The 113,275-nt window shown below is 62.8% G+C and carries 108 protein-coding genes and 4 tRNA genes (2 of these 112 only partly in view); 43 read left to right on the top strand and 69 right to left on the bottom strand.

Going from position 1 to position 113,275, the window contains the following annotated elements:
* A protein-coding gene (locus H8B03_RS12965; protein ID WP_193142289.1) for an MATE family efflux transporter crosses the window boundary here: on the top strand, positions 1–16 show its 3' portion. 1,361 nt of this gene lie to the left of the window's left edge; only the last 16 of its 1,377 coding nucleotides appear in the window; the start codon falls outside the window, past its left edge; the stop codon is at positions 14–16.
* A 113-nt stretch (positions 17–129) separates the two neighbouring features.
* Here the strand turns inward: H8B03_RS12965 and manD are convergent, their stop codons facing one another.
* Positions 130–1,356 (bottom strand): D-mannonate dehydratase ManD, encoded by a 1,227-nt coding sequence (gene manD, locus H8B03_RS12960; RefSeq protein WP_193142288.1) that lies wholly within the window; start codon positions 1,354–1,356, stop codon positions 130–132.
* 13 nt (positions 1,357–1,369) lie between these two features.
* Positions 1,370–2,509 (bottom strand): Gfo/Idh/MocA family protein, encoded by a 1,140-nt coding sequence (locus tag H8B03_RS12955; RefSeq protein WP_193142287.1) that lies wholly within the window; start codon positions 2,507–2,509, stop codon positions 1,370–1,372.
* A 289-nt stretch (positions 2,510–2,798) separates the two neighbouring features.
* On the opposite strand from H8B03_RS12955, the gene H8B03_RS12950 reads away from it, so the two are divergent.
* The 3 genes from H8B03_RS12950 to H8B03_RS12940 all read left to right on the top strand — a co-directional run bounded on the left by H8B03_RS12950 (position 2,799) and on the right by H8B03_RS12940 (position 5,677).
* Positions 2,799–3,782 (top strand): TRAP transporter substrate-binding protein, encoded by a 984-nt coding sequence (locus tag H8B03_RS12950; RefSeq protein ID WP_193142286.1) that lies wholly within the window; start codon positions 2,799–2,801, stop codon positions 3,780–3,782.
* Between the two features lie 65 nt (positions 3,783–3,847).
* Complete coding sequence (locus H8B03_RS12945) at positions 3,848–4,384, top strand: TRAP transporter small permease (protein ID WP_193142285.1); 537 nt, start codon at positions 3,848–3,850, stop codon at positions 4,382–4,384.
* A 9-nt stretch (positions 4,385–4,393) separates the two neighbouring features.
* Positions 4,394–5,677 (top strand): TRAP transporter large permease, encoded by a 1,284-nt coding sequence (locus H8B03_RS12940; RefSeq protein ID WP_193142284.1) that lies wholly within the window; start codon positions 4,394–4,396, stop codon positions 5,675–5,677.
* A gap of 900 nt (positions 5,678–6,577) precedes the next feature.
* Here the strand turns inward: H8B03_RS12940 and H8B03_RS12935 are convergent.
* The 5 genes from H8B03_RS12935 to H8B03_RS12915 form a co-directional block, all read right to left on the bottom strand.
* Positions 6,578–7,840, bottom strand: a complete 1,263-nt coding sequence (locus tag H8B03_RS12935) for an FAD-binding oxidoreductase (RefSeq protein ID WP_193142283.1) — start codon at positions 7,838–7,840, stop codon at positions 6,578–6,580.
* 24 nt (positions 7,841–7,864) lie between these two features.
* Positions 7,865–8,629 (bottom strand): amino acid ABC transporter ATP-binding protein, encoded by a 765-nt coding sequence (locus H8B03_RS12930; protein WP_319022480.1) that lies wholly within the window; start codon positions 8,627–8,629, stop codon positions 7,865–7,867.
* A 12-nt stretch (positions 8,630–8,641) separates the two neighbouring features.
* Positions 8,642–9,670, bottom strand: coding sequence for an amino acid ABC transporter permease (locus H8B03_RS12925; RefSeq protein WP_226925895.1), 1,029 nt, complete (start codon positions 9,668–9,670; stop codon positions 8,642–8,644).
* Positions 9,630–10,517 carry an ABC transporter substrate-binding protein gene (locus tag H8B03_RS12920; RefSeq protein ID WP_193142282.1) on the bottom strand — a complete coding sequence of 296 codons (888 nt, stop codon included), beginning with the start codon at positions 10,515–10,517 and terminating at the stop codon, positions 9,630–9,632. Before H8B03_RS12920 ends, H8B03_RS12925 begins: the two co-directional genes overlap by 41 nt.
* 108 nt (positions 10,518–10,625) lie before the next feature.
* On the bottom strand, positions 10,626–12,119 hold the full coding sequence (locus H8B03_RS12915; RefSeq protein ID WP_226925894.1) for an aldehyde dehydrogenase: 1,494 nt from the start codon (positions 12,117–12,119) through the stop codon (positions 10,626–10,628).
* Between the two features lie 233 nt (positions 12,120–12,352).
* Between H8B03_RS12915 and H8B03_RS12910 the strand changes: the two genes are divergently transcribed.
* Genes H8B03_RS12910 through H8B03_RS12895 form a run of 4 tightly spaced genes read left to right on the top strand, consistent with a single transcriptional unit; the run spans position 12,353 to position 15,573 of the window.
* Positions 12,353–13,117, top strand: coding sequence for a UTRA domain-containing protein (locus H8B03_RS12910; RefSeq protein WP_193142281.1), 765 nt, complete (start codon positions 12,353–12,355; stop codon positions 13,115–13,117).
* A gap of 2 nt (positions 13,118–13,119) precedes the next feature.
* The gene (locus H8B03_RS12905) at positions 13,120–14,439 is read left to right on the top strand and encodes a UbiD family decarboxylase (protein ID WP_193142280.1); all 1,320 of its coding nucleotides are present in this window, start codon (positions 13,120–13,122) and stop codon (positions 14,437–14,439) included.
* The gene (locus H8B03_RS12900) at positions 14,436–15,047 is read left to right on the top strand and encodes a UbiX family flavin prenyltransferase (protein WP_193142279.1); all 612 of its coding nucleotides are present in this window, start codon (positions 14,436–14,438) and stop codon (positions 15,045–15,047) included. The genes H8B03_RS12905 and H8B03_RS12900 overlap by 4 nt, the downstream gene beginning before the upstream one ends.
* Positions 15,048–15,060: 13 nt before the next feature.
* Positions 15,061–15,573, top strand: coding sequence for a TIGR02444 family protein (locus tag H8B03_RS12895; RefSeq protein ID WP_193142278.1), 513 nt, complete (start codon positions 15,061–15,063; stop codon positions 15,571–15,573).
* Between the two features lie 385 nt (positions 15,574–15,958).
* On the opposite strand, the gene H8B03_RS12890 is transcribed toward H8B03_RS12895, so the two are convergent.
* The 30 genes from H8B03_RS12890 to H8B03_RS12745 all read right to left on the bottom strand — a co-directional run bounded on the left by H8B03_RS12890 (position 15,959) and on the right by H8B03_RS12745 (position 45,702).
* Entirely contained in the window at positions 15,959–16,231 is a 273-nt protein-coding gene (locus H8B03_RS12890) for a DUF2274 domain-containing protein (protein ID WP_193142277.1), read from the bottom strand.
* Positions 16,228–17,427: a TrbI/VirB10 family protein gene (locus H8B03_RS12885; protein ID WP_226925892.1), complete on the bottom strand. Its 1,200-nt coding sequence runs from the start codon at positions 17,425–17,427 to the stop codon at positions 16,228–16,230. The genes H8B03_RS12890 and H8B03_RS12885 overlap by 4 nt, the downstream gene beginning before the upstream one ends.
* A complete protein-coding gene (gene trbG, locus H8B03_RS12880) occupies positions 17,424–18,404 on the bottom strand; it encodes a P-type conjugative transfer protein TrbG (protein WP_193142276.1) in 981 nt (326 codons plus the stop codon). The genes H8B03_RS12885 and trbG overlap by 4 nt, the downstream gene beginning before the upstream one ends.
* Complete coding sequence (gene trbF / locus H8B03_RS12875; protein ID WP_193142275.1) at positions 18,401–19,084, bottom strand: conjugal transfer protein TrbF; 684 nt, start codon at positions 19,082–19,084, stop codon at positions 18,401–18,403. The genes trbG and trbF overlap by 4 nt, the downstream gene beginning before the upstream one ends.
* Entirely contained in the window at positions 19,084–20,370 is a 1,287-nt protein-coding gene (gene trbL, locus H8B03_RS12870; RefSeq protein WP_193142274.1) for a P-type conjugative transfer protein TrbL, read from the bottom strand. Before trbL ends, trbF begins: the two co-directional genes overlap by 1 nt.
* Positions 20,371–20,374: 4 nt before the next feature.
* On the bottom strand, positions 20,375–20,644 hold the full coding sequence (trbK-alt, locus tag H8B03_RS12865) for a putative entry exclusion protein TrbK-alt (protein WP_193142273.1): 270 nt from the start codon (positions 20,642–20,644) through the stop codon (positions 20,375–20,377).
* Positions 20,645–20,648: 4 nt separating this feature from the next.
* Complete coding sequence (gene trbJ, locus H8B03_RS12860; protein ID WP_193142272.1) at positions 20,649–21,431, bottom strand: P-type conjugative transfer protein TrbJ; 783 nt, start codon at positions 21,429–21,431, stop codon at positions 20,649–20,651.
* Positions 21,415–23,895 (bottom strand): conjugal transfer protein TrbE, encoded by a 2,481-nt coding sequence (trbE, locus tag H8B03_RS12855; protein WP_193142271.1) that lies wholly within the window; start codon positions 23,893–23,895, stop codon positions 21,415–21,417. Before trbE ends, trbJ begins: the two co-directional genes overlap by 17 nt.
* Before the next feature lie 4 nt (positions 23,896–23,899).
* A complete protein-coding gene (locus H8B03_RS12850) occupies positions 23,900–24,169 on the bottom strand; it encodes a VirB3 family type IV secretion system protein (RefSeq protein WP_161860992.1) in 270 nt (89 codons plus the stop codon).
* A complete protein-coding gene (locus H8B03_RS12845) occupies positions 24,169–24,495 on the bottom strand; it encodes a TrbC/VirB2 family protein (RefSeq protein ID WP_193142270.1) in 327 nt (108 codons plus the stop codon). Before H8B03_RS12845 ends, H8B03_RS12850 begins: the two co-directional genes overlap by 1 nt.
* 11 nt (positions 24,496–24,506) lie before the next feature.
* A complete protein-coding gene (trbB, locus tag H8B03_RS12840; RefSeq protein WP_193142269.1) occupies positions 24,507–25,475 on the bottom strand; it encodes a P-type conjugative transfer ATPase TrbB in 969 nt (322 codons plus the stop codon).
* A gap of 300 nt (positions 25,476–25,775) precedes the next feature.
* Positions 25,776–26,708, bottom strand: a complete 933-nt coding sequence (locus H8B03_RS12835) for a hypothetical protein (RefSeq protein WP_193142268.1) — start codon at positions 26,706–26,708, stop codon at positions 25,776–25,778.
* Positions 26,708–28,399 (bottom strand): DUF3696 domain-containing protein, encoded by a 1,692-nt coding sequence (locus H8B03_RS12830; RefSeq protein WP_193142267.1) that lies wholly within the window; start codon positions 28,397–28,399, stop codon positions 26,708–26,710. Before H8B03_RS12830 ends, H8B03_RS12835 begins: the two co-directional genes overlap by 1 nt.
* Positions 28,400–28,413: 14 nt before the next feature.
* On the bottom strand, positions 28,414–29,391 hold the full coding sequence (locus H8B03_RS12825) for a GIY-YIG nuclease family protein (RefSeq protein WP_193142266.1): 978 nt from the start codon (positions 29,389–29,391) through the stop codon (positions 28,414–28,416).
* Positions 29,384–29,899, bottom strand: coding sequence for a hypothetical protein (locus H8B03_RS12820; protein ID WP_193142265.1), 516 nt, complete (start codon positions 29,897–29,899; stop codon positions 29,384–29,386). The genes H8B03_RS12825 and H8B03_RS12820 overlap by 8 nt, the downstream gene beginning before the upstream one ends.
* Before the next feature lie 9 nt (positions 29,900–29,908).
* Positions 29,909–30,838 (bottom strand): DUF5655 domain-containing protein, encoded by a 930-nt coding sequence (locus H8B03_RS12815; protein ID WP_193142264.1) that lies wholly within the window; start codon positions 30,836–30,838, stop codon positions 29,909–29,911.
* Positions 30,835–32,022 carry a restriction endonuclease subunit S gene (locus H8B03_RS12810; protein ID WP_193142263.1) on the bottom strand — a complete coding sequence of 396 codons (1,188 nt, stop codon included), beginning with the start codon at positions 32,020–32,022 and terminating at the stop codon, positions 30,835–30,837. The genes H8B03_RS12815 and H8B03_RS12810 overlap by 4 nt, the downstream gene beginning before the upstream one ends.
* Positions 32,019–33,539: a class I SAM-dependent DNA methyltransferase gene (locus H8B03_RS12805; RefSeq protein WP_193142262.1), complete on the bottom strand. Its 1,521-nt coding sequence runs from the start codon at positions 33,537–33,539 to the stop codon at positions 32,019–32,021. Before H8B03_RS12805 ends, H8B03_RS12810 begins: the two co-directional genes overlap by 4 nt.
* Positions 33,539–36,955 (bottom strand): DEAD/DEAH box helicase family protein, encoded by a 3,417-nt coding sequence (locus tag H8B03_RS12800; RefSeq protein WP_193142261.1) that lies wholly within the window; start codon positions 36,953–36,955, stop codon positions 33,539–33,541. The genes H8B03_RS12805 and H8B03_RS12800 overlap by 1 nt, the downstream gene beginning before the upstream one ends.
* Positions 36,952–37,806 (bottom strand): WYL domain-containing protein, encoded by an 855-nt coding sequence (locus H8B03_RS12795; RefSeq protein ID WP_193142260.1) that lies wholly within the window; start codon positions 37,804–37,806, stop codon positions 36,952–36,954. Before H8B03_RS12795 ends, H8B03_RS12800 begins: the two co-directional genes overlap by 4 nt.
* 163 nt (positions 37,807–37,969) lie before the next feature.
* The gene (locus H8B03_RS12790; RefSeq protein WP_193142259.1) at positions 37,970–38,392 is read right to left on the bottom strand and encodes a ribbon-helix-helix protein, CopG family; all 423 of its coding nucleotides are present in this window, start codon (positions 38,390–38,392) and stop codon (positions 37,970–37,972) included.
* Positions 38,393–38,400: 8 nt separating this feature from the next.
* Positions 38,401–40,395 (bottom strand): conjugal transfer protein TraG, encoded by a 1,995-nt coding sequence (locus H8B03_RS12785; RefSeq protein ID WP_193142258.1) that lies wholly within the window; start codon positions 40,393–40,395, stop codon positions 38,401–38,403.
* Between the two features lie 17 nt (positions 40,396–40,412).
* Complete coding sequence (locus tag H8B03_RS12780; RefSeq protein WP_319022479.1) at positions 40,413–41,963, bottom strand: DUF3363 domain-containing protein; 1,551 nt, start codon at positions 41,961–41,963, stop codon at positions 40,413–40,415.
* Positions 41,964–42,417: 454 nt separating this feature from the next.
* The gene (locus H8B03_RS12775) at positions 42,418–43,122 is read right to left on the bottom strand and encodes a lytic transglycosylase domain-containing protein (RefSeq protein WP_193142256.1); all 705 of its coding nucleotides are present in this window, start codon (positions 43,120–43,122) and stop codon (positions 42,418–42,420) included.
* Positions 43,115–43,636, bottom strand: coding sequence for a S26 family signal peptidase (locus H8B03_RS12770; protein ID WP_193142255.1), 522 nt, complete (start codon positions 43,634–43,636; stop codon positions 43,115–43,117). The genes H8B03_RS12775 and H8B03_RS12770 overlap by 8 nt, the downstream gene beginning before the upstream one ends.
* On the bottom strand, positions 43,633–44,091 hold the full coding sequence (locus H8B03_RS12765) for a DUF2840 domain-containing protein (RefSeq protein WP_193142254.1): 459 nt from the start codon (positions 44,089–44,091) through the stop codon (positions 43,633–43,635). The genes H8B03_RS12770 and H8B03_RS12765 overlap by 4 nt, the downstream gene beginning before the upstream one ends.
* A 4-nt stretch (positions 44,092–44,095) precedes the next feature.
* Positions 44,096–44,377: an AlpA family transcriptional regulator gene (locus H8B03_RS12760; protein WP_021100692.1), complete on the bottom strand. Its 282-nt coding sequence runs from the start codon at positions 44,375–44,377 to the stop codon at positions 44,096–44,098.
* Between the two features lie 176 nt (positions 44,378–44,553).
* Positions 44,554–45,054, bottom strand: a complete 501-nt coding sequence (locus H8B03_RS12755; protein ID WP_193142253.1) for a DUF2285 domain-containing protein — start codon at positions 45,052–45,054, stop codon at positions 44,554–44,556.
* A 73-nt stretch (positions 45,055–45,127) separates the two neighbouring features.
* Positions 45,128–45,298, bottom strand: coding sequence for a transcriptional regulator domain-containing protein (locus H8B03_RS12750; protein ID WP_193142252.1), 171 nt, complete (start codon positions 45,296–45,298; stop codon positions 45,128–45,130).
* A 131-nt stretch (positions 45,299–45,429) separates the two neighbouring features.
* Positions 45,430–45,702 (bottom strand): DNA -binding domain-containing protein, encoded by a 273-nt coding sequence (locus H8B03_RS12745; protein WP_193142251.1) that lies wholly within the window; start codon positions 45,700–45,702, stop codon positions 45,430–45,432.
* A 140-nt stretch (positions 45,703–45,842) separates the two neighbouring features.
* On the opposite strand from H8B03_RS12745, the gene H8B03_RS12740 reads away from it, so the two are divergent.
* On the top strand, positions 45,843–46,082 hold the full coding sequence (locus tag H8B03_RS12740; protein WP_193142250.1) for a helix-turn-helix domain-containing protein: 240 nt from the start codon (positions 45,843–45,845) through the stop codon (positions 46,080–46,082).
* A gap of 108 nt (positions 46,083–46,190) precedes the next feature.
* On the opposite strand, the gene H8B03_RS12735 is transcribed toward H8B03_RS12740, so the two are convergent.
* The 9 genes from H8B03_RS12735 to H8B03_RS12695 form a co-directional block, all read right to left on the bottom strand.
* A complete protein-coding gene (locus tag H8B03_RS12735) occupies positions 46,191–47,333 on the bottom strand; it encodes a hypothetical protein (RefSeq protein ID WP_226925891.1) in 1,143 nt (380 codons plus the stop codon).
* A 97-nt stretch (positions 47,334–47,430) separates the two neighbouring features.
* Complete coding sequence (locus H8B03_RS12730) at positions 47,431–47,748, bottom strand: type II toxin-antitoxin system RelE/ParE family toxin (protein ID WP_193142249.1); 318 nt, start codon at positions 47,746–47,748, stop codon at positions 47,431–47,433.
* Positions 47,745–48,014 carry a hypothetical protein gene (locus H8B03_RS12725; RefSeq protein WP_226925890.1) on the bottom strand — a complete coding sequence of 90 codons (270 nt, stop codon included), beginning with the start codon at positions 48,012–48,014 and terminating at the stop codon, positions 47,745–47,747. The genes H8B03_RS12730 and H8B03_RS12725 overlap by 4 nt, the downstream gene beginning before the upstream one ends.
* 129 nt (positions 48,015–48,143) lie before the next feature.
* Positions 48,144–50,270: an ATP-binding protein gene (locus tag H8B03_RS12720; RefSeq protein ID WP_193142247.1), complete on the bottom strand. Its 2,127-nt coding sequence runs from the start codon at positions 50,268–50,270 to the stop codon at positions 48,144–48,146.
* Positions 50,271–50,515: 245 nt separating this feature from the next.
* Positions 50,516–50,854, bottom strand: a complete 339-nt coding sequence (locus H8B03_RS12715; protein WP_021100681.1) for a DUF736 domain-containing protein — start codon at positions 50,852–50,854, stop codon at positions 50,516–50,518.
* A 644-nt stretch (positions 50,855–51,498) separates the two neighbouring features.
* Positions 51,499–51,951, bottom strand: a complete 453-nt coding sequence (locus H8B03_RS12710; RefSeq protein ID WP_193142246.1) for a hypothetical protein — start codon at positions 51,949–51,951, stop codon at positions 51,499–51,501.
* A gap of 118 nt (positions 51,952–52,069) precedes the next feature.
* A complete protein-coding gene (locus H8B03_RS12705) occupies positions 52,070–52,996 on the bottom strand; it encodes a DUF2493 domain-containing protein (RefSeq protein ID WP_193142245.1) in 927 nt (308 codons plus the stop codon).
* Positions 52,997–53,223: 227 nt separating this feature from the next.
* Complete coding sequence (locus H8B03_RS12700; protein WP_193142244.1) at positions 53,224–54,267, bottom strand: toprim domain-containing protein; 1,044 nt, start codon at positions 54,265–54,267, stop codon at positions 53,224–53,226.
* A 100-nt stretch (positions 54,268–54,367) separates the two neighbouring features.
* On the bottom strand, positions 54,368–56,500 hold the full coding sequence (locus H8B03_RS12695) for a ParB/RepB/Spo0J family partition protein (protein WP_193142243.1): 2,133 nt from the start codon (positions 56,498–56,500) through the stop codon (positions 54,368–54,370).
* Between the two features lie 170 nt (positions 56,501–56,670).
* Here H8B03_RS12695 and H8B03_RS12690 point away from each other — a divergent pair, with 170 nt between their 5' ends.
* Positions 56,671–57,060 carry an antitoxin Xre-like helix-turn-helix domain-containing protein gene (locus H8B03_RS12690; RefSeq protein WP_193142242.1) on the top strand — a complete coding sequence of 130 codons (390 nt, stop codon included), beginning with the start codon at positions 56,671–56,673 and terminating at the stop codon, positions 57,058–57,060.
* Complete coding sequence (locus tag H8B03_RS12685) at positions 57,057–57,746, top strand: RES family NAD+ phosphorylase (RefSeq protein ID WP_193142241.1); 690 nt, start codon at positions 57,057–57,059, stop codon at positions 57,744–57,746. Before H8B03_RS12690 ends, H8B03_RS12685 begins: the two co-directional genes overlap by 4 nt.
* A 74-nt stretch (positions 57,747–57,820) precedes the next feature.
* Here H8B03_RS12685 and H8B03_RS12680 read toward each other — a convergent pair whose 3' ends face one another.
* Together H8B03_RS12680 and H8B03_RS12675 are read right to left on the bottom strand one after the other, a co-directional pair.
* A complete protein-coding gene (locus H8B03_RS12680) occupies positions 57,821–59,011 on the bottom strand; it encodes a DUF932 domain-containing protein (protein WP_193142240.1) in 1,191 nt (396 codons plus the stop codon).
* Positions 59,012–59,100: 89 nt separating this feature from the next.
* Positions 59,101–60,189: a site-specific integrase gene (locus H8B03_RS12675; protein WP_193142239.1), complete on the bottom strand. Its 1,089-nt coding sequence runs from the start codon at positions 60,187–60,189 to the stop codon at positions 59,101–59,103.
* A 152-nt stretch (positions 60,190–60,341) separates the two neighbouring features.
* Here H8B03_RS12675 and dusA point away from each other — a divergent pair, with 152 nt between their 5' ends.
* On the top strand, positions 60,342–61,304 hold the full coding sequence (gene dusA, locus H8B03_RS12670; protein ID WP_394355472.1) for a tRNA dihydrouridine(20/20a) synthase DusA: 963 nt from the start codon (positions 60,342–60,344) through the stop codon (positions 61,302–61,304).
* A 59-nt stretch (positions 61,305–61,363) separates the two neighbouring features.
* Here the strand turns inward: dusA and H8B03_RS12665 are convergent, their stop codons facing one another.
* From H8B03_RS12665 to ccmI, 3 genes are read right to left on the bottom strand one after another with little or no spacing between them, the layout of a single operon-like run.
* The gene (locus tag H8B03_RS12665) at positions 61,364–61,600 is read right to left on the bottom strand and encodes a DUF1289 domain-containing protein (RefSeq protein WP_193142237.1); all 237 of its coding nucleotides are present in this window, start codon (positions 61,598–61,600) and stop codon (positions 61,364–61,366) included.
* Positions 61,597–62,073, bottom strand: coding sequence for a Holliday junction resolvase RuvX (ruvX, locus tag H8B03_RS12660; protein ID WP_193142236.1), 477 nt, complete (start codon positions 62,071–62,073; stop codon positions 61,597–61,599). The genes H8B03_RS12665 and ruvX overlap by 4 nt, the downstream gene beginning before the upstream one ends.
* Entirely contained in the window at positions 62,070–63,296 is a 1,227-nt protein-coding gene (ccmI, locus tag H8B03_RS12655; protein ID WP_193142235.1) for a c-type cytochrome biogenesis protein CcmI, read from the bottom strand. Before ccmI ends, ruvX begins: the two co-directional genes overlap by 4 nt.
* A gap of 172 nt (positions 63,297–63,468) precedes the next feature.
* Here ccmI and H8B03_RS12650 point away from each other — a divergent pair, with 172 nt between their 5' ends.
* The 6 genes from H8B03_RS12650 to H8B03_RS12625 all read left to right on the top strand — a co-directional run bounded on the left by H8B03_RS12650 (position 63,469) and on the right by H8B03_RS12625 (position 69,706).
* Positions 63,469–64,725 carry a sarcosine oxidase subunit beta family protein gene (locus tag H8B03_RS12650; protein WP_193142234.1) on the top strand — a complete coding sequence of 419 codons (1,257 nt, stop codon included), beginning with the start codon at positions 63,469–63,471 and terminating at the stop codon, positions 64,723–64,725.
* Positions 64,725–65,048 carry a TfoX/Sxy family protein gene (locus tag H8B03_RS12645; RefSeq protein WP_193142233.1) on the top strand — a complete coding sequence of 108 codons (324 nt, stop codon included), beginning with the start codon at positions 64,725–64,727 and terminating at the stop codon, positions 65,046–65,048. Before H8B03_RS12650 ends, H8B03_RS12645 begins: the two co-directional genes overlap by 1 nt.
* Positions 65,049–65,105: 57 nt before the next feature.
* The gene (locus H8B03_RS12640; RefSeq protein ID WP_193142232.1) at positions 65,106–65,414 is read left to right on the top strand and encodes a sarcosine oxidase subunit delta; all 309 of its coding nucleotides are present in this window, start codon (positions 65,106–65,108) and stop codon (positions 65,412–65,414) included.
* Positions 65,415–65,473: 59 nt separating this feature from the next.
* Positions 65,474–68,479, top strand: a complete 3,006-nt coding sequence (locus H8B03_RS12635; RefSeq protein WP_193142231.1) for a sarcosine oxidase subunit alpha family protein — start codon at positions 65,474–65,476, stop codon at positions 68,477–68,479.
* On the top strand, positions 68,472–69,008 hold the full coding sequence (locus tag H8B03_RS12630) for a sarcosine oxidase subunit gamma (RefSeq protein WP_193142230.1): 537 nt from the start codon (positions 68,472–68,474) through the stop codon (positions 69,006–69,008). Before H8B03_RS12635 ends, H8B03_RS12630 begins: the two co-directional genes overlap by 8 nt.
* Positions 69,009–69,103: 95 nt before the next feature.
* Positions 69,104–69,706, top strand: a complete 603-nt coding sequence (locus tag H8B03_RS12625) for a superoxide dismutase (protein WP_193142229.1) — start codon at positions 69,104–69,106, stop codon at positions 69,704–69,706.
* Positions 69,707–69,781: 75 nt separating this feature from the next.
* On the opposite strand, the gene tpiA is transcribed toward H8B03_RS12625, so the two are convergent.
* From tpiA to rimK, 4 genes are all read right to left on the bottom strand, one after another.
* Complete coding sequence (tpiA, locus tag H8B03_RS12620; RefSeq protein WP_193142228.1) at positions 69,782–70,528, bottom strand: triose-phosphate isomerase; 747 nt, start codon at positions 70,526–70,528, stop codon at positions 69,782–69,784.
* Positions 70,529–70,616: 88 nt separating this feature from the next.
* Positions 70,617–70,982 carry an iron-sulfur cluster assembly accessory protein gene (locus H8B03_RS12615; RefSeq protein WP_193142227.1) on the bottom strand — a complete coding sequence of 122 codons (366 nt, stop codon included), beginning with the start codon at positions 70,980–70,982 and terminating at the stop codon, positions 70,617–70,619.
* A gap of 73 nt (positions 70,983–71,055) precedes the next feature.
* On the bottom strand, positions 71,056–71,427 hold the full coding sequence (locus tag H8B03_RS12610) for an SUF system Fe-S cluster assembly protein (protein ID WP_193142226.1): 372 nt from the start codon (positions 71,425–71,427) through the stop codon (positions 71,056–71,058).
* 52 nt (positions 71,428–71,479) lie between these two features.
* A complete protein-coding gene (gene rimK / locus H8B03_RS12605) occupies positions 71,480–72,901 on the bottom strand; it encodes a 30S ribosomal protein S6--L-glutamate ligase (protein ID WP_193142225.1) in 1,422 nt (473 codons plus the stop codon).
* Between the two features lie 185 nt (positions 72,902–73,086).
* On the opposite strand from rimK, the gene tgt reads away from it, so the two are divergent.
* The 5 genes from tgt to H8B03_RS12580 all read left to right on the top strand — a co-directional run bounded on the left by tgt (position 73,087) and on the right by H8B03_RS12580 (position 77,786).
* Positions 73,087–74,217 carry a tRNA guanosine(34) transglycosylase Tgt gene (gene tgt, locus H8B03_RS12600; protein WP_193142224.1) on the top strand — a complete coding sequence of 377 codons (1,131 nt, stop codon included), beginning with the start codon at positions 73,087–73,089 and terminating at the stop codon, positions 74,215–74,217.
* An 84-nt stretch (positions 74,218–74,301) separates the two neighbouring features.
* Positions 74,302–74,802, top strand: coding sequence for an invasion associated locus B family protein (locus H8B03_RS12595; protein ID WP_193142223.1), 501 nt, complete (start codon positions 74,302–74,304; stop codon positions 74,800–74,802).
* Positions 74,803–75,006: 204 nt separating this feature from the next.
* A complete protein-coding gene (lon, locus tag H8B03_RS12590) occupies positions 75,007–77,415 on the top strand; it encodes an endopeptidase La (protein ID WP_193142222.1) in 2,409 nt (802 codons plus the stop codon).
* A 158-nt stretch (positions 77,416–77,573) separates the two neighbouring features.
* Positions 77,574–77,648, top strand: a tRNA-Val gene (locus H8B03_RS12585).
* 62 nt (positions 77,649–77,710) lie between these two features.
* Positions 77,711–77,786, top strand: a tRNA-Val gene (locus tag H8B03_RS12580).
* A gap of 119 nt (positions 77,787–77,905) precedes the next feature.
* On the opposite strand, the gene H8B03_RS12575 is transcribed toward H8B03_RS12580, so the two are convergent.
* Positions 77,906–78,208 (bottom strand): DUF302 domain-containing protein, encoded by a 303-nt coding sequence (locus H8B03_RS12575; protein ID WP_193142221.1) that lies wholly within the window; start codon positions 78,206–78,208, stop codon positions 77,906–77,908.
* Between the two features lie 166 nt (positions 78,209–78,374).
* Between H8B03_RS12575 and H8B03_RS12570 the strand changes: the two genes are divergently transcribed.
* From H8B03_RS12570 to H8B03_RS12560, 3 genes are all read left to right on the top strand, one after another.
* A complete protein-coding gene (locus H8B03_RS12570; protein ID WP_193142220.1) occupies positions 78,375–78,923 on the top strand; it encodes a tetratricopeptide repeat protein in 549 nt (182 codons plus the stop codon).
* 62 nt (positions 78,924–78,985) lie between these two features.
* Positions 78,986–79,062: transfer RNA gene (locus H8B03_RS12565), tRNA-Asp, on the top strand.
* Positions 79,063–79,292: 230 nt separating this feature from the next.
* Positions 79,293–79,369 (top strand) — tRNA-Asp (locus H8B03_RS12560).
* Positions 79,370–79,477: 108 nt separating this feature from the next.
* Here the strand turns inward: H8B03_RS12560 and H8B03_RS12555 are convergent.
* Positions 79,478–80,851, bottom strand: a complete 1,374-nt coding sequence (locus H8B03_RS12555; protein WP_193142219.1) for a M20/M25/M40 family metallo-hydrolase — start codon at positions 80,849–80,851, stop codon at positions 79,478–79,480.
* Positions 80,852–81,079: 228 nt separating this feature from the next.
* Between H8B03_RS12555 and hemA the strand changes: the two genes are divergently transcribed.
* The 3 genes from hemA to ispG all read left to right on the top strand — a co-directional run bounded on the left by hemA (position 81,080) and on the right by ispG (position 84,909).
* Positions 81,080–82,303 carry a 5-aminolevulinate synthase gene (gene hemA / locus H8B03_RS12550; protein ID WP_193142331.1) on the top strand — a complete coding sequence of 408 codons (1,224 nt, stop codon included), beginning with the start codon at positions 81,080–81,082 and terminating at the stop codon, positions 82,301–82,303.
* A gap of 193 nt (positions 82,304–82,496) precedes the next feature.
* On the top strand, positions 82,497–83,696 hold the full coding sequence (locus H8B03_RS12545; protein WP_193142218.1) for a helix-turn-helix domain-containing protein: 1,200 nt from the start codon (positions 82,497–82,499) through the stop codon (positions 83,694–83,696).
* Positions 83,697–83,775: 79 nt separating this feature from the next.
* Positions 83,776–84,909, top strand: coding sequence for a flavodoxin-dependent (E)-4-hydroxy-3-methylbut-2-enyl-diphosphate synthase (gene ispG / locus H8B03_RS12540; protein WP_193142217.1), 1,134 nt, complete (start codon positions 83,776–83,778; stop codon positions 84,907–84,909).
* Positions 84,910–84,916: 7 nt separating this feature from the next.
* On the opposite strand, the gene H8B03_RS12535 is transcribed toward ispG, so the two are convergent.
* Both H8B03_RS12535 and H8B03_RS12530 read right to left on the bottom strand, forming a co-directional pair.
* Positions 84,917–85,672 (bottom strand): DsbA family protein, encoded by a 756-nt coding sequence (locus H8B03_RS12535; RefSeq protein WP_193142216.1) that lies wholly within the window; start codon positions 85,670–85,672, stop codon positions 84,917–84,919.
* Between the two features lie 3 nt (positions 85,673–85,675).
* Entirely contained in the window at positions 85,676–87,022 is a 1,347-nt protein-coding gene (locus H8B03_RS12530; RefSeq protein WP_193142215.1) for a M48 family metalloprotease, read from the bottom strand.
* A gap of 54 nt (positions 87,023–87,076) precedes the next feature.
* On the opposite strand from H8B03_RS12530, the gene H8B03_RS12525 reads away from it, so the two are divergent.
* The 4 genes from H8B03_RS12525 to H8B03_RS12510 all read left to right on the top strand — a co-directional run bounded on the left by H8B03_RS12525 (position 87,077) and on the right by H8B03_RS12510 (position 92,913).
* Positions 87,077–88,231, top strand: a complete 1,155-nt coding sequence (locus H8B03_RS12525; RefSeq protein ID WP_193142214.1) for a pyridoxal phosphate-dependent aminotransferase — start codon at positions 87,077–87,079, stop codon at positions 88,229–88,231.
* A gap of 61 nt (positions 88,232–88,292) precedes the next feature.
* Positions 88,293–90,812, top strand: coding sequence for a penicillin-binding protein 1A (locus H8B03_RS12520; RefSeq protein ID WP_193142213.1), 2,520 nt, complete (start codon positions 88,293–88,295; stop codon positions 90,810–90,812).
* A 94-nt stretch (positions 90,813–90,906) separates the two neighbouring features.
* Positions 90,907–92,034: a peptide chain release factor 2 gene (prfB, locus tag H8B03_RS12515; RefSeq protein ID WP_193142212.1), complete on the top strand. Its 1,128-nt coding sequence runs from the start codon at positions 90,907–90,909 to the stop codon at positions 92,032–92,034.
* 96 nt (positions 92,035–92,130) lie between these two features.
* Positions 92,131–92,913, top strand: coding sequence for a DUF2189 domain-containing protein (locus H8B03_RS12510; RefSeq protein ID WP_193142211.1), 783 nt, complete (start codon positions 92,131–92,133; stop codon positions 92,911–92,913).
* Between the two features lie 76 nt (positions 92,914–92,989).
* On the opposite strand, the gene H8B03_RS12505 is transcribed toward H8B03_RS12510, so the two are convergent.
* The 4 genes from H8B03_RS12505 to bcp all read right to left on the bottom strand — a co-directional run bounded on the left by H8B03_RS12505 (position 92,990) and on the right by bcp (position 96,273).
* A complete protein-coding gene (locus H8B03_RS12505; protein ID WP_193142210.1) occupies positions 92,990–93,499 on the bottom strand; it encodes a polymer-forming cytoskeletal protein in 510 nt (169 codons plus the stop codon).
* Complete coding sequence (locus H8B03_RS12500) at positions 93,489–94,823, bottom strand: DUF5930 domain-containing protein (RefSeq protein WP_193142209.1); 1,335 nt, start codon at positions 94,821–94,823, stop codon at positions 93,489–93,491. The genes H8B03_RS12505 and H8B03_RS12500 overlap by 11 nt, the downstream gene beginning before the upstream one ends.
* A gap of 149 nt (positions 94,824–94,972) precedes the next feature.
* Complete coding sequence (locus H8B03_RS12495; RefSeq protein WP_193142208.1) at positions 94,973–95,809, bottom strand: ferritin-like domain-containing protein; 837 nt, start codon at positions 95,807–95,809, stop codon at positions 94,973–94,975.
* On the bottom strand, positions 95,806–96,273 hold the full coding sequence (gene bcp / locus H8B03_RS12490) for a thioredoxin-dependent thiol peroxidase (protein WP_193142207.1): 468 nt from the start codon (positions 96,271–96,273) through the stop codon (positions 95,806–95,808). The genes H8B03_RS12495 and bcp overlap by 4 nt, the downstream gene beginning before the upstream one ends.
* A 112-nt stretch (positions 96,274–96,385) precedes the next feature.
* Between bcp and H8B03_RS12485 the strand changes: the two genes are divergently transcribed.
* The 5 genes from H8B03_RS12485 (at position 96,386) to H8B03_RS12465 (ending at position 103,516) form a co-directional block, all read left to right on the top strand.
* Positions 96,386–99,676: an AsmA-like C-terminal region-containing protein gene (locus tag H8B03_RS12485; RefSeq protein WP_193142206.1), complete on the top strand. Its 3,291-nt coding sequence runs from the start codon at positions 96,386–96,388 to the stop codon at positions 99,674–99,676.
* Positions 99,677–99,697: 21 nt separating this feature from the next.
* The gene (queA, locus tag H8B03_RS12480; protein WP_193142205.1) at positions 99,698–100,759 is read left to right on the top strand and encodes a tRNA preQ1(34) S-adenosylmethionine ribosyltransferase-isomerase QueA; all 1,062 of its coding nucleotides are present in this window, start codon (positions 99,698–99,700) and stop codon (positions 100,757–100,759) included.
* Positions 100,760–100,965: 206 nt separating this feature from the next.
* Entirely contained in the window at positions 100,966–102,306 is a 1,341-nt protein-coding gene (locus H8B03_RS12475) for an MFS transporter (protein ID WP_193142204.1), read from the top strand.
* Between the two features lie 52 nt (positions 102,307–102,358).
* Positions 102,359–102,946: a DUF924 family protein gene (locus tag H8B03_RS12470; protein WP_193142203.1), complete on the top strand. Its 588-nt coding sequence runs from the start codon at positions 102,359–102,361 to the stop codon at positions 102,944–102,946.
* 63 nt (positions 102,947–103,009) lie between these two features.
* A complete protein-coding gene (locus H8B03_RS12465) occupies positions 103,010–103,516 on the top strand; it encodes a GNAT family N-acetyltransferase (protein WP_193142202.1) in 507 nt (168 codons plus the stop codon).
* 7 nt (positions 103,517–103,523) lie between these two features.
* On the opposite strand, the gene ptsP is transcribed toward H8B03_RS12465, so the two are convergent.
* The 4 genes from ptsP to H8B03_RS12445 form a co-directional block, all read right to left on the bottom strand.
* The gene (gene ptsP, locus H8B03_RS12460; RefSeq protein ID WP_193142201.1) at positions 103,524–105,764 is read right to left on the bottom strand and encodes a phosphoenolpyruvate--protein phosphotransferase; all 2,241 of its coding nucleotides are present in this window, start codon (positions 105,762–105,764) and stop codon (positions 103,524–103,526) included.
* 9 nt (positions 105,765–105,773) lie between these two features.
* Positions 105,774–107,015 carry an aspartate kinase gene (locus tag H8B03_RS12455; protein WP_193142200.1) on the bottom strand — a complete coding sequence of 414 codons (1,242 nt, stop codon included), beginning with the start codon at positions 107,013–107,015 and terminating at the stop codon, positions 105,774–105,776.
* A gap of 101 nt (positions 107,016–107,116) precedes the next feature.
* Positions 107,117–107,587, bottom strand: a complete 471-nt coding sequence (locus H8B03_RS12450) for a DUF1178 family protein (RefSeq protein ID WP_193142199.1) — start codon at positions 107,585–107,587, stop codon at positions 107,117–107,119.
* A 52-nt stretch (positions 107,588–107,639) separates the two neighbouring features.
* Positions 107,640–108,116 (bottom strand): NUDIX hydrolase, encoded by a 477-nt coding sequence (locus tag H8B03_RS12445; protein ID WP_193142198.1) that lies wholly within the window; start codon positions 108,114–108,116, stop codon positions 107,640–107,642.
* A gap of 146 nt (positions 108,117–108,262) precedes the next feature.
* Between H8B03_RS12445 and H8B03_RS12440 the strand changes: the two genes are divergently transcribed.
* The 4 genes from H8B03_RS12440 to H8B03_RS12425 all read left to right on the top strand — a co-directional run bounded on the left by H8B03_RS12440 (position 108,263) and on the right by H8B03_RS12425 (position 110,743).
* Positions 108,263–108,781 (top strand): glutathione peroxidase, encoded by a 519-nt coding sequence (locus H8B03_RS12440; RefSeq protein ID WP_193142197.1) that lies wholly within the window; start codon positions 108,263–108,265, stop codon positions 108,779–108,781.
* Entirely contained in the window at positions 108,771–109,889 is a 1,119-nt protein-coding gene (locus H8B03_RS12435; RefSeq protein WP_226925889.1) for an acetoin utilization protein AcuC, read from the top strand. Before H8B03_RS12440 ends, H8B03_RS12435 begins: the two co-directional genes overlap by 11 nt.
* A gap of 112 nt (positions 109,890–110,001) precedes the next feature.
* Positions 110,002–110,535 carry a CBS domain-containing protein gene (locus H8B03_RS12430; protein ID WP_193142196.1) on the top strand — a complete coding sequence of 178 codons (534 nt, stop codon included), beginning with the start codon at positions 110,002–110,004 and terminating at the stop codon, positions 110,533–110,535.
* Positions 110,536–110,545: 10 nt separating this feature from the next.
* Positions 110,546–110,743: a hypothetical protein gene (locus H8B03_RS12425; RefSeq protein ID WP_193142339.1), complete on the top strand. Its 198-nt coding sequence runs from the start codon at positions 110,546–110,548 to the stop codon at positions 110,741–110,743.
* 26 nt (positions 110,744–110,769) lie between these two features.
* On the opposite strand, the gene nqrM is transcribed toward H8B03_RS12425, so the two are convergent.
* On the bottom strand, positions 110,770–111,033 hold the full coding sequence (gene nqrM / locus H8B03_RS12420; protein WP_193142195.1) for a (Na+)-NQR maturation NqrM: 264 nt from the start codon (positions 111,031–111,033) through the stop codon (positions 110,770–110,772).
* A 21-nt stretch (positions 111,034–111,054) separates the two neighbouring features.
* Positions 111,055–112,074, bottom strand: a complete 1,020-nt coding sequence (locus tag H8B03_RS12415; protein WP_193142194.1) for an FAD:protein FMN transferase — start codon at positions 112,072–112,074, stop codon at positions 111,055–111,057.
* Between the two features lie 302 nt (positions 112,075–112,376).
* Here H8B03_RS12415 and H8B03_RS12410 point away from each other — a divergent pair, with 302 nt between their 5' ends.
* Positions 112,377–113,275 carry the 5' portion of a Na(+)-translocating NADH-quinone reductase subunit A gene (locus tag H8B03_RS12410; protein WP_193142193.1) on the top strand. The gene runs 451 nt beyond the window's last position, so 899 of the gene's 1,350 nt are visible here — the first part of the coding sequence; its start codon is at positions 112,377–112,379; its stop codon lies off the right edge, out of view.

Genomic DNA, 113,275 nt, shown 5'->3' with positions numbered 1-113,275 from the left:
GGAACTGGCGGCGTGATTTGGGGCCGGTCAGGGTGAGGCCGAAATGATCACGGCCTCATCTGTGCCATGGGCATCGCGCGCCGTCGCAGGCGTCCTGAGGCCGACGACTTCGGCAGCAGTCTACCGGTTTCAATAGTTCCACATGGTCCCGTCTTCCAGCCGCACGACCGGGTGACTGCCCGGCGTGTAGGTGTAGCGCGCGGCCTCGGCCTCGTCGAAATCCACGCCCAAGCCCGGCGCGTCGCTGACATACACCATGCCGTTCTCCATCCGATGCTCTGACGGGAACAGCGCGTCGCATTCGGGGGTGCCCAGCACCAGGTATTCCTGCACGCCGAAATTCGGGGCCCAGGCATTCAGGTGATGCTGGGCGGCCATGGAAATGGGCGAGTGGCTGGGCGCGCCGTGAAACCCGGTGCGCACGTTGTGCAGGCCCGCCAGATCGACGATTCGCTTCAGCGGCGTGATGCCGCCGACATAGGTCGCGGCCAGGCGGATGTAATCGATCAACTCGTTCTCGATCAGCTTGTTGCAGTCCCAGATCGAGTTGAACACCTCGCCGATGGCGATGGGCGTGGTCGAATGCTGACGGATCAGCCGCAGCGCGTCCTGATTCTCGGCCGGGGTCGGATCTTCCATCCAGAACAGGCGCACGGGCTCCACGGCCTTGGCGAATTCCGCGGCCTCACGCGGCAGCAGCCGGTGATGAACGTCGTGCAGGATATGGATGTCCGGCCCGAAACGGTCGCGAATCTCGGCCAGCGCGCCGGGCATGTAGCGCATGTATTTGTCGGTGTCCCAGATCTCGACCTTGGGTCGGATGCCAGTGTAGTCGGTGATATAGTTCTTCGTGTCGCCCTTTTTTTCCGGCACCGCATAGCTGGCCGTGGGCATGCCGGGGATGCCGCATTGGACGCGGATCGCCTTGTAGCCCTCTTCGACATACTGGGCGATGGAGTCCATCAGGTCTTCCAGATCGGCGCCGGTGGCATGGGCATAGACCATCGCGCCGTCACGGCTTTTCCCGCCGAAAAGCTGGTACAGTGGCATGTTCGCCAACTTCCCTTTGATGTCCCACAGCGCCATGTCGATGGCCCCAAAAGCGGCCATCGCGATCGGGCCGCCCCGGAAATAGGCCCCGCGATAGAGGAATTGCCAGATGTCCTCGCTGTTGCGCGGATCCATCCCGATCAGGTTTGGGATCAGGTAGTCTTTCAGGTATTTCGCGGGCAGCGTTTCGCGGTTGTTCAGCGTGGCATCGCCTAACCCGTAGACCCCCTGATCGGTCATGATCTTCAAGGTGACATAGTTCTTCTTCGGTCCGCCAACAAAGACATTTGCATCGGTGATTTTCACAGGTTTGTCCTTTTCAGGTCAGATCGGGCGCATCGATCCAGGTGTCGCTGGTGCGGATCAGATCAATGATCTGCTGATACTGGCTGCCCTCGGCAAAGGTGGGGTAGGGGTCGACCACGTCGCCCCGAATGTCACCAACGAAATCGCGGGCCAGGACATGCCAGCATTGTTCGGTTTCGCCGGCCACATCGGGCACGGCATCGGCAATATCGGCGGGCAGGGGCAGGGCGGTCCAGGTCTTGTCCGCGCCATAGTGATGAAGCTGCCCGCTGCCGTAATGGCCTTCCAGATAGATCGCGCCCCTGGTGCCATAGAACACGATGTGATCCTTGTGAAACCGGGGCACCAATCCCCCGTGCTTGAACAGAACCGACACGGGGCGTTCCGCCAGGCCGCTGTCGATCCGGGCCATGACGGTGTAGGACCATTCGACGTTGCTTTCGCCCCATTGCAGCTTGGGGTCGTCCAGATCCTTCGGGATGAAGTCGCGGCGGGTGGCGAAATTATGCACGCCGTCGACAATCGGCGCGCGGATCAGGTCGTCGCGCACGTCCCCGGCAATGCGGGTGATCTTGTCGCCGACCACCGCCGTAACGATGGATAGCGTGTGGGTAAAGTTGTTGTTCAGGCGTCCGCCGCCATCTTCGGCACGGTGCGACCAGCCGAAGGGAATCTCGCGTTCCAGATTGAAATGCGAGATGCACTCGACCTCGGTTGGCTCGCCGATCGCGCCTTCGGCGACAAGGCGTTTGGCGTGTTGCACGCTGGCGGTGTAACGGAAACTTGCGGCAAAGGCCGTCTTGACGCCCCTGGCTTGCGCGAGCTCATGAAGCTCCTGCGCTGTGGCGCCCGTGGTGGTCATCGGCTTGTCGCAGAACACGTGACAACCCTGCGCGATGGCTTGCTTGATGGGGTCATAGTGCGCGCCGCCCGGCGTGGCGATGGACACGATATCGGGGGTGCACTCTTCCAATGCGGCTTCCCAATCGGTACCGGCATAGGGGATGTCCAGTTTGCGGGCGACGTCCTCGACGACGGTTTGCGTGCGTTCGACGATACCGACAATTTTGGCACCCGCGGCGCGGAAGGCCTCGGCATGACCCGCACCCGCGAATCCGGTCCCATGAACCAGAACTTTCAGTGCTTCGTTCATGCGTGGATCTCCCGAATTGACATAAGGACGACTAGTATACTAGAATCACCCGCAGTCGAGGGCAATCCCGGAACGGTCTTCAAACAGCAGGAAAGCTGACCCTTACTGGCTTTCTCACCGTCCGAAAGATTTCCACTTGACAGAACTGATATGCTAGTAGCCTATAGGGCATCCGCACGTTGGAGGACGTGCTGACGATGGCTTGGCGCGGGGGAGTGTCGAACTGACTTAGTGTCAGCGCATTTGTTCGTTCAGGTCAAACGTCATTGGTCAAAAAAGGGAGGATCTCATGTATCAAAAACTTGGCGCATCAATCGTCGGGGCGGTTGCCGCTGTAACCTTGCTGGGCTCTGCCGCGATGGCAGACAACTGGCGCGGCTGGAATATCCACGTTGATGGATACCCGAACACCGTTGCAATGGACAAGTTCGCCGAACTTCTTGCCGAGAAGACCGATGGCGAAATCACCCTGCAGATGTTCCACGGTGGCACACTGGGCAGCCAGTCCGACGCCATCGAGCAGGTGCGCCTGGGTGCGCTGGAGGTTGCCAACTTCAACCTCGGCCCCATCGGACCGATCGCGGCCGAGGCAAATGTCGTGTCCTTGCCGTTTATCTTCAAGGACGTACCGCACATGTTCCGCGTTCTGAACGGGGAAGGCGGGCAGGCCATTGCCGAGGGCATGGCCGCCAAGGGTCTTGTGCCGCTGGCGTGGTACGACGCCGGTGCGCGGTCGTTCTACAACGGCCAGAAGCCGATCAATGTGCCCGAGGATGTGACGGGCATGAAGGTGCGGGTCATGAACAACGACCTGTATTCCGGCATGATCGCTGAACTGGGCGGCAACCCGTCGCCGATGGCCTTCGCGGAAGTCTACCAGTCGCTCAAGACCGGTGTTGTGGACGGGGCCGAAAACAACTGGCCGTCCTACGAGTCCACCGGCCACTACGAGGTGGCGGGCTACTACTCGCTCAGCCAGCACCTGATCATCCCGGAATGTGTCTGCATGAATGCCGATGTCTACAACGGCCTGTCGGACGAGATGAAAGTCGCGGTGAAAGAGGCGGCGATGGAATCGGCGGCTCTGCAGCAGGAGCTTTGGGCCGCACGCGAAGCCTCCAGCCGCAAGTTGGTGGAAGAGGCCGGTGTCGTCACCAACGAGATCGCCGACAAGGGCCCCTTCCAGGAAGCCATGGTGCCGGTCTATGAGGCCTATCTTGCGGACAATCCCGATCTGCGCCCGCTGGTCGAGTTGATCCAGTCTACCGAGTAAACCTGCGCTGACATGTGCGGCCCCGCGGGACACCCGCGGGGCCGTCATCACTTGGGGGACACATCATGAGCGATCCGAACGCCCATTCGTCGGCTGGCGATTTTCTGCGGCCGATTGAGAAACTGCTCGATACCATTGCCCTGATTTGCCGGATCATCACGGGCACCTCGCTCGTGGTCCTGACGGTGATCTTCGGCTGGCTGGTTTTTGGCCGCTATGTGCTGAATGCCACCCCCACATGGGTCGAACAGGCCGCCTTGCTGCTGACGATGGTCATCGCCTTTCTGGGCGCAGCCGTCGGGGTGCATGAAAACACGCACCTGGCGGTCGTTGCCTTCCGTACCTATGTCCCGCGCTGGATGCGCACCGTGTTCGTTGTGTTGACCGATGCGCTCATGGCCGGCTTCGGTCTGCTGATGCTGATCTACGGTGCCAAGCTCACCGCATTCAAATGGGGATCCATGATCCCGCTCATCCAGCTTCCTGAAGGCCTCAGATCGCTTCCGCTGACCATCGGTGGCGGCCTCATCATGTTGTTTGCTCTGGCACATCTGGCGCGCCTTGCGCTGGGGCGTGACCCGCGCACCGACACCATACAATAAGGCACCGCAATGGGACTTTTCCTTCTTCTCGGCCTGTTCGCCCTTTGCGTCGTGATCGGCCTTCCGGTCGCCTTCGCGCTTGGCATCTCTGCGCTTGCGGCCTTTGCCTTCGAAGGCTTGCCGCTGATGATCGGTTTTCAGCGGATCATCTCGGGCATCAACGTCTTCTCGCTGATGGCGATCCCCTTCTTCATTTTCGCCGGTGAGCTGATGTTCCACGGCGGCATTGCCATGCGGCTGGTGAAGTTTGCCTCTGCCGCCGTCGGTGCGGTTCGTGGCGGCCTGGGCATCGTCAACGTCTTCTCGTCGATGTTGTTCGGCGGCATCTCCGGCTCTGCCGTGGCCGACATCTCGGCGCTTGGGTCTATCCTTGTGCCGGTGATGAAGGAAAAGGGGTATGATGCGGACTACGCGGTCAATGTGACCGTGACCTCGTCGATCGCCGGCATCATCATCCCGCCCAGCCACAACATGATCATCTACGCCATTGCAGCGGGCGGCGGCATCTCGATCTCCAAACTGTTCCTCACCGGTGTTGTTCCCGGAGTCCTGATGTGCTGCTGCCTGGCGGCGGCGGCCTATATCGTTGCCGTGAAACGCGGCTATCAGGCCGAGAAATTCCCCGGTTGGGCCGCGCTCATGATGGCCTTCCTCGGGGCGCTTCCGGGCCTGTTGACCGCCGTGATCATCGTCGGCGGCGTGCTGTCGGGGGTGTTCACCGTGACCGAGTCGGGTGCCTTCGGCGCCATCTACGCGTTCCTCGTCACGCTTCTGGTCTATCGCAGCATCACGTGGACCAACTTCCGCACGGCGGTTGCGCAATCGGTGCGGACGACCTCGATGGTGATGATCCTGATCGCCTGTGCCGGGGCCTTTGCCTATATGCTGACCTTCTACCGGGTGCCGGACAAGACCATCGACCTGCTGACCGCATTGACGGACAATCCCATCCTCATCCTGCTGATGATCAACATCGCACTTCTGGTGCTCGGGATGATCATGGACATGGCGGCGCTGATCCTGATCTGTACGCCGATCTTCCTGCCGGTTGCTGTCAGCATGGGCGTCGATCCCTACCAGTTCGGCATGATCCTCTTGGTCAACCTCGGGCTTGGGCTGTGCACACCGCCGGTCGGATCATGTCTGTTCGTGGGCTGTGCGGTCGGCAAGCTGCCGATGGAACAGGCGGTCCGCACGATCTGGCCGTTCTACATCGCGATCCTCGTGGCTCTGATGCTGATTACTTTCGTTCCAGCCGTGTCCCTGACCTTGCCGGCCTTGCTGAACCCGTAAGGGCTGAACCGGCGCTGCCGTGGTGGATGTAACGAGTTTGTGGCGTGGGTCGGCGGACCCGCGCCACTTTTTCTTCGGGTGCCACGGGTCGACATGAACCGTCAAAACGCATGCCGGTGCTGGCGGGGAAGACGGCTTTCGTATCTGGCAAATTTATGCAAAGAGCCGTGGCAGAAGCGCCAACCAGGAGGCATCATGGCGTCGCGGCCGTCGCCGCCCGCTGACAGATGATGCAAGACATGGACCTAAGCCAACACGCCAGATTGTCCGTCGCGCCTATGATGGATTGGGCAGGCTCACAATTGGATTCAATAGGTTGAGGGACGTCGTGTGCACTATGTGTGCAACACAAGATCGCCCTATGTCGCGCTCTTTCGGGTGTTTGGCGATTGCGCGAACTTGGTCAATTTGCAGCGCATTGGAACCAAAATGACTTACGGGCCTCACAAAGCCTGCAACGAAACATGGCCATTTGTCCCACGGCGCGACGATCAGGGATTCAGTGAGTTGACGGTCGGCCTCGGGTAGGGTGCAATACCGGGCCGTTTTCAGCGTGACATGTGGCGGCGCTCAGCCGGCGCGCTAAGTCACTCATTTGAAGGTCGGCGAAATCCACAGCGGTCGGATGCTGATCCACGTCGATTAGGACAAGGACCGAAAGGACCGCCACCTGACGCTTTCGCCGAGTTTGCTGGAGGTCATGCGCGACGACTATCGCGAGGTCCGGTCCGATGGCTGGCTTTTCCCGGCGGCACCTTGGTCGATCCAATCTCGACGCAGCAATTCAACCGCGCCCTTGGGGTGGCCTGCGCCTTTGCCGAGATAGGGAAGAAGGCCTCGCCGCACAGGCTCAGGCACAACTTTACGACGTATCTGCCTGAGGGCGGGAGTGCCCGCTATTCACCCAAACCGCTCGGGCGAGAACTGACTGATATCGGCACCGGGTTGTTTGCCTTGTATCAACTGCGACAGCACCCTGCCCACCATTGGTCCCAGGCCGAAACCGTGGCCGCTGAAGCCGGTGGCGACCAGCAGGCCGCCGGTTGTCGATACCGGCCCGATGGCGGGGATCATATCAGGCAATGTGTCTATGTAGCCTGCCCAACTTGCGCGAACCCGCAAGTTGGAGAATGCGGGAAAGAAATCGGTCGTTTCAGTGAGCGCCTGTTCAATGCGGGTCGGGTTCGGTGGCACGCAATCGCTCGTCGGCGGGATATCGGCCAGAGGCGGCGGCGCACCGCGTGACAGGATGCCTCGCAGGGGGGAAAGATAATTGATGCGCGAGGCCTCGGGCTGCTCTTTCCTGACTTTCATATACCAGCGGGCATAGCGAACGGAATCCATCCGCACGTCATATTCGCCGCCTGCCACTGAAAGATGCAGCGATCCGTCGGCGGCTTGCCGGATCCCGGTCATGGGGCACGACACGCAATGCGGAAACGGAACGACCAGCGGTTCGGTCTTGGCCACTGTGGCGCGAATAATCTCCTGCGGGAGCACGATGCCAAGTGACCTGAGCAAAGCGGCGCTCTTCGCCCCGGCTGCGCAGATAACCGTTTTTGCGCGGTAAAGCCGACCTGCGCACCTGACCCCGGTGATGGCTCCGGCCGCCGTCTCCAGCTTTGACACGCGCTGCCCCAGGATCACCTCTGCGCCATGTTCAACGGCGGCGTCCAGAAATGCGCGCGTCGCCTGAGCAGGTTCTGCGCGGCCGTCCGATGCTGTGAACATGGCCCCCAACACATTCGAACCCGGTGCGAGGCCCGGCAGTTTCCCCGCCACCTGCGCCGCGCTCAATATCTGCGTGTCCAGCCCGTATCCCTGCGCTTCCTTCTGCCAGGCAAATTGCTGTGCGATGTCGTCCTCGGACAGGGCCAGCACGATGTTTCCGCCTTGGTACCAGCCCAGTTTGCGGTCCAGATCCCGCTCCAGATCCTGCCACAGCCGTATTGCGCCCATGGCAAGCGGAACCTCCCTGAAATCGCGCGCCTGTTGACGGACAAAGCCCAGATTGCGGCCCGATTGCGCAGAACCAGGCGTGTCGCGTTCAAACAGTAGCACGCGAAGCCCGGCCCTCGACATGTAATAGGCGGCAGAGCATCCCATGATGCCGCCCCCCACGATGATCACATCCCAATGCTCTGTGTCGTTGACCGGTTTCATGAAGCCCCTGACGCCGCCACGGCCCTAGTTGACCTTGGACAGGAAGGTGCGGGTCCGCTCATGCGAGGGGTTGGCAAGCACCTCTCCGGGCGGGCCGCATTCCACGATCTTGCCGCCATCCATGAATGCGACCCGGTGACAGACATCGCGGGCAAAGGCCATCTCGTGGGTGACGACCATCATCGTCATGCCTTCTTCGGCAAGGGCGCGCATCACGTCCAGCACTTCGCCGACCAGTTCGGGGTCAAGGGCGCTGGTGGGTTCGTCGAAGAGGATCAGTTTGGGTTTCATCGCCAGCGCCCGTGCGATGGCGACGCGCTGCTGCTGGCCGCCCGACAACATGCGCGGATAGCTGGTCAGCTTGTCGCCCAAGCCGACACGCTCAAGGATGGCGGCGGCATGTTCCTCTGCATGGCGGCGCGGCACTCCCAGAACCTGTGTTGGGGCCTCGATCACGTTTTCCAGCACCGTCATATGGCCAAAGAGGTTGAAATTCTGGAACACCATGGCGATCCGGGCGCGCTGTCTGGCGATCAGTTTCTCGGGCAGCTCATAGGCCAGATTTCCGACCTGCCGATAGCCGATCAATTCGCCATCTACGGTGATGGCTCCGCTATCTATGCGTTCCAGATGATTTACGCAGCGCAGCAGCGTGGATTTGCCGGAACCCGAGGGGCCGATCAGGCTGAGCACCTCGCCGGGCGCGACCTCCAGGTTGATCCCCTTGAGAACCTCCAGCGCGCCGTAGCTCTTGGATACACGGTCAAACACGACCATCGGATCTGACATGGATGGATCCCCCTAGGATGAGCGGAAAAGACGCCAGCGCACGGGCGCATCGGTTTGCAGCAAGGACCGCCCGTAATGGCGTTCGATCCGGGACTGGATCGCGGTTAGGATCGAGGTTGCGGTCAGATACCAGATACAGGCAACGATCAGGAGCGGGATGGTCTGAAAATTGCGCGAATAGATCGTCTGCGCCGAATAGAGCAGATCGGACAGCGCGATGACGCTGACCAGCGAGGATGTCTTGAGCATCCCGATGGTCTGGTTGCCGGTCGGTGGGATGATAATCGGCATGGCCTGCGGAATCACGATCCGCCAGAGCGATTTGCCATTGGTCATGCCAAGCGACTTTGCCGCCTGGCGCTGGCCGGAATCGACTGACATCAGCCCGCTGCGGATGATCTCGGACATATAGGCCCCCTCATTCAAGCCCAGGCCGAGGATGGCGGCCATGACGGGGGTGATCGCGACATTCGTGTCGATGGACACCCATAGCGAGGTGAAGGGAATGCCGATGGACAGGTCCGGAAACAGGGCCGCCAGATTATACCAGAAGATCAGCTGAACCAGGACCGGCGTGCCGCGAAAGAACCACAGATAGGTATTGGCGACAAAGGAGATGACGTTATTCGTCGACATCGCCATGATCGCCAGGATGGTTCCCAGAACGACCCCGATCACCATCGTGACCACAGTCAGCCAGGAGGTCAGGAACAGCCCGGACATGATGCGGTCATCGAACAGATACTGGCCGACGACGGGCCAGCCGAAATTGTCGTTGCCCGCAATCGAAACCAGAAAAGACAGCAAAATGGCGGCCAGTACAATTGCGGCAGCCTTGCGGCCATAGCCGCGGATGGGAACATAGGTCAGTAGCGGCGGCTGGTCGGTCTGGTTTTCATTGGATGGGGCAGGGCTGGGTGAGGACACGTCCATGATCGCTCCGGGGCAAACGGGCAGGGTGAGGTCCGGCAGGCAACCCTGCCGGACCCGCGTGGTAGCTTCAGTTGGAGGGAATGGTGGCCGAGTTGATGCCGGGCTCATGCGTCATCATCATCGGCGTTACGTCCCATTCGGTATAGATGGCCTCATAGGTGCCATCGGCCATAACCTCGCGCAGGGCTTCGAGGATCGCTTCGCCCAGATCCATCTCGTCAGGGCGGAACGCGATGCCGCTTGGCTGGCGTGGCAGGATGTCGACGGCGACAACGCTGACCGGGCGCGGTGCATTGTTCATGATCTCGCGCGCCGAGGCCGCCGAGGTCAGGACGAAATCGGTCCGGCCAGAATAGAGGGACAGCAGCACGTCATTGCCGGTGCCGTATTCGGAGACGGTCATCGGTTCCTGACCATCCGTCACGCAGGCATCCGACAGTGTTTCGGCGATCATGTCGACCCATTCGGTGCCGCTCTGGGCCGCGCCATTCATCCCGCACAGGTCAAGGTGATCCTCGATACCCTTGGAGTTTTCCTCCAGCACATAGGCTGAAGAGGTCGTGTAGCCGTAATTGACGAAACTCACGACTTCGCGGCGCACCGGGTTGTCCGTGATGCCCTCCATAGCAATGTCCCACCGGCCGGACTGGACGCCGGGGATCATCGAATCGAAGGACACCGATGTGACCTCCATCTCGACGCCAAGGCGTTCGGCAATCGCATCCCAGAGATCGACCTCGAACCCGACCATTTCGCCTTCGTCATTGATATATTGGAAGGGTGGATATTGCGCGTCGGTCACAAGCTGGATGACGCCCGCATCCCGGTATTCCTGCGGCAAGAGGTCCGCGGCACCTTCGGCAGTGGCAGATCCGGCACTGATCATCAGACCCAATGCAAGGGCCGATGTTCCGGTCAGGCAGGCGCGGCGCGCCCCATGCTTCTTGATAGTCATTTTGTTTCTCCTCCATGGTGGTCTTTTTGGCCCTTTGGTTTTCGACTGTTTCGGGCCGGTAAAGTCGTTATGTCGGGGCGACACAGAACGCGCGCCGCTCGGTCCTTTTCATCCGATGACAAACGGGTTTGCGATTTCCTTGGCGGTGGAGATCCAGACCGCCTTGGTCTGCAGATATTCGCGGATACCCTCGACGCCGTTTTCCCGGCCCAGGCCGCTTTTCTTGTAGCCGCCAAAGGGGGTGGTGTAGGAAATGTCGCGGTAGGTATTGATCCAGACACTTCCCGCCTCCAGCCGGTCCGACATTTTCAGCGCGAGGCGCATATCCGAGGTCCAGACCCCGGCGGCGAGGCCAAACTCGCTGTCATTGGCGATGGCGATGGCCTCTTCGGCATCATCGAAGACGATCGTGGACAGGACCGGCCCGAACACCTCTTCGCGGGCGATCCGCATGTTGTTGGTGACGCCGGTAAAGATCGTGGGTTCGATGAAATAGCCGGTGGCGCATTCCTCGATCTCGGGGTGTTTGCCGCCCAGGGCCAGCTTGGCCCCCTCGTTCCTGGCAACCTCGATATAGTCCAGCACCCGCTGATACTGCATCTGGTTGGCCATCGGGCCGATCTGGGTCGCGGGGTTGCAAGGATCGCCGACACGCGCGGCCTTGGTGAAGGCGGCCAGCTTCTCGACGAATTCATCATGCACTTCGCGCTGCACCAACAGGCGCGAGCCCGCGATGCAGGTCTGGCCAGTGGCCCCGAAAATGCCGCCAACGACACCGCGCACGGCATTGTCCAGATCCGCATCCGCAAAGACGATATTGGGGGATTTGCCGCCCAGTTCCAGGCTGACCCGCTTGATGTCGCGCGCGGCCAGCATTCCCAGATGGGCACCCGTCGCGGTCGAGCCGGTAAAGCCGATATGCCGGGTCTTGGGATGGGTGGCCAGCGGCTCGCCCACTTCCTTGCCATAGCCGGTCACGACGTTGACGACACCGGGCGGAAAACCCGCGGCCTCGACCAGTTCCATCAGCTTGAGCGCGGTGGCCGAGGTGGTTTCCGCAGGTTTCATGACGATCGTGTTGCCAGCCGCCAGGGCCGGGGCGGCCTTGAGCGAGAACAATAGCAACGGCGCGTTCCAGGGCACGATGCCCACGCAGACGCCCAGAGGCTCGTGTTTCGAATAGCTCAGGGCAGGCTTGTCGCAGGGATGGACCGTGCCTTCAATCTTGTCGGCCAGCCCGGCGTAGTAGTAATACCACTTTGCGACATATGCGATCTGATGGCGCATCTCGGCCAAGAGGCGGCCATTGTCGCGCACCTCGATCTCGGCCAGCTCATCGGCGTGTTTCTCAATCAGGGCACCAAGTCGGTGGATGATCGCGCCCCGGTCAGATGCATGCATCCGCCCCCAGGGACCGTTGCGAAACGCCTCATCGGCGGCAAGGATTGCGCGATCTGCATCCTGCGCATTGCCGCGCGGCACCAGCGCCCAGGGTTGCGCGGTGAACGGGTTGACCGATTCGATATAGTCGCCCCCCGAAGGTGCGACCCACTCGCCGCCAATATACATCTGAAGCTTCGTAAGGCCCCCGGCTTCGGTCATCTTCTACCCTTTCAAACTTGGTTCGGATCCCAATGGCTTTGGCCGGGCTCCGTTATGTCATCGCCATTAAGTCGACGCATTGCATCTGTTGGAGTAGCTAATGATATTGTTATATGACTTGTCAACGGCGATTTTTGGGTGATAAACTTTGGAAAGCAAAGGTTCATGCGTATGGACAGGCAAATTTTGCTGAGGTATCAGTCGAGTAATGATATTATTATAGGGGCCAAACAGTGACTGCCGAGCCAAAACCGCTATACAGCCAGATCAAATCCGCCATCGAGGACCGAATCGAGAGCCGCGACTGGCATGCCGATTTCAAGGTTCCGAGCGAAGAGGCGCTCTCTGAGGAATTCAACGTCTCGCATCTGACCGTGCGCCGCGCCCTGCGCGAGTTGCAATCGGAGGGCGTGCTTGTGCGGGTGCGCGGGCGGGGCACATTCGTGGTCGGCCCCAGGATGCAATGTGCCGTCTTCGGCATCGAGGATGTCTCGGAAGAGATTGAAAACAATGGCGGCGTGCATTCGAGCGAGATCGTCACGCTCTGCGCCCTGGAGCCGGATGACCCGCGCTACAATCTTCTGCCGGTCAATGGCGGAACGGTCTATTATTCGCGGATCCTGCATATGGAGGACCGCACCCCGATCCAGATCGAGGACCGTTTCATCAATGCCGCGTTGGCCCCTGACTACATCTCGCAGGATTTCACCCGCATCACGACCCATGCCTATCTACTGCGCGAAACCAAGGTCAGCTTTGTCGACAACACGATCCGCGCCATTCGCCCCGACGAAGAGGCCCAACAACTGCTGCAGATCGACGCCGCGCATCCCTGCCTGCTGATCAACCGCCAGACTTGGCATGACGACACCCCGGTGACCCGGAGCCGATTTCTATACCCTGGGGACCGTTATCGCCTCTCCAGTGCCCATGAAGCCACAAACAATGCATCTGTGATGACGCCGCCGTCGCGCAGGTCGAACCCGTCAAGGAGATAGCCATGAGAGAGTTTGTCGAACGCCTGCGCGCCCGCGGAGACCTGATGGTTGTCGACAAGGAGGTTGATCCGTTCCACGAATTGGCCGCCGTCACGCATAACGCGATGAAGAAATGGGGCAAACCGATTCTGTTCACCAATGTGAAAGGTACGAAATTCCCGGTTGTCACCAATGTCTATGGCTCGCGCGAACGCCTGGCAGAGGTCATCGGCATCGACGCGAATGATTTTTGCCGACAGTGGAGCAATCTGGCCAATCTGGGGCAGGGCAGTGGTACGCCCTTTGTAAAGGCAGAGGAGGAAGAGCGGATCGACGTGAAAATGTCCGACCTGCCGCTCATCACCTATTCGGACCGCGATGGCGGGGCCTATTTCACATCCGCCATGTTCATCGCCAAAGACCCCGATACCGGCGTGGGCAACCTGTCCTATCACCGGAGCATGTATATCAATGACGAGGAATTGCGCTGCCGACTGGCCCCGCGCCACCACCTGACGATCTATCACGAGAAAGCCGAGGCAAAGGGCGAATACCTGGAGGCCGCGATGCTGATCGGGGCACCGGCCACCTCTTTCCTGACCGCAGCGGCTCCGCTGGCCTATGACGCCGATGAACTGGAGGTTGCGGCACGTCTCAAAGGTGAGCCGATGCCGATGCGCAAATGCAAGCATATCGACCTGGAGGTGCCCGCCGAGACCGAGATCGTCATCGAAGGCCGCTTCTTGCCCAATGAACGCCGTCTCGAAGGGCCGTTCGGCGAATTCATGGGCTATTACGTGCCCGAAGCCCCCAATGCCGTGTTCGAGGTTCTGGGCGTCAATGTCCGCCCTGATGCACTGTTCCACAGCATCCTGTGCGGCTCGGAAGAGGAGGTTCTGACGCTGGAATTGTCGGTCTCCGCCAATATCTTCCAGCGCCTCAGCGCCGCCCTGCCGGGGATCCTGAACGTCACCTGTCAGCCTTTCGTTAATCATGCGATTGTCCAGATTGATCCGCAGTTCGAAGGTCACGCGCGGCAGGTCATGCTGGCCACCATCGGCGCGGAGCCGATCTGGGCCAAGGTGATCACCGTCGTCGACGCGGATGTGGACATCTACGATATGGATGATGTTATGTGGGCCACGCTGACCCGCTGCCGTCCGGACAAGGACATGATGATCATTCCCGAAACGCCGTCATTCTACCGTGACGAACAAAAAGACCATTGGGGCCGCCTCCTGGTCGATGCCACTAAACCCTGGGGCCGCGAAGAGGAATTTCTGCGCAAGACCATCCGCATGGCCAATGATATTGATCTGGCAGACTGGTTCGACACAAAATGAAGCCTGTGACCGATCATCCGCCGCGTATCATCATCGGCATCAGCGGGGCCTCGGGCGCGATCTATGGGCTGCGGGCGCTGGATCATCTGCGTCGGCTCGGTGTGGAAACGCATCTTGTGGTGACGAAATCCGCGCATCTCACCCTCGCGCAGGAACTGGACATGCGCCCGGCCGAGCTGGAGGCACGGGCAAGCGTCGTTCACAATACCCGCGACATCGGTGCCACGATCGCCAGCGGGTCGTTCCACACGCTTGGCATGCTGATTGCGCCCTGTTCCGTCCGCACGATGTCGGAAATTGCGGCCGGGACCACCGATACGCTGATCAGCCGTGCGGCCGATGTCGTTCTCAAGGAACGGCGGCGGCTGGTTCTGATGCTGCGCGAAACGCCGCTGCATCTGGGGCATTTGCGCACCATGACCTCGATCACCGAAATGGGCGCGATCATCATGCCGCCAGTGCCGGCCTTCTACACCAAGCCCGCGACATTGAACGAGATGGTGGATTATTCCATCGGTCGCGCGCTGGACCTGTTCGGGATCGACATGGGCGGGATGCCACGTTGGCAGGGTATCAAGACCGAGATGCAAGACCAGTCAGGCACCTGAAATGGAACAGACAGTGGCTCTTGATCTGGAAAACCCCGCATGGGCTTTCGCGCTTGATTTTTACGGACGCCCCGGCGTGGCTGAGGCATGCCTTACGCTACAGGATCGACTGGACGCAGACATCGTTGAGCTTGTCATCGTGCTTTACGCATGGTCGATGCTTGGCATGTCTCTGTGCGAGGCAGAAGGAGCCGAATTACGGGCCGAAATGCAAGGCTGGCGCGAAATGACCGTGCTGCCACTGCGCCATATTCGCCGCGCCCTCAAACCGCCCCGCTCCGACATGCCGTATGTGACCAAGGAAATACTGCGCGACCAGGTCAAACGGGCCGAGCTGCTGGCCGAGCAGATGCAGATTGCATGGGCCGAAGCCTGGCTGACGCATATAGGTACGACAGGCAGTTCTACGGACCTGTATCCGGTTCCCGCGTGGTTTCTGGCAATCCCGAACGGTGATCCCATGCCGGAAAGCTGTACCCAAGCATTTGCTGTCATTGTTCAAACTGCGATCGGCATGAAACAGTGAAGCTAATGCTATGTTGGCGGGACGAACCGAAAGTACAAAGTAACAGATCGTCGAATGCGACTTTGTGCGGACCATGTTGACGGGCTTTCTCAAGCTGCTGTAGTTCAGCAATGCTCTATCATCGCCGCTCACCTCTCTTCGTGCTCGGGGGGCTGGACCGCCCCAATTCGTGTACAGTTTGTGTGCGCTATGGACGCGAAAACCGGTTCGCTGATCATTGGAGCCCCAGGAATGCCCAACAACGCAGCCACTGCGACAGCGCGGTTAGCTACTGCGCCTATGGAGGATCGGCTCGACTCCGGCGCAACTTCAGGCAGGTAGGGGGTGCCTATGTGCGATCCATGTGCAATGCGATCTGCCGGGAGACCTTTGATTTCACCGATACTTAGCCGTGATCGGTATCCAGAGACTTCGATAGGTCTGGTTTCTTGCGGTTCGCCCGCGATCCCGTTTTGCGCGCTGCGGCGAACCCACGGTCGGTTGACATGAACCGGGCAAGCATGGGGGCGACGAGGCGGGCGGGCTCAAGATCCTGTCCGGTCTGTTGGCCGAGGACCGTCGCGTAGTCGCAGAGATCGCGGTGCACGTCGGCGGGAAGCTCCACCGTCAGTTTGACCGGCTTGTCGTCATGGATCGGGCCAAGCTTCAGCTTCGTCATCTTACTTCTCCCAAAGGCTCGAGGATCAGGTCGCGGGTGACCATTACGCGGACGGGGAAGCCCGGGCGGATGGTCAGCGTCGGCGGGACGGCGAGCTGCTGCCGGACGATCTCGTCCCCGGTCCGCCCGATCGTGTCCTGCGCGGCCTCGCGAATGGCACGGGCGACGTCATCCTCGCTGTCGGCCCCGCTTTCCAGGCCGAGGTTCAGGATCGTGGCGAGGCCTGCGGCGAGAAAGACGCGACCCCAATGATAGTTGACCTGGTCCTGCAGGCCAGACGCGCCAGTTCCGTCAGTGCCGGGCGCGCGTTCCAGCACAATGGAGCGACCATCCGGAAGGATGAGGCGGGTCCAGACGAGGAGCAGGCGGCTTTGCCCGGATGCGATGCGGCTGTCGTATTCTCCCAGCAGGCGCGCGCCTTGCGGGATCAGCAGGTATCGCCCGGACGGGCTGTCGTAGACGTCTCCAGTCACCTGGGCCGAGATCTGGCCGGGAAGGTCGGAGCGCAGGCCGGTGATCAGGGCGGCCGGGATCACCGTGCCGGCCTGCAGGATGTAGGGGCTGGGCGGCGGCACTATGCGTTGCGCACTGACGGTGTCCGTGTCTCCGGGACGGGTGAGGAACGCCTCCCGGCCGGAAATCGGATCGCTTGCCGTAGGGCTGCCCAATGTGGAGGGGAAGAGCGCGCCGGTCGCGGGGGAGGTCGGTGTGGCCTGTGTTCCGTTGCGCGGCACGGTTTGCGCCTCGGCGAAAAGGGCGCTCAGTCGGGCGGCGTCGAGTTCCTGGAGACGGCGTTGTTCCTCCGGATCGACTGTGGGGGCCAATGGACCGGAAAGGGGCGGTGCCGGGACCGGCTGGCCGCGATCTTGCGCCCCAAGGATGGCGCGGCCCAACTCACCGGGCAAGGGTGGGCCGAGACGCGGGACATCGGCGTAATCCCGAGGCAGTGAGGACAGCCCTTCAGCCGCCTGAATGCGTTCGGTGGAAAAGAGCTCCGTCTGGTTGCCCTCCTGCCGGTTGTACTGCAGGGCCATGATCAGGATTGCGCCAAGGCCAAGTCCGCCGATGGCGGTGGCAAGGGCAATGGCCCGGCGGGACAGGCGCATGACACGGGGCGGATCGGGCCTGAGACGGAGTTCATGGACGATCTCTTCCTCGGTCCGTGGCGGCTCTTGCATATCAGGGACTTGTGTCATCGCTCCACCTCTGGCTGGGGCGCAGGCGGCGGGCGCTGATCGCCATCCGTACGCACGATCCGCACGACCTGCTGTCGTCTTTCGCCGAGACGCAGTTCTGCAGCCCCGAACAGCCGGTCCACGATCAGGACGTTGCCGAGCACGCGGGTGTTCACGATCTGGCCGCGCCCATCCGCGCCGATCACGAAGAGCGGAGGCATTTCGCCCTGGGCGATGCCGGGTGGAAAGACGACATAGACACGCCGTCCATCGTCGAAGACCGAGACCGGCCGCCAGGGCGGGGCGTCGCCCTGCAGGCCATAACGGTAGTGCCGGTCGGCCTCGTGCGGGATCGCCGGGCGGCCAATTGTCGGGGTGCGGGGCGTGGTTCGCACCTCTGGATAGGCCCACGCCACGCTGGGCATCCAGGCTTCTTCATTTGCACGCAACTCGATGTGGTAGCTGCGCCGGTCGGTGTTGACGACGAGATTGGTGGTGATGTCGGGGCGCGTGGGTTTCACGAGGATATGGACGCGGACTGTGGATCCAGCGCCGCTGGTGGTGTCGCCAATGATCCAGCGCGCGGTGTCGCCCGCCGCGATCGGGCCGGGGCCGGTCAGGCGTTCGCCAGGTTCGAGCGCGATATTTGTGATTTGGCCGGGTGCTGCGTAGATCTGGTAAAGCGCGCCTTCGCTCCACGGGAAAACCTGCATGGCGTTGTAGTAGCCCTGCTGGCGGGGCTCGACCCGGGCCGCGGCATTGGCGGCGATGATGCGGGCTTCCGGTGTGTCCGCTTCCGGATCGCCGCCGCGGGAGGGCGTCCAGGCAGGCGGTGTGTGAACCGGGCGGGGCAGCCCCTCGGCCGGGGGTGGTGCCGGCGGCGGAGCAAGGGCCGGGACCTGGTCGTCATAGGCGATTTCGGGCGGGCGTTGCCCCGTGCAGGCGGTCAGCGCCGTGGCCGCTAGGAGAAGAACGGGGATGGGGCGAAGTCGTCTCATTGGGCATTCTCCCTCGACCAGTTGATGGCATGGACATAGACGCCGAGCGGGTTGGCCCGCAGGCGCTCTGCATCGCGCGGGGGCTGGATCACGACGGTCAGGATGGCGGTCCAGCGTTCGGTTGTGGCGAGCTGACCGTTTTCATAGCGGCGCTCGATCCAGGCGACACGGAAGCTCGACTCCGAGGCGCGAATGACACTCGAGACCTCGATGGAAATCTGCGTGTCGCCGATCAGCGCGAATGGATCGTTCACCCGGGCATGGTCATTCAGCGCGACAGCGCCGCGATCGGTAGCGAAATCGTAGGCGCGCAGCCAGTTCTGGCGCAGCACGATCGGATCGGCCGGGACCTGCCGGACATGCTCGACGAAGCGGGCGAGATGCCAGGCGATCTGCGGATCGGTCGGGCGATATTCGGCGAGCGCCGGGGCGACGGCCTGTGCCGCGCCGAGATTGTCGACCTCGACCACGTAAGGGACGACGCTGCTGCGCGTCGATTGCCAGGCGAGGGCCGCGCTGAGCCCGGCGGAGAGGGCGAGGCAGCCCATCGCCATGAGGCGCCAGTTGCGGGCTTGGACGCGGGCCGAGCCGATCCGCTCGTCCCAGACCTGGGCGGCCTTCTGGTAGGGGGTGACGGGTTCGGGCGTGGTGCCGTAGCGGACACTGGGGCGTCGGAACATCAGGAGGACCTTTCGGAGAGGCTGACGACCGTGCCGCCGCCGCCATGATCGCCGGAGCGGATGACGTGGGCGGCGGTCGAGAGGCCGTGTTGAAGGGATTGCTGGCGCTTCATCCGGCGCGCCCAGTCGGGTGGGCCGTCATTGGCCGGGGAGGGCGGGGCACCACCCGCCATCCGTCCCCCGGTGGCGGCATAGGCTGCGCGGGCGCCGGACTGCGCGCCGTCCGAGATCGCGCGCCGGAGCGGGCTGAACGCGGCGACAGCACCGGTCTTGCCAACAGCGGCCGCGCCACCGACGGTTTTTCCGAGGCCTGTGCTGCGCGAGGCCGCGCCGAGCTGGTATGCAGTGGCGGTTCCGCTGCCGACAGCGCTGGCACCGCGCAGGGCGGCACCGCCAGTGCCAAGGGCCATCCGGGTTCCGGCGACACCAGCGACTGCAGACCCGCCCACGGCAATTCCGGTGCTGACAGCGGCCCCTGCGCCAAGTTGCGGCCCGCCAGAGACGATACCATTGGCGATGCCCGGTCCGAAGATGCCAAGAGCGAGGAGCGCCAGCGCGCCAAGGACCACCGACATGGCGTCGTTGATCGTGGGTTCACCCGCGAATCCGGCGGTGAATTCGCTGAAGATGGTGGAGCCGATGCCGACGATCACGGCCAGCACCAGCACCTTGACGCCGGAGGAAATGACGAGGCCCAGCACGCGTTCGGCCATGAAGGCGGTCTTGTTGAAGAGGCCGAAGGGCACGAGGATGAAACCCGCCAGCGTGGCCAGCTTGAATTCGATCAGGGTGACAAAGAGCTGGATCGCGAGGATGAAGAACGACAGCAGGACCACCAGCCAGGCGAAGAACAGGATCCCGATCTGGATGAAGTTCTCGAAGACGGCGACGAACCCGGAGAGGTCGGCGATGGAGGCGAGGATCGGCTGCCCGGCCTCGAGCCCGACCTGCGCGATGCGCCCCGGCTGAAGCAGTTCACCGGCGGAGATCGTGCCGCCGGTGGCGACCAGGCCAAGGCCCGCGAAACTGTCGAAAACGATCCGGGCCAGCGTGTTCCAGTTGCCGATGATATAGGCGAAGACCCCGACAAAGAGGGTCTTTTTCACCAGCCGGGCGAAGATGTCGTCATCCGCGCCCCAGGCCCAGAAGAGGGCGGCCAGCGTGATGTCGATGACGATCAGCGTGTTGGCGAGGAAGGCGACGTCGCCACCCAGAAGGCCGAAGCCGGAATCTATATAGGAGGCGAAGACCTCGAGAAACCGGTCAATGACACTGACGCCGCCCATTCCCTCACTCCGTCCCGGCCGGCTCTGGAGCCAGATCGAAGAAGCGCTGCCGGGCCGCCTCCCAGGCGGCGCGGCATTCGGTGTCGGTGGCGTAGTCTTCGGGCGTCAGGTCACGGCAATGCGCGAGGGTGCTGCGCAAGGCGTCATCCCTGACCACATGCCCGGTGTCGGTGGGCAGGACCGTGCGTGTCAGTTCGACGGCGGCGGCGAGGGCGGCAAGGCCGCCGATACCGAAGGCGACAAGGCGCAGAGTTCGCGGGGTGTCGAGGGCCATGCGCTTACTCCCCGAACAGCCGTACTGTGCCGGGGGAGTAGCCGCCGCCGTAATCCAGAAACCGCGCGAGGTTCTCGCGGCCCTGCGCCTCGGCGGAGGCGATGCGGGCGGTTTCCAGCGCTTCGGCGCGGTTCTGCGCGGCGATGGCGGCGGTCAGATCGGCGATCTGCGTCGACTGCAATGCGAGGAGCTGGTTCCCGGCTTGGGCCACCTGCAGGGCCCCAACGGCGCCCTGGCTTTCGCGGATGAGCGCGTCCATCTGGCTGCGGGCTCCGTCGATATTGCCCACTACCCCGGCCTGCACGCGCAAGCTGTCCTCGAAGCCCGCGACCGAGGTCTCCCACCGCTTGCGCGCTCCGGCGATCATCGCGTCGAAATCACCTTGCGCTGCGGCAGTTCCGTAGTCCTGAGCAAAGGCCTGTTCGATGGTCGCCACGTCGAAGGCGAGGCTTTGGGCATCGGCCAGGAGTCGCTGGGTTTCACCGATGGCGTCCTGCAGTTGCGCCAGCGAGGAATGCGGCAGGTTTGCAAGGTTCAGCGCGTCGTTCATCAGCATCTGCGCCTGGTTCTGGATCTGCGCGATCTGGTTGTTGATCTGTTCGAGCGCGCGGGCGGCCGAGAGGATGTTTTCGGCATGGTTGCGCGGGTCGTAGACGATCCGTCCGCCACCGCCGAAGAGGAAGGCCTGGGCCGGTGTTGCGAGAACCGGTGTCATTACGAGGGCGCTGGCCATCAATACGGCGGCGAGTTTGCGGGGCCGAGCAGGGCGCTCAGGATTGCGGGTCATGTTCTGTCTCCTTCTGGTCGGTGGGTTGGGGTTCTGGAACGGGTGGCGCTGTGGCGGGGCCAAGCAACTCGACTGCCCAGTCGAGACCGCGATGGCGCAGCCAGGCGGCGGCAAAGCCGTTCTGGCCATGGTCGGCGATAAGATTGCTGATTGTGGCCTGATCGGCCTTGGAGGAGGCGGCGGTGAAGGCCAGCGCCACCTCGCCGAGGCCCAGCGAGAAGAGCCGGTTGCCACGCCGCGACTGGCAGTAGTAGTCGTGCTTCGGCGTCGCGCGGGCGACGATGTCGATCTGGCGGTCGTTCAGCCCGAAGTTCCGGTAGATCCGGGCGATCTGGGGCTCGAAGGCACGCTCGTTGGGAAGGAAGATCCGCGTCGGGCAGCTCTCGACGATGGCAGGCGCGATGAGGGACCCGTCGATATCGGCCAGCGATTGGGTGGCGAAAACAACGCAGGCGTTCTTCTTCCGCAGCGTCTTCAGCCATTCGCGGAGCTGCCCGCCGAAATTGGCGTCATCGAGCGCAAGCCAGCCCTCGTCGATCAGGATCATGGTGGGACGTCCGTCGAGCCGCGCCTCGATCCGGTGGAAGAGATAGGCGAGCACGGCGGGTGCCGCTGCTGAGCCGATCAGCCCCTCCGTTTCAAACGCGAGCACCTCGGCGCTGCCCAGGTCTTCGGCTTCAGCATCGAGAAGCCGTCCGAAGGGACCTCCGATGCAGAACGGTTTCAACGCGCGCTTTAATTCGGTCGATTGCAGCAGGACCGAGAGGCCGGTCAGCGTGCGTTCCTGGGGCGGGGCCGACGCGAGCGAGGTCAGCGCCGACCAGAGATGGTCCCGCGCAGCAGGGTCGATCGTCGCGCCTTCCCGTCCGAGGATTCCCGCGAGCCAGTCCTGCGCCCAGGCGCGTTCCGACGCCTCATCGATCCCGGCGAGCGGCTGCAGCTGCACCGCGGGATCTCCGTCGGCCAGCGCATCGCCGAGGTTTTCCCAATCGCCGCCCATGGCGAGCGTGGCACAGCGGATTGATCCGCCGAAATCGAAGGCGAAGACCTGGGCACCGGCATAGCGCCGGAACTGCAGCGCCATGAGGGCCAGCAGGACTGATTTGCCCGCCCCGGTCGGGCCGACGATCAAGGTATGGCCGACATCGCCCACATGTGTGGAGAAGCGGAACGGGGTCGTGCCGTCGGTTTCGGCGTGGAACAGTGGCGGGCCGTCGAGGTGGTCGTTCTGGTCCGGCCCCGCCCAGACCGCCGAGATCGGGATCATATGGGCCAGGTTCAGCGTCGAGATGGGTGGCTGACGGACATTGGCGTAGAGATGGCCGGGCAGGGAGCCGAGCCAGACCTCGAGCGCGTTCAACGTCTCCGGGATGCAGGTGAAATCGCGCCCCTGGACAATCTTCTCGACGGCCTTGAGCTTGGCCTCGGCGGCTGCTGCGTCCTCGTCCCAGACGGTAATCGTGGCGGTGACGTAGGCGGCGCCCGCCACATCGGCGCCGAGTTCTTGGAGCGCTTCATCGGCATCTGCCGCCTTGTTGGCCGCGTCGCTGTCGAGCAGGGTCGAGGCCTCGTTGGTCATCACCTCCTTTAGGATCGCGGCCACCGACTTGCGCTTGGCGAACCACTGGCGTCGGATACGGGTGAACACCCGGGCGGCATCCGTCTTGTCGAGGCAGATCGCGCGCGTGCACCAGCGATACTCGAAACCCTGAGCGTTCAATTCGTCGAGCAAACCGGGCCAGGTGGCGCTTGGCAGGCCGATGATGGTCAGGGTCTTGAGATGAGCGGCCCCGAGCCGTGGTGTCAGCCCACCCACCAACGGATCATCGGCCAGCACCGCGTCCAGATGCATCGGGACCTCCGGGACGCGGACGCGCTGGCGCCGGGTCGAAACGGTCGAATGCAGGTAGGTCAGGGTCTCGGCATCGGAGAGCCAGGCGATTTCCGGCATGAACCCGTCAAGCAGATCGATCAGCCGGTCGGCGCGGCTGACAAAGCTGGAGACAAGATCCTGAGGCTTGGTGCTGCGATCCGGTGCGTTTTCTAGCAACCAGCCCTCGGCGCGGCTCGCGTCGTCAGCGGGCGGCATCCATATCAGCGTCAGGAAATACGCGCTCTCGAAATGAGCGCCCGCTTCTTCGAACTGCGCGCGGCGTTCGGCATCGACGAGGGCGGAGACAGGATCGGGGAACTCGGAGGCCGGATAGTCCTGTGCCGGGATCCGCTGCGCCTCGATGAAGACGGCCCAGCCAGAACCAAGCCGCCGGAGGGCGCTGTTCAGCCGGGCCGACGTGGCGACCAGTTCGGCGGGCGTGGCTGAATCCAGATCCGGCCCCCGAAACCGCGCTGTGCGTTGCAGGCTGCCATCTTTGTTCAGGATGACGCCGGGTGCGACCAATGCAGCCCAGGGCAGAAAATCGGCCAGAAGGGCGGATTTGGAGCGGTATTCGGCGAGACGCATCATCGGCTCAGACCCCGAACCAGGAGGGGTAACGGAGATGCCGCCGCGCCACCTCGGCGATCTGCGCATCCCGCTTCGCGGCCCAGACCGCGAGGAGATGACCGACGAGCCAGAACACGAGGCCTACGAGCCAGAGCCGCAGGCCAAGCCCGATGGCCGCGGCCAGAGTCCCATTGGCAATGGCGATGGTGCGGGGGGCACCGGCCAGCAGGATCGGATCGATCAGGGCGCGGTGCACCGGCGCGAAATAGCCGGGAATGTCGGTGGGGTTCTCCATCAGATCAGCGCTCCGCCGCCGAAGGAGAAGAAGGACAGAAAGAAGCTCGAGGCCGCGAAGGCGATGGAAAGGCCGAAAACGATCTGCACAAGCCGCCGGAAGCCGCCTGAACTGTCGCCAAAGGCCAGTGTCAGGCCCGTGACGATGATGATGATCACGGCGACGATCTTGGCGACCGGACCTTCGATCGACTCGAGGACGGATTGCAGGGGCGCTTCCCACGGCATTCCCGATCCGGCGGCGAGCGCCGGATCGGGCAGGGTAAAAGCGATCAGGCCGAGCGCGGTTGCGCCAAGGGCTGTGCGAAATGATGGCAGAAGGGTCATGGATGGCTTCCTTATTTTTGTGTGAAGAGGGGGGTGAGAGCGTAATCGCCCGAGGCGGTCAGGCCGGTGACACGCGCCAATTCGGACAGGCGACGATCAGCGCCCCGTCCGGACAGAACGGCGATCAGGTCGATGGTTTCTGCGATTAGCGCGCGTGGGACGGTGACCACCGCCTCCTGGACCAGCTGTTCGAGCCGCCGCAGAGCACCAATGGCGGACCCGGCATGGATCGTCCCGATCCCGCCTGGATGGCCGGTGCCCCAGGCTTTCAGCAGGTCGAGCGCTTCCGGGCCGCGCACCTCGCCGATGGGGATTCGATCAGGCCGCAGCCGCAGCGACGCGCGCACGAGATCGGACAAGGTCGCGACCCCGTCTTTGGTGCGAAGAGCCACGAGGTTGGGGGTCAGGCATTGCAGTTCGCGCGTGTCCTCGATCAGGACAACGCGGTCTGCGGTCTTGGCGACCTCCGCCAACAGCGCATTGGTGAGGGTCGTCTTGCCGGTGGAGGTCCCGCCCGCGACAAGAATATTGGCCCGGCTGGTGACCCCCTCGCGCAACTGCGCAGCCGCATCTGAGGAGAGCATGCCCTTTGCGACATAGTCCTCGAGGGTGAACACCGCGACGGCGGGCTTGCGAATAGCAAATGTGGGTGCAGAAACCACTGGGGGCAGCAAACCCTCGAAGCGCTCGCCCGTGTCCGGCAATTCAGCCGAAACACGCGGGGCCGCAGGATGGACCTCCGCCCCGACGTGATGCGCGACAAGACGGATGATGCGCTCGCCATCGGCGGGAGACAGCACTGCGCCTGTGTCGCTCAGCCCATCGGCCAGCCGGTCAACCCAGAGCCGCCCGTCAGGGTTCAGCATCACCTCGACGACGCCCGTATCTTCGAGCCAGGCGGCGATGCCCGGCCCAAGTGCCGTGCGCAACATGCGTGCGCCGCGGGAAGACGTCTCGGTTTTGAAAGACGTAACGGTCATGGTTGGCCTCGCGATGGATCACGAGACCGATCAAGAAGACCGCTATTGGCCTAGGGGCAACAGCTGTGAAGGCGTAGTAGGGGCATGGCGCGTAAAGGCAGGGGCATTGCTGAGATCACCAGCCAGTCAAAGTGCAATTGGGCCATAGGATTTGGTTCTTGGAGCGTGCCACCGTCGTTTGATGCCTTTTGGTCTTGGTTGAACAACCACTCATTTCGAATCCGCTTTCCTCCGCCACTTGCCCTGGCGAAAGCGTTCTCCCTGTGCTGCGCGAGATGGAAGATAATCGAACTCTCACCGTCAGAATAACTCGGTGCTACCGTCGTCATGGAATCGGACAGCATATCCCGCGCGCGCGTAGGCTGTTGATCCGTCTGCAAATCTGTTACGAAGATTCTGAGCGTGTTCGAAGTCCAAGAGTGTGAATGCAGCGGACTCAGCCGGTCCATCTGCAGATAAGCCCGCACCAATCATGATCCCGCCCAAGTCTGTCAAAACGAAGCGATCGTGGAAGTCTTCGCCGCCCTTTTTTTCCGACCACGCGTAAAGCTCCAAGCTGTAGCCTAATGGGAGTCGTCCTTTGATCTGGGCGGCACCGTCTCGAGCAACGAGCTCAGGCGGGGGGCGCGAACCATGTTCTCGGAAATGGATCTTGATGACTTTTGGCGGCCAAGGCCCACGTCCGAGTCGATCAAGCAGCGCTACAAGTGGGGCGAGATAATTGCCCTCGGTTGGTCGAAGATCGAAATAAGGATCAATGATATCGACCTCCCTCGACACCGCAGCAAAGGTATTGAGGGTGTCGGCAATTTTGTCTTCCGTCCTTGTCACGTTGCAGCTTGTTGCTGCGCTAAAGAGCGCATGTCCATCGGAGCAATCGTCCGGATGCATTGACTCTGCGCAGGCCGTATTTCCAGCGTCGCATATGATTGCTTTGAACGGCCGGGCGGCGTGTTCGCATAGGGTGTTGTTTATCCAGTTTTCCTCGTAGTCATAGGCACGATTGAAATCGACGACCTTATGCTTCGAGTTGCGCAAACGTTCTGTGATGCTGGACATACGAATATCCGGTACGCCAGCCTCTTTTGCTGCTTGGATGACTTTCCTCTCCCATTTTGTTGGAAATCGTGAAATCAGTCGACCTTTATCCGCGCCGAAGCGGTCGATCAGGTCTTTAAAGGTTCGCCAGTCCGCGCCAATGGCAGCAGGCTCTACCGCGTATTCTGACAGCATCAGAACAGTTCCTCCGCCCGTTCTTCGAAGAACCCATCTGGCCACCGGTCAGAGAAATCACCGTCTCTATCAACGCGAAGGCGGCGAAAATGCACTTCTTTTTCGGAATTTTCGACGTATATGACAGAGAGATCATCGGGTTTCAGTGCATTTTTTCTTGGCGGGAGTTCTCCTTCGGTGGTCTCCCGCACTCTGCGTAGGAGCCGCAGCATGATGTGTTCGCTATGGGTTTCGACAAGTAGGGTTTTGCCTGAACCGAACGATTGCTCGCCGGGCACTACAGCATGAATGAAAAGGTCGCCGACCCCGACCTGAATTGCCGGATGTACGTGAAGTTCGGGCTGCTCGATTGCCAGAATGCCATCCTTGTCGCGAAGGCAAGCGACGATGACCGGGATCATCTGAGAGATGCCAACACCAACATCGCTTGGGGCTACATCAATGCCTTTCACCACGTCACGCAAAACAACCTCGGTACGCGATCCCAGCTTCTGGAACTCTTCCTGTAGTTCTCCGATGTCGTCTTCGCTGATGCCGCGTTTGAACAACTGATCGATCCGGCTTGAGACCGGTATTTCCAGATACTCCGACTTCGCGATCTCGTAACTCGTTCCCAGACCGTCCCTACCACTCAGCCAGGCATTCACTTCGCTAAGCAATCTGCCCTGCTTGTCTGAATAGAGAAGATCCCATGCCGCCAGGCCCTGTGCCCAACGCCCCTCATCAGGTGAAACCTGGGGTCGGAAAGCCCTTGGAGGGATGTCCCGGAGCGGACCAATGTAGGTCATCTCCGAAAGGTAGTCGCGTGCAATGCGCAGAGGTCCCAAAAGTAATTCATCTAGCAATAAGGATAGGCCACGCACTCGCGGCGTGTTGCCTTCCAGTTCCAGCTTCATTGGTTCCGGATCGCGCAGTTCCAGTGCCCAGGGCTTGGTAATATCCGGCAGAGCGCCAATCACGGATGAAGAGGCGATGCGAAATTCGCCGATACCTTTCAAGTCAGCTGATCTCGCCATATCTCTTGATAGTTCCCAAATCTCGATCCCCAATTTGGTGCCGAGTGGGTCGCCTTCAGCAAGGCCTTCGGGCACTTCGTCGTCTGCATCCACATACTCCTGCAAAAGTGGATGCTGGAAGTTGAAGTCGGTTAGCTGCGCCTGCCCAGCTTGCGGTGGAGACTTGATTGAGGCGATGTTTTCGCCATCCATCTCGACAATCAAGACCGATACATAAGGCGCGTTGATCAAGTCACTCCATTGAACCTGTAGGGAGACACCGATCTCTTGGACAACAGCGTACTCCTTCAGATCGGTGTTCTCGCCAACGATGTAGCGGATGCGCAGACTTTCAAACTCAGGATCACCGAGCGAATTTCCGTTATTGATTGGCAGCCGTTCATTACCCTGATCTCCGGACAAATCGATGACCAGCTTGATCGTCATTGAATTCGAGAGATCATGGTTATGGATCAGCTTCTTGAAACCGCCGAGATCGATCAGGCCGCCCGCAATCGTTTGATCCGGATCGGGGTTCTTCCTCTCTAGGATTTCGCGAACATAGTGCAACGCCTGAAGGATCGTGCTTTTGCCCGCGCTATTTGGGCCGAACAACAGCGTGATCGGCCGTAGCTCAATGACCTGCTTGGCACCAACACCTTTGAAGTTTTCGATTTCGATCCGGCTCAGTCGCATGACATTCTCATTTCTTACTTCACGCCCTTGGCCTTCGCAGCCGCGGCGAGAATTTTGGGCATCTTGGAAAAACAAAAGGTTTGGAAAACCCGTTCCATGGCGTCCCATTCACCAGTGTAGAACTCTCCTGACTGTGAAGTGAATTCCTCAGCAAAGCGCGCTTTCAATTCTGTCTCATGACTATGAGTCGTTGCCCCATCGTCAAACGGTTGGTGGTACTTTAGTTCCCATCGGCAAACAGCGCTTTTGGGAAACCCGCCGTTGACCTCTTTGAACCGACGGATTGGATCATTTGATCTGCCGATTTTCACCAATGCCTGGCCGAGGTGAGGGCCGGTTCTGCCGAGCAGTGCTTCCGCATTGGCTGTCAATTTCATCAGGTATAGGTGGTTCTCACCGTCTTCGTGCTTGGAAGTTCGGTCCCCGAAACTTGGAGGAATACCCTTGGACGGCTTGAGCACGTCATTCATATAGCCGCTGTCGAGTTCATCCGTTGCGATGGGCGGTTCACCGTAGACGTTCACCTGCCGGACATGGTGGCTGAGCGCCCTGCGCTTTTCATCTGGCTCAAGCAGGACAGCCTTGGTCGTTCTCTCAAACCGCTTCTTGCTGTCATAGGCTATCGGCGCAATGGTCTTGATGTGAACCCGGTTTGTGACGCGCCATGCACGGACAACCTTCAGGCCGTAAGTCCACCGATCCTGAAAACCATGATCTAGCTTCCATTTCCTCGACTCCTCAGTCTGCCGGTCCAGATCTTGGCATCGCTCCAATTTGACCTCCATGAAGCCAAGGGCTTGCCTCTGAAGATCGGCGTCAGTGAGAGAGTCTACGGCACCGTAGATGAGGACAAGATCTCCGTCCTTCATCTTGGTCAGCATATCTTCACGCTGAGCTTCGTGCGTGAAGCCAATATAACCGGCGTCTTCCGGGTTGAAGCCGTAGAATGCGCGCACCCAGATCTGGCGGTCTTCAGGGAGGAGCTCACCCATCTGCACGCCCTTCAATCAGCTTCGGGAAGTTTGCCGAAAACGCCGCCAGAACGTCCCGCCATGTGACCGGATCGGATTTCGCTTTGCTGCGCACCACGTTGAGAACCGAATAGCCAGCATCGGACAATGCGTCGCGCAGGTCCCGTTCCAGTGCCGCCATCCGGTCGCGAACAGGTTTGTGCAGCTCCATCTGCTCACCGTGATCCTGCTCCTCGGTCTTCCCGATCTCTGGGAAAATCGGCCCGTAGGAGACCAAATCGAATTGCCCGCATTGCTCCGGTTTGATGCCCTGCTCGGTAAGCAAGCGGCGAAGGCTGTTGGATGCTTTCTGAAATCCCAGATGTTGCCCCATCCGCGTGTACGGCGCGGTCGCGTATGGGCTGCTGTTATCCCCGGTGCGCCCGACATACAGGCGTTCACCCTTCGGCGTGTCGATCCGCCAGACATAGAGCCAGAACCCGCGTTGCAGCATCGGGCCGGGCAGGGTGAGAGTGTGGAGTTCCGCCATCACCCCACCTCACGCATTCTCATAGCTGCGCTCGAACAACGGCTTGGCCTTCTCGAAATCTTCCATCGAGCGGATGGTGATTTCCAAATCGCCGGTGCCGAAATGGCCGATGGTGCGCACGTCGCGGGTAAAGCCGTCTTCCAGCGTGATGGTGTCGGGGTCGACCTTGACGTGGACGATCAGCTTGCGCTCCTGGGTCTTGATCTCGACGCAGGCGAAATTCTTGATCCGCTTGAACGCGAAATAGAAGCGCAGCACCTTGAACTGTACATCATCCCCCAACCCTTCGAGGTGCTCCTTCACCGTATCAAAGAGGGCGCGCAGCTCACCGTCCGCCTTGTCGAGATATTGCGAGACGGTGGTGTATTTCTGCTTTTGCCCGCCGTCCGTGCCGCCATCAACTTTATCCGTCGCGATCACGCCGTTCAGCGGAGCAGAGGCTGCGTTTACCTGTTCCAGCAGCAGCAGGTCGTCGTCGAATTTCATGTAGCGGATAAGTTCGATGTTGCGGTTCATCTGCTTGATGGCGTGCTCATCATAGCGGGAGAAGTCGCCGGCGATGCAGATCAGGCGCGGCGATGACCACTCGACGGATTGGGCGGCCTTCTCGCCGAACTTCTTCAAGACCAGCATCTCGAAATCGCCGCGATGGGTCACCAGCCAGTCAAGATAGAACAGGCCCTGATTGATGACGTTCATGTTGGAGGAACGCTTGTATTCGATGATCACCGGGCAGGAATTCTCGTCGATGCCAAGCGTGTCCATCCGCCCGCCATGGTCGCGGCCGGTGGAAAATTCCGACGCCAGAAAGCGGACACCCAGAAAGGTCTCCAGGTTCTGCTCGATCAGCGTCTGCAGCGATTTTTCCAGCGCAAGCGACGTGCCATGCACCTCGCAGACATCCGTACCACCAATCCGGAAGAGTTTCAGATCACTCATAGCTCCCCCCGGAAAGCGCGCTGTGAGAGGGCCGCAAAGAGGTCATCTAAGCCATCGACATGTTGAGACTGGATGTCTATTGCGCGTTTAGTTTTCTGGGCGATCTTTAGAAACTCAATTTGCCGCGTCATGTCTGGAATGGGTATTTCTAGTTCTCTCAGTGTCTTCGGATTCAAAAATGTGAATGCATCATCCTTGTTGTTTGCTTTTAGTGCCCCGATACGTCCGGGCAAATACGTAAACAGCGACACAAAATAATGAGATGTCAAACTATCCGGATTGAGTGCAACTCGAACGAGGTTTGTGCTGATTATTGAACGCTGATGCGAAGTCGTTGCGATGCACATACGACCAACAGTTCCAGCACGTGAAATCAGTACATCGCCGGATTTCACACTGTAACGAAGCAGTTCCTGATATTTCTCATCCGTGATAAACAGCTTGGGCACATCAACAAAAAAGTTGTGCTGGACGTTTTCCACGCCCCACACCGGCACGCCAGCATCGACATACTCATGTTTTTTTAGTGCCGCTCCGAACGGGCCTGATTGAATTCCGGTTCTTGATCCATCCAGATGTAACCGGACTTTTTCACGCACAAAACCATGTGGGTTTATTATCGGATCACCGAACATCTCCAGAAACACCGATTTGAGAAAATCGTCGGCGAGGGCGAGGGCCTGCTGGCGTTTGCGGCGGATGGCATCGGCCTTGTCGAGGATCACCGCAATCCGGCGTTGTTCGTCGAGGCGAAGCGCTGGAAAAGGCAAGGTCCTCAGAAGGTCAAGTTTGATGCCTTTGACGGTGGCACCCTGTGCTTGCCCTTCAAGGAATTCACCCTTTGCGAGAAGGAAGTGAAGCAAAAACCGCTTGTCGATTTTTCCCTTTGGTAGCAGCGCCTTCAAATCCTGATTAATGGCCATATCGACCGAATTGATTGCAGCTTTTCCGACTGCCATCCTTGTAGGGATGATAACATTTCCGGAAGGAATGATGTTTGTTGCCGAGCGCTTAAGCCCTTCCAGTGTTATGGATTCTTCGGTGGCGTCGAGTGCAGTCGATTTGAAGTCTTTGACTGTGGCCCATGGAATATTCCCATTCCAGAACTCTGAAACAGTCCGGCTAGGGGTGCCGCCCCCTTTTATCTCGACCAGATCGCCAAGTGGAATGGTTTGGGTCGTCATCCCAACATCCCCTCAAGTTCGGCGAGGTCCTTGGCGATGTCGTCATTCAAGCTCTTCATCCGCTTCAGGATGAGCTTCGGCGGGTCGTATTTTTGTTCCGCGTAGACGCGCTCCTTGTACTTGGAGAGCGAGAGGTCGTAATTCGCCTCGCGGATGTCATCGGCCGGAACGAAGAAGGCCTTCTGCTTGCGGTCCGTGTCGCGCTTCGGATCGCGGTTCCGCCAAGCGGTGATGCAATCGGGCAGGTCATTGGCCTCGATCGGGTCGCGCTTGTCGTCCAGCGAGTAACCGTCCGCCTCCACATCGTAGAAGAAGACATCATCGGTGCGCCCGCCTTTGGTGAAGACGAGGATGCCGGTGGACACACCCGCATAGGGCTTGAACACACCCGCGGGCAGCGAAATCACCGCCTCCAGCTGGTTGTGATCGACCAGCAGCTTGCGCAGCGCCACATGGGCGGTGGACGAGCCGAAGAGCACGCCATCGGGCACGATGGTGGCCGAGCGCCCGCCGGTTTTCAGCATGCGCAGGATCAGCACCAGAAACAGCAGTTCCGTCTTCTTCGTCTTCACCTGTCGCAGAAGCCCGGCATGCACATCCTCGAAATCAAGCGATCCCTTGAAGGGCGGATTGGCGAGGACAATGTCAAAGCCTTCGCTTGATGATTTGGGGAATTTCTCCGGGAAGCTGTTGCTCAGCGTGTCTTGGTAATGGATGTCGGGATTGTCGACGCCGTGCAGCATCATGTTCATGGCCGCGATGCGCAGCATGGTGGCGTCGAAATCGAAGCCGTGGAACATGTCGTTGCGGATATGGGTCCAATGATCTTCGAGCAGGTCGCCGGTGAAGGTTTTCTCGGTCTTGCCGGTGTCCGGATCCGTTTCCTCCATCACCGCTTCGGGCGACGTGTGGTTTTCGAGAAGATAGTTCATCGTCTCGACCAGAAAGCCGCCGGTTCCACATGACGGGTCGGAAATCACGTCGGTGGGCTTGGGCTCCAGCATGTCCACCATCAGGCGGATGATGTGGCGCGGTGTCCGGAACTGTCCGTTGATGCCTGCCGTGGTCAGCTTGCCGAGCAGATATTCGTAGAGGTCGCCCTTGGTGTCGCCAGCGGTGAGCGGCAGGTCGTTGATCATGTTGACCGCCTTCACCAGAAGGCTGGGCTTCTGGATCATCAGCTGCGCATCCTTCATGAATTCGGCAAAGGTGGTGCCGACGGATGCCTTGCGGAAATGCGGGAAGACCCGGTCGCGCACCAGCGGCAGCATCTCGTCGGCACCCAGATGGCGGAACTGCGACCAGCGGAGTTCCTGTTCATCAGCATTGAACCGGCGCTTGAACTCCACGCCGCTGCGCTTCAGGCGGTTTTCGTCGCGGGCTTCGTTCACGTCGAGCAAGCGCACGAAGATCAGGAAGGTGATCTGCTCGATTACCGTCAGCGGATTGGTGATGCCGCCGGTCCAGAACTCGGTCCAGAGGGCATCGATCTTCTTTTTCAATTCGCCGGTTACCATTAGTGTAGCTTTCCTTGGGATGTATCGGCTCCGTCATCGCCTTTGGGCGCCGGAGCGAAGAGATTGACGATCTTCATCAACTGGTCAATGTCATCGGGTTTTTCGAAAATGCCCTCGGGACCATCGGCATCCACAACCGTGAATGGCTGGTCATAGAGGCGGTCGATGGTGATGAAACCGAATTTGATGATGTGGTTTTGCAGCAGCGCCAGGAAGCGTGTCTGCTTGGCGGTCAGTTCGGGATGGCCCAGCACGAAAGCCGAGAACTTTTCCTTCACGGCCTGTTCTTCGAGCCCGACCATCTTGCGGATGGTGATGTCGAGCGGCAGCGTCGTGGACGCAAAAAACTCTTCCAGCGCGTTGCGGGTGACATCGGGGTTCTGGGTCAAGACCAGCGAGATGATTGCGTTGAGGTCCTCGGGCGTGACCGCCTCGCCTGCGCGGATTTTCTTCAACGTCGCATTGGTCTCGAAGTGTTTTTTCAGTTCAGCTTCCACGAGCTGCTCATACGCAGCCATGTCCACGGTCTTGAGCGAAGCGCTGCGCCGCGAGGACTGCACGAGACCGGTGTCTTCAGTGATGTCGACGATCTTGGGGCCGTTGCCGCCAATCTTTTGTCGGTCGCGGTAGATCATGATGCTGCGCAACGGCTCGCGCACGGCCTCAAGGTCCATCACGGTCACGCCGTTCCAGAAGGCATCCGACTTTGCTTTTTTGATGATTTCGGCTTTCTCACGGACCGGGTTGAGATGCATCTGGAGCGAGCCCAGACGATCGAGGAAATCGATCTTGAGATCGGTGACTTCGGCAGACTGATGCAGGACCGCGATCTGAGCCTTGCACACAAGCAGATCGAACGCATGCGCCTCGGCCTTGCCCCTGATATCGCGCCATTGCATCAGCGGGGCGATGGTCTGGCGCAGCACCGATACTGTCCCGGGATCGAACCGTTTCAGGTTCTCAATCGAAGCAGTCGAGCGCTTCTCCCGCCACTTCTCCCGCACCGCGACGGTGTTTTCATCGAGCGCATTGATGTCGGCAGCGATCAACTGGATCACGTGATCGAAGACGGCAATCTCGCTTTTCTGCAGTGCCGTTTCAGCAAGCTGGATGCGCTGCTCGAAAAGCTGTTGGAGCAGTGATTTTGTAACCGTCGGCTCGGCAGGTTTGTACCCCTCTTCGAAGCGTTTGAAGTTAGCCCAGTGGTCGAAGATCCGGAAGACGGTCTTGTCCTTTCCAGGGCCAAACAAATCGGTGCAAAGCCGTGTGCCGCGTCCAACCATCTGCCAGAACTTGACCGGCGAGCGCACAGGTTTGGCAAAGACGAGGTTCACGATCTCGGGCACATCGATGCCGGTATCGAGCATGTCCACCGAAAGGGCGATGGTGAGCTCGCTGTTGGTGCCCGTTCCCTTGAAGTCATCGATCAGGCTTTCCGCGCGTGGGTCATAGTTGTCGATCACCTGACAGAACTTTCCGCCATATTGCGGATACATCTCGTCGAATAGCCGGCTCATCAGCATGGCGTGTTCGTGATTGCGCGCAAAGATGATCGTCTTGCCGATGGCCTGTCCGTTCGCATCTCGGATGCCGTTTTCCATCAGATTGCGAATGATCACACGGTTGGTGTCGCGATTGTAAATCGCCTTGTCGATCTGTTCTGAGGAGTAGTCATAGTCATTCGGGTCTTCGCCTTGCGCTTCCAGTTCCTCGATCTGCGTTTGGGTCAGCCCATCAAGTGTGATGCCGTCACGAAGGAACTGAGTGGTATGATCGATCACCTCAAAGGGAACAAGATGCTTCTCACCCACCGCCTCTTCCAGGTCGTAGCTGAAGGTCGGCAGCTTGCCCTCGCAATTGAAAAGGCCAAAGGTCGACCGTGTCACGAAATTGACCGGCGTCGCCGTCAACCCGACCTGGAGGCTGTCGAAATAGTGAAAGAGATCACCATAGATGTTGTAGATGCTGCGGTGGGACTCGTCAGCGATAATCAGATCGAAGAACCCCACATCGAACGACTGGTACACCTTGAGCATCGCCGGGTACGTCGAAATGAATATGCGCTCCGTGGCAGCCCCGTTGACACGAGAGTTGACCACCCGGATCGGCTCTGAATCGAGGAAGTCAGTGAAGGCGTTCTTCGCCTGTTTGCGGAGCTCCTTGCGGTCGCAAAGGAACAGCACCCGCTTTGCCCATCCGGCGCGGATCAGCAATTCGGCAAGAGCGATCGCAACACGCGTCTTGCCGGTACCTGTTGCCTGAACGATCAACGCCTTTCGATGCTTGTCGGTAAAGCGCTCAGATACGCGTTTGATCGCCTCGATCTGATACAAGCGATTGACGATCCGCTCTTGCGGTACAAGCGACTTAAGATCCTTGCGGCTCTTGCGCTGGAACTTGACCAGATACTGCAGACTGTCCTTGGAATAGTAGCCGAACACCTTTCTCGGCGGGTACCCGGCTGCATCGTCCCACATCCAGATGTCGTATCCGTTGGTGTAGAAAATGACCGGCCGCTGGCCAGACTTCTTCTCAAGCGCATCTGCGTACAGCACCGCTTGCTTTCGGCCGAGTTCCGGATCGACGGAGGTTTTCTTTGCCTCTATAACCGCCAGTGGCGAGCCGTCTGCGTCCAACAGGACATAGTCAACGAAGCCCTTTCCTGACGGTGTAGGTTGGCCATCGACCTCCATTTCCTTCACGACTTCATTCGTCGAGGTTTCTCCCGTCGCAACATTCCAACCGGCAGCCGCGATCAGGTTGTCAATGATGCGGGACCGAGTTGTCGCCTCATTGAACTCAAGGACGTCGGCGGTCTGCTGAGCGGATTTGGCGAGGCTTGCTAGTTCGTCAGCCTTTTTCTCGGCGGCTTCAACTTGCTCGCGGGACTTTTCTACCTCTGCCAGAAGCGCAGCGATCTGCTCTTCCTGAGCAGCTAGCTTTTGGAGGGTCTGCTTCTCTTGCTGAGTAAGCGGTTGCTGTTCCTTGCCGACGCTTTCGAGCTTTGGCTGCTCGAATGTCGGCAGCGTTTTGTGGTCGACCTGACAGTAGTTGATAATGGCCCACTTGCTGAGATCGTGAGCTTCCTTGAGCAACCACAGGGCGTCATTCCGGGAAACATCATCGCCATGTGCCGCCTTATTTCCGAATTTCCTGATGGCATGCAGCTTGTTCAGCACGACTTTCGGCACCACGGCTACAAAGGCGCTGTTGGTGAGAAGATCGATTTGAGTCGGTCTAACCGGTTTGGGCAGATGAAGTGCGTAATAGATATCCTTCACGAGATTCTCTGCCAGAAGCCGGAGATTGAATATAGCACTCCGGGCATCGAGCATCACGTAGCTCTCGGCCCTTGCGCCAAGAACAGCAACCTCGGGCCAGTGGTCCTTTAGAAAGTCGAAATTGGAGGCCGTCATTTTGTCGCCTCCTCGACAGCGGCGTCGAAAGCCGACTTGTTCTCAATGATCACCGGGCATTCGCCTGGGTCGTCCATGAGATGCGCCACGTCTAACCGCAAACGCTTCTCAAAGTAGTACAACATGGCCATCCGGGTGGATACGGTAAGCCTTGCATCGCGCATGCCGTAGTCGGTTGCCACTACCTTCTTCTGCGAAGCGGACAGCGCGGGGTTGGGCACGAGGCGGATTTCGAAAGACTTGTTCCAATAGATATCGTCATGCACCGATGCGGCAGATGCGCCAGGCTCACGGGAGCCAAGACACCTTGATAGCAGGAAGTCTTTGAATTTTTGATCGATGTGACAGTAGGCTCTTGTGTGCCAGCGAAGCCCATCAGTTGCAAAGCTGTGGGGAGTGATGCGGCGCCAGAGTGCATCTGGTTTGCCGGGGCTCATCGACTGATAATTGATTTCCACCGACTGGTTGTTTGCAATGCACTCATTCAGGCGTTGCAGCACCAAAGGATCAATCAGCCGTTTCGGAATCCGTATACCTTCAGTCGGAAGCAGGACAGAAGTTTGGGAATCATCTGCTTCTCTCAGCAGGCCATTGAGGAAGACATCTGGCTTCAGCTCGATGAAGTGAGGCGCAAACTCCTTCGTCACAAAGTACCGCTTCTCGCTGTGATCGTACTTTATGTTTTGCGGGTATAGCGATTGGTAGGCTGCTATATCCTTGGAAGCTTGAGGTACCGAGATTCCAAAATGCGATGTGAGGTCGACACGGTTGAGGCTACCAAGCCAGAAGGCTTGGTACTCGATAAACTGGAACCTTTGTTCCGTCGCCCATTTCAGTTCGGTGGAAGCCATCGCTCGACTCGCGGTTGGGTATAATAAGTATTCGTATACAAAGTATCCGAACCGAGGTCAACCGACTTTGTTGAGGCCTGAGTCGACGCCTTGCAGAACGTCAAACTGAGCAACGACCTGTGAACAAGTCCATATTTTGGATCACTTTTTTCTGTTTTTGTTGCTAACCTTGGACTTCGGGGTTTGGCTTTTCCCTAGATAGCTCTCTTGTCAAGGTCGTTCCTTTACCCAACCGTCGCGCCAGCGTCTCAACGAACCCGCCATACCGCTCTTTTCCCTTCGCCTTGGCGGCCGCGTAGGTGTCATCGGGCAGGGGGGGCGTCGTGGTCAACCAGAAGCGGACGAACAGTGCCAGCGCCTCGGTCGTGATCTCCTGGTCGCGTTCCAGCCGCTCGAGCGACCGCGTCAGACGGTCCAGCCTGCGGACGATCGCGGCCTCGCTCTGTTCGGCGCTGTCTGGGGAGAGGAACGACGCCAGCGCCGCCTCGATGACTTGTGTTTTGGGGACGCGACGCCGTGCTGCCAGTGCGTCGATTTCGTCGAAGAGGGCAGGGTCGAGATAGGCTGTGATCTTGGCTTTCTTCATGGGTCGCCTCACAGCTCAATGCCGTCGTCGGGATCGAGGGCCGCTTGACGCGCGACGGAGCGGAAGCGGGTCTGCATGGCGCGGGCGCGTTGGGCCTCGTCGTCGGGTTCGTCTTCGAGGGCGGCGAATTCCTCGCGCGGGAACGGCAACTCAGGCGCCACATCTTCATGTTCTGGGATTTCAGGCTCTCGTCGGATGCCGCCATCTGTATCGTCAGCGGGCTTGTTCGTACCAGCTTCCTGAGGTGGCACTATCGGCTGAAGACTGCTCCAATCGTCTGATCCCGCAGGGCTGACGGGTGCAGATCCTCCGACGATAGGCGGCTTTTGGATTCTCGCCGTCAGTTGCGCATCGCGGAAGTACCGCACTTTTTGTGCCCGGATCGGGGCTGCGCCCGACACGAGGATGATTTCGTCATCGGGCGGCAGCTGCATGATCTCGCCGGGGGTCAGCAACGCGCGGGCGGTTTCCTGGCGCGAGACCATCAGATGTCCGAGCCAGGGCGACAGGCGGTGCCCGGCATAGTTCTTCATCGCGCGCAACTCGGTCGTGGTGCCGAGGGCGTCTGACAGGCGCTTCGCCGTACGTTCATCATTTGTGGCGAAGGCGACGCGGACATGGCAGTTGTCCAGGATGGCGTTGTTCTGGCCATAGGCCTTTTCGATCTGGTTCAGCGACTGGGCGATCAGGAAGGCCTTGAGGCCATAGCCCGCCATGAAGGCGAGCTGGGATTCAAAGAAGTCGAGACGGCCGAGGGCGGGGAATTCGTCGAGCATGAACAAAAGGCGGTGCTTGCGGCTGGTGTTGTGCAGGTCTTCGGTCAGACGACGACCGATCTGGTTGAGGATCAGTCGGACCAGCGGTTTGGTGCGGGAGATGTCCGAGGGCGGCACCACGAGGTAGAGGGTGAGCGGCCGATCATCCGAGACGAGATCATCGATCCGCCAGTCGCAGCGCCGGGTCACGGCGGCGATCACGGGATCGCGGTAGAGACTGAGGAAGGACATGGCGGTGGACAGGACGCCGGAGCGTTCGTTCTCGGATTTGTTCAGCAGCTCGCGAGCGGCCTGGGCGACAACAGGATGCGGGCGATCTCCGAGATGGGCAGTCCGCATCATTGCAGTCAGTGTGGCGGCGATGGGACGCCGCGGATCTGACAGGAAGGCGGCGACGCCAGCCAGTGTCTTGTCCTTTTCGGCATAGAGGACATGCAGGATTGCGCCGACCAGAAGGGAATGGCTGGTCTTCTCCCAATGGTTCCTCCGCTCGAGCTGGCCTTCAGGATCGACGAGGATGTCGGCAATGTTCTGGACGTCGCGGACTTCGCGCTCGCCGCGGCGGACCTCGAGCAGCGGATTATAGGCGGCGCTGGCGGCATTGGTCGGATCAAAGAGCAGGACGCGTCCGAACCGGGCACGCCAACCGGAAGTCAGCTGCCAGTTCTCGCCCTTGATATCGTGGACAATCGCGGAGCCGGGCCAGGTCAGCAGGCTTGGGATCACCAGGCCGACGCCCTTGCCGGAGCGGGTGGGCGCGAAGCACAACACATGTTCCGGTCCGTCATGCCGGAGGTAGCGCTTGTCGAGACGGCCGAGTACGACCCCGTCGTCTGCGAACAGCCCGGCGGCGGTGATATCCTTGGGGCTTGCCCATCTGGCAGAGCCATAGGTTGTCACGTCGCTCGCCTCGCGCGCCCGCAGGACCGACAGCAAGATGGCGACGGCAAGGGCGGCTATCCCGCCAGCGCCGGCGATTGCGGCCCCTTCCATGAAGACGCGCGGCGCGTAGGCGTCGTACCAGTACCACCAGGTGAAGACCTGCCACGGGCGATAGATTGGCAGGCCGAACAGGGCGGTGAGAGGCGCGCCAAGCTGGGGTTGGAACCCCAGACGAAACGCGACCCATTGCGTCGCCGCCCAGACGAAGATCAGCGCCACGATGCTGACGATGAGGATCTGGCCCCAGAGGATCTTGGTGGCCGATGACGTGTCCTGACGGCTCATGGTGATGTCCTTTCTGCTCAGAGGCTCAGCCCACGCTTGCGCCCGAGGCTCCAGTCGATCCCGCCGCCGGGCGTCATCGTGCCCGTGACGGATTGGCCGAGATGGCGTTCGAGTTGCGGGGTCCAGGGAACAAGCGAAAATCCGAGGCCATCATCGATCATGGCGAAGCGGCCCGAGGCGAGATCGAGGCGTTGGCGAAACGTCCCTGCGATGGGTTCGCCCTCGGTCGGCTTGTAACGGGAGAGGCCAGTTTGTGTGCTGAGGTCTTGAGCGATGGCGTCCAGTTCGCGGTTGCGCAGGGTGGCCAGCAGATCGCGGGCAAAGGTGACCCGCTGACCTTGCCGTCGGGCGAGGCCTTCGGCGACAAGGTGGTCCGAGCGCCGCTCCAATGCCCGGCGAACCTCTGCGCCAAATCCAGCACCGCTCAGCGGTGCGCGGTCCTGGGCTAGATGCAGGCGGTCGAGCCAGGTGGCACCATCCGCCTCGATCTGTGCGGTCAGCGACAGCTCGGAACGACCGACAAGAGACAGTTGCGGTGTCCCGTCCGTCTTCCCCGTCCAGAGCCGGGTTTCGACGATACCACCTTGCGGCGTGTCGCCGGTCGCATCGAGATCCCGGAAACGCAGGTGATGAACACGACCGTCAACGCCGTCGATGATCGCGTAGCCGGTCCCGGCGTGGTCGTCATGAAAGCCGCGTTCCACGAGCCGCCCGAGGATCGGCGCGGTGGGCGTGCCTTCGATGGCGAAATCACCCGCTGCGCGGTTGCGGTCGGCGCCCATGGCCCGGTGCATCCTCTTGATGATGTCGCCGCGCATCCCAAGCTCGCGCAGAGTGTCTTCGGCAGTCGGTTTCAACTCCCAGACGGCGGGGGCGATTTGTTCGGCCAGTCCGAGCCTCTCCAGTGTCTGGGCACGCCCGATCATCAAGCGGCGGAGCTCCGGATCGCGGGGCTCCGGCGTTCCGCGGCGCAGGTCGGCGATGCCGGCATGATCGTCCGCGAGGGATCGTAGGCCGCGGTCGAGATCGGTCCAGCGCTCCGCCGTGACCTGCGTTTCGAGCGCTTGGGAAATCTCCCGCTCGCTGCGAGGTCCCAATTCCAGTTGCACGAGGTCTTCTGCGCGCGCGCGAAACCCCTGGCTGATATAGTTACGCGAGATCACAAGGTCCCGCCCATCGTCGGCCTTTCCGCGCACCAGGATGTGGACATGCGGATTGTCGGTGTTCCAGTGATCGACGGCGACCCAGTCGAGTGTTGTGCCGAGATCCCGTTCGGCTTGGGCCATCAGATCACGGGTAAAGGCGCGCAGATCCTCGAGATCGCCCGCGTCCTCCGGCGAGATGATGAACCGGAAATGATGCCGGTCGTCTTCGCAGCGCGCCGCAAATCCGCCCCGGTCGAGATCATTGCGTTCAGACCCGAACAAGTCAGCGTCGCGCCCGTCCTGACCGACGCCATCGCGCTGCAGGTAGCCGAGATGCTTGGCCATGGGCGCGGAGCGAAAGCGCTTGCCTTGGTGGCGCACGACGCGTGCATTGACTATGACGCGCCGAGATGTGCGTGACATGTTCAGCGCTGCTCTCTGAAAGCGCCCACGTCCGAAAGATCCGGAAGTCGATTGAGATTGCTTGGCTCCGAAACGATAACCAGTCTGACCGGACTTACGGGCAGCGCGCATTACCTCACTGACAAAGCGTGTCGGTTGCTTCGAGGTCCTGCCGCCGTCGCGGATTCGCCCGGGCCGGATACGGAGGTCATTGTCGCGCCGGGTCATGGCTGCACTCGCTTGCAGGACCAGCTGCCGCTTGAAAAACTCTCATAAATCAGCTCTCTAGGTGAAGTCCTGCGGCATGCAGTTTGGATGTGCGGCGCAAACCCTCGCAGAAAAACAACAGCTTGATGTCCGCTTGCGGCACCTCTTTTATCTTGCGCTCTTTCTGTTGAGACCCTGCGCGTCGGCTCTCTCCGGCACATTCCTGCGACCGTGCATTCCAGACCTCGCCATGGTGCGATTTCGCGGATCATGGCGTTTGCCCCCGGCTGTGAGGGACGAAGATGCCGTTTCGAGACGCGTCAGACGCAATCCGTTGGGTGTCATCGCCGGGGAGGTGACCTGCCTCAGCCGTTGCCGCGAACAGCGGGGCGTCGCGCCAGTCCTGCGTCCTCTGCGGGTTGTTCACTGCCCGCGCGACGTCGGTTCCATCGGCGATGAGTGGCGCGAGGATGGCGAGGTAATTGCGGGTTTCAAGCGGCAGGGCGCGTCCGGTATCAAGGTGGTTCTGGTACCGTGCAGGCCCGGCATTGTAGGCCGCGAGAAAGCCGGGTGACCCGAACCGGTCGTACATCTGCCGCAGATAGGCGGCGCCGGCCAGAATGTTGTCGCGTGGATCGAAGGGGTCATCGCCAAGCCGGTGGGATGCGCGCAATTCGGCCCAGGTGCCGGGCATGATCTGCATAAGCCCCATGGCGCCCGCGTGGCTCACCGCGCGCGGATTGCCCGCGCTCTCGACTTCCATGACGGCACGGATCCAGGGCTGCGGGATGCCGAACCTGCGCGCGGCTTCTGCGATATGGATGTCGATGGGTTGCTGCTCAGATGCTGGAACACTGCGGTCCTGAGCGATCACGGCGGACGGTGCCACGGTGATCGGCATGCAGAGGATCAGTACAAGCGCGGTCGTGACGCCCGCGTACTGACGGCAGTGACCGCGTTCAAGACTACGCATCTGCCACCCCTCCAAATGTCCAAAGAGGGATGGCACGCCCGAGGACCGTATCCGCTGACAAGGGCCCGAAATAGCGTCCATCGAGGCTGTCGGCGACACCAGCAAGGAGCAGGAAAACCTCGTCCGAGCCGAGCGTGACACATCCCGTCCAACGGGGAAGTGGGCGACCGTGCCGGTCATCCGATTCTGCCTGGGCAACAACGGTGCCGCCGATTGCGATATCGAGACCATCGCGACAGACGGTCATGCCCGAGACGGCTACGATGCGTTTCAACAGCAGGGTATCCGCACCGACATAGCCGCGCTCAACAACCCTGGATGACAGGTTTTCCGGCAGGCGCACGGCAACGAGATCGCCCAGCGATGGCGGGTTTGACGCTCGAACAACGTAAAGTCCGACCGGTACGCTTGCTGAGGCATTCCAGATCAGACGCGGTGCGCGGTCGATCTGTGCGACCGCGAGCAGACCGAGGGACAAACCGGCCGCTAGGAGGGGAGGGACCGCCGCGCTCATGTCGTCACCATGCGACGCTTGAGCCAGGCCACGTGCCGGGCAGGAGTGTAGGGACGGGGCTCCAATGCAGTGGTCAGGCGGTTGTGGACGTGCCGCCAATGATCGGGGCAGACATCTTCCGGTGCGATCCCATAGCTTTCCACGATGTCGACGGACCGCAGCGCCGCCTCGACCTTGGGCCAGCCGGAGAGGCGCAGCAAAAGCTCTCCGCCTGGCGTGACACAGGGCACCGTGGAGCAGGGCTCGCCAGCGCCGACGGCGCGCAGAATGTCGATCCGGCTTTCAACGGTGCCGTGGTCGTTCGACGACCAGCGGACGAGCGCGAAGATCGCGCCGGGAGCGAAGGCCACGCGCTTTTCCGTGCGCGTCAGGATGGTTTCCCCGGCCATCTGACCGAAACGGATCCAGCGCTCGATACGCCCTTCGATCCAGGTGAGGTGGACAAGTGTCTGCATCGGCTCAGCGCCCACGCCGCAGATAGGCCGGCGAAACGGCGGCATGGCGTTTGGCAGGCAGCACGCGATCTTCGGTCTCGTCCGAGGTGGAGGTCTTCTCGCCCCTCGTGACCCAGGCCTGCAGATCGTCGACCGCATAGACGACACGTCCGCCAATTTTCGAATAGCGCGGGCCGGTCCCGTAGGTCCGGTGTTTTTCCAGCGTACGGCCAGACAGGCCGAGAAATCGGGCGGCTTCCGGCGTTCTGAGGTAGCGGGGCGGTAGTCCTTCATTTGGGTCGGGCATTTGAGCATCTCCGGTGGCTAAGCCTAGCGACGGCGCGTCGCGGGCTGTCGGAGGTCATCAAAACGGAAGAGCGCCATGGGAAGGGATGACGAAGATCGCGGCGCGAAAACGTCACCCCCAAAGGCCAACAGTATCAGGGACTGATGAGGGTTCGATTTTCGGAGATCGCGCGGTGATCACTTGCGCGGCTTGGAGCGCCCCGTGGGTCCTTTGCCGAGAAGGAGAAAGCGATAGCCTTTGGTGGTCAGATGCGTGCCATGGGCCGACAGTCGGGTGATCTGGGCCTTGAGGGAGCTGGTCTTCCAATGCTCGCGGGACACAGCCTCTGCGCCGAACAAATGCCCCGCGATTGTCTGATAGCTGGCACGATCCCGGCGCGCGTCGAGCGTGCGCAATGCAAGCTGGATGCGCCGTCGCTGCTGCGACGTCAGGGGCGGAGGGGATCTTTTGTGATGAAGCATTTGCACGCGGAGCGACTCGAGCGAATTGATCCGTGCCGTCCAATGCTCGTCCAGCGGCACCAGGATGCCGAGGGGCCGGTGCAGGTTCTTTGCATCCAGCACGAGCAACGCTCCTGTTGCGAGGCGCACATACATCAAGCCGTCCTGCGTTCCGATGACGGTCAGATCATCTGCATCGATGTGCGGCGCGGCGGTGTCGCCGCCGGGGACCGGCACAGCATACCCTACCGCTGCCGGGGCGATTGAAGGCGTCCAGAACACGGGTGCTTTGGGTGCGTCGATGTCCGGATCAACCGGGAAATCGTAACCCCCATGCAGCCGGTGATCTCAATCCATCCCGCATCTGCGGGTAGGTCGCGCGATAGTCGGAATTGCGGCGCAGGCATTCCCAGGCCAGCCCGGACAGGTCGAGGCTGTCGAAATGCCGATACGCCGCTTCGTCTTGCCAATCCCTGGTCATGGCGAAGCTCCGCGTCAGAGGTTTCGATGGGGAAAGAGTATAGCCGGGAGGTGCAAGAAAACGACGACGCGAACGGTCAACTTGCGCAACCTGCGCGAGTGTTCGCCGATCTGGGCCGAATTGCGCAAAGTTCAGCCGTTACCGCCCTCAAGCAGCTTGCGATAGCCGTGTTCGGTCATCCAGCGCGCACGGGCGAGGTGGCTGTCATAGATTTTTCGGGCACGCTCCGGCTCCTTGTCCGCATCGATGCCGAACAGGATCTGGCTGACTTCCTGCAGGCTTGCACCGCTTTCAGCGGCGTCGAACAGGCGGAGGTAAAGCGTCATATGTGCGTGGTCATAATCGGTCAGATCATCGCTTTGTGGTGCGAGATCAGAGATCGGCGTGGTGCCGGTGGCAGACATGATTCCCCCTCGCCGTTTGGCGTTATGGTCCATAAAAGCACATCGGATTGCCTGTGCAAGAACGGATCGCGGTCAGTCAGGTTGCAGATGAGCATTATAATACGTCGCACCAAAATACGCGATAGGCTTTTTAGCTGCGGATGGACATCCGCGTTGTTTTTGCAAGTAATCTCAAGCACTACCGCCAAGCGCGTGGGCTGACGCAGGCCGCGTTGGCGGCGGCGATGGATGTCGACCGTGCCCATGTCAGCGCCATGGAACGCGGCCAGCAGAATGTCACCTTGCAAACTCTACAGCGGGTCGCGGCGCATCTGGATGTGGCACCAGCACAGTTGATCGAAGAACGCGCCGAATGCGATGTGCGTTCCCGAAAACCGTGATCCTTCGCCCGGGCAGTCAGCTTTCGGGGCGAAACGTGCAAGTTCAGAGCAGGGCATTGGTCGAACCCAGTGCGCCGGCCAGGATGATCTTCTATAGCGATCAATCCGCTATTCAACGCTGAGTTCGGTCAGCTTCTCGCAAAGGCGGCGTTGCATCAGATCATCGCTGGGCGTGGTCTCCATCAGTCGCTGAAGCGCCGTAATGGCCCAGTCACGCCGGTCGATGCGCGTGCTGGCAGTCATCAGGTGATCGACCGCTTCGTCGATGTCGAACGGGCTGGGTTCATAGCCACGGCCCGCCAGAAGATGCCTTATCGCATGCAGAGCGACATCGGCAGCGAAGGCCGGTTCCTTGATCGCGAAATCGCGGGCGCCCCGGATGAGCGTGGCCGGTGCCGCCTCATGATCGGCTGCGCAGTCGAGGGCGATGTCGAAATACGTCGCGGTCTTGGCCGCGGCGAACCATTTGCCCTTGCGACCGTGGAGCGCGATCAGGTCTTCCAGTAATGCACGAGCATCCCGGTCAGGGTAGCGTTTGACCAGATCGCGCCACATCGCCAGCCAAGTGTTTCCGCTCGCTGTGGGCAGGCCGAACCGGCGATAGGCCTCGTCCGCCTTGCCTTGGCGTACCAGGATCGCCTCGCAAAAGCGGCAGATGTCGTGATGGCCCCATGTCTGGCGGTCCGCCTGCAGCAGCGCCTCTGCATAGGCCAATGCGTCATCCTCGCGGCCTTGTCGGAGCAAGGCTTCGGCTCCGAATTTGTCATCGAACCACAGCCGGGTCTTCTTGACCGCGAGGAGCGCCAGCAGTTCGTCATACCGTTCCGCCTCGAGCAGGCAGGACAGCGTGAGCGGCGCTGTGCCGACATGGGAATACCGCTCCCAATCCGACCAGGCCCGATGGATCAGGGCGAGATCCCTGTCGGCATGTAAGGTCATGAGCGCGGGATATGCCGCAATCTCCCCGAACCGCTCCGAGATCGGGGCGAGGTAGTCGACGCCATCGTCCTCGATCGCCGCGCGCAGCTGCTCCAACCATTTTGCGCGCGTCTTTTCATCGGCAGGGGCGGCGATCAGGATCGGCACAAGGTCGTCAAGTGTGCGGCGCACGGCGGTGCCAAGCGCGCCTGACGAGGTATCGATCTGCTCAAACGCGGGCCAGATCCGTGCGGCCAATGCGACCACGCCGTCCGCCGCCGTGACAGGATCCGCGCGATTGACGGCCCGGATCTCCGCGCTGGCCGATTTCAACCGCTGGGTCGCCTTGGCGGAGCCGCGCCATCCGAAAGCGCTTGCGCACATGCCAGGTTTGAAGGCCCATTTGTGGACGGGTTTGCGCGCCATCCTGCTACCGCCCGCGCACTTTACTGCGCGTGATCCAGTCGGCCCCGGCATAAGTCACGGCGTGGATATGAACCTCGCGCGCATCATCGTCGACGGTGAAGGCGATCACGGCCTTGCGGCCTGCTGGAATGGCGCGCAGCCCGGGGGCAATCTCGTCCCGGCGGCTGCCCCTGTGCGGCAGGTCAGCGAGGCTGGCGATGGTGGCCTCGATCTCGTCCAGCCGGCGCGCGGCGGATTGCGGGCCGGCATAGTCGATCAGCCAGTGTGTGATCGCGTCGAGATCATCCGTGACCGCCGGATGGAACCGGATGCGATAGCTCACGCCCCACGCGCTGCCTGCAGCCGTGCCCGCGCGGCAGCGAAGGCGTCCTCGGCCGGGACATAGTCGGCACGCGGTGTGTCGAGCCGCGCCTGGATTTCTTCGGCCATAGCCCCAAGGGCCAACTCGCGCTCCTCTTCATCGCGCATCATCTGCTCCAGCGCCGCCGCCACGGCCGCGCTTTGCGAGGCGAAGACGCCTTGGCCCACCTTGTCGGTCAGGAACCGATGGTGGCGGTCGGTGAAGCTGAGTGTTGTCTTGACGGTCATGCTTGCCTCCAAGGTATGACTTAGTCATCTTAGCGAAGATCGGAAGACTCGCAACTACTTTGGGGAGGGCGGATTCTGGAAAATTGCTGCATAAGCAAGGCAAGGATTACCAAGCGAGAAAGCAGACACCTATTCAGCTGCCTTTGTACCCTCCTGACTGTCATCCTGTATTGAACGTTGTTTGGTGAAATCTGTCGTTCGCGCACGATCAAGACCAGCCGCGTCAAGTAGGGCTCTGTTCGCTTGGCGTGATGTTGAGAGGACATAATCCCATTCAACGGCCTGAATGATTACGCTCGAATGATCCCCGCCAAGACGCCGCTCACGACCTCGGCGATTATGGACATAGTCCCAACCTGACACTTCATCTGCTAGCCGCCCATGAAAATCGGCGACAACGAGACAATGGAACTGGCAGTCGTCTGAAACGCGGATTTTTCTACGCCCAAAACTCTCGATTTTGCCACCCTTTATCTCAGTGACATATCTTCGAACCTGATCCTCGATTCGTTCCTCCGCCTTGTAGTTTTCGCGACCAGGGTGTTTCAGCTCAACAATGAACACCGTAGAAAGAGGTTCTGTGTCCTCGACATCTTCGGCACCTCCTTGGTGACCCACTGGACCCAATGCATAGAGCACGTCCCACAAGAGCACATCGGGCCTTAGCTCACTATCACTGTCTTCAAGAACGGCTGCTAAACGTTTGTCAGAAGAGAAACCGGACGCAAAAGCCAAGCGCTCGTCCAATAGCCAAAGGTCGTGAGCCGCACGCTCCTCTTCGTCTGGATTAGATGAATTGACCCTCATCGGTACAAGCAAAGTATGTAAGGTGTTTTCTACGTGGTTCTTGTCTTTGTCTGGGCTATTTCGAAGACGTCGGATCAAACGATCCATCAGGTCCAAGACAACTCTTCTTCTTGCGGCGTGGTGGCCCAACGCTGCCCTTTCATTGTCTTGCACCCCTTCGGCAGCACGGCGTACAACCTCGCCAAAATTTTCGGGAACTTCATCGCCCGATACGACCTTGTCCACCAAAGATGAAAGGGCTTCTTCTCTCTTTTGCTCAGCGCGAAACCTAGGAAGCGCCAATTTGCTTACGAAATCTTCTGGGCTTTTTGCATTTGCAGGTAGCGAAGCAAAAATCTCATCCCTATTGGCAAAACCAAAAATTGGTTGATGTTCCAAGAATTTATCAAATTGCTCCCGACGGGCTCGATCAAACTCGTTCAGCTGGTCTGCAATGAATTCTGATCGAGCAGTTTTGACCGCGCTTTTAACGATCTCGGAAACCTCGACTTCCGGAAGAGTAAAGGATGTGCGGCTTTCGGCAACACTGTTGTCAAGGAGTTCACCGCTCACCAGAATATGAAGTGCCAAGTCATCGAGCTCTTCGGTTCTTAGAGGGCCAATCGCAACAAGATCGTCTACATTTCGACTCTCAACAGTGCGGTTATTTCCGAGCAAATGAACTTGATGGCGGCCGGTAAGCCCAGAACTCGCCTTTTTGTCACAAAGAAAACAGCGAACTTCGAGTTTTGAAGCGTCATCTAGAATAATATCGCTGATTTTTTCAGGCCCTCGCGCAACCAATTCCGAAACATCTTTTGGGTAAGTTGCTGTTTGTACGGTTCCGCCTTTGGTCGTGGCGGTTAAGTGGACTACTGGACCGACCTTGCTCAAGAAATTTGAAATAAACTCTGCTGCCAAATAGTCTTTGATCGTTGCGGCCCGTTTCGGAAACAGCTCCAAGTAAGGCCCCTGTCGTAATCCTCGAAAGCGAACTGTCGTTCCAGTAACGCCTTGCGCTAGATCATGATCCAAGTCAGTATTTTCAAATACTTGATTTTCTTGCGCCAAGCGAAACTCAAAAGCTCGCTGTGACATGCCAGTGTCTGTTTTATAATTAGAGACTACCTCTATCTTCTTGAATGCGTCTAGCCAGTAAAGACGGCCGACTCCTTTGCCGCCGCGCTCCCTTTTGAAGTCGGTGTCAATCTCGCAGAACGCATCATACCGCTCTTTGTCAAGGCCAATGCCATTGTCCGATATCTCAATGCTGATGTCGTCTGCCCCGAGATCTGAGACGACAATATTGACTACTCCATCCGAACGACCTCCGAATACTGCCACTCGGTCATCAATTGCCATGATTGAATTGCTGACAGCTTCCAAGAATGGCTGCATCGCTTGCGCATAATTTCTTGGCTTAGTCAGCTTCCTAACCCTGTTGGGTAGGTTCTCGGTCATTGTCGGCATGTACGTTCCTCAAACAGCCTTTTGAGCATCGCAGTTCGTGCAGGGCTTGTCACCCGTGAACGAACGGCGCTTTCAGAAACCAATGCCTTCTTTGCGCTATTCTGCGCAGCAAAAGTCCTAGAAGCGCCAAGTACATATCAGGGCTGAACGTGTTGGCTTCAAGCATGGCTCCGAACCGCTTGTTGCCAAACCAACGAAAAGGAAAGTGGACCCCGCCCAGTGATCCTGGGCGGGGCGGTCTGTTGTCAGTCGCCGTTGCGGCGGGTGTTGGGGCGCGACCAGATGAGGCTGAAGGTCTCTTCGCCGCCTTCGATCACCGTATCGTCGAAGAGGTTGGCGTAGATCGGCTGGGTGAAGCTCGGGTCGTCGAGCTTGAGACTCAGGTAGTCGCGGCCCTCGGTCGAGCGTTTGGACCAGGCGGCGCCGATCTCGGCACGGCCGACGAAGACGCGGTGGGAGGGGGCGTTGTCGTTCGGGGTGCTGTCCTCGGGGACGATGCGGACGGCTTTCGCCTGAACGCTCAGGGTGACGATTTCGCCGACGTATTCGCTGCCGGTCTTCTTGAAGGTTCCGATGGTGGCCATGTCATATCTCCTTTTGGCTTGTCCGAGCCCGCGCCCTTCGCGGCCTCGATGGCGATCGTCAGGACCGGGGCGATCCGCCGACGCAGCCCCTGTGGCCCGCAGCGCCAGCGGAGGACGGCAACGCCGGTCTTTCTTGCTCCGCGAGGAATGGCGGGTATCCGCCAGGGGAAGAAAGTCCGGACGCGCTGTTGCGTTCAAGGCGGTCGAGGCGTCAGCCGATCCCGGTCAGATCAGCCGCTGAGAGGCCCGCAAGGGACGCGTGGCGTCATGCCATGGAAGAGGGGATGACAGGCTACCTCTGGACCGCGCAAGACCCCGGCAGCATGCGTCGTGCAAAGACAGGCTATGGCGTGCAGGCAGAAACGGTGCATGTCCTGGACGTGCTTCGGTACTCCGGGATTGCCCCCTCTCGCCGTGTCTGTGTTTGACTGCCGCGATGTTCTTTCTGCCGGCGATCCAGGTGCATGCGCGACCGGGGCCATGCGCCACAACGTGGGTTTCGGCGATTTGGCTTTGCTCAGCCGATCCCGCCCAACCGCAACGCTGCGGTGACGGCGCGGATCGAGACCTGTTGCCTCAATCGGTCGCTGGGCATGCTGACGACGTCACTGACGGCATGCTGCTGCGTAGACTTCACTGGGCGTTCAGTGTTCGTCGAAAGACCTGTGCGGATGCGGGTCGGACATGGCGTTGACCTCGGACCAGCCCGATACCCGCGCCCACGCGGTCCCGCCCACAACCAGCGCGCCCAACCAGGACAAGAAGGTGATGGTGACGGTGCCCGCGCTGCCGAATTCGGCAAGACCCTTTGCCGCATGAAACCCGGCGATCCCGGCGGGGATCGCATAGATCAGACCGATCGCGAGTTTGAGCGGGGCCCAACGGATGCGGTCAAAGGCGAATTCACCCAGAGCCGCGACAAAGCCGCCGATGAAGAGGCCCGCAATGATCGACAGAAAGACGCCTTGGCCCGTTTCATACAGATACATGCCGGACGTCAGGCCGATCGCGAAAGGCAGGGCGTAGACGGCCAAGTTGAACAGAACCCAGCAGAGGGCACCGAGGCCGAACAGCGCGAAGAGGGTGGAGAAAAACATGAGGCACTCCTTTCGAGAACAAGGATCGCGCCGCCACCTCCTCCATTGGCACGGGCGGATCATAGCAGAAAACGGCCCGCCCCGGGAGGGTTCGGGGCGGGCGTCGGCGGAAATCCGGTCATGCCGGTGGGGCAGCTTTCGGCCGGAAGTCGAAGAGGGGAATGCCCATCGTGCGGGCCTTGTCGGCGAGATTTTCGGTGATGCCCGAGCCCGGGAAGACGATGAGGCCGATGGGCAGGGTGTCGAGCAACTGGTCGTTGCGCTTGAAGGGGGCCGATTTGCCGTGCCGCGTCCAGTCGGGTTTGAAGACGATCTGCGTCACGGCGCGGTTGTCGGCCCAGGCGGCGGCGATCCGTTCTGCCCCGCGCGGTGCGCCGCCGTGCAACAAGACCATGTCGGCGTGTTTCGCGTGGACGCGGTCGAGGGCCGCCCAGATGGCCGCATGATCGTTGCAGTCGAGCCCGCCGGTGAAGGCGATTTTCGTGCCTTGGGGCAGGAGCGGTTCCAGATCGGCCCGGCGCTTCGCAATGAGATGATCGCGGCTGTCGATCAGGGACGCGGTCATAGTACGCCGGTTCACGTGGCTGCCCGTGCGCGGGTGCCATGTCTGGCCGAGATGCGCCTCGAAGCCCTCGGCGGCGAGATCACGCATGGCCTCAAAGGCATTGCGTCGCTCGATCAGCGTGACGCCTTCAGCGATCAGGTTCTCGAGCTCGACGGACCGGACCTCGGATCCGTCCTGTTCGCGTTGCGCCCGTTTCTGCGCCTGTTCGTTGCTGTCGAGATCCCGGCCTGTCCGCGTCGCCATGCGGTGAAACAGGTTCGTGGTGGACCAGAGCAGGTCTTCGAGGTCGGGTTCCAGCCGCGTGTCGGACAGGGTCGAGACGAGCGCGTCGAAGATGTCGGCGACGGCGGTGCGAATTGCGTCGGGTTCCGGCAAGGGGCGGGGATCGGGCTCGTCGATGAAGGGGCGCCAGCCGTATAGCTGCAGTTCCTCGAGTACGACGGCGGTGGAGGATCGGGTTTGAAGGTGGGTCTCGGGCATGATGTCGTCTCCGGTTGTCGAAGACCGCGCCTCTCGCGGCCTTCCCGGGCGACGGAAAAGCGGGGGCCGGGCGGGTCTGCACCGCCGCGCTTGCGGCGGCCGAAGCAAAGCGAAGGACGGCTTGCCGTTGCGGGCCCGTTCGGGCGCTGCTCCGTTATGCCCGCTCTCGGAAGGCCGGAAGGCGTGGCTCTGATCGCGGAGGCGCTGGCCGACTGCGCCGACTCCGATCAATCGATGGCGTGGTCGAGGAAGGTCACGGCATCCTCGGGCGCCAGTTGCGGACGCAGATGCGCGCGGAACGCGTCGCGGCCAATTGCCCGCAGATCGTCATTGAAATCGCCGAGACAGGGGGAGAGATGGACGGCGTCGATTCCGGCCCCAATGGCCCGATGCGCCAGTTGGTCCGCAGCGGACAGGCCTGCCGGGTCGGCATCGACGGCGATGTAGAGGCGGCGAAGGTCGGCGGGCAGCTGCAGGGCTGCGAGATGATTGGCGGACAGAGCCGCTACCGCAGGCAACTTCGGCAGCGCAAGATGCAGGGAGAGCATGGTCTCCAGCCCTTCGCCTGCGGCCAGCATGCCGTTCGGTTCGCCTATGCGGACACCATGGCCGAGGAGATTGCCCATGGCCTTGCGCGGTGGACTGACTGGGGCCTTGTCTGCCGAGACAGGATCGAGCCACGTGCGATGCAGGCCCGTGAGCTGTCCGTCGAGGTCCGTCACCTTGGCGAGCAGGGCGGGCCAGGTCTCGGGCGGGTCTGTCAGCGCGTGATCCTCGCGCCAGTAGAAGCAGTTCGGGTGAAACCGAAGACTGTCGAGATGGCCCAACCCGGTGAGGCCGCGCCTTGCGAGATAGCGTTCTGCCAAGGTGCCAGAAATCGGTTGGCCCATGGCCCAGAGCCGCCGGGCGGCTTCGGGTGAGCCGCGAGAAGCTGGCAGTTTGGTGGCCCGGTGCCTGTCCGTCTGCGGCAGGCTGAGAAACCTGCGCGCTTCGTCCAGCGCGTCCCTCAGGGTGGTGATACCCATGTTCAGGGCGATCAGGTCCAGAAGGTCGCCATGCTGCCCGGTTGCGGAATCGGTCCATTTTCCGGCGGCACCGGGACCATAGATCGGACCGGTCAGTCTGACATAGAGGCTGCGGCCTGGTGTGTTCTGCACATCGCCAACAACCCAGTAGCGGCCCTGTTTGCGCCCGTTCGTGAGGTAGTGACGGCAGACGGCCTCGGCATCCTCGGCAAGGCGGCGGGCGATGTCGGCGGCGGGGCTGTGCATGCTTTGTGCCTCCTGTCGTGGATAGAAAAAGGGGCCCGCCATTTCTGGCGGACCCCGGCTGCCGGAACTCGGGGGGAAGGAGCTCCGACCTGCTCGAAGGTCACTCGGCTGCTGTCCGGGCGAAGGCGTCACCGGCGACGGGATCATCTTCCTCCATCGGGTCGGAATCTCCGATAGCCGGTTCGCCGCCGTCTTCCGCCGATTGCGCTTCGCTGCTGTCGGGATCGTCTTCCGAAGGGTCATCGTCGGAGCGGTCCGCCTCGTCGACCAGCTCGATCTCCGGGGCATCCTCTTCTGGCAGCGGTGGCGTGCGCAGAGGTTCGGGCAGCCAGCCGGTGCCCAAGAGCAGGTCCTCGGCAGCCGTCACCATCTCCGACTTCTTCAGCCCGGCGATCCGGTCAGCGGCGTCCTCACCCTTCGCCTCGCGCACGGCCTCCAGGATGCGCGCCTTGGTCACGCGGCCGAGATAGCTGTCGCCCGTCGCCGTCCAGCCCGCCTTTGCCATGTCGAGCCCGACGGTCCCGGCAAGCACATCGGCATGCGCGATGGCGCGCGGCCGCCGCTGGTAGGGATCGTGGACGGCATTGACGCTCATCGCCACGCAATGGGCGAAGAGCGCCTCGCGGCTGCAGCTGTCGAACTCGGTCAGGGCCTCCCAGAGGTCTTCTGGCGCTTTCGGCAGGTTCCGTGCCCAGGTCTCGTGACGCTGGTCGATGGCCTGCGCGTAGGCCGTGTCGCCGAGGCCCGGCACCTGCGATCCGAACCCCGCGTTGCGCGGTTCGATCTCGATGCAGCTGTCGACCGCGTAGCGGTAGAAGAGCCGAAGGACCATCGCGTGCAGCGCCGCGAGGACGGCGACCTGCGGGTCCTGGGCCAGCGCATTGCGCAGTGCCAGGGTCCGATTGGCCGTCAGTTCCATGACGAGGCGGTCGGAGAGCGGTTTCAGGCCGTCATCCTCTTCCTCCTCGTCGTCGAGGGCGGGTGCGATGGGATCATCCGCGTCGTCGATGGTCGGCGCTTCGGACGCGACATCGCTGAGGTCCTCCACCTCTTCCACAGGCTCATCCTCGGGCCGCACATAGCCGCGTTCAACCCGCAGCCGCCCGGAACTGTCGATGCTGACGAAGGCCCCGGCCAGCGCGAGGTCGTCGGCCTCGTACCGGATCGGACGCGCCTCGAATGCCTCCATCGCCTCCTCGATCTCGCCCAACCGGGCATCGACATCTTCGGGCAGCTCGTCGGCCTCTGCGTGCTCGGACTCGAGCGCGTCGTATTCGGCCTTCAGCGCCTGGTAGCTGGCGGCTTCCTCACATGTCATCGGCACCGCCTCGCCATGAACCCGGCGCATCCCGAAGGTGTGGCCATAGGGGAATTCGGTATCGACCTCGACCCATTTCCAGCCCTCGGCGCGGATGACTTCGGCTTGCTCGGCCAGCTTCTCGCGCACCATGACGTCGAGAAGGGCGGCATCCTGCAGCCAGCCGCCGTCGTCCTGCTGGAACAGGTCGCGCAGGATCTCGCCCCCGGCCTCGACGTAATCGTCAAGCCCGACGAATTGCGCCCGCTTGTCCGAGGCCCGCACCGCGCCCTCGGTCAGCACGCGGCGGATCTCGTAGGGCTGCCGGGAATAATGCCGCTGCAGCGCCTCCCAGACCTGTTCCTGCCGCGCGTGATCGGGATTGACCGTGAAGGCCATGAGCTGGTCGAGCGTCATCTCCTCCTCGGCATAGGCGTCGAGCAGCGACGGCGCGACTGCGGCGAGTTTCAGCCGCTGCTTGACCACGCTGGCCGAGACGAAGAACGCCGCCGCGATCTCCTCCTCGGTGCGGCCTTTCTCGCGCATCGCCTGGAAGGCGCGGAACTGGTCGAGCGGATGCAGCGGCGCGCGTTGGACATTCTCGGCTAGGCTGTCCTCCTCGGCGAGCCCGTCGGTGCGCACGATGCAGGGCACAAGTGCTGTCTTGTTCATACGCTTTTGCTTGACGAGAAGCTCGAGCGCCCGGAACCGCCGCCCGCCGGCGGGGATCGTGTACATGCCGGTCTCGGCGCCGCTGTCGTCCAGCACGGGCCGCACGGTGATGGAGCTGAGCAGCGTCCGCCGCGCGATGTCTTCGGCCAGTTCCTCGATCGACACGCCTGCCTTGACGTGGCGCACGTTCGACTGGCTGAGCATCAGCTTGTTGAAGGGAATGTCGCGCGAGGCGCTGAGGGTGATCTTCTGTTGCTTGGTCATCGGGATATCTCCGCGACAGGCCAGCCGGGAGCCTCTCTCCCGACCTCCAAACCCGTCACGGAAAACCCGGCACCCCTCTTACTCTGGAGGCACCAAATAGGTCATATGGACTTGCAATACGATCCATATGGTCTTATATCGTCTTTCACGCTAGGAAGGAGTGCCAACACATGGAAAACGTTGTTCTGGAACGTCCTGCGCCGGATCGGCAGGGGGTCGCGCTCAAGGCCTTCACGCGGATCGCGGACGCCTGGTCACTCACCTTGCGGGAGGCCGCGGCGCTGGCGGATATGTCGGAATCCACTTGGAAGCGGGCCAAGAAGCCTGATTTTGCCGGAGATCTGACGCGCGACCAGATGCTGCGCCTGTCCGCGCTCATCGGCCTCTACAAGTCGCTCGAGCTCTATTTCAATGAGCCGATCTCGCGCGACTGGGTGAAGCTGCCCAACCGGGGTCCCGAGTTCGACGGTGCGCGGCCTGTGGACGCGATGATCGAAGGGGGATTGCCCAAGATCCTGCGCGTGCGGGGCTATGTTGATGCGCTGCGGGGCGGGGTTTGAGAATCACGTCGGTCAATGACCGCGCCCTTGTCCGCCTGATCTCAGAGACCCATCACAAGCCGCCGGTGCTGCGGGGGCTGGTTGATAGCGACGAGGAGGCCGCGGTTCTCGCCGAGATCGAAGGCGAGACCAGTGCCCGCCTGATCGCCGAGCGCGAGGGCAGCCCCGCGCTCGATCGCCGGGAATTGGCCTTCGCGCGGCGGTCGCATGATCTGGCTCTCTACGGTCAGAGCCACATCAACGCGGCATTCACCTACACGCGACCCTCGGGCAACCGGTTCAACACCGGCGATCGCGGCGCGTGGTACTGCGCCTGGGACATGCTGACGAGCGCGCAGGAAGTTGGATTTCACCGGACCCGTGAATTGGGCTTCATCGGCCGCTACGAGGACGAGGCGCGCTACGTGGAACTGCTGGCGGATTTTATCGGGGATTTCCCGGATCTGCACGGAGAGGCGCATCCGGCGCTCGATTCGGTCCCCGAGCGGGGCTACCCGGCCGGGCAGCGCCTTGCCGCCGACTTGAGGGCAGAGGGGCATCGCGGGCTGATCTACCCCTCCGTGCGCCACCCGGGCGGACGGTGCTTTGTCGCCTTCGATCCTGGGATCATCCAGAATGTCCGCCCTGGCGCGAGCTGGAAGCTGGTTTGGCAAGGTGCGCCCGAGTTCACGATCGAGGGGCTGTGACGCCCCTCGATATCTTCATTCAGTGCTTGAGATTATCACGATAGGGCGTTGATCCCAATTTATATTCAACGCAATTAGGCTTTCTCCAACAACGCCTTTGCCTTCCCCTCCATGACCAGCCGCGCATCCTGCTGCGGCTTGGACCGGGCCACTGCCGTGATCCCTTGCACGAAGTCGAAGACGCTCTCGGGCGGGCGGCCTTCCTCGGCCAGCACCGTCTCGACGATCCGCCCCGTCTCCGCCTTCGAGAAACCGCGCTTGCGCAGGAAATCCTGACGGTCCTCGTCGGACCGCGCGACGATCTTCTCGCGCGCTGCGCGGATGCCGTCGATGAAGGGCGCGGGCGAGGACTCGGCGAAGCGGCTGAGCGCAGGCGCAGCCTCGTTGGCAAAGCGCGAGGCGGCGTATTTCGAATGCCGGATCGTGATCTCCTGGAAGTCCTCGACGCCCCACAGGTTGCGGTTCTGGCAGACCGCGCGCAGGTAGAAGCTGGCGATGCCGAGCGTCTTCGCCCCGACCTCGGAATTCCAGCAGTAGAAGCCCCGAAAATAGAGGTCGGGCGTGCCGTCGGGTAGCAGCCCCGCCTCGATCGGGTTCAGGTCGTCAACGAGGAACAGGAACACGTCACGGTCGGAGGCGTAGAGCGTCGTCGTCTCGGTCGTTACGTCCACGCGCGGGTTGTAGATGCCGGTCGACCAGTCGAGCACGCCCGGCACTTTCCAGCGCGTGTCGCCGGTGCCGTTGCCCGCGATGCGCTGCACGGCGGAGACCAACTCAAAGTCGTAGATGCGCCCGTAGTCGGGGCCGGTCACGGCGCGCAGTTCCGTGCGACCATCCGCGACCTCCATGGTCTTGATCTGCTCGACCCGGTGGTTGGTAAGGCCGTACTGAAGGTTAATGCCCGCCAGCGGCGCGGGCAGTTGGCGCAGATAGGCTGCAGGCGCGCCGACGAGGCTCGAGAGCTGGCCAAAGGACCAATGTGTCGGCGCGATGGGTTCGTCCGCGCCGGGCAGGACCAGCCCCAGCTTTTCCGGGTTGTCGCGATGCGCCTCGACCCGGATCGCCGCGCTTTCCACAGTGCGCGTCCGGCTCCGCTCCGCCCGACCTTTTACGGATGAAAAGAGATCGTCGAGGGACAGATACCGCTCGTCATCCGGCCGCGAGAACCATTCGGACGAAACGCGGTCCACGTTCGTGCCGCGCGACACGTCCACCTTGTAGCCGCCGCTTGTGTCACGCCCGGCATCGATAATCTCGGTATTCATGGGTTTTCTCCCGCGACGGGCGGCCGAAAGCCTCTCTCTCGACCTCCAAACCCGTCACGGGCCGGGACGGCACCCCTCTGACTCTCCGGTCACTCGGCTGCGCGGGTCTCGAGCGGGGAAGGGGCGCGCGACGCGGCAAGCCGGTGCAGCGTTTCCGGGCGGATATGCGTGTACCGGCGCAGCATTTTCCAATCCTTGTGGCCAGTGACCAGCGAGACCTGTTCAATGGCGAAGCCGGCCTCGAACAGGCGGCTTGTGCCCTCATGGCGTAGATCGTGGAAATGCAGGTCCTTCACGCTGACCTCGACGCAGGCGCGCCGGAAGGCCGTTCCAACCGATTTCGAGTTGTAGGGAAAGATCCGGCCCCTTGCGTGCCCGAGTTCCTTGGCCTGTTCGGTGACCAATGCCCAGGCATCGAACCCCGTGGCGGCGAAGAGTGGGATCCGCTGGTCGTTCCCGGTCTTGTTGCGCGGGTCCTTCCTATCGCGGATCATGAGCATCCGGCGGTCGACGTCGAGATCGGTCAATGCGACGCGGCAGATCTCATCGAGCCGCATCGCCGTGGCCACCGCGAACTTCACGATCCGTGTCATCGGCAGGGTCAGGCGTTCGTTGTCATCGAAGCAACGGAAGAGGCGGTTCAGCTCGTCCGTGGTGGGGCGGCGGTCCCGCTCGGTGCCTTTGCCGATGAGGCCGAGCCGCTTGAGCGCGACACGTGCCAGATCAACGGGTTCGGGAGAAATGTCGAGCCCGTGTACGGCTGCCGCATGGGTGATGATCATCTTGATCACGCCGATATCGATGCTGAGGGTCACCGGACCGGCGCCTTGATCAGCGCGCATCTTGCCGTAGTCGATCAGCTTTTGCCGGTCGAGGTGCCCGATCTTCTCCTTGCCCAGATCGCGCTTGAGCGTCTTGAGCGTGGCGGCCTTGCTGCGACGCGGCGGTTTGCCTACCTCGCACATATCGATTATGTGGAGATCGATGAGATCGCCGAAGGTGGTCAGGCGGGAAACGGACGACTTGTTCGGCGCCAACCCCTGATCCACCCGGGTCTCCGCTTGGCGGGCCCAGCGATGGGCATCGTCGCGACGGAGAAACGTCTCGCTCGCGTAGCGGCCCTTTCGTCTGATCTGAACCCGGTAGGCACCGGAGGGGAGTTTGGTGATGGAGGCCATTTTCGTGTGCGCTGTGTGTGCAATGAGTCGTCGTAGAGGGGCAAATTCGGGGATATTGGGGCGTATTCCAGCGTAGCAGCATCCGCCGCCAACAGTTTGAAGATACACAAAAAATGCAAATAAATCAACACGCTAGATTATCCTGTGCCCCTATGATGGACTGGACCGACCGGCACTGCCGCTATTTCCATCGTCTGCTGTCGAAGGATACGTTGCTGTATTCCGAGATGGTCACGGCGCCGGCGCTGGTGCACGGCGGTGCGCTGCATCTGTTGCGTTTCGAACCGGCGGAACAGCCGGTGGCGCTGCAACTGGGCGGGTCGGTGCCATCCGAACTGGCCGAGGCGTCGCGTCTGGGCGCGGCCCAGGGCTACGGCGAAATCAACCTCAATGTCGGCTGCCCGTCGGACCGGGTCCAATCGGGGGCCTTCGGGGCGGTATTGATGAAGGATCCCCTGCTGGTGGCCGAATGCGTTTCGGCCATGGCCGATGCTGCCGGTGAGGCCGAGATCACCGTCAAATGCCGGATCGGGGTGGACGATCAGGTGCCCGCCGAAGTCTTGCCGACATTTCTTGAGACCATCCGCGCAGCCGGGATTCGCCGGGTGACGATCCACGCCCGCATGGCCTGGCTGAAAGGGCTCAGCCCCAAGGAAAACCGCGAGGTTCCGCCGCTGAACTATCCGCTGGTGCTTGAGATGAAACGCGCCTTTCCGGATCTGCACATCTCGGTCAACGGTGGGATCACCACGCTGAACCAGGCCGAAGCTTTCCTGGCCGATGGGCTGGACGGGGTGATGATCGGGCGCTCGGCCTACCATGCGCCGGCCGATATCCTGGCGCAGGCCGATGCCCGCATCTTTGGCGGGCAGGGGCATGCAGACCCGGTCGCGGTGGCCCGGGCCATGATCCCCTATGTCGAGCGTCATGTGGCGGAAGGCGGGCGGGTGCATTCTGTGACCCGGCACATGCTGGGTCTGTTTGCGGGCCGTCCCGGTGCGCGCGCGTGGCGGCGGCATCTGTCCGAAGCCTCCAGCCGTCCGGAGGCCGATGCCCGGATCATCCTGGACGCGCTGGAAATGTTGCACGACGTGTCTTCGGCGGCAGCGGAATAGATCACCCGTCCCCTCTGCTCAGGTGTCGGCCAGCCAAAAAGACCTGCTTGCCTGAAACCTCAGCTTTCGCGGGCCTGACGTGCCGCGCGTCCGCCCCTGCGGCGCGGCTTCACCGCGGCGCGTTGCGGCAATTGCGCCATGACGATCCGGCGTTGTTCGACGCTCATCCGGCCCCATTCGGTGATCTCGTCCATACTGCGATGGCATCCGGCGCACAGGCGGGTTTCGGGATGGATGACGCAGATCTGCACGCAGGGGCTTTCGATTTCGTCGCGTTTCCAGACCGGGGTGTTCATCGGGAAGTCTCCATGAAAGACAGCCGGTCCAGCGCGCCCTGAAGGATGAAACTGGCCGCGACATTGTCGATAACGGCTGCCCGTTTGCCGCGCGAGCGGTCGGATTCCAGCAACGCCCGTTCAGCGGCAACGGTGCTCAGACGTTCATCCCAGTATCCGATGGCCATTTCGGTCATCTCCGACAGGTTGCGCGCGAAGGCGCGGGTGGACTGGCAGCGCGGTCCTTCGCTGCCGTCCATGTTCAGCGGCAGGCCCAGAAGGACGCCCGAGATCTCGCGCTCGCGGCAGAAGGTGAGGATCTCCAGCACATCCTTGGTAAACTTCTTGCGCCTGATGGTCTTGACCGGAGACGCCACCTTGCGGCGCGGATCCGACATCGCAAGACCGATGGTCTTGGTGCCGTAGTCCAGGCAGATGATGGCGCGATTGGGGGGCAGGGCGGCGGCAAATGCCTCGAACCCGTCGTGGATCATTGCAAGATCTCCGCCCGGCGCGCGGCCTCGGCCAGTTCGTTCAAAGCCGCGGCATTGCCGTCAAAGACCTGTTTGCTTTCCGCGTAGATCGCGTTGGCCCGTCCGGTTTCGCCCAGCACGCCCAGGGCGGTGATGAGCCGCGCCCATTCCGACGGCGCGCCGCCTTCGCTGGCCAGACGTTCCGACAGGCCCTCGACCATGGAACGGATCATCTCCATCCGCTCTTCGGGGCTCATCTCGGCGGCGGCATCCATGTCCTCGGCAGAGGGGCCACCCAGGGGCGCGGCTTCGGGCAGGCGATAGTCGATGCCGGCGCGGAAGGCGAGCTCCTCGATCTGGCCGCGAATGGCGGGCAGCCAGGGCGCGTCAGGCGTGGACTCTTCCAACAGGGGCTTCCAGATGCGGAAGGCCATGTCGGGGCGCCCGGTCTGGGCGTGCATCAGCCCGATGTAATAGCGCGCCGGCCCATTGTGCGGATCGCGCTTCAACGTTTCGTTCAGCGCCGCCTCCGCCTCGGGCGAGACATAGCCGTTGGTGGCGATCACCATCAGGTCGGCCCAGGTGATATAATCGGCCGCCGAGGCGTCGGCGCCGCGCAACTCGATCAGCCGCGCCTGTGCCTTGTGGGCGGCGGAGAAATTGCCAAGGGCGGCCTCGTTGTTGGCCAGCAATTCGAAGCCGCGCGGATCATCGGGGCGGTCCGCCACAGTCGTGCGCAGTTGCTCCACCAGCTTGACGAATTGCGGATCGCGTTCGGGAAAGCCGGGCAGCGGCTCGGCCCTTGCCTCGGCCTCGGACTGGCTGGGCCGGGTTTCACGCAGCGTTTGCGCATTCTCGATCCGGGTCTTCAACGGCAGGTCGCCAAAGCCGGGCGCGCCCAGCTTCAGGTAGGCCGCAAAGCTGCCGCCCCCCAGCACAAGGCCCAGGACGGCGATCAGCGCCAGCGTCACACCGCGCGGTGCAGTGCCGGGGGCAACGTGGGCAGAGCGCGCCTTGTCCGCTTCCAGGATGCGGCGCTTGACCTCGGTCCGGGTGCGCCCGGCCACTTCCTCCGAGATCACGCCGCGCGCAAGATCGCGCTCCACGCCTTTCAGCTGGTCGCGGTAGACGGCAATATCGTATTCAGCCCGGTCAGGGGCGGATTGCGGGCGGCGCAAGAGCGCAAGGGCCAGAAGCACCGCAGAGGCCAGTGCCAGGGCCGAAGTCAGGATCCAGAACATCATGACCGGGACATAGGCGCTTTTTGGTCCGGGAAAAAGGCGTCAAAAGCGGTCGTTTCAGCAACGCCCTGCGCTTTGTGCCGCAGGTCGCACATCACAAGGCGATTGCCGTCTAAAGTCTTGGCTTGGCGCGGCGATCGCGCCATGCTGCGAGCAAACTGCAAGAGGTTCGCCCGTGCCGCCCAAACGCCGCTATTCCGCCTTTGCCATCGCCCGCGAAACTCTGCGCCAGCACGCGGGCTGGGATCGGGCCTGGGCCGACCGCCCGATGAAGCCGCGCTACGATGTGATCATCGTTGGCGCCGGGGGGCATGGGCTGGCCACGGCCTATTACCTTGGGAAGAACTTCGGCATCACCAACGTGGCGATCCTGGAAAAGGGCTGGCTGGGCGGCGGCAACACCGGGCGCAACACCACGATCATCCGGTCGAACTACCTTCAGGATCCCTCGGCCGCGATCTATGAAAAGGCGCGCGGCTTGTACGAGACGCTCAGTCAGGAGTTGAACTACAACATCATGTTCAGCCCGCGCGGCGTGATGATGCTGGCCCAGACAGAGCATGAGAAACGTGGCTACCTACGCACCGCACATGCCAATGCCCTGCAAGGGGTGGAAACCGAATTCGTCGGCCCCGACCGCGTCAAGGAACTGTGCCCGATCATCAGCATCGACGGGCCGCGCTACCCGGTGCTGGGGGCGCTCTGGCAGGCGCGTGGCGGTACCGCGCGGCACGATGCGGTGGCCTGGGGCTATGCGCGCGCCTGTTCCGACATGGGCATGGACATCATCCAGAAATGCGAAGTCACCGGGGTGCGCAGCGCCGGCGGCAAGGTGACGGGGCTGGAAACCTCACGCGGCCCGGTCGATTGCGACAAACTGGGTCTGGTGGTGGCCGGACATTCGGGCCATCTGGCCCAGATGGCGGGCTTTCGCCTGCCCATCGAATCCGTCGCCCTGCAAGCGCTGGTCTCCGAACCGATCAAACCCTGCATGGATGTGGTGGTCATGGCCAACACCGTGCACGGCTACATGAGCCAGTCCGACAAGGGCGAGATGGTCATCGGCGGCGGCGCCGACGGCTACAACAACTACACCCAGCGCGGCAGCTTTCACCACATCGAAGAAACTGTCCGCGCCCTGGTCGAGACTTTCCCGATGATCTCGCGCCTGAAGATGCTGCGCCAATGGGGCGGCATCGTGGACATGACCGGCGACCGCTCGCCAATCCTGTCCACCACGCCGCTGGGAAATTGCTTCGTCAATTGCGGCTGGGGCACCGGCGGCTTCAAGGCCATTCCCGGCTCGGGCTGGGCCATGGCCGAACTCATGGCCAAGGGCACACCGGGATCGCTGGCCGCCGACTTCGGCCTGGACCGCTTCCGCGAAGGCCGCTTCATCGATGAAAGCGTGGCAGCGGGGGTGGCGCACTGATGTCCTTCGACGAAACTGTCGCAAATGCGATGCGCGATGATCTCGGCATCGGCCCGGGCATGGCCGAAAAGAAGATGTTCGGCGGGCTGTGCTTCCTGCTCAACGGCAACATGGTCTGCGGCGTCCACAAGGGCGGGCTGATGTACCGCGTGGGCAAGGCCGCTGAACCCGATGCGCTGGTTTACGCGGGCGTCCGCCCGCTCAGCTTCACCGGCCGGCGCATGGGCGGCATCGTCGAGGCCGACGCCGATCTGCCCGACAGCACCCGCGCGGCCTTGACCACCATGGCGCTGGCCCATGCCGCCAGCCTGCCCGCCAAATAGCCCCGCCATGACGCGCTACTTTCACCCGACTGATCCCGGCCAGACCAAGGCTTTCCCATGCTGACGCTCACCTGCCCCTATTGCGGCCTGCAAGCCGATGAAACCGAACTTCACGGCGGCGGCGAGGCACATCTGACCCGCTTCGGCCCCGACAGCAGCGACGACGAATTCGAGGCCTATCTTTTCCTGCGTCAGAACCCGCGCGGCGTCCACGCCGAACGCTGGCGCCATGTCTATGGCTGCGGAAAATGGTTCCACGCCCTGCGCGACACGACCACGCTGCAGGTCTTCGGCACCTATCCGGCCCAGACCCTGACCCCGCCCGCTGACCTGCTGAAAGCCGCCGGGGTGGAGCCTGCTGCATGACCCCTCTTCTTGGCAAAAATACTCAATCCATCCTCACCCTCGGCGCGGAGGCCTGATCCATGAGCACCCGTCTTGCCACCGGCGGCCGCCTGATCGACTGCACGCACACCACCCGGTTCACCTTCAATGGCCACGCCATGACCGGGCTTGCTGGCGACACGCTGGCCTCGGCCCTGCTGGCCAACGACCAGATGCTGGTGGGCCGCTCGTTCAAGTACCACCGCCCGCGCGGCATCGTCGCGTCGGGCCCCGAAGAGCCCAACGCCCTTGTCGGTCTGGGCAAGGGCCGGTTTTTCGAACCCAACCAGCGCACCACCACAACCCCCTTGCGGGATGGGGCGTCCCTGACCAGCCAGAACCACTGGCCGTCGCTGGAAGCCGATATCGGCGCGCTGAACCAGATCCTCGCGCCCGGCCTGACCGCGGGGTTCTACTACAAGACGTTCATGCACCCGCGGCCCTTCTGGAAGCATGTGTTCGAACCCTTCATCCGCCAGTCCGCCGGTCTGGGCAAAGCCCCTACCGAGAAGGACGGCGATGTCTACGAGCATCTCTATGCCCATTGCGATCTGCTGATTGTCGGTGGCGGCGTGGCGGGGCTGCAGGCCGCCTTGGCCGCTGGCACATCCGGGGCGCGGGTGTTGCTTGTCGAACAGACCGGCCATTGGGGCGGGCGCGCGCCCGTCGATGGCGCGCAAATCGATGGACAACCGGCAGACGACTGGGTCGCTGCCGCGGTGGCTGACCTGGAAGCCCTACCCAATGTCACCCTGAAACGGCACACCCAGGGTTCGGGGGTCTATGACCATGGCTATGTGCTGGCCACCGAACTGCCGCCCGACCATGTGCCCGGCTCCGACACCGCCCGCGCGCGGCTGTGGAAAATCCGCGCCAAACAGGTGCTGGTCGCCACCGGCGCCATCGAACGGCCGCTGAGTTTCGCCGGCAACGACATTCCCGGCGTGATGCTGGCCGGTGCCGTGCGCGACTACGTGGTCAACTGGGCGATCAGCCCCGGCGCCCGCACCGTCATCGTCACCAACAACGACGACGCCTATCGCACCGCGCTGACCCTGCTGGATGCGGGGCAAGAGGTGCCGGTCATCGTCGATGCACGGGAAGCGGCGCAAAGCGCGCTGATAGATCAAGCCCGCGTGCGCGGCGTTCGCATCCTGACCGGCACCGCCATCGCCAAGGTCAAGGGCGGCAAGCGCGTCACCGGCGTGGCACTGTGCGCCATGAACACCGGTGGCAGCGCAGTGACCGAGATCATCGACTGCGAGGCCGTGGCCATGTCGGGCGGCTGGTCGCCCGCGGTGCATCTGTTTTCCCATTGTGGCGGCAAGCTTTATTGGGACGACGCGCGCGCGATGTTCCGCCCGGATCCCGCGCGGCTGCCCACCGGCCACGATGGCCAGCCCTTCGTGCGCACCGCCGGGGCGGCCAACGGCCATTTCGACACCGGGGCGATCCTGCACGATGCGGTTGCCGCCACGCAGGCGGCCCTGAAGCTGGACCGCGCGCCCATCGCGCCGTCGCAGGCCCAGGACCCCGCTGAAGGACCGATCGCCCCGATCTGGGTCATGCCGGCGCAGGCACGCTATGAACTGCGGTCGAAGATGTGGCTGGATTTCCAGAACGATGTGAAGGTCTCGGACGTGCAACTGGCCGCGCGCGAAGGCTATGAAAGCGTCGAACATACCAAGCGCTACACCACGCTCGGCATGGCCACCGACCAGGGCAAATTAAGCAATATCAACGGACTGGCAGTTCTTTCTGAAGCTCTGGACAAACCGATCCCCGAGGTCGGCACCACCACCTTCCGCCCGCCGTATACGCCTGTGCCGATGGGCGCCATTGCCGGCGAGGCCCGCGACGCCGCCTTCCAGCCCCTGCGTCGCACCCCCATGCACGAATGGCACGCCACCCACGGTGCCCATTGGGAGCCTGTCGGCCATTGGCGCCGCCCGTACTGCTATCTGCGCGCCGGGGAATCCATCGACGAAGCCGTGCACCGTGAGGTGAAAAACACCCGCCAAGCCCTTGGTTTCCTTGATGCGTCAACGCTGGGAAAAATCATCGTCAAGGGGCCGGACGCGGGCCGTTTCCTGGACATGCTCTACACCAACATGATGAGCAGCCTGAAACCGGGCAAATGCCGCTATGGGCTGATGTGTACGGAAAACGGCTTTCTGACCGATGACGGCGTGGTGGCGCGGATCGACGATGACACCTTCCTGTGTCACACTACCACCGGCGGCGCCGACCGCATCCATGCCCATATGGAAGACTGGTTGCAGTGCGAATGGTGGGACTGGAAGGTCTATACCGCCAATGTGACCGAGCAATACGCGCAGATCGCCGTTGTCGGCCCCAATGCCCGCAAGCTGCTGGACAAACTGGGCGGCATGGATGTCTCGAACGCGGCGCTGCCCTTCATGGGCTGGATCGACGGCACCCTGGGCGGCTTCCCGGTGCGCGTCTATCGCATCTCCTTCTCGGGCGAGTTGTCCTTCGAGGTGCGCGTGGTGGCGGGCCAGGGCCGCGCTCTGTGGGATCGCATGATGGAACTGGGACTGCATCTGGGCGGTATGCCCTATGGCACCGAGGCGCTGCACATCATGCGGGCCGAAAAGGGTTTCATCATGATCGGGGACGAAACCGACGGCACCGTGATCCCGCAGGATCTGGGGCTGGGTTGGGCGATCTCGAAGAAAAAGACCGACTACTTGGGCAAGCGGGCGCAGCAGCGGGCGCATATGGTGGATCCCAACCGCTGGCAGCTGGTCGGACTGGAGACTTTGGACGGCACGGTGCTGCCCGATGGTGCCTATGCGGTTGGCACAGGCGACAATGCCCATGGTCAGCGCAAGACGATCGGGCGCGTGACCTCGACCTACATGTCGCCGACACTGGGCCGGAGCATCGCCATGGGGCTAGTCGAACACGGGCCCGACCGGATGGGCGAGGTTATCCAGTTTGCCACCACCTCGGGCATGACCATCGACACCCGGATCGTCAGCCCGGTGTTCTTTGATCCGGAAGGAGAGAAGCTGAATGCCTGATCTGCTGGAAACCCCCGAGACAACGGTCACCGACCTGCCGCCCGGCGGCATGATCTTGTTGCGTGGCAGCCTTGCGGACGCGGCTTTTGCCGAGGTGCTGACCGGCTGCGGGATCAGCGTGCCCGGCACCCGGCAGATCGTGCCGTGTACAGTCGGGCAGGTGGGCTGGATGTCGCCTGATGAACTGCTGGTGTTCTGCGAGGCCACCGCCAGCGCCGATCTGGCCCTGCGTCTGGACGCGGCCCTGTCCGGCCAGCACGCGCTGGTGCTGCGGGTCGACGACATGCGCGCCCGCTTCCGCATCGCCGGGCCGGGGGCGCGGGTCGCGCTGGCCAAGCTCTGCCCGGTGGACATGGCCCGCATCGCCCCGGCCGAGTTGCGCCGCACCCGTCTGGCGCAGATCCCGGCGGCCTTCTGGACCGAAAACGGCGCCGATTTCGATCTGGTCTGTTTCCGGTCGGTGGCCGGCTATGCCCGCAACGTTCTTACCCGGGCGGCGCGGCACACGCAGGGCATCGTTCTGCCCTGAATTGCGAAGGGAAAAACCTGTATGCGGGGTTGACCTTGGTCAGCCCCGTCCTTCATGTGTCGAGGTAATCGCAACCACCACAACAGGGGTTTCCCATGGCATTCGAACTTCCCGATCTTCCTTACGCCCATGACGCTCTTGCCGAATTCGGCATGTCGCAGGAGACGCTGGAGTTTCACCACGACCTGCACCACAAGGCCTATGTCGACAACGGCAACAAGCTGATTGCCGGCACCGAGTGGGAAGGCAAATCGGTCGAGGACATCATCACCGGCACCTACGCGGCCGGCGCTGTTGCCCAGAACGGCATTTTCAACAACGCCTCGCAGCATTGGAACCACGTCCAGTTCTGGGAAATGATGGGTCCGGGCAAGACCGCCATGCCCGGCGAGCTGGAAAAGGCTATCGTCGACAGCTTCGGTTCGGTCGACGAGTTCAAATCGCAGTTCGCCGCTGCGGGCGCAGGCCAGTTCGGCTCGGGCTGGTGCTGGCTGGTCAAGGACACTGACGGCGGCCTGAAGGTCACCAAGACCGAGAACGGCGTGAACCCGCTGTGCTTCGGCCAGACCGCGCTGCTGGGCTGCGACGTGTGGGAGCATTCCTATTACATCGACTTCCGCAACAAGCGCCCGGTCTATCTGTCGAACTTCCTCGACAACCTGGTGAACTGGGAAAACGTCGCTTCCCGTCTGGGCTGAGCATTCATGAAAACGCCCGCCAAAACGGCGGGCGTCGGAAATACGAACGGGGTCCTGCGGGGCCCCGTTTTGCTGTCAGCTGTCCAGTGCGGCGATGATCTGGCCGAAGTCATCGGCTTTCAGCGAGGCACCGCCCACCAGCGCGCCATCGACGTTGGACACGGCAAAGATCTCGGCGGCGTTGGAAGGTTTGACCGAACCGCCATAGAGCAGGCGAATGCCCTCTGCGACCTCGGTGCCGAACCGCTCGCTCAGGCGGGCGCGTATGAAGTCGTGCACCTCGGCGATCTGATCCAGCGTCGGCGTCAGCCCGGTACCGATGGCCCAGACTGGTTCATAGGCGACAACGATGGTCGCGGCGGTGGTGCTGTCGGGCAGGGAGCCGTCCATCTGCGTGCCGATCACCTCCAACGTCTGGCCCGCTTCACGCTCGCTCAGGGTTTCGCCGATACAGACCACGGCGATCAGCCCTTCGGTGACGGCGGTGGTGGTCTTGATCCGCACGGTGGCATCGGTTTCGCCGTGATCCTGCCGCCGCTCGGAATGGCCGAGGATCACGTGGCTGGCGCCGGCGTCCAGCAACATCGGTGCCGAGATATCGCCGGTGTGCGCGCCGTTCAGCGCACCGTGGCAATCCTGTCCGCCAACGGCGATGGCGCTGCCACGGGCAGCCTCGGCCATGCGCGAGATCAGCGTGGCGGGCGGGCAGATCAACACATCGCAGCCGGGCGCCGGATGGGCCAGGGCCAGGGCCGCGATTTCGGACAGTTCCGCGGAACCGCCGTTCATTTTCCAGTTACCGGCTGCAAGTTTGCGAGGCATGGCTCTCCCTTTCAGATTTTGGCGCGATTAAGGGAAAGCCGTGGACGGAAGGCAAGGGCGCGGGGCCCAGCATCTTGCCGCAGCGCCGCTATCCGCCCGCGCCGAGGCTTTCGTCGAACTTGATCGACTCGCCGCAGCCACAGGCATCCACCACGTTGGGATTGCGGAACTTGAAGCCCGATTCCAGCAGCGAAACCTCATAGTCGATCTCGGTGCCGAACAGGAACATCTGCGCCATCGGGGCGATCATCACCCGCGCGCCGTCCTGTTCCACCACCTCGTCATGCGGGTCGATCTCGGACACGTAGTCCAGCGTGTATTCCATGCCCGCGCAGCCGCCCTTCTTCACCCCCAGGCGCAAGCCCGTGGTGCCATCCTTGGCCATCAGTTTCCTGATCTGGCTGGCCGCCGCCGGGGTCAGCGAGACGGCCTGTTTTCCGGGAATGCCGAACATGGATCGATCCTTGTGATTGCCCTTTAAACCTAAGGGCTGGATGCAGGATTCTCAAGATGTGCCGGGCTGGCGCCTACATGAAGCCCAGTTCCAGCCGCGCCTCGTCCGACATCATGTCCATGCCCCAGGGCGGTTCCCAGGTCAGTTCGACGTTGACCGTCTTGACGCCGGGCAGGGGCTCGATCGCCTCGGCCAGCCAGCCGGGCATTTCACCGGCCACCGGGCAGCCGGGCGCGGTCAGGGTCATCATGACCTCGACATCGCCTTCGGTGCCGATCTCGATCGTGTAGACAAGGCCGAGGTCATAGATGTTGACGGGAATTTCCGGGTCAAAGACCGTGCGGCAGGCTTCGACCACCGTGTCGTACAACGGATGGTCGGTGGAAGAGGGCTTGATGAGCGGCGCGCCTTCCATGGGCGCCGCGCTTGTGTCCTGAGCTGACATGGTGATCCCTTACTATTTCACATGGGAATATATGTCGGCAGAGCGGGCGCGTCTAGGTGGCCTTGGGTTTTGCCGCAGCGCGGCGGCGCGCAGGCACCGGACGGGCCTTCTTTTCGATGGCATCATACAGCAACCCGGCGACGTTCTTGCCGCTGGATTTCTCGATGCCCTCCAGACCGGGGGAGGAGTTGACCTCAAGCACCTTCGGCCCGGTGGAGGACCGCAGCAGATCCACGCCCGACAGGTTCAGCCCGAAAGCCTTGGCTGCGCGCACGGCGGCGTCGCGTTCCTGCTTGGTGATGCGCACCGGGCTGGAGTGCCCGCCGCGATGCAGGTTGGACCGGAACTCCCCTTCTGCGGCCGAGCGTTTCATGGCCGCCACGACCTTGCCTGCGATCACCAGGCAACGAATATCCTCGCCCGCCGCTTCCTTCACGAATTGTTGCACCAGGAAGCTGGCCTTCAGACCGCGGAAGGCGTCGATCACCGACTCGGCGGCCTTGCGGGTTTCGGCCAGCACCACGCCCTTGCCCTGCGTGCTTTCCAGCAGCTTGACGATCAGCGGTGCGTTTCCGGCCAGGCCGATCAGGTTGCCGGTGTCCTTCGGTGAGGCGGCAAAGGCCGTCGCCGGCATGCCGATGCGTTGCCGTGCCAGAATCTGATGCGCGTGCAGCTTGTCGCGCGAGGCGGTGATGCCGTCGGACGGGTTCACGCAATAGGTGCCGATGGTTTCGAACTGGCGCACCACGGCGGTACCGTACGAGGTGATCGACGCGCCGATGCGCGGGATCACCGCGTCATAGCGGGGCAGGCGCGTGCCGTCGTAATAGACCTCGGGCGACAGTTGGTTGATCGCCATGTAGCAGCGGGTGGTGTCGATAACCTCGACCACATGGCCGCGCGCCTCGCCTTCCTCGACAAGACGCCGGGTCGAGTAGTTGTGCGCCTCGCGGCTGAGCACGGCGATGCGCAGGCTGCGGCGCGGGGCATCCTGTTTGACGGCCACCGAATGGTAGGATTCATAGCCCAGTTCCGGCTGGCAGAAGCTTTGCTGCGGCATAACCAGCATGTCCTCGGCCAGCGCGGTGCGGCCCAGAAGCATCCGGTAGGCCATGTTGCCCCGGTCGGTCAGCGACACGTCGATGGGCCATTCCCGATCGCCCATGCGGATACTGGTACGGATCACGTAACGCCACTCGGATTCGCCGTTCGACGAGGTAACCTCGCGCCGGTCCACCACCGGGGCCGAGCAGTGGATCAACACATCGTCGCGGTCCGGAATCGGGTGGATGGTGAAGCGCACCTTGGGGCTGGCGGCGCTGCCAAAGGATTCGATGTCATAGGCGTGCAGCGCCGAGGTCCGCGCCCCGGTGTCGACCTTGACCTTCAGGGCCGGCAATCCCAGTTGCGGCAGGCTCGCCCATTCCTCCCAGCCCAGTTGGAACGGTTCGGAGGCAGCGTTCGGAGTGTCCATGTTGGAAGAGCCCTTGTTGCGTCTGGAAGGTGTCGCCGGTGGCGCGCTGCGTGTATGGGCACGAAGTTGGTGCCATGGCAACGGGTTCGTCGCGACTATGCCCCTTATCGCGCAAGGTGCAAGAACTGTGGTCAACCTGCGGCCCTTGCTTTACTGGCGCGGGCAAAGCCCCTAGCGATGATCCCATGACCAAAAGCTTCTCCTTCTCCCTGAATGCCACCGACGGGCGGGCACGCACCGGCGTCGTCGACACGCCGCGTGGTGAAATCCGCACGCCCGCCTTCATGCCCGTGGGCACCGCCGCCACCGTCAAGGCGATGATGCCCGAGTCCGTGCGCGCCACCGGGGCCGATATCCTGCTGGGCAACACCTATCACCTGATGCTGCGCCCCACGGCGGAACGCATCGACCGGCTGGGTGGGCTGCACAAGTTCATGAACTGGGACCGGCCGATCCTGACCGACAGCGGCGGGTTTCAGGTGATGAGCCTGTCGGACCTGCGCAAGATGTCCGAAGAGGGCGTGCGCTTCAAATCCCACATCGACGGGTCGGAACACTGGCTGACTCCCGAACGCTCGATGGAGATCCAGCGGCTGCTGGGCTCCGACATCGTGATGTGCTTCGACGAATGTCCGGCACTGCCCGCTGACCGCGACCGCATCGCCAGTTCGATGCGGCTGTCGATGCGGTGGGCCGAACGGTCGCGCGAGGCTTTCGGGGGTCGTCCGGGACACGCCTTGTTCGGCATCCAGCAGGGCGGGCTTGAGCAGGACCTGCGCGGCGAAAGCGCCGAGGCGCTGCGTGCCATCGGTTTCGAAGGCTATGCGGTCGGCGGTCTGGCCGTGGGCGAGGGGCAGGAGGCCATGTTCGGCGTTCTCGACTATGCGCCCGACATGCTGCCCACCGACAAGCCACGCTACCTGATGGGAGTGGGCAAGCCAGATGATATCGTGGGTGCGGTGGCGCGCGGCATCGACATGTTCGACTGCGTGCTGCCGTCGCGCTCGGGCCGCACCGGGCAGGTGTTCACCCGGCACGGCGTGGTCAACATCAAGAACGCCCGCCACCAGGACGATCCGCGCCCCCTGGACGAAGCCTGCGGCTGCCCGGCCTGCCGCAACTACTCGCGCGCCTATCTGCACCATGTGTTCCGCAGTCAGGAGATCATCAGTTCGATGCTGCTGACCTGGCACAACCTGCACTATTACCAGGAGTTGATGCAGGGCATTCGTGATGCCATTGCCGAAGGCCGTTTTGCCGCCTTTCAGGACGCCTTTCATGCGCAGCGCGCCGAAGGTGACATCCCGCGCCTGTAACCGGGCGGCGTCTTGCGAACCGGGTCGGTGCGGCGAAATCCCTTTCCTTCACCGGCCCAGTCTGGGAAGCTTGCGCAACCCAAGATGGAGATCACCTTGAAGCTGACCCCGATCCTGACCGCCGCGCTGATGTGCAGTGCCATGCCGCTGGCGGCTGAAGACGCCCCGCTGGAACTGGTTGAATCCGACTGGTCCGTGGCCTGCGATGACCGGGGCTGCGTGATCTCGCGCTCGATGATGGAACCGACCGGCAACAGCCGCTTCGCCACCTTGACCTTCGCCCTGGCCGCCGAGGCCAGCTTTGCCCAGATGGCGCTGTTCGTGCCACTGGGAACAGCGGTGCAGAAGCCGCTGACGCTGATGGCCGGACCGATTCAGCGCGACTATGCCTTCTCCACCTGCCTTGCCGAAGGCTGCGTGGTGCTGGACCGCGTGGCGCTGGACGATGTGCAGAACATGTCGATCCTGCCGGCGCTGGACATCAGCTTCTTCGCCGCCGAAGCCGACACCCCGGTTGCGACAAGCATCCCGCTGAGCGGACTTTCGGCCGCCCTGGACCAGGTTGCCGAGACGTTGAGCAACTGAACGAAGCCACCCTTCGCATTTCGGCACACCAGGGCAAGATGTAGTCAGATCGCCTTGCCCTTGCCCGAAATGCGGGCCACAGTCACGGTCAAGTCAGAACCCAAGAGTTGACAGACGGGCGCGGAAACCCCACCTAAACCGTCTGATCGGAGAGGTTTCGGTTGCCGTAACGGGGCCGGGACCTGCTGCCACTAAGGATATGTCATGGAAAATCAAATAAGCCCGTCTTATCCCGTCCTGCCGCTGCGCGACATCGTTGTCTTCCCGCACATGATCGTTCCGCTGTTCGTCGGGCGCGAGAAGTCGGTCAAGGCGCTGGAAGAAGTGATGGCGGATGACAAGCAGATCCTGCTGTCCAGCCAGATCGACGCCAGCGTGGACGAGCCGACCTCTGACGGCATCTACAACATCGGCGTGCTGGCCAATGTCCTGCAACTGCTGAAGCTGCCCGATGGCACCGTAAAGGTGCTGGTCGAGGGTCGTTCGCGCGTCGAGATCGTCGAATACCTGGAAAACGAGGACTTCTTCGAAGCCCGTGTGTTGCCGCTTGAGGAATCGCTGGGCGAGGAAGCTGCCGTCGAGGCGCTGGTCCGGTCCGTCGGCGACGAATTCGAACGCTACGCCAAGATCCGCAAGAACATCCCCGACGAAGCGCTGGCCGCCGTGTCGGAAACCCGCGAGCCGGGCAAGCTGGTGGATCTGGTGTCGGGCCACCTGGGCATCGAGGTCGAGCAAAAGCAGGAACTGCTGGAGACGCTGGAAATCGCCGCGCGTCTGGAGAAGGTCTATGGCCACATCCAGGGCGAAATGTCGGTGCTTCAGGTCGAGAAGCAGATCAAGTCCCGCGTCAAGACCCAGATGGAGCGGACGCAGCGCGAATACTATCTGAATGAGCAAATGAAGGCCATTCAGAAGGAGTTGGGTGACGGCGAGGACGGCAGCAACGAGATTGCCGAACTGGAAGAAAAGATCGCCGCAACCGATCTGTCCAAGGAAGCCCGTGAAAAGGCCGAAGGCGAGATCAAGAAGCTCAAGCAGATGAGCCCGATGTCGGCCGAAGCCACCGTCGTACGCAACTACCTGGACTGGATGCTGGCGATCCCGTGGGGCACCAAAAGCCGGGTCAAGAAGGATCTCAACCGCGCCCAGTCCGTGCTGGACGACGACCACTATGGTCTTGAGAAGGTCAAGGAACGCATCGTCGAATACCTCGCGGTGCAGCAGCGCTCGAAAAAGCTCAAGGGGCCGATCCTGTGCCTTGTGGGCCCTCCGGGCGTGGGCAAGACCTCGCTGGGCAAATCGGTCGCCAAGGCCACGGGACGCGAATTCATCCGCATCTCGCTGGGCGGCGTGCGGGACGAATCCGAGATCCGCGGCCACCGCCGGACCTATATCGGCTCGATGCCCGGCAAGATCATCCAGGCGCTGAAAAAGGCCAAGACCACGAATCCGCTCATCCTGCTCGACGAGATCGACAAGATGGGACAGGACTTCCGTGGCGATCCGGCCTCGGCGATGCTTGAGGTTCTGGACCCCGAACAGAACAGCACCTTCTCGGACCACTATCTTGAGGTGGAATACGACCTGTCGAACGTGATGTTCCTGACCACGGCGAACACCTACAACATGCCGGGTCCGCTGCTGGACCGGATGGAGATCATCCCGCTGGCCGGCTACACCGAGGACGAGAAGCGCGAAATCGCGCGCCAGCACCTGATCGACAAGCAGATCAAGAACCACGGCCTGCGCAAGGGCGAGTTCGAGATTTCCGATGCGGCGCTGACCGAGATCATCCGCACCTACACCCGCGAAGCGGGCGTGCGGAACCTGGAACGCGAGATTGCCAAGCTGGCCCGCAAGGCGGTGACCCAGATCGTGCGCAAGCAGACCGACAAGGTCGAGGTGACGCCGGAGTCGCTGGAGGACATGCTGGGCGTGAAACGCTTCCGCTATGGTCTGGCCGAGCAGGAGAACCAGATCGGTGTCGTCACCGGGCTGGCCTGGACCAGCGTGGGCGGCGATCTGTTGTCGATCGAGGCGCTGCGCCTGCCGGGCAAGGGTCGGATGAAGACCACCGGCAAGCTGGGCGACGTGATGAAGGAATCCATCGACGCGGCCTCCAGCTTCGTGCGGTCGATCGCGCCGGAAATCGGGGTGAAACCGACCAAGTTCGACAAGATCGACATCCACGTCCACGTGCCGGAAGGGGCGACGCCCAAGGACGGCCCGTCGGCAGGGGTTGCCATGGTAACCTCGATCGTGTCGGTGCTGACCCAGATCCCGGTGCGCAAGGACATCGCCATGACCGGCGAGGTTACGTTGCGGGGCAATGTTCTGGCCATCGGCGGGCTGAAGGAAAAGCTTCTGGCGGCGCTGCGCGGTGGCATCACCACGGTGCTGATCCCGGAAGAAAACGCCAAGGATCTGACCGAGATCCCTGACAACGTGAAGGAAGGGCTGGACATCATCCCTGTCAGCCATGTGCGCGACGTGCTGAAACTTGCGCTGGTGGACACGCCCGAGTCCATCGAATGGGACGAGGAAGCCGAGGAGGCCGCGGCCAAATCGGCGCTGGAACGTGGCGGCGACACCGTCGCGGCGCGCGCCCACTAACCGGCACTGATCCGAACCAATGGCATCGGCCCGCATGGCACCCCCATGCGGGCCTTTTTCATGGATTGACCGCGAGGGTTCCCGAACCGCCAGACACGCGAAAAACCCGGAAATTTGGTCTTGCACCTTGTGTCGGGCAGGGCTACACACCGCGCCACGGGTGATTAGCTCAGTGGTAGAGCGCTTCGTTCACATCGAAGATGTCAGGAGTTCAAATCTCTTATCACCCACCATTTCCCCCTGTCTGACACGGGCGGAAGACCCAAAGCGCGCTGTCGCGCCGCGACCCTTGCGTGGGTGATTAGCTCAGTTGGTAGAGCGCTTCGTTTACACCGAAGATGTCGGGAGTTCGAGTCTCTCATCACCCACCACGCAAGCCCTGCGTCTGCGGTTGGATACATGCTGTCTTCAGCATCTCGCGCCGCGCTCATGGGCATCAGCCTTCAGCCGAACCTGATCAGCCCGACCGGGGCAGGGTGAAGAGTGCCGTTCAACTCCCTGTCGCGATGGCCGAAAACCCTGACAAGGCGGCCTGCATCTTCTGGACGGCGGCATTGCTGGCGGCCAGCCCATGCGACGGTGCAACGGCGGTCGGGTCTTCATAGGAGGCCCAAGTCTGACCACTGGCATCTTCGAAAAACTGGATCCGCAGCGGCAGGTACAGCGCCATCGTCTGGCCTTCCTGCAACGCGGTCGAGCCGATCTTGGGGCTGCCGAAGATCGCCACCGTGGTGGGACGCAGGGTTTCGCCCATCGTGGCCGCACCCTGTGCGAAGTCTACCTTGGCAAACACCCGGGCGCCTGCGGCTTCGACCGCGCCGACCGTCCTGTCGTATTACACAAGCCGCGCGCTGTGATCCGGGCTATCCGGGGCCTTTGTCCAATAGGCCCATTACCGAACCCCTCTGTTTATCTTTGCCCGTCAGGATTGGGATGCGACGCTGGATCCCGCCGAGGCATTGGCCCACAAGGCGATTGCGCTGGATGGGAACTCGGCGCTGGGATTTCGCGACCGGCCCGACGCCGCCGTCGCGGCCTTCGAGCAGGCCTTGGCCCTGTCCCCCGAAAACGCCGAAGCGCTGGTGGCCTATGGCGAGACCCTGAACCGGCTGGGCCGCCCGGCACAGGCGCAACCGCTGCTGGACGCCGCCATGGCGGGCGAGAGTTTTTGCCCGCCAAGCTGGGAATTTCCCCGTGGCCACAGCCTGGTGCTGTTGGGGGCACAAGACAAGGCTGTCCTCAGGTTCCGCGCGGTGCTGGCGCGGGTGCCGGGCTTTGTTCCGGCGCGGGTGCAGTTGATCCGGGCGCTGATGGAACTGGGTCAGACGAAGGCGGCTTCGGGCGAGGTTGCACAGCTGAAGGACAATGCCCCGCGATATGGTCTGGTACAGGCAGCGCGCATGTTTCCCTATCCGGCGGCGGCTGAGCGCGACCGCCTGCAAACGGCTCTGTCAGATGCCGGGATGACCTGGGCCGTGGGCCCCCGGCGCGTGATCTCGATTTCCTGAAACAAGCGTTGGATTGGCGCTTGACGGTCTGCGAAGTGGGTCATAAACAGACACTCCATCGCGCGGTTGTAGCTCAGTTGGTTAGAGTACCGGCCTGTCACGCCGGGGGTCGCGGGTTCGAGTCCCGTCAACCGCGCCATGGCTTTCCCTTCCTTCATCCCCGGATATTTCGCACCTCGGCTGGGGCGATTTCACAGGCTTTGTGCGTCGTGCCGGACTGCGGTCCGGGCAGGGCGTTTGGTGCAATACGTCGGTTTTCAGGTCGGTTAGTTTTTTTGTTTGTGGCGCGTGGAAACTGCTTGACGGCTCTGCTGTAGAGACATAGACACCGCCCACGCCTTGGGACACAGCGTCCTGAACGCGAAAAGCGCGGTTGTAGCTCAGTTGGTTAGAGTACCGGCCTGTCACGCCGGGGGTCGCGGGTTCGAGCCCCGTCAACCGCGCCACTTTCTCCCCCTCACGATGTGACACAGACTTTCCTGCCCTTGGCGGGTTCACGTCTGACCACCTGAAACGTGGGAGTGGTCCCGCCGAAGCGGGACCGGGGTCTGGGATCAGCTGTTCAGCCGGTCAAGGATACGCGCCCAGCTGCGGATGCCCTTGTGGAAGCTCTCGACGTCGTATTTCTCGTTCGGGGAATGGATCTGGTCGTCATCCTTGGCGAAACCGATCAGCATCGAATCCATGCCCAGCAGGGTCTTGAAGTAGCCCGCGATCGGGATCGAGCCGCCGCAGCCCACGAAAGCCGCCGCATCGGGCCATTCATCGCTAAGGGCCGCGCGGGCCTGTTCGAAAGCCGGATGGTCGGTGGACATCTGGCTGGCGGGCGAAGCGCCATGCGGGGCGAATTCCACCGTGCAATCCTCGGGCAGGCGCGCCGTCACGAAGTCGTGGAACGCCGCGCGAATGCGGTCGGGATCCTGCTGGCCGACAAGACGGAAGGACACCTTGGCCGAAGCCTTGGACGGCAGCACCGTCTTGAACCCGGCGCCGGTATAGCCCGACCACATGCCGTTGATCTCGCAGGTCGGTTCCGACCAGATCATCTCGACCGGCATCTTGCCGGCCTCGCCCGCAGGCACCGACAGGCCGACGCCACCCAGGAAAGCGGAGTGGTCGAAGTTCAGTCCTTCCCACTGCGCGCGCAGATCGTCGGGCAGCGGCGGCACACCGTCGTAAAAGCCGGGCAGGGTGATGCGCCCGGTGTCGTCGTGCAGATCGGCCAGGATGCGCGTCAGCACCCGCGCGGGGTTGATGGCGATGCCGCCGAACATGCCCGAATGCAGATCCTTGTCGGGACCGGTGATGGTGATCTCTTCGCCCACCAGTCCGCGCAATTGCGTGACGATGGCCGGCACCCGGTCGGCGAACAGACCGGTGTCGCAGATCAGGGCAATATCGGCGGTCAATTCCGGCGCGTTTTCCTCCATGAAAGGCACCAGCGAGGGCGAGCCGCTTTCCTCTTCCCCCTCGAAGAAGATGGTGATCGGACCGGGCAGGGTGCCATGCACCGCTTTCCAGGCCCGGCAGGCTTCGACAAAGGTCATCAACTGGCCCTTGTCGTCAGAGGCGCCGCGTGCGCGGATCACAGGGCCGGTCGGGGTTTCTTCAATGCGCGGCTCGAACGGCGGGCGATCCCACAACTCCAGCGGATCAACAGGTTGCACGTCGTAGTGGCCGTAGAACAGCACATGCGGACCGGCGCCTTCGGATGTGGCCACCACCATCGGATGACCCGGCGTCGGGCGCTTTTTCGCCTGAAACCCGATCCCGGCCAGATCGGCCACCAGCCAGTCGGCAGCGGCTTCGCAATCGTCCTTGTGGGCGGGATCGGTCGAAATGGACTGGATCTTCAGCAGATCTGTCAGACGGTTCAGCGCAGCATCCAGGTTCGTGTCGATATGGTCGAGAACGGAAGCGAGGGACATGGGGACTCCTTGGTTGACGGGCGCCACCCTATCACCGGGGATTGGCGCGTCCAGATGGGCCACCACTTGCTGCAAACCGGAGTTTGATTTACATCAAAACGCGCCGGGACAGTATGCGCCATTAAGACTATTGCGCGGGGCAGCTATTCTGTGACACGCATATGAAAAACGCGACAGCCCGCCTGCGGGCCCGGACAGTTGATGTCCGCCATGTTGGAGGAAGACACGTTGGATTACTCTGCCAAGATCGATGCGGCGATCCAGAAATTGCACGATGAGGGCCGTTACCGGACCTTCATTGATATCGAACGCCGCAACGGTCACTTCCCCCATGCGGTCTGGACGCGCCCTGATGGCAGCCAGCAGGACATCACCGTGTGGTGCGGCAATGACTATCTTGGCATGGGTCAGCATCCGGCCGTTCTGGCCGCCATGCACGAAGCGGTGGATGCCACCGGTGCCGGATCGGGCGGCACGCGCAACATCTCGGGCACCACGGTGTATCACCGTCGCCTTGAGGCTGAACTCGCCGATCTGCACCAGAAAGAGGCCGCGCTGGTGTTCACCTCGGCCTATATCGCCAACGAGGCGACACTTTCGACCCTGCCCAAGCTGTTTCCGGGCCTGATCATCGTTTCCGACGAGTTGAACCACGCCTCGATGATCGAAGGCATCAAGCACGGCCGGTGCGAGAAGAAGATCTTCCGACACAATGACGTGGCCCATCTGCGCGAGGTCCTTGAGGGGCTTGATCCCGCAGCGCCCAAGCTCATCGCCTTCGAGTCGGTCTATTCGATGGATGGCGATTTCGGCCCGATCCGCGAGATCTGCGATCTGGCCGATGAATTCAATGCCCTGACTTACCTGGACGAGGTTCACGCCGTCGGCCTGTATGGTCCGCGCGGTGCCGGTGTGGCCGAGCGCGACGGGCTGGCGCATCGGATCGACATCATCAACGGCACGCTGGGCAAGGCCTATGGCGTCATGGGCGGCTATATCTCCGCCTCGGCCCGGATGGTGGATGCGATCCGCTCCTACGCGCCGGGTTTCATCTTCACCACCTCGATTCCGCCGGCAATCGCCGCCGGGGCCGCCGCGTCGATCCGCTTCCTGAAAGAGGATCAGACCCTGCGCGCCCGGCATCAGACGCAAGCCCATATCCTGAAGACCCGTCTTAAAGGTATTGGCCTGCCCCTGATCGACTTCGGATCGCACATCGTGCCCGTTCCGGTCGGCAACCCGGTGAAATGCAAGATGATTTCGGATCGCCTTTTGCAGGACGACGGCATCTACGTGCAGCCGATCAACTTCCCCACCGTGCCGCGCGGCACCGAACGGCTGCGGTTCACCCCGTCGCCCGTGCATGGTCCCGATGATCTGGACCGGCTTGTGAAGGCGCTCGACAAACTCTGGTCGCATTGTGCGCTGAGCCGCCAGTCGCTCTCGGCCTGATTTCACCTTCCAGCCCTGAAACCGCCCCGGTCTGACCACATGGTCATGCCGGGGTTTTCAATGTCCCATTAAGTCAGCCACGGGATGGTGCGTGCGCTTTTCTGCGCATTGTGCTACGACTTTGGCAGCAAACCCTGCGCATCGAATCGCGGGGATGCGACGGGGATACGGGCAGGGCAGACAGGATTATTCCATGACGGGGCGTAGTCACGAACCCGGACAGGCCGAGAACGTCAAGTTGAAGAGCTTTGACGATTTTGAACTGACCTTGGGCGATATCATGCGCGGAGAACGGGCCACGCTGGGCAAGTCCCTGCTGGACGTTCAGCGTGACCTCAAGATCAAGGCGGAATACATCGCCGGGATCGAGGATACCGATCTGTCCGTCTTCGAAACCCCGGGATTCATCAACGGATACGTGCGGGCCTATGCGCGCTACCTCGGCATGAACGCCGACTGGGTCTATCAGCGCTTCTGCGAAGAAAGCGGGTTTTCCCATGTGGCGGGGCTTGAGGCGCAGGTCTACACCAAGACCGCGCGCGGCGGCACGCGCCCGGCCCGGCGCAAGACCTCGACCGTGGGCGATGACGTGCTGTCGCGTAGCCCGATCAGTTCCGCCCCGACCCACGGACCCTTTCACGGCGTGCAGGCCAGTGCCATCGGATCGTTGGCCGTGCTGTGCCTGCTGGTGGCGGGTCTGGGCTACGGCGGCTGGTCACTTCTGCAAGAGATTCAACGTGTTACCCTGACGCCGGTCGAAACGCCATTGACCGTGGCGCTGTCGCCCACCGAGACTGTCGAGGGCGCGGGTCTGGCTATCGACAATGCCGCACCCACCCCGGCGGCGCTGGAGCGTCTGTATCGCCCCAAGGCGCTGGACACCCCGGTTCTGGTGCCGCGGGATGGTCCCATCGCGATGCTCGACCCGGATGCCCAGGGCGTCTATGCGCCCAGGTTCGAAAACCCGCTGCTGGTGGCCGCATTGCCCGAAGTCGCGCCCGAAGTGGAAACCATTGCCGAACCGGAAGTTCAGGTCGTGGCCCAGGCCGCACCCGAACTGGTGCTGTTCGCCCGCCGTCCGGCCTGGGTGCGCGTGCGCGCCGCCGATGGCAGCGTGCTGCTGGAAAAGATCATGGAGCAGGGGGAACGCTTCGTCCTGCCCGCCACCGAAGAGCCGCCGACCCTGCGGGCCGGCAATTCCGGCTCGGTATTCTTCGCGGTCAACGGCGAAACCCTTGGGCCGGCCGGACCCGGCACATCGGTGGCCAAGAACGTGGTGCTCTCGGCCGAAGCGCTCAGCGAAACCTACCAGATCGCCGATCTGACGGCGGACCCGGAACTGGCTCGTCTGGCCGAACTGGTAGTCGCGCCGGAAGCCAGCCCCATCGAATAGGTCGCGCCAGACCCCGTTGCAGCGCGCGCGTCTCAGGGCTATCTGTCACCCAACCGGATCGCAGCAACGGACGCCCCCCATGTCGCATAATCCCATTCGCCCCTGGCGCAACATCGACCGCCGCACGTCGCGCCAGATCCATGTGGGCAAGGTGCCGGTGGGCGGCGACGCGCCGATCAGCGTGCAGACCATGACCAACACCGACAGTTCGGACGTGAAGGCCACGGTTGCCCAGGTGCTGGCCTGTGCCGAAGCGGGCGCGGACATCGTGCGGGTCTCGACCCCGGATGAATCCTCTACCCGCGCGTTGAAAGAAATCGTGGCCGAAAGCCCGGTGCCCATCGTGGCCGACATTCATTTTCACTACAAACGCGCCATCGAGGCGGCCGAGGCCGGGGCTGCGTGCCTGCGGATCAATCCCGGCAATATCGGTGACAAAGCCCGCGTGCGCGAAGTCATCAAGGCCGCCCGCGACCACGGCTGTTCGATCCGCATCGGCGTCAACGCGGGGTCGCTGGAAAAGCACCTGCTTGAGAAATATGGCGAGCCCTGTCCCGAGGCGATGGTGGAATCCGGGATGGACCATATCCGCATCCTGCAGGACAACGACTTTCACGAGTTCAAGATCTCGGTGAAAGCCTCGGACGTGTTCCTGGCCGCCGCCGCCTATCAGGGCATCGCCGAGGCGACCGACGCGCCGATCCATCTGGGCATCACCGAAGCGGGCACGCTGAACGCGGGCACGGTGAAATCCTCGATCGGGCTGGGCAACCTGTTGTGGGCGGGGATCGGTGATACCCTGCGGGTCAGCCTGTCCGCCGATCCGGTGGAAGAGGTGCGCGTCGGCTTCGAGATCCTGAAATCACTGGGTCTGCGCCATCGCGGCGTCAACATTATCTCGTGCCCGTCCTGCGCGCGGCAGGGGTTCGATGTCATCAAGACCGTCGAAACCCTTGAGCAGCGGCTGGAGCACATCAAGACGCCCATGAGCCTGTCGATCATCGGCTGCGTGGTGAACGGGCCGGGCGAGGCGCTGATGACCGATGTGGGCTTTACAGGCGGTGGCGCCGGGGCGGGCATGGTCTATCTGGCGGGCAAGCAGAGCCACAAGCTGTCAAACGAAAAGATGATCGAGCACATCGTCGAGCAGGTCGAAACCAAGGCCGCCGAGATCGAGGCAGCGGCCGCTGTTGCAGAGGCCGCCGCCGAATAGGGATGGGTCAGTCGGCGGTGCGCGCCTGGGCAACCAGTTCGCGCATCTGCGGCAGGGGTACATAGCCGCGCAGCATGTCGCCCTGCAGGATGAAAGTTGGCGTGCCCGAGATTTCCAGCTTCTGGGCCAGATCGCGATTGCCGCGCAGCTCTTCCACCACCTTGTCGTCGTTCATCGCGGCCATCACCGCCTCTTGATCCAGATCCAGATCGCGGGCCAGCCGGCTGAGCGCGGCTTCGTTGACGCTGCCGGTCATGGTGATCAGGCGGTCGTGGGCGCGCTTGTAAGCGTCGTTGCCGTGGATCATCCGGGTGGCGATGGCAAAGCGCGAGGCCATCAGCGAATCTTCGCCCAGGATCGGGAATTCCTTCAGAATCAGCCGGATGTTGCCATCGCTGGAGACCAGTTCGGCCACTTCGTCATGGGCCTTGCGGCAGTATCCGCATCGGTAGTCCACGAATTCCACCAGCGTGATATCGCCGTCCGGGTTGCCACCCTCCCACGACCAGCCGTCGTTATAGATCTCGTCCTGAAGGCCCGACATCATCTGCTGTTCCGCATGGGCCTGTTCGACGGCCTGGCGCTGTTCCAGAATGCCGATGGCCTCCATCAGCACTTCGGGGTTGTCCAGCAGATAGGCGCGTACCTCGGCGCGCAATGCGGTCCGCTCGGCCTCGGACAGATCCTTCAGGTCCAGCGCCGATGCCGGCAGGGCAAGGGCAGCGACCGCAAGGGCCGGGGCAAGCAGGTGTTTCAGCAACATGGGCTATCTCCGTTTGTTTTGATTGGCGGCATGGATCACATCCTGCGCCCGTGACCATCCCGGCGACCCGGTGGGCAGCACGCCGGCGGCCCGGTGGGCGTGAATCGCCGCATCTTCAATCTGTCCATATAGGGCATAGCGTTCCGCCGTCGCCAGCGAGGCCATGCCCGGATTTCCAGTGCGCGCATAGGCAACCGATAGATCGCGCAGCATCCGCGTGTCGTATTGATCGCGGGCGCGGGCCTTTTCCAGTACCTCCAGCGCTTCAAGATCGCCGGTCCTGGTATTCTGGGCCAGCAGCGCGCGGCCATAGCCGGCCAGGATCAGCGGTTCGCGCGGGCCCAGTTCGGCGGCGGTGGCATAGGCTTCGATGGCGCTCTGCACATTGCCTGATTCCAGTTCGATCCAGCCGCTGAGATCCTGGATGTAGGGATCGTCGGGACGGCGGTCGACAAGAAGGGCCACCTGTTCCCGCGCCGCTGCCAGATCGGATTTCTTGTAATAGGCCAGCGCCCGGCCAATGGCCGCCGCATCCGATGTGTCGGACGCTTTGGTGCGGGTCAACGTATAGCTGGGCGAGCGCAGATAGGCCGACAACAGCGCCTTGGCGCGGCCGAACCAGTATTCGGTGTCGCCCCGGTCCACATCCAGCGGCGACAGCGCATCCACTGTCATGTGGATCGCGCGAACCCGGTCGCGGGACAGCGGGTGGGTGCGGGCATAGGGATCCTGCCGTCCCGGCAGCAGCTCTTCCTGGCCCTTGAAAAGCTCCATCACCTCGGCCAGGGCCACCGGATCGATCCCGGCGCGGGCCAGGAACCGCAGGCCGGACTTGTCGGCGGCGGCTTCTTCCTCGCGGGTGTGGGCAAACAGGGCGCGCCGGGCCGAGGAATGGACGCCCATGATGATCCCGGCCCCGGCGCCGGGATTGTTGGACGCGGCCCCCGCCGCAACCCCGACCAACGCCCCGATAGCCGAGGCGCGCTGCATTGCCTGCGCATTCAGTCCACGCCGGGCAAAATGGCCGTTGGCGATATGGGCAACCTCGTGCGCGATGACCGCCTGCAACTGGTCGGCATTCTGCATCCGCAGCAGCAGTCCGGCATTGACGAAGATCGTGCGGCTGTTGGCGACAAAGGCATTCAGCCCCATGTCATTGACCACCATCACCTGGGTGCGGTTGGCCGGAAGTCCGGCGGCGGTCAGCAGGGGGCGGGCCAGGATGTTCAGCGCATGTTCCATGCCGGCATCGCGCAACAACCCTTGCGCCATTGCCGGAGCACTGGCCAGAATCGCCAGGAACGCCGTGAAAATCCCGCCAAGGGCGGTTCGACGCAGCAGGGTCAGCATTGACCTCGGGTTCCGCGGATGCAATCGCATATGCGTCCGGTTTGGGAGAGTTTGATGAAAACTTCAAGGCGCAGTTCGGTTGATCCCTTCATCGTGATGGACGTGGCCCAACAGGCCGCGCGGATGGAGGCAGACGGCCGTCACGTGATCCATATGGAGATCGGCCAACCCGCCACGCCCGCGCCCCAGGGCGCGCGTGCGGCCCTGTCTCGGCAACTGGACGGCGATCCGCTGGGGTACACCGTGGCGCTTGGTCTGCCGGCCCTGCGGCAAGGAATCGCCGACCTGTACCGCCGTTGGTACGGGGTCGATCTGGATCCGGCGCGGATCATCGTCACCTCGGGCTCGTCGGGTGCCTTCCTTCTGACCTTCACCGCGCTGTTCGACACCGGTGCGCGGGTCGGCGTCGCGGCCCCCGGCTATCCTTCCTACCGGCAGATCCTGAAGGCGCTTGGCCTGACGCCAGTGGACATTCCTACCGATGCCGCCCATGGCCACCACATGCGGCCCGAGGATGTGCCCAGCGATCTGGACGGTCTGATTGTGGCCTCGCCGGGCAATCCCACCGGCACGATCCTGGATGGCCCGCATCTGAACGCGCTGATGGATCATTGCGACGCCCATGACATCGCCTTCATCTCGGACGAGATCTATCACGGGCTGCACTACGGCGACCGGGCGATTTCCGCGCTGGAACTGGGCGCGCCCTATGTCATTAACTCGTTTTCCAAGTATTTTTCGATGACCGGTTGGCGCGTCGGCTGGATGGTGGTGCCTGAAGATCATGTGCGCACCGTCGAACGTCTGGCGCAGAACATGTTCATCTGTGCGCCTCACGTCAGCCAGGTTGCCGCGTTGACCGCGCTGGAGTGCGAGGCCGAGATGGAAGACAACCGGGCCGTCTATGCCGCCAACCGCAAATTGCTGCTGGAGGGGCTGCCGAAAGCCGGTTTCGACCGCTTTGCACCGCCTGACGGGGCCTTCTACATCTACGCCGACGTGTCGCATCTGACCGACGACAGCCGCGCCTTTGCCGCGCAGATCCTGTCCGAAACCGGGGTGGCGGTGACGCCGGGGCTGGATTTCGACCCGGCACGCGGCCATCACACCTTGCGTTTTTCCTATGCCGGGGCCACATCGGACATGGCCCTCGGGCTGGAACGTCTGGCAGATTTCATGGCCCGGCAACCGGTGCTGGCCAAGATGTGATTTTGACCCCTGGGCGCGCCCGGCGTATAGATCGGCGCAAACAGGCCTTCGGGAGTCCCCCTTGCTTCGCTTCATTCTTGGCATCTTCGGCGCGTTCTTCAGCTTCCTGACGATCGGCGCGGTTCTGGCGGCGCTTGCCGTCGGCGGCGTCTTCTGGATGTACGGGCGCGATCTGCCCAATCACGAACAGCTGTCCCAGTATACCCCCGCCACCATCAGCCGGGTCTATTCCGACGAAGGCGAGCTGATTGACGAATTCGCCCACGAGCGGCGGTTGTTCGCGGCCTCGTCCGAAATCCCCGATCTGGTGAAAGAGGCGTTCATCTCGGCCGAGGACAAGAACTTCTACACCCACGGCGGCTATGACCCGCTGGGCATCGCGGCGGCGGCCCTGAGCATGGCGCAGGGTGGGGCGTTGCGCGGGGCGTCGACAATCACCCAGCAGGTGATGAAGAATTTCCTGCTGTCCTCGGACCGGTCGGCAGAACGCAAGATCAAGGAATTGATCCTGGCCACCCGTCTGGAAGCGACGCTGAGCAAGGAGCAGATTCTTGAGCTCTATCTGAACGAGATCTACCTCGGGCAGAACTCCTATGGCGTGGCGGCGGCGGCACAGACCTATTTCAACAAGAAGCTCAGCGATCTGACCATCGAAGAGGCCGCGTATCTGGCGGCCCTGCCCAAGGCACCCTCGACCTATCATCCGGTGCGCGAGCGTGAGCGGGCCACCGACCGCCGGAATTTTGTTCTGCGCGAGATGTACGAAAACGGTCATATCACCCAGGCCGAATATACCGAAGCGCGAGCGCAACCGATCCGCTCGGTGCAGGGCGGGGAATACGAAAGCTTCCGCCGTTCGCTGCCGCCCCGCAACTATTTCACAGACGAGATCCGCCGCCAGTTGAGCCGCGATTTCGGAGAGGCCGAGTTCTTCACCGGCGGTCTCAGCGTGCGCTCCACGCTGGAGCCTGACTTGCAGGCCCATGCCGCCACCGCCTTGCGGCGCGGGCTGGAAAAATACGACCGCAGCCGCGGCATCTATCGTGGCAACAACCTGTTCGTCCCGCCCGAGCGGCTGGGGACCGAGATCGATTGGCGAATATCGCTGGAAGAGGCCGACCTGCCGCGCGACATCGACGGCTGGGCGCTGGCCGTGGTGCTGTCCCTGACCGGCGATCGCGCGATCATCGGCGTCGAGGGGCAGGAGGTGGCGGAAACCGACTTCATCCCGCTGTCCGAGTTGACCTGGGCCGCGCGCCGGGGCCAGCCGCGCCCGCGCGTGCCCGACGATCTGCTGCGCCTCGGCGAAGTGGTCTACGTCAAGCCGGTCACCGGTGACGACGGCGGCATCAGCCATTGGTCGCTGCGCCAGATCCCCGAGATCCAGGGCGCTTTCGTGGCCATGGACGTGAACACCGGGCGGGTGATCGCCATGCAGGGCGGCTTCAGCTACCAGAAATCGGTGTTCAACCGCGCCACGCAGGCAACCCGTCAACCGGGGTCATCGTTCAAGCCGTTCGTCTATGCCACAGCGCTGGACAACGGCTATACGCCCGCAACAATCGTCGTGGACGCGCCCATCGAGGTGAACATCGGCGGCGAAATCTGGCGGCCCAAGAACTATTCCAACAAGTTCTATGGCCCGACGCCGCTGCGCACCGGCATCGAACGGTCGCGGAACCTGATGACCATCCGTCTGGCGCAGGCCGTGGGCATGGACAAGGTTGCCGAACATGCCGAGGCCTTCGGCGTCTATGACGACATGAAGCCATACCTTGCGAACTCTCTGGGGTCCGAGGAAACCACGCTGTACCGCATGGTTGCGGCCTATGCCATGTTCGCCAACGGCGGCGAGCGGGTCGAACCGACGCTGGTGGACCGCATCCAGGACCGCTTCGGGCGCACCATCTATCGCCACGATCAGCGCCAGTGCCTGGATTGCGACAGCCTTGTGGTGCCGGCGGGCCTGTCGCCCAAGATCGTGTCGGACCGCGAACAGGTCATGGATCCGATCACCGCCTATCAGATCACCTCGATGATGCAGGGTGTGGTCGAACGCGGCACGGCGGCGCGCACGGTGAACCTGCCGGTGCCCACGGCGGGCAAGACCGGCACCACCAACGATGAAAAGGACGTCTGGTTTGTCGGCTTCACCTCGAACATCGTGGCGGGCTGCTACATGGGCCATGACAATCCGCGCTCGCTGGGAAGCGGGGCCTCGGGGGGCGGCATGTGCGGGCCGGTGTTCAACGAATTCATGCAGGAAGCCGTGAAGATCTATGGCGGCGGCCCGTTCGAAGTGCCTCCGGGCGGCTATTTCCTGAAGATCGACCGGGTCACCGGCCAACGTCTGCCCGATACCGCCAGCGGCGCAAACGTGGTGGCGGAATACTTCCGCGACGGCGTCGACCCTGTGTTCGGCTACGCAGTAGATGGCGGCTTTGCCATGGGGGGCAACCTGCCGATGTTCTCGCGGGACGAGGCGCTGAGCGCGACCGAGGTCACAACATCGACCGGCGAGGTCAAGAAGATCCCGAAAAAAGCGGGCTTCGGTACCATCAGTTCGGGCGGGCTCTACTGAGCCGCCCGGCTCCCTTGCCAGTGGCCGCGCCGCTGATATAACCAGCCTTCCAACGCGGGAAAACGCCCGCCGATGCAGGACGGACAAAACAGCTATGCGCGCGGAAATTCAGAACATCGTGGCCGAGGTCGAGAAATCGTTGAACCTGCTGGCGCAGCGGTTGGACTGGGAGACGGCGCCGCACCGTCTGGAAGAATTCAACGCCATGGCCGAAGATCCCGACCTGTGGAACGATCCCACACGGGCGCAGAAGCTGATGCGCGACCGCCAGATGCTGGTGGACGCCATGGACACCTACAAGAACATCAAGCAGGAGCTGTCCGACAACGTCGAGTTGATCGAACTGGGCGAGATGGAGGAGGACGCCGAGGTCGTGTCCGAGGCTGAGACCGCGCTTAAGGCGCTGGCTGAAACCGCCGGACAAAAAGAAATCGAGGCGCTGCTGGATGGCGAGGCCGACGGCAACGACACCTTCCTGGAAATCAACTCGGGCGCGGGTGGCACCGAAAGCTGCGATTGGGCGTCGATGCTGGCGCGGATGTACGTCCGCTGGGCCGAAAAGCACGGCTACACCGTCGAGCTGCAATCCGAAAGCGCTGGCGAAGAAGCGGGCATCAAGTCGGCGGCCTACAAGATCAGCGGCCCCAATGCCTATGGCTGGCTGAAGTCCGAAAGCGGCGTGCACCGGCTGGTGCGCATCTCGCCTTATGACAGCGCGGCGCGGCGGCATACCTCGTTCAGCTCGGTCTGGGTCTATCCGGTGGTGGACGACAATATCGAGATCGAGGTGAACCCCTCGGACATCCGGCTGGACACCTATCGCTCGTCGGGTGCGGGCGGCCAGCACGTCAACACCACCGACTCGGCGGTGCGGATCACCCACCTGCCCACCGGCATCGTCGTGACCAGCTCCGAGAAATCCCAGCACCAGAACCGCGACATTGCCATGAAGGCCCTGAAATCGCGCCTGTACCAGATGGAGCTGGATCGCCGGAACGCCTCGATCCAGGAGGCGCACGAGAACAAGGGCGACGCGGGGTGGGGCAACCAGATCCGCTCTTACGTCCTGCAGCCCTACCAGATGGTCAAGGATCTGCGCACCAACGTGGAAACCTCGGACACCCAGGGCGTTCTGGACGGCGATCTGGACAAGTTCATGGCGGCGACTTTGGCGATGAATGTCGCTGGCAAAAGCCGCTCCGAGGCGCAATCGGACGACTGATCGGATTGCCCTGCGATTGCGGGGTGTTTTCCGATTGCCAAACATCTGCAATTCGGCATTCTTGGGGACTCGTCTGAGCAAGGAGGAGGCCCAGCGATGACCGACACAACCGCCCCCGAAGCGTCCCCGATCCCCCAGATCGCCCGGATCACAATGTCCGATCTGCGCGAGGTTCTTGTGCTGGGCTGGCATGACTTCCGCCGCGCCCCTACCTTTGGGCTGATCTTCAGCGCGGTCTATGTGCTGGGCGGGCTGTTCCTGGCTTTCGTGTCCAGCGGCTTTGTCTGGAGCACCGTAATCCTTGCCCTTGGTTTTCCCATTCTCGCGCCCTTCGTGGCGGTGGGATTGTACGAGGTCAGCTGGCGGCTGGAAGACAATCGCCCGATGGATCCCAACCAGATCTTCGGCGCGGTCTGGCGCGAGAAGGATCGGCAGATCCCCTGGGCCGGGGCGATCATCGTGGTCTATTTCCTGTTCTACACCTTTCTGGCGCACATGATCTTTGCCCTTTTCATGGGCCTGTCGGTGATGACAAATATTTCAAGCTCTTACGAGGCGTTCTTCACGACAAACGGTCTGACCATGATCGCCGTGGAACTGGTTCTGGGCGGGATACTGGCCTTCATCCTGTTCGGTCTGACGGCCTTCAGCCTGCCGCTGCTGCTGGAGAAGGAGATCGATTTCATGACCGCCATGTTGCTCAGCTTCAAGGCGGTGCAACAGAATATTCCGGTCAGCATTGCCTGGGCGGCCATCATCGCGGGCCTGGTGCTTCTGGCGATGATCCCGGCGTTCCTGGGTCTGTTCGTGGCGCTGCCGGTGCTGGGCCATGCCACCTGGCATCTGTATCGCCGGGTTCTGGTGCATCCGGGCGACTGACCTTCGATCCCCGGTATCTGCCATAAAAAAAGCGGGCCCAGGGCCCGCTTTGCTGTCTTGCGCTGTGAGCTTCGGCTCAGCCCTCGGCGACAGGTGCTTGTTTCTGCGGGACCGGGCGCTGCTGGCCCTTGCCCTCGTTCAGCGGGTCTTCCTTGCGCTGAACCGAGCCCTCGAAATGGGCGCCGCTCTCGATCGCGATGGTCTTGTGAATGATGTCGCCTTCGACCTTGGCGGTCGATGTCAGGCGCACCTTCAGGCCGCGCACGCGTCCGATCACATGGCCATTGACCACGATGTCATCGGCCACAACCTCGCCGTTGATCGTGGCGGTTTCGCCCACGGTCAGCAGATGCGCGTGAATGTCGCCTTCGATCTGGCCTTCGACCTGCACGTCGCCGCTGGTGCGGATGTTGCCGGTGATGGTCAGGTCGCTGGACAGCACCGATGCCGGCGGCTTGGCGCGCGGGGCAGGGGCGGGGGTTGTTCCAGCCGAGGGCTGCGGTGTCGCGGTCGGGCGCGTGTCCGGCGCCTTTTCGGTCTCGCCCGGCTTTTGTCCCGTTTCAGGTGTCCTGTTCTTAGAAAACATCGCGTCCAGCCTTGATATACTTCATCGGATTGACCGGCGTGCCACTGTCGCGCACTTCATAATGCAGATGCGTGCCCGTGGACCGGCCGGAATTCCCCATAGCACCGATCCTCTCCCCGCGCGAGACCCTTTGGCCCTTCTTCACCGTGATTTTGGACAGATGTGCATAGCGGGTTTCAAGGCCGAACCCGTGCGAGATGGTCACCAGACGGCCATAGCCCGATTGCCAACCCGCATGGGTCACAACCCCCTCGGCGGTGGCGTTGACCGTGGTGCCATAGGCCCCGGCCCAATCCATGCCTGCGTGCAGGCGCGTGCCGCCCCGGATCGGATCGCGGCGATAGCCAAAGCCCGAGGTGCGACGCACGGCGGCGGACACCGGTTGCGCGAAGGGCACCTGGTCGGCGGCCATGCGGTACAGGTTCAAGTCGTCCATATGGGTCAGGATCGCCTCGGCGCGCTGCGAGTCCGGATTGCTGCCGTCATCCTTCGTTGAGAAGGAGATCGGCGTCAGCGGTCCGCCCTGGCCGGAATACTGGTCGCGCATCTGGCGCAGGATCGCCGACGGTGGCAGGCCAACCTCGGTGAACATCTTGCCCAGCGGTTCCATCGCCAGCACCACGGCTTCTTCCAGTTGCGAGAAGATCCGCTCGTTGGCGCGGTCGCGGGTGTCCAGATCGTTGCGGATCGCGGCCAGTTGCACGCGGGCCTCACCGGCCTCGGCCTCAAGACGGTTGCGATCTTCGGCGGTGCGGCCAAGGGCGCGGGTCAGGAAGGCGACGGTGCGTTCGGCCTCGGCCCGGCTGCGATCCAGTTCGGCCAGCGTGGCATCGCCGGAGTCGGCGCTCAGCGTGTCCAGCCGGGCCTGCAGCAGATCGCGTTCGGTCAGCGAATCCCGCAGCAGGCGCCGCAAGGCATCCTGACGCGCTGCGAATTCCTGACGGCTGAGGGCCGAATCAAAGATCGTGTCCTGGAAGTTGCCGATTTCGTCCAGCGCGCGGGTGAAATTGGCCTGTGCCTCAAGCGCTGCCAGACGATAGGTGTCGCGCTCTTCGGCCATGGCATTCAGCCGCGACTCGTAGACGGCTTTTTCCTGCGCGATCTGCTGGCGTTCGCCGCTGCCCTTCACAAGGTCGATGACCAGAAAGGACGTGGCGGTCACCGACCACAGCACGATGGCGGTGCCGCCAAGCAGGGCCACAAGATGGTGACGCGGACCCAGCCGAACAAAGCGGGTGCCCTTGTCCGATTTTACGAAGATGCGCTTTTCCGGGAAGATCCGGTGAAGCAGCGATTGTCTGTCGGAGCTGGTGCGGGTCGTCACGTAGCGCCTCTGTTCTTGTGGGGCGGAGCATCCGCCGCGTGTATTCCCGTCGTCGCGATAGCGCGGACGGGGCTTCTTGACAAGAAAAGGAGTCTGTTCGCGCGATGGGGCATCATTGCTGCCCCAAAAACGGCGGGAATCCGCTGATTCTAGCGATCGGCGCCTTCCGCCAGTGGCCAGTAGAAGTCTGGCGGGATGCCGGCCTCGGCGCGTTTTTCCTCGTTGAAGGGCGGTTTCAGTGCGCCGTGGAAATAGCGCCGGACAAGATCGTGAAAGACCGTCTTGGGGTCGCAGTCGGCCCGTCCGCACAGGAAGTGAAACCATTTCGAGCCATAGGAGACATGGCCGACTTCTTCGGCGTAGATGACCTCAAGCGCCGCAACGGTCTCGGGATCCTTGGCCTTGCGGAAGATCTCGATCATGCCCGGCGTCACGTCCAGACCGCGGGCTTCCAGCACCATGGGCACCACGGCCAGCCGGCCCATCAGGTCGTCTGCCGTGTCCTCGGCGGCGCGCCACATGCCAGCATGGGCGGGCAGGGCACCATAGTGGCTGCCCATGGCCTCCAGACGGTCGCAGACCAGGTTGAAATGCTTGGCCTCCTCGTCGGCGGCGCGCACCCAATCCTCGGCAAAGCCGGGCGGCATGGGGGTGTCGGCAAAACGGGCAAGGATGTCCCAGTGCAGATCGACCGCGTTCAACTCGATATGGGCGATGGCGTGCAGAATCGCGATCCGCCCCACGGGAGAGCCCGGACGGCGGCGCGGCACATCGCGCGGCGACAGCAATTCGGGCTTTTCGGGACGGGCCGGGCGCAGCGGCGGGGTGGCGCGGCCCATGGGCATCGGTGTGCCCGCATCGCGCGCCGCCCGCCAATGGGCGGCGAAAGCGCGCGTCATGGCCGCCTTGCGACGGCCATCGGCGCAGGTCAGCACCGCCACGGCGCAGTCGGCGACGGTTCCGGGCGGGTCGAACGTGTCGGTCATGATCCGAGTGCGCGCACCGCGTCCAGCACGGCCTCCACATGGCCCGGCACTTTCACCTTGCGCCAGATCTGCTGCACCGTGCCGGTGCCGTCGATCAGGAAGGTGGCGCGTTCGATGCCCATGTAGGTGCGGCCATACATGGATTTCTCGACCCAAACGCCGTACTGCTCGCAGACATCGCTTTCAGCGTCCGACAGCAGGTGCACGCCCAGATCATGCTTGGTACGGAACTTTCCGTGTTTGGCGACGGTATCCTTGGACACCCCCAGCACCACTGCGCCCGCTGCGTCGAAGTCGGCCAGCTTCTCGGTAAACCCGATGGCTTGCTTTGTGCAGCCGCTGGTGTCATCGCGCGGGTAGAAATACAGAACCACAGTCTTGGGCCGCAATTTCGACAAGGTCACATCCTCGCCGCCATCTTGGGGCAGGGTAAACTCCGGGGCGGTCTGGCCGGTCTCGATCATCGGGTTTCCTTCCGGTTTCAAGAGTTCAGCCCGTTAGTCTAGAACGGCTGCGGCAATGTCCAGCGGCAGAGCCTGCTTGGTACCGATTTGGCGACAAGCTAGGGTAGCGGCGATGAAACTTCTGTTGCGATGGCTTGGAACGGTTCTGCACTGGGCGATGCGGTGGACGTGGCGTCTGGCGCTGATCGTGGTTGTCGTTCTGGCGGTGCTGTTGTGGGGCGCGCGGAATGGCTCGGTTCCCGCGCCGCACTGGCTGGCCGGAATGGTGGCGGATCATCTCAGCACCGAATCCGCCGCGCTGGATCTGGACGCGCATATCGACAGCATCGCGCTGGACCTGCGCGAGGGATTCGTGCCGGTGGTGGTGGCCACGGGCGTGGTGTTTCGCGGCGCGGACGACACCGATGCCCTGTCGCTGGACCAGTTGGAAATGGTGCTCAGCCGGGACGATCTTTTGCAGGGGCGGGCGCGGATCAAGGCGGTGCGGGCCAGTGGGCTGGCCGTCGCCCTGTCACGCGATCAGGACGGCGTTCTCAGCCTGTCGCTGGGCAACCGCGAAGTGGTCACCGGCGCCCTCAATCCCGATGCGATGCTGGCGGAGGTGCGGCGCCTTCTCGATCTGCCGGTGTTTACCGGATTGCAGTCGCTGGGGGTCGAAGAGGTCGGCTTCACCTTCGCCGATGCCCTGCGCGCCGAAGTTCTGGAAAGCCGCGACGGCTATTTGCGCCTGACCCGCGACGGCACCGGGCTGGCGCTGGATCTGGATCTTGGCCGGGTCGGCGAAACCGATGGCGGCGCGTTGGCGCAGGTGAGCAGCCAAAGTGCCGCCGCCGGGCTGGAGGCGCGATTGTTGCTGCGCGGGATCGTGCCAGCGCAACTGGCCGGTCTGGCCGGGCAGACACCGCTGTCCGAGGCCCTGGCGCGGTTCGATGCGCCGGTGTCCCTGACCCTCAGCGGCGGCACCGACGGGCAGGGCGGGATGCGCGCCGCGATCGGCGAGCTGACCGTGGGCGAGGGGCGCTGGATGATGCCAGGCCGCGCCGAAGGGCTGCCGCTGAACTGGCTGCGGGCGCGGCTGGCGTTGAGCCCGGACACCGCGCATCTGGAGGTTTCGGACCTGGACCTGTCCTCGCCCGCCGTCAGCCTGACCGGGCGGGCCGATCTCTACCGCATCGGCGATGGCCCCAAGGGCGGTCCAAGGTTCGGCGCGCAGGTGGCTTTGGACGCGCTCGCCGTGGATCTGCCGGATCTGTTCGACACGCCGCGCCGCTTTGACGGGGTCTGGGCGACCCTGGCCTATGCGCGCAACGACGATGCCTTGCGGCTGTCCGACTTGTCGATCCAGATGGCGGATCTGTTGATCGCCGGCGACGGTCTGGTTTCGGGGCTGGCCGGGCCGGATCAGAAGATTGCCCTGAACCTGGCGGTGCCGGAATTGCAGCCCCGGTCGCTGCTGGAGCTTTGGCCGCTGACGATTGCCAAGGGCGGGCGCAAATGGGTCGATCTGAACCTCAAGTCCGGCCATGTGCATGACGTACACGCGGCGCTGCGCTTTGATGGCACCGGGCGGCCCGATGTGGCCCTGACCTTTTCCTTCGACAATGGGCAGATGACGCCGACGCCGCGGATGCCGCTGATCACAGACGCCTCGGGTCATGGCGAGATCGCGGGCGACCAGTTCGAGGTCTGGGTCGATGGTGGCACGGTCACGCCCGAGGATGGCACGCCGGTCGCCCTGTCGGGTGGCCGGATCGTCATCACGCCGCTTTATTCCCGTGCCCGGATCCTGTCGGCCAGCTTTCAGGCGGACACCGATGTGACCGGGGCCTTGTCGCTGATGAGTTCGCCGGGCTTTCGCAATCCCAACCACCCGCCGCCGACAGCCGCGCCGCTGCTGAAGGCCGGGGATGCGTGGGGCGCGGTGCGGGTCGGCATCGACCTGTCACTGCCGCTGAAGCGCGGGTTGAAGATGCCCGATGTCCGCCTTGCGGTGGATGGCACCGTGCGCGGGTTTGCCACCGATGTGCTGATCGGCGGCCGGGCCCTGGCATCGGATCGGCTGGTGCTGAACGCCACGCCAAAGGCGCTGACCATCTCGGGGCCGATGACCATCGAAGGCAGCCCGCTGACCATCGGGTTCACCCGTCCGTTCCGCCAGCCCGACGGCACCCGCGCGGCGGCACAGGTGGTGGCCGAAGGCGCGCTGACGGCGGATCTTGCGGACACCTTCGGCCTGAAACTGCCCCGCAACACTGCACGCGGCGCGGGCAAGATCTATGCGCGCGTCGATCTGCCGGAAGGGGCGCCGCCGCAGCTGGCACTGGACGGCGATCTGAAGGGGCTGGCAGTCTCGATCCCGGCGTTGGGGGTGCGCAAGTCCGCCTCCCAGGCCGGCACGCTGACACTGGCTGGGTATCTGGGCCCCGAGGGCGTGCTGGAGACGATCCGCCTGCGCATGCCCAGCCTGACGCTGGAGGCGCGCGCACCGCTGCGCGCCGGGGGCGGGGTCGGCACGGTCACCCTGCGCCAGCTCAAGCTGGGCAACTGGCTGGACGCCGCGGGCCGCCTGACGCCGTCCAATGGTTCGGGCGGGATGCGGGTGACGCTGACCTCGGGCCAGGTGGATCTGCGCCGCAGGCCGCAGGGCGGCGGCGGCGGTGGCGCGACCCTGTCGGGGCTGGATTTGTCGCTGGATGCGATCCATGTCACCGACACGTTGGTGCTGCGCAATGCGCGCGGCAAGCTGACCGGCCGCGCCCACGGCACGCTGACCGGCAGCCTGAACGGGCGTGTGCCGGTGACGGTGAAACTGTCGGCCGCCGCCAAGGGCACCCAGATCCAGATAAATTCCAATGACAGCGGCAAGGTGTTCGGCGCGGCCCAGATCGAAAAGGGCTTCCGGGGCGGCTCGCTGGACTTGCGGCTGATGCCGACGGGCGCGCGCGGCACCTATACCGGGCGGCTGAGGGTCAGGAACACCGCCCTGCATGACACTTCGCCGGTCATGCGCATCGTCTCGGCGCTCAGCGTCATCGGCGCCTTCGAGCAGATGTCGGGCTCGGGCATCAGCTTCACCGATATCCGGTCGGACTTCCGGCTGGCGCCAGGGCGGGTCGAGATCGCCGCAGGCAGTGCCGTGGGGCCATCGCTGGGCATGTCCTTCGAGGGTATCGTCGATCTGGCCGGCAAGCGGCTGGCGCTGCAGGGGGTGGTCTCGCCGGTTTACTTCCTGAATCAGGCGGGTCGTTTCATGACCCGGCGCGGCGAGGGGCTGTTCGGCATGACTTTCACCGTCAGGGGCACTTTCGACGCGCCAAAGGTTGCGGCCAATCCCCTGTCGATGCTAGCGCCGGGCATCCTTCGCGAGATCTTCCGGGGTTCCCCGCCGAAGGTCGCGCAATAACCCCAGCAAGAGGTGCCCCGCGTGCATCTGGATGACTTCGATTTCGACCTGCCCGAAGACCGTATCGCCACCCGCCCGGTGCGCCCACGCAGTGCCGCGCGCCTGCTGGTGGCGGATGCGCGCGGAGAGACGGATACCATCGTGCGCGACCTGCCGCACTTCCTGCGTCCCGGCGACCGGCTGATCCTGAACGACACCAAGGTTCTGCCCGCGCGCCTGTTCGGCCTGCGGCATCGCCAGACGGACTCGGGCAGCGGCACCGCCAAGATCGAGGTCACGCTGCTGGAGCCGCAGACCGATGGCACCTGGACGGCGCTGGTCAAACCGTTGCGCAAGCTGGCCGAGGGCGAAGAGATCGTCTTTGCCGATGGCTTCTCGGCGCGCTTTCTGGGACGGCTGGAGGACGGCACTGCGCGGCTTGCGGTCAACCAGACCGGTGCTGCCCTGCAAGCGGCGCTGGAAGCCTCGGGCGCGATGCCCCTGCCGCCCTACATCGCCGCCAAGCGCCCGGCGGATGCGCAGGACAAAGAGGACTATCAGACGGTGTTTGCCCGCCGCATCGGGGCCGTGGCGGCGCCCACGGCCTCGCTGCATTTCGATCCGCCCCTGCTGGCCGCACTGGCGGCCCATGGCGTCGCGTTCAGCCATGTGACGCTGCATGTGGGGGCCGGGACATTTCTGCCGGTGAAAGTCGAAGATCCCCGCCAGCACAAGATGCATGCCGAATGGGGCGAAGTCAGCGATCAGGCCGCCGAGGAGATCGCCGCGACGCAGGCTGCGGGCGGGCGCATCGTGCCCGTGGGCACCACAGCCCTGCGCCTGATCGAAACCGCGGCGCGCGAGACCGGCACGGTGCGCCCCTGGGCGGCCCCCACCGACATCTTCATCTATCCCGGCTTCCGCTTTCATGCCGCCGATGCTTTGATGACCAATTTCCACCTGCCCAAATCGACCCTGATGCTGCTGGTCTCGGCCTTCATGGGCACCGCGCGGATGCGGCAGGTCTATGCCCATGCCATCGACAAGGGGTACAGGTTCTTCAGCTATGGTGACGCGTCGCTCCTGATCTCGGACCCGGACTGACCCGGCGCAGGGCCGGTCAGCAGGAACCCGCCGAGCCGGGACGGGCAAGGTCGGGAAACCATGCCGGAACGTCGCCATTGGATCACGCTTTGTGACATGCCGGTCACGATCCGGGCATCCTGACGTTTTCGACATGACCGCGCGGATTTTAACGCGTTAGGGAGCGGGCACACGCGGCTTCCGAGTCGCCCTTGCCGAGTTGAACCATGATCGAAACGCTTTCCCGCACCTGGGCCCTTCTGCTGGGCATGATGCTTCTGATGGTGGGCAACGGCATCCAGGGCACGCTGCTGGGTATTCGCGGCGCGCTGGAAGAGTTTTCGACCTTCGAGATGTCGCTGATCATGTCGGCCTACTTCCTGGGGTTCCTGGGCGGGTCGCGCTATGCCCCGGATCTGATCCGGCGCGTCGGCCATGTGCGGGTCTTTGCGGCGTTGGCCTCGTTGATCTCGGCAATCCTGATCCTGTTCCCCTCGGTGACGATTCCGGCGGTCTGGATCCTGCTGCGGGTGGTCATGGGCTTCTGTTTCTCGGGCGTCTATGTGACCGCCGAAAGCTGGCTGAACAATGCCGCCACCAACGAAAACCGGGGCATGACCCTGTCGCTGTACCTTGTTGTGCAGATGGTGGGTATCGTGACGGCGCAGGGCCTGCTGACGCTGGCGGATCCGGGCGGTTTTGTGCTGTTCGTCATCCCGTCGGTGCTGGTCTCGATCGCCTTTGCGCCGATCCTGCTGTCGGCCTCGCCGACACCGCCCCATGACCAAACCAAACCCATGGGCATCCGCGAGATCTTCAAGCGTGCCCCGCTGAGCTGCGTGGGCGTCACCCTGCTGGGCGGCGTGTTCTCGGCGATCTTCGGCATGGCCTCGGTCTATGGCGGACAGGCCGGGCTGAGCATTGCGCAGATCTCGATCTATGTGGCGGTGATCTATCTGGGCGGGCTGTTCTTGCAATTCCCCGTGGGCTACCTGTCGGACCGGATGGATCGGCGCAAGCTGATCGTGATCATGGCCGGGATCGGCGCGCTGGCCAGTGTGGTGGGTTTTGTCGGCGGCAGTTACGAAGTGCTGCTCGCGGCGGCGTTCCTGATCGGCGGCACCGCCAACCCGCTTTACGGGATTGTGCTGGCCTATGCCAACGATCACCTGCATGTCGAGGATATGGCCGCCGCCTCGGGCCGGCTGATGTTCCTGAATGGCTGCGGTGCCATCGGCGGCCCGCTGCTGACCGGCTGGATCATGGAAGGCATCGGCCCCAAGGGGTTCTATGTCTTTATCGGGGCGCTGATGACGACCCTGATGATCTATGGCGTCTACCGGACATTCCGCCGTCCGGCGCCCGCCCCCGACGATTCCGGCACCTATGTGGCGGTGGGGCTTGGATCCTCGGCCGTCGCGATGAGTGCCGCGCAGGACTACTACGTCGAACAGTCCGATGATGAGCCGTCGGTCTTTGACGTCGCTCCGGAAGGCGAGGAAGAACCCGAAGAGCTTCCCGAACCCCTTGAAGACCACGAAGTAACCCTCAATCCGGTAAAATCTTGACCAAACCGGATTCACTTGTAACGCTGATGTCACACAAACTGGGAAAACGACCATGACACGCGAGGCAGCCCCGGCAGAGGAAATTCTGCGGTTCTGGACCGAAGAGACCAGCCCCGAAGGCTGGTACCGTCAAAGCGATGATCTTGACGCGGAAATCCGGAAACGATGGGAAAGCATGTGGACCGAGGTGCGCAAACACGGCTGGCCGGGCTGGACCCCGACGCCGCGCAGCACGCTGGCGTTCCTGATCCTCACCGACCAGTTCCCGCGCAACATGTTCCGCAACGACGGGCGTGCGTTTGCCACCGACGAACTGGCCCGCGCGCGTGCCAAATGCGCCATCGAGAAGAACTGGGATCTGAAGATCGACGGTGCGGCGCGGCAGTTCTTCTACCTGCCGCTGTGCCATTCCGAATGCCTTGTGGATCAGGACCGCGCCGTGCGCCTGTTCAACACGCGGATGCCGGATGCCGCCGAAAATCTTGTGCATGCCCGCGCGCACCGCGAGGTCATCCGCCGCTTCGGACGTTTCCCGCATCGCAACACCGATCTGGGCCGCGCCTCGACCTTGGTGGAGCAGAGTTTCCTGAAATCGGGCGGCTATGGGTCTGTCGTGGACTCTCTGAAAGCCAGCGCGTAATCACCCCGCACATTTGGTGGCAGGCCATTTGCTGGCCTGCACCTGAATCGGGGGCAGGGTGCCGTGTATCAACTCAACAGCGAAACGCCGGGCGACTGGTGGGAGGTCGAGGCCCTGTATGACCTGTGCTTCGCGCCCGCGCGCGAGGCGCTGTCGTCCTACCGGCTGCGCGATGGCGTGCCGCCGGTGCCAGGGCTGTCGCTGCTGGCCCGCGATGGCGACGGCATTCTGGCCGGTGCAATTCGCTTCTGGCCGGTCCGTATCGGCACCCACTACGCGGTGCTTCTGGGCCCGGTGGCCGTGCACCCGACCCGACAGGGCGAGGGGTTGGGCGGCGTTCTGATCCGCGACGGCAATGCCGCCGCCGCCGCGCAGGGCTGGAGCCGGGTGCTGCTGGTCGGCGACCACGACTATTACCGCCGGTTCGGCTTCGCACGGTTGGCGGGCGTCGAGATGCCCCCGCCGACCAACCCCGAACGGGTGCTGGGTCTGCCCTTGCTGGACGGTGCCTGGGAGGGCATTTCGGGCAAGGTAGAACGCGCGCCCGAAGCGATCTATCCAGCAGGCTAGACCGGCGTCAGGTTTTGCTGAGGTATTCGGTCACCGCCGGACGCACCGATTGCTCGCCCTGGGCGCGGGCCATTTCGATCACCCGCCGGACCTCGTGCAGGTCCGATTGCAGCAGAAGGTGCTTCACCGGCCCGACCGAGGCCGGCCGCATGGACAGCGCCCGCAGGCCCATGGCGGCAAAGCACAGCGCTTCGACAGGGCGGCCCGCATCCTCGCCGCAGAAGGACACCGGCGTGCCGGTGTCGCGGCAGCGGTTCACGATCTGCTCGATGAAGCTGAGGAAGCTGACATTCAGCGTGTCATAGCGGCGGCGCACCCGTTCGTTCTCGCGGTCCGCTGCAAAGAAGAACTGTTTCAGATCGTTGCCGCCGATCGAGATGAAATCGGCCATGGCGAAGAACTGGCGCGGCGCGAAGGCAAGGCTGGGGGTTTCCAGCATCGCGCCGATTTCCAGCTTCTCGGGCAGGGTGTGACCCAGGCGGTCCTCTTTTTCCATCTCGTCCAGCAGGATCTGCCGGGCTTCGCGGAATTCCGAAAACTGGGCGATGAAGGGAAACATCACCGTCAGCGGGCGGCCTTTCGCGGCGCGGATCAGCGCCTGAAGCTGCATCCGCATGACGCCCTTCTTGTCCAGCCCCACCCGGATCGCTCGCCAGCCCAGGGCGGGGTTCGGCTCTTCGGTGGGCTTCATGTAGGGCAGCACCTTGTCGGACCCGATGTCGAGGGTCCGGAAGGCCACGCGCCGGCCGTCGGCGGCATCCATCACGCGCGAATACAGGGCGGCAAGATCGCCCCGACGCGGCACCTTCGAGCGGATCAGGAACTGCAACTCGGTACGGAACAGGCCGACGCCCTCGGCCCCGGAATCGCGAAGGCTGGGCAGATCGGCCATCAGGCCCGCGTTCATGTCCAGTCGCACCACCGCGCCGCATTTGGTCTCGGCCTTGCAGTCGCGGATCGAGGAATAGCGCTCTTGCGCCTTGGCCTGCATCGCCAGCTTGTCGCGAAAGGCGGTTTTCACAGAATCGTCAGGGCGCAGGTGCACCACCCCCTGATCGCCGTCCACGAGGATCTGATCGCCGTTCAGGGCCTCGGTGGTGATGCGGTCGGCATTGATGACCAGCGGCACCGCCCAGGCGCGGGCGATCACGGCGGCATGGCTGCCGACCGAGCCTTCTTCCAGCACGATGCCCTTCAGGGTGCGGCCGTATTCCAGCAGTTCGCCGGGGCCGATGTTGCGGGCCACCAGAATGGCATCTTCGGGGCGCGCGGCACCCGTGTCGCGGCCCTGGCCGGTCAGGATGCGCAGAAGGCGGTTGGACAGGTCGTCCAGATCATGCAGCCGTTCGCGCAGATAGGCATCGGGGACCGAGCGCATCCGGGCCTGCGCAGTGGATTGTTCCTTTTCCACGGCAGCCTCGGCGGACAGGCCGCGCGCGATGTCCTCGTCCATGCGGCGCAGCCAGCCCTTGGAATTGGCAAACATCCGGTAGGCTTCCAGAACTTCCAGATGCTCCCCGCCGCCGGTCTTGGCGGTGGCCAGCATGTCGTCGACCGACACGCGCAGGGTTTCGATGGCATCGCGCAACCGCTTGGCCTCGACCTCGGGATCGTCCCCGATGGGATTGGTGACCACGACGCGGGGATCGTGCAGGAAGACATGGCCTTCGGCGCTGCCCTCTTGACCGACCACGCCGCGAAAGACCTGGGCGCGCTTGTGCAGCGGTGTCAGGCTGTCGCTGTCGCCAAGGATCGCGCCCAGTTCGGTCATCTCGGCCAGAACCATGGCCACGACTTCCAGCGCGTAGACCTCGTCGTCGGAGAAACTGCGGGCTTCTTTCGACTGCACCACCAGCACGCCAACGCGCTGGCCCAGCCGCTGGATCGGCACGCCCAGGAACGAGCTGTAGACCTCTTCCCCGGTTTCCGGCATGAAGCGGAACCCCGGCGCTTGTGGCGCATTGGCGGTGTTGATCGGGTTGGACGTGGCCGCGACCTTGCCCACCAGACCTTCGCCCAGCCGCATCCGTGTCTTGTGCACCGCGTCGGCCTTCAGACCTTCGGTGGCGCACAGTTCCAGCGTGTCATTGTCGCGGAACAGGTAGACCGAGCATACTTCGGTCCGCATCGAATCCGCGATCAGATGCGTGACCCGGTTCAGACGTTCCTGTTCTCCACCGTGGGAGGCCAGCGTCTCGCGTAGCCTTCCCAGCAGTTTCCGGCTTTCGGATTCTGATGTCTGAACCATGGTCTCCGATCAGGAGTCGTTGCCCTGCAAGTCGAAGGCATCATGGAGAGCCTGCACCGCAAGTTCCATATATTTCCGGTCAATCAGCACGGAAATCTTGATTTCAGAGGTGGTGATCACCTTGATGTTGATATTTTCATCGCGCAACGCCTTGAACATCTGGGCGGCGACGCCCGCATGGCTACGCATGCCGATGCCCACAACCGAGACCTTGCACACCTCGGTATCGGCGATCAGCTCGTGAAAGTTGATCTCGCCGCGTTCCTTGGCTTCGGTCATGGCGCGTTCGGCGCGCAGGACCTGATCCACGGGGCAAGAGAACGTCATGTCGGTGCGGCCATCGTCGCTGATGTTCTGCACGATCATGTCCACGTTGACGCCGGATTCCGACAGCGGGCCGAAAATGGCGGCGGCGATGCCCGGACGGTCAGCGACCGAGACCAGGGTCATCTTGGCTTCGTCACGCGAATGGGCGACACCCGAGACGACTTTGCTTTCCATGATTTCCTCCTCGTCGCACACCAGCGTGCCGGACGTTTCCGTGTTCTGTTCGAAAGATGACAGCACCCGCAGGCGCACCTTGTAGCGCATGGCCAGTTCGACCGAGCGGGTTTGCAGGACCTTGGCCCCCAGTGACGCCAGTTCCAGCATTTCCTCAAGCGCGATCTTGTCCAGCTTGCGCGCTTTGCTGGTGATGCGCGGGTCAGTGGTATAGACGCCGTTCACATCGGTATAGATATCGCAGCGCTCGGCGGCAAAGGCCGCGGCAAAGGCCACCGCCGTGGTGTCCGAGCCGCCCCGGCCGAGCGTGGTGATCCGGCCTTCGTCGCTGATGCCCTGAAAGCCCGCAACCACGGCCACGCGCATGCCTTCGGCAAACTTCTGGTCGATGTGATCGCGCGGGATATCCTCGATCCGCGCGGCGGAATGGGCCGAGGTGGTCTTTACCGGCACCTGCCAGCCCTGCCAGCTGCGGGCCGGGATGCCCATTTCCTGCAGGGTCAGGGACATCAACCCGGCGGTCACATTCTCGCCCGAACTGACCACCGCGTCGTATTCGCGGGCGTCGAACAGCGGCGAGGTGCCTTCCACATAGCCGACAAGCTCGTTGGTCTTTCCCGACATCGCGGAAACGATCACGATGACGTCATAGCCGCGCTCGACTTCGGCGCGGACCTTTTCAGCGGCGTTGCGAATGCGGTCCAGGTCCGCAACCGACGTGCCGCCGAATTTCATTACGAGGATCGGCATTGTGTCCCCTTCTGCCTCGGGTCCATGGTCCGCCGTCTCTTAAGCAAGCCTGTCCGCCGCCGCAAGGGCAGGCCGGGCGCGGTTGGTCGCAATTGGCGGGGTCAATTGGTCTTTTTGGGATCCGAGAAGGGCAAGGGCAGAACCGGGATGCCGTCATCGATCAGCGATTTGGCATCCTTGGCCGTGGCCTGGCCACGAATGGCGCGCTCCGGCGAGGTGCCTTCGTGGATCCGCCGGGCCTCGGTGGCGAATTTCTTGCCGACGTCCTCGGTATTGGCCTCGACCGCACGGCGCAGCTTGTCGATGGCCTCGGCCACTTCGCTGTTGGCGGGCGCCGACAGGGCCGGTGCGGTGGGGGCCTCGGGAACCACGGGCGCGCCCGCGTCGGGTGTCACGGCCTTGTGGCGGGCGGGGCGCACGCGCGGCGCCATCAGTTCCTTGCCCACATCGCTGCCGCCGCAAGACGGGCAGGTGACCATGCCGGCACCCTTCAGCCTGTCGAAGGCCGCCCCGGACTGGAACCAGCTGTCAAACCGGTGCCCGCACGAGCATTTCAACGCATAGGAAATCATGAGGGGCCTCCCTCCGGACCGGCAACGTCTGACTGTCTACAAGCGTCCCAGATTAGCGAGTCAGAACCTTCGGGTCAAACCTGCGAATGATCTGGCGCAACTCGTCCTCGTCGACCAGGGCGGCGGCGCGTTTGGGCGAGAACCACTTGCGCTTTCGCTGATCGCTTTCGGGATATTTCTGCAGCAGGCGTTTGACCTTGATGGCAAACAGCGACACCACGCAAGGCAGGTCGTCGGTGTCATCCATCACCTTGGTATAGGAGTAGATTCCCAGGCACTGGGGGTGGGCATCGCCCTCGACCCCGGCTTCTTCATAGGCTTCGACTGCGGCGGTGCCGGCCGGGGTCTGCCCCGGCATCGGCCATCCTTTCGGCACGATCCAGCGTCCGGTGCCACGGCTGGTCACCAGAAGAACCTCGGGCTTGCTGCCATCCATGCGATAGCACAGCGCGCCGAACTGGGATCGGACATCCCCCTTGCGCACGGCGCCCAGCGTCAAGGGAACCTGGGGGAACTTCTGGATGGACATGGCGGGTGGACAGGCCTTTCAGGGTGTTTCAGAGTCTTCGGAATATGGGGCGTCGGGCCGTCCCTGTCCATGCCTTTGCGGCAACCCGCATCGCACTTGATTGCCGGGGAAGCCGAAATAGGTCTGGGGAAAGAGGAGACATCGGCATGATATCGCGCATTGCACTGACCTTCTGCGCCAGCCTTGGGCTGGTCACCGCGGCAAGTGCCTTCGAATTCAATGCCATCGAAGGCGGCACGCTGGATCTGGACGACTGGGCCGGGCAACCGGTTCTGGTGGTCAATACCGCGTCCTTGTGTGGATTCACGCCACAGTATTCCGGGCTGCAGGCGCTGTACGATCAGTACCGCGAGGCCGGGCTTGTGGTTCTGGCGGTGCCGTCGGACGATTTCCGGCAGGAACTGGACGGCGCCGAAGAGGTCAAGGAGTTCTGCGAGATCAACTATGATCTGGATCTGCCCATGACCGACATCACCCATGTGCGGGGCCAAGCTGCGCATCCGTTCTACAAATGGGTGGCCGAGACGGCGGGCTTTGCACCCAACTGGAATTTCAACAAGATCCTGCTGGCCCCGGACGGTTCGGTCGCGGCCACATTCGGATCGCGCATCACGCCGCAGTCGCAGGCCATCACCGGGCGGATCGAGGCCATGATTGCCGACTGACCCGCCGGTTTTCATCGGGTCCGAGGTCTATCGCGGCTCCTCTTACGGGCGTTGGCATCCGCTGGCGGTGCCGCGCGTGCCGCAAGTGATGGATTTGTGCCGCGCCCTGGGCTGGCTGCCCACAGGCCAGTACCGGACCAGCCCCCGCGCCAAGCCCGAAGTGCTGACCTGGTGGCACACGCCAGAGTATATCGCGGCGCTGCAAAGGGCCGAAGCCACCCAGCAGGTGTCCGGGGCCGATCGCGCCCGGCACCATCTGGGCACCACCGCCAACCCCATCTATCCCGAGATGTTCCGCCGTCCCGCCACCTCGGCCGGGGGCGTGATGCTGGCCGCCGCTTTGCTGGCGCAGGGCGGGGTGGTGCATTGTCCCGGCGGCGGCACCCATCACGGGTTTCCGGATCGCGCCAACGGGTTCTGCTTTCTCAACGATCCGGTTCTGGCGATTCTCGCGCTCAAGCGGCAAGGCGCGGCGCGGGTGGCCTATGTGGACATCGACGCGCATCACTGCGATGGGGTCGAACACGGGTTTCGCGCCGATCCTTCGGTTCTGGTGGTCTCGGTGCACGAGGCCGGGCGCTGGCCGCGCACCGGTGGTGTGTTCGACCGCGGGCTGGGCAATGTGGTGAACCTGCCGGTGCCGGCGGGGTTCAACGACAGCGAATGCGCTTTCCTGCGCGATGCAGTGATCCTGCGCCGGGTGGCGGACTTCCGGCCCGATGCCATCGTGTTGCAATGCGGCGCCGATGCGCTGCTGGAAGATCCGATGTCGCGGCTGGCCCTGTCCAACAACGCCCATCTGGCAATTCTTGACGGGTTGCGTCCGCTCAGCCCGCGCCTGATGGTTCTGGGCGGCGGCGGCTACAATCCTTGGTCGGTGGGGCGGCTGTGGACGCGGGTCTGGGGACGGTTGATGGGGCACCAGATGCCGGACCGCTTGCCTGACGCAGCCGAGCGCATCCTGTCGGCCCTGCGCTGGACCGGCCTGCGCGCCAGCCGCAAGGTTGCGCCGCATTGGCGGACCACCCTTGTCGATGCGCCGCGAAACGGACCGATCCGCCCCGAAATCCTGCAGTTGGCAGCGACATATTCAACCACGATGGTGTGACACGATCCCACGGCGCAACAAGACTTGCGAGCCACCGGGCGCTGTGCCTACCATCGGGGCAGGTGATGGGGCGCCCGACGGCCGCCCCTCGGAGGACCGGAGGAATTTCCATATGAGCCCAACATCCTATCAGGGGCCGCGCGCCAGCGACATGAAACGCGTGCGGACCTATACCCAGAACCAGGCATCGAACCTGGGACGGCCGGACAATCACGCCACCGTGGCGGATATCCTGGCCGAAAAGGGCGGTGACGTCTTTGCCGTGTCGCCGGGCGATACCGTGGCCAAGGCCCTGGGCGTGCTGAAGGACAATCGAATCGGTGCCGTGGCCGTGGTCGGCGAAAGCAACGACCTGCGCGGCATCCTGTCGGAGCGCGATATCATCGCCACGCTCGACATGGACAGCACCGACTGGCTGGGCGGGACCGTCAAGGACGTGATGACTGCCGATCCGATCACCTGCAAGCCCGACGAAGTGCTGCTGTCGGTGCTGCGCACCATGACAGACGGCAACTTCCGGCACATGCCGGTGGTCGATGGCGACGGCAAGATGGTCGGGCTGATCTCGATCCGCGACGTGGTGCGCAAGCGCCTGAGCGAGCTGGAGTACGAAGCCCTGCGCCTGAAGCAGATGATCGTGGGCTGAGGCCCGCGCCATGTTTCAGGATCTGACCCTGTCCCCGATGCTGGCGGTGGGTCTGGTGGTGGTCATGGCCCTGTCGGGCCAGGCCTTCCGTTCGAACTGGAAGCTGCAGGCAGACGGCTGGGTTCTTCGGGCTTGGCTGTTCGCATTGCCTGCGCTGCTGGCGTTTTCGGCGCTGGCCTTTCTTCCGATGCGTGGTGTCGGCCCCTAACGTCCGATCCGGTGCCTGACCCGGTTTCAGGCCTTGGGGTCGTCGATCCCGGCCTCGATCTCGGCGCGCATGGCCTCGGCCTTCTTGCAGGTGCGCTTGCATTCCAGCTTGTCGCGGATCGGGCTGTCGGGGTCGATGGGCTGCGAACAGACGACGCATTTGTCGGTGCCGGCGATGGCGTTCAGCCCGCCGCAACTGCCCTTGATGGTCTTGCCCATCAGCATGACCCCCAGCGACATGGCAACCACGACGGCAAGCAGCAGCAGGAAGGCGAATGCGAAAGTGGCCATGGGGCGTGTCTCCGGTTTGGGTCAGTCCTTCGTGCCAACAAGGGCGTCGAAGGCGGGGCTGGTCCGGGTTACAAACTGGTCATTGTTGCGGTCGATGGCAAGGACGGCGACTCCGGCCTGCTCGGCAATGTCGAACGCGGTCTCGCTGCCGACCACCAGAAGGGCGGTGGCCCAGGCATCGGCCATCATCGCCGTGTCGGCGATCACGGTGATCGAGGCGGTCTGATGAATGACCGGCTTGCCGGTGGTCGGATCAATGATGTGCGAATAGCGCACGCCATCCTGTTCGAAGTAGTTGCGATAGTCGCCCGAGGTGGCCAGCCCCTTGTCCGAGATCAGCACGATCTCTTCCACGGTGCGGCTGGCGGTGTCGGGACGCTCGATGCCGATCGACCAGGGCGAGTCCTCGGCATTCAACCCGCCGGTGGCCAGGTCGCCGCCGATTTCGACAAGATAGCGGTCGATGCCCTCGGCGCGCAGGGCGGCCGCGATCTGATCGACCCCGTATCCCTTGGCGATGGCGGACAGGTTGACCGACACCTCGGGCTGCAACTTGCGCAGGGTGGTGCCGTCAAGCTCCAGCAAGGTGGACTGGCCGACCGATTGCAGGGCCTGGGCGATCTCGGCGTCCGAAGGGATCGGATCGCCGGGTTTCTTGGCACCGAACCCCCACAGGTCGATCAGCGGCGCGAGGGTGACGTCAAATTTGCCACCGCTGAGCTGATGAATGTCGTTGGCCGCACTCAGCACCTGCGCGAAGGGGGCCGAGACCGTGACCGCTTCGGTCGACAGCGCCGCGTTGAACAGGCTGACTTCCGAGTTGGGATCCCAGTTCGACATCTTGCCGTTCACATCGGCCAGAACCGTCTCGACGCGATCGACCAGATCATCCTTTGTGGTGCCGTCCGGCGCATCCACGACCGTGATGTTATAGGTCGTGCCCATGGTCTTGCCGCTGATCTTCAGGGTCTCGGGAGTGTCGTCGAACAGACAGCCAGCCAGCGGCAGGGTGGCGACGGCAAGAAGCAGGGCCGGGCGCATGGGAGAGCTCCGCATTGGGGTTTTGCCGCGATGTGTCACCAGACCCCTTGCAAGTCAAGCGGTTGAAATGTCTCGATCCGTGACAGGAGACCGGTGTCTGCGTCCGGCCGGAGGGAATTCATACGGCTTTGGTCGCCAACGTCGCATGTTCAAATCCAAATGAGTCTGAAAGTATGGCAACTTGAAGCATGGACCCGCCCTTGCGGTCGGATGTTTCGCCAAATACACGCCTCGACAGGTTTGCCGCAAAGGTATGCCCGAGTATACAATAACGACGTAGCAATAGGTTCAGCCCGCCGAAAATGCCTCATCATGTGCTGAAGAAAGGTCTCGACCTGCCCATCGAGGGCGCGCCCGAGCCTCGTATCGACCTTGCCTCGCCCCCGACGGCCGTTGCCGTCATCGGGGATGACACCATTGGCCTGAAGCCCAAGATGCTGGTGGCCGAGGGCGACGAGGTTTCCCGTGGAACTCCGCTGTACTGCCACAAGGACAGCCCCGATGTGGTGTTTACCGCGCCGATGAGTGGCCGCGTGCGCGCCATCAATCGCGGCGCGCGCCGGGTGCTGCAAAGCGTGGTGATCGACGTCTCGGACGCCGAGGACACCGGGATAGACTTCGGGGCGGCCGATCCGGCCACGCTGGACCGCGACGCGGTTGCGGGCAAGCTTCAGGCCTCGGGCCTGTGGACCTCGTTGCGCACGCGGCCCTATTCCAGGATCCCCGCCGCCGATGCCGTGCCCGCGGCGATCTTCGTGACCGCGATGGACAGCGAACCGTTGGCGCCCGACGCCCGATTGGTGCTGAACGATGCGGCAGAGGATTTCCAGCGCGGACTGGTGGCGCTGACCCGGCTGACCGAAGGTCCGACCTATCTGTGCCAGGATCCGGGCGAGGATCTGTCCGGCGGTGTGGCCGGGGTGGAGACTCATGAGTTTTCGGGGCCTCATCCGGCTGGGCTGGCCGGAACCCACATGCATTTCCTGATGCCGCCCAGCACTGACCGCGTGGTCTGGAGCATCGGCTATCAGGATGTGATCGCCATCGGGCGGTTGTTCGCCACCGGCTTTCTGAACCCCGAGCGGGTGATTTCGCTGGCCGGACCGCGCGCCAAGGCGCCGCGTCTGCTGCGCACCGCCATGGGCGCGTCGCTGGCCGAACTGATCGACGGCGAGATCGTGGGCGATGAACCCGTGCGGGT

The organism is Meridianimarinicoccus sp. MJW13 (genome assembly GCF_014901205.1).
Classification (GTDB): Bacteria; Pseudomonadota; Alphaproteobacteria; order Rhodobacterales; family Rhodobacteraceae; genus Meridianimarinicoccus.
The sequence above is the reverse complement of the archived record's forward strand: the minus strand, read 5'-3'. Positions and strand labels throughout refer to the sequence as shown.

Excerpts from the sequence above, each read along its gene's own strand:
- H8B03_RS12955 (WP_193142287.1), bottom strand. The coding sequence starts at position 2,509 with ATGAACGAAGCACTGAAAGTTCTGGTTCATGGGACCGGATTCGCGGGT.
- H8B03_RS12950 (WP_193142286.1), top strand. The coding sequence starts at position 2,799 with ATGTATCAAAAACTTGGCGCATCAATCGTCGGGGCGGTTGCCGCTGTA.
- H8B03_RS12945 (WP_193142285.1), top strand. The coding sequence starts at position 3,848 with ATGAGCGATCCGAACGCCCATTCGTCGGCTGGCGATTTTCTGCGGCCG.
- H8B03_RS12940 (WP_193142284.1), top strand. The coding sequence starts at position 4,394 with ATGGGACTTTTCCTTCTTCTCGGCCTGTTCGCCCTTTGCGTCGTGATC.
- H8B03_RS12935 (WP_193142283.1), bottom strand. The coding sequence starts at position 7,840 with ATGAAACCGGTCAACGACACAGAGCATTGGGATGTGATCATCGTGGGG.
- H8B03_RS12930 (WP_319022480.1), bottom strand. The coding sequence starts at position 8,629 with ATGTCAGATCCGATGGTCGTGTTTGACCGTGTATCCAAGAGCTACGGC.
- H8B03_RS12925 (WP_226925895.1), bottom strand. The coding sequence starts at position 9,670 with ATGAGCCCGGCATCAACTCGGCCACCATTCCCTCCAACTGAAGCTACC.
- H8B03_RS12920 (WP_193142282.1), bottom strand. The coding sequence starts at position 10,517 with ATGACTATCAAGAAGCATGGGGCGCGCCGCGCCTGCCTGACCGGAACA.
- H8B03_RS12915 (WP_226925894.1), bottom strand. The coding sequence starts at position 12,119 with ATGACCGAAGCCGGGGGCCTTACGAAGCTTCAGATGTATATTGGCGGC.
- H8B03_RS12905 (WP_193142280.1), top strand. The coding sequence starts at position 13,120 with ATGAGAGAGTTTGTCGAACGCCTGCGCGCCCGCGGAGACCTGATGGTT.
- H8B03_RS12900 (WP_193142279.1), top strand. The coding sequence starts at position 14,436 with ATGAAGCCTGTGACCGATCATCCGCCGCGTATCATCATCGGCATCAGC.
- H8B03_RS12890 (WP_193142277.1), bottom strand. The coding sequence starts at position 16,231 with ATGACGAAGCTGAAGCTTGGCCCGATCCATGACGACAAGCCGGTCAAA.
- H8B03_RS12885 (WP_226925892.1), bottom strand. The coding sequence starts at position 17,427 with ATGACACAAGTCCCTGATATGCAAGAGCCGCCACGGACCGAGGAAGAG.
- trbG (WP_193142276.1), bottom strand. The coding sequence starts at position 18,404 with ATGAGACGACTTCGCCCCATCCCCGTTCTTCTCCTAGCGGCCACGGCG.
- trbF (WP_193142275.1), bottom strand. The coding sequence starts at position 19,084 with ATGTTCCGACGCCCCAGTGTCCGCTACGGCACCACGCCCGAACCCGTC.
- trbL (WP_193142274.1), bottom strand. The coding sequence starts at position 20,370 with ATGGGCGGCGTCAGTGTCATTGACCGGTTTCTCGAGGTCTTCGCCTCC.
- trbK-alt (WP_193142273.1), bottom strand. The coding sequence starts at position 20,644 with ATGGCCCTCGACACCCCGCGAACTCTGCGCCTTGTCGCCTTCGGTATC.
- trbJ (WP_193142272.1), bottom strand. The coding sequence starts at position 21,431 with ATGACCCGCAATCCTGAGCGCCCTGCTCGGCCCCGCAAACTCGCCGCC.
- trbE (WP_193142271.1), bottom strand. The coding sequence starts at position 23,895 with ATGATGCGTCTCGCCGAATACCGCTCCAAATCCGCCCTTCTGGCCGAT.
- H8B03_RS12850 (WP_161860992.1), bottom strand. The coding sequence starts at position 24,169 with ATGGAGAACCCCACCGACATTCCCGGCTATTTCGCGCCGGTGCACCGC.
- H8B03_RS12845 (WP_193142270.1), bottom strand. The coding sequence starts at position 24,495 with ATGACCCTTCTGCCATCATTTCGCACAGCCCTTGGCGCAACCGCGCTC.
- trbB (WP_193142269.1), bottom strand. The coding sequence starts at position 25,475 with ATGACCGTTACGTCTTTCAAAACCGAGACGTCTTCCCGCGGCGCACGC.
- H8B03_RS12835 (WP_193142268.1), bottom strand. The coding sequence starts at position 26,708 with ATGCTGTCAGAATACGCGGTAGAGCCTGCTGCCATTGGCGCGGACTGG.
- H8B03_RS12830 (WP_193142267.1), bottom strand. The coding sequence starts at position 28,399 with ATGCGACTGAGCCGGATCGAAATCGAAAACTTCAAAGGTGTTGGTGCC.
- H8B03_RS12825 (WP_193142266.1), bottom strand. The coding sequence starts at position 29,391 with ATGGGTGAGCTCCTCCCTGAAGACCGCCAGATCTGGGTGCGCGCATTC.
- H8B03_RS12820 (WP_193142265.1), bottom strand. The coding sequence starts at position 29,899 with ATGGCGGAACTCCACACTCTCACCCTGCCCGGCCCGATGCTGCAACGC.
- H8B03_RS12815 (WP_193142264.1), bottom strand. The coding sequence starts at position 30,838 with ATGAGTGATCTGAAACTCTTCCGGATTGGTGGTACGGATGTCTGCGAG.
- H8B03_RS12810 (WP_193142263.1), bottom strand. The coding sequence starts at position 32,022 with ATGACGACCCAAACCATTCCACTTGGCGATCTGGTCGAGATAAAAGGG.
- H8B03_RS12805 (WP_193142262.1), bottom strand. The coding sequence starts at position 33,539 with ATGGTAACCGGCGAATTGAAAAAGAAGATCGATGCCCTCTGGACCGAG.
- H8B03_RS12800 (WP_193142261.1), bottom strand. The coding sequence starts at position 36,955 with ATGACGGCCTCCAATTTCGACTTTCTAAAGGACCACTGGCCCGAGGTT.
- H8B03_RS12795 (WP_193142260.1), bottom strand. The coding sequence starts at position 37,806 with ATGGCTTCCACCGAACTGAAATGGGCGACGGAACAAAGGTTCCAGTTT.
- H8B03_RS12790 (WP_193142259.1), bottom strand. The coding sequence starts at position 38,392 with ATGAAGAAAGCCAAGATCACAGCCTATCTCGACCCTGCCCTCTTCGAC.
- H8B03_RS12785 (WP_193142258.1), bottom strand. The coding sequence starts at position 40,395 with ATGAGCCGTCAGGACACGTCATCGGCCACCAAGATCCTCTGGGGCCAG.
- H8B03_RS12780 (WP_319022479.1), bottom strand. The coding sequence starts at position 41,963 with ATGTCACGCACATCTCGGCGCGTCATAGTCAATGCACGCGTCGTGCGC.
- H8B03_RS12775 (WP_193142256.1), bottom strand. The coding sequence starts at position 43,122 with ATGCGTAGTCTTGAACGCGGTCACTGCCGTCAGTACGCGGGCGTCACG.
- H8B03_RS12770 (WP_193142255.1), bottom strand. The coding sequence starts at position 43,636 with ATGAGCGCGGCGGTCCCTCCCCTCCTAGCGGCCGGTTTGTCCCTCGGT.
- H8B03_RS12765 (WP_193142254.1), bottom strand. The coding sequence starts at position 44,091 with ATGCAGACACTTGTCCACCTCACCTGGATCGAAGGGCGTATCGAGCGC.
- H8B03_RS12760 (WP_021100692.1), bottom strand. The coding sequence starts at position 44,377 with ATGCCCGACCCAAATGAAGGACTACCGCCCCGCTACCTCAGAACGCCG.
- H8B03_RS12750 (WP_193142252.1), bottom strand. The coding sequence starts at position 45,298 with ATGACCAGGGATTGGCAAGACGAAGCGGCGTATCGGCATTTCGACAGC.
- H8B03_RS12745 (WP_193142251.1), bottom strand. The coding sequence starts at position 45,702 with ATGTCTGCCACCGGCACCACGCCGATCTCTGATCTCGCACCACAAAGC.
- H8B03_RS12740 (WP_193142250.1), top strand. The coding sequence starts at position 45,843 with ATGGACATCCGCGTTGTTTTTGCAAGTAATCTCAAGCACTACCGCCAA.
- H8B03_RS12725 (WP_226925890.1), bottom strand. The coding sequence starts at position 48,014 with ATGACCGTCAAGACAACACTCAGCTTCACCGACCGCCACCATCGGTTC.
- H8B03_RS12720 (WP_193142247.1), bottom strand. The coding sequence starts at position 50,270 with ATGCCGACAATGACCGAGAACCTACCCAACAGGGTTAGGAAGCTGACT.
- H8B03_RS12715 (WP_021100681.1), bottom strand. The coding sequence starts at position 50,854 with ATGGCCACCATCGGAACCTTCAAGAAGACCGGCAGCGAATACGTCGGC.
- H8B03_RS12710 (WP_193142246.1), bottom strand. The coding sequence starts at position 51,951 with ATGTTTTTCTCCACCCTCTTCGCGCTGTTCGGCCTCGGTGCCCTCTGC.
- H8B03_RS12705 (WP_193142245.1), bottom strand. The coding sequence starts at position 52,996 with ATGCCCGAGACCCACCTTCAAACCCGATCCTCCACCGCCGTCGTACTC.
- H8B03_RS12700 (WP_193142244.1), bottom strand. The coding sequence starts at position 54,267 with ATGCACAGCCCCGCCGCCGACATCGCCCGCCGCCTTGCCGAGGATGCC.
- H8B03_RS12695 (WP_193142243.1), bottom strand. The coding sequence starts at position 56,500 with ATGACCAAGCAACAGAAGATCACCCTCAGCGCCTCGCGCGACATTCCC.
- H8B03_RS12690 (WP_193142242.1), top strand. The coding sequence starts at position 56,671 with ATGGAAAACGTTGTTCTGGAACGTCCTGCGCCGGATCGGCAGGGGGTC.
- H8B03_RS12680 (WP_193142240.1), bottom strand. The coding sequence starts at position 59,011 with ATGAATACCGAGATTATCGATGCCGGGCGTGACACAAGCGGCGGCTAC.
- H8B03_RS12675 (WP_193142239.1), bottom strand. The coding sequence starts at position 60,189 with ATGGCCTCCATCACCAAACTCCCCTCCGGTGCCTACCGGGTTCAGATC.
- dusA (WP_394355472.1), top strand. The coding sequence starts at position 60,342 with ATGATGGACTGGACCGACCGGCACTGCCGCTATTTCCATCGTCTGCTG.
- H8B03_RS12665 (WP_193142237.1), bottom strand. The coding sequence starts at position 61,600 with ATGAACACCCCGGTCTGGAAACGCGACGAAATCGAAAGCCCCTGCGTG.
- ruvX (WP_193142236.1), bottom strand. The coding sequence starts at position 62,073 with ATGATCCACGACGGGTTCGAGGCATTTGCCGCCGCCCTGCCCCCCAAT.
- ccmI (WP_193142235.1), bottom strand. The coding sequence starts at position 63,296 with ATGATGTTCTGGATCCTGACTTCGGCCCTGGCACTGGCCTCTGCGGTG.
- H8B03_RS12645 (WP_193142233.1), top strand. The coding sequence starts at position 64,725 with ATGTCCTTCGACGAAACTGTCGCAAATGCGATGCGCGATGATCTCGGC.
- H8B03_RS12640 (WP_193142232.1), top strand. The coding sequence starts at position 65,106 with ATGCTGACGCTCACCTGCCCCTATTGCGGCCTGCAAGCCGATGAAACC.
- H8B03_RS12635 (WP_193142231.1), top strand. The coding sequence starts at position 65,474 with ATGAGCACCCGTCTTGCCACCGGCGGCCGCCTGATCGACTGCACGCAC.
- H8B03_RS12630 (WP_193142230.1), top strand. The coding sequence starts at position 68,472 with ATGCCTGATCTGCTGGAAACCCCCGAGACAACGGTCACCGACCTGCCG.
- H8B03_RS12625 (WP_193142229.1), top strand. The coding sequence starts at position 69,104 with ATGGCATTCGAACTTCCCGATCTTCCTTACGCCCATGACGCTCTTGCC.
- tpiA (WP_193142228.1), bottom strand. The coding sequence starts at position 70,528 with ATGCCTCGCAAACTTGCAGCCGGTAACTGGAAAATGAACGGCGGTTCC.
- H8B03_RS12615 (WP_193142227.1), bottom strand. The coding sequence starts at position 70,982 with ATGTTCGGCATTCCCGGAAAACAGGCCGTCTCGCTGACCCCGGCGGCG.
- H8B03_RS12610 (WP_193142226.1), bottom strand. The coding sequence starts at position 71,427 with ATGTCAGCTCAGGACACAAGCGCGGCGCCCATGGAAGGCGCGCCGCTC.
- rimK (WP_193142225.1), bottom strand. The coding sequence starts at position 72,901 with ATGGACACTCCGAACGCTGCCTCCGAACCGTTCCAACTGGGCTGGGAG.
- tgt (WP_193142224.1), top strand. The coding sequence starts at position 73,087 with ATGACCAAAAGCTTCTCCTTCTCCCTGAATGCCACCGACGGGCGGGCA.
- H8B03_RS12595 (WP_193142223.1), top strand. The coding sequence starts at position 74,302 with ATGGAGATCACCTTGAAGCTGACCCCGATCCTGACCGCCGCGCTGATG.
- lon (WP_193142222.1), top strand. The coding sequence starts at position 75,007 with ATGGAAAATCAAATAAGCCCGTCTTATCCCGTCCTGCCGCTGCGCGAC.
- H8B03_RS12555 (WP_193142219.1), bottom strand. The coding sequence starts at position 80,851 with ATGTCCCTCGCTTCCGTTCTCGACCATATCGACACGAACCTGGATGCT.
- H8B03_RS12545 (WP_193142218.1), top strand. The coding sequence starts at position 82,497 with ATGACGGGGCGTAGTCACGAACCCGGACAGGCCGAGAACGTCAAGTTG.
- ispG (WP_193142217.1), top strand. The coding sequence starts at position 83,776 with ATGTCGCATAATCCCATTCGCCCCTGGCGCAACATCGACCGCCGCACG.
- H8B03_RS12535 (WP_193142216.1), bottom strand. The coding sequence starts at position 85,672 with ATGTTGCTGAAACACCTGCTTGCCCCGGCCCTTGCGGTCGCTGCCCTT.
- H8B03_RS12530 (WP_193142215.1), bottom strand. The coding sequence starts at position 87,022 with ATGCTGACCCTGCTGCGTCGAACCGCCCTTGGCGGGATTTTCACGGCG.
- H8B03_RS12525 (WP_193142214.1), top strand. The coding sequence starts at position 87,077 with ATGAAAACTTCAAGGCGCAGTTCGGTTGATCCCTTCATCGTGATGGAC.
- prfB (WP_193142212.1), top strand. The coding sequence starts at position 90,907 with ATGCGCGCGGAAATTCAGAACATCGTGGCCGAGGTCGAGAAATCGTTG.
- H8B03_RS12510 (WP_193142211.1), top strand. The coding sequence starts at position 92,131 with ATGACCGACACAACCGCCCCCGAAGCGTCCCCGATCCCCCAGATCGCC.
- H8B03_RS12505 (WP_193142210.1), bottom strand. The coding sequence starts at position 93,499 with ATGTTTTCTAAGAACAGGACACCTGAAACGGGACAAAAGCCGGGCGAG.
- H8B03_RS12495 (WP_193142208.1), bottom strand. The coding sequence starts at position 95,809 with ATGACCGACACGTTCGACCCGCCCGGAACCGTCGCCGACTGCGCCGTG.
- bcp (WP_193142207.1), bottom strand. The coding sequence starts at position 96,273 with ATGATCGAGACCGGCCAGACCGCCCCGGAGTTTACCCTGCCCCAAGAT.
- H8B03_RS12485 (WP_193142206.1), top strand. The coding sequence starts at position 96,386 with ATGAAACTTCTGTTGCGATGGCTTGGAACGGTTCTGCACTGGGCGATG.
- H8B03_RS12475 (WP_193142204.1), top strand. The coding sequence starts at position 100,966 with ATGATCGAAACGCTTTCCCGCACCTGGGCCCTTCTGCTGGGCATGATG.
- H8B03_RS12470 (WP_193142203.1), top strand. The coding sequence starts at position 102,359 with ATGACACGCGAGGCAGCCCCGGCAGAGGAAATTCTGCGGTTCTGGACC.
- ptsP (WP_193142201.1), bottom strand. The coding sequence starts at position 105,764 with ATGGTTCAGACATCAGAATCCGAAAGCCGGAAACTGCTGGGAAGGCTA.
- H8B03_RS12455 (WP_193142200.1), bottom strand. The coding sequence starts at position 107,015 with ATGCCGATCCTCGTAATGAAATTCGGCGGCACGTCGGTTGCGGACCTG.
- H8B03_RS12450 (WP_193142199.1), bottom strand. The coding sequence starts at position 107,587 with ATGATTTCCTATGCGTTGAAATGCTCGTGCGGGCACCGGTTTGACAGC.
- H8B03_RS12445 (WP_193142198.1), bottom strand. The coding sequence starts at position 108,116 with ATGTCCATCCAGAAGTTCCCCCAGGTTCCCTTGACGCTGGGCGCCGTG.
- H8B03_RS12440 (WP_193142197.1), top strand. The coding sequence starts at position 108,263 with ATGATATCGCGCATTGCACTGACCTTCTGCGCCAGCCTTGGGCTGGTC.
- H8B03_RS12430 (WP_193142196.1), top strand. The coding sequence starts at position 110,002 with ATGAGCCCAACATCCTATCAGGGGCCGCGCGCCAGCGACATGAAACGC.
- H8B03_RS12425 (WP_193142339.1), top strand. The coding sequence starts at position 110,546 with ATGTTTCAGGATCTGACCCTGTCCCCGATGCTGGCGGTGGGTCTGGTG.
- nqrM (WP_193142195.1), bottom strand. The coding sequence starts at position 111,033 with ATGGCCACTTTCGCATTCGCCTTCCTGCTGCTGCTTGCCGTCGTGGTT.
- H8B03_RS12415 (WP_193142194.1), bottom strand. The coding sequence starts at position 112,074 with ATGCGCCCGGCCCTGCTTCTTGCCGTCGCCACCCTGCCGCTGGCTGGC.